Below are 115,343 nucleotides of genomic sequence, written 5' to 3'. Positions count from 1 at the left end.
AACTACAGTGCGATGTTGTAAAATGGTCATCTGGGCAAATGCGAATGTGGAATGAAGGTTCAACGATCATTCTTTTTTCGGTCATTTTTCTGGTTATCGTTAGAGATGCAGTAAATTGGATATATGGAGTTGTGGGAATACTATCGCTTGCAATTATACTTATGATGGGTATTAAACTTTATAAAAGAATTCGGGATAAGAATCCTGATGCATAATATCGATTGAACTTTATCTCAAAAACATACCATACCAAATTAGGGAGAGCTCTTTTAATTAGAGAAGCAGCCCCGGCAGATGCTAAGCAATTATTAGCATTAAAACTAGAATATCTTAAAGACACTAGTACTATTCCTTTGTTTGATTACGAATACTCTAATACAATAAAAGAAGAAGAAGAGCTTATTCAAAACCTTCATCAACAATCCAATAGTTTATTATTGGTAGCCGAAAGCGACGGTACTATTATTGGAAACATAGACCTTACAGGCAGTTGGCGTAAAAAGATGCAACACACGGCCATGATAGGAATGGGGATTCATACTCAATGGCAAAATCAGGGTATTGGTACTCTTTTGATTCAAAATGTATTAGAATGGTCAAAACAAAATGAAATAGTAAAAGTACTATGGTTAGAAGTTTATGCTACCAATTTTGCTGGTGTTAGTTTATATAAAAAAATGGGATTCAAGGAATCTGGAAGCATTGAGGATTTTTTTCTTGAGGAAGAAAAATATATAGATAAAATCACAATGGTTATTAATCTTTAAGATTACTTTTTTCTAGGTATGGTAATAAAACAAAAAGACTGCCTGAAAAAATATTCAGGCAGTCTCTTAATTTATTGGTGTATTTGATTAATTACACAATCTATTATTTCTATTGCTATACATTCTTCTTATAGCCCTTTTGTCAAAATTAGAAACATCATTAGCATTAAATACCACATTTGGGTTTGATCCAGAAGTCATAATCGAATTAGGATCTACATTAGGTGTTCCTGGTATTTGTGTACCAAAAAACCCTTGTTCTGCATGAAGAAACCCAATATTATGCCCAATTTCATGAGCTAATATATTTCCCCACTCTCTAGCTGTTACCGGATCTCCATCAATACTGGGTTCATTAAGGTTTAATATAATCAAACCTCCTTCTACTCCATTAGAAGGAAATTCTCCAAGACCCCAGCCTCCTATTTCACCAGGATTCGACAAACGAACCAAAATATCAGGATTGTTATTTACAGGTATCAAACGTAAAGTTGTTCTATTAACCCTATTCCATAAGTCAATACCTCTTTGAAACCCTCTTCCTGCGGCATTATTACCTAAAGCATTCTGAATACGAATATTACCTGCCCTGTTGCAATCAACAATGGTATAAAAAGCTTGTTTTTGAAAGTTAGTTTCTTTCAATGTTTCTTCAGTGATAAAAATATCTCCGTCCACAATATATCCTCCTTTAGCGGATGCAACGGACGTCTTATCCGTGTCAAACCCCATACGCTGTAATTTTGATAAAATTTCGGGAGATATATCCTCTTGTGTAATTGTAGTGTTTTGTTGAATATCATTTTCAACGTCACTGGAACATTTTGTCATACCGATAGCAATAACTACCAGCATAGCTAATTTAATAGTTTTCATAATGAGTATATTTAAGTTGAACCATAAAGCTATCAAAACACTAATCATTAAACAAGCAAATTGTTATATATTTAACTTTTTGATGATATTTGTGTGTTTTTAAACATTTTGTTTTTAGTTGATAAAAAAAATAAAGACAACGGTCATAGATTATCAAATTTGGTTTTATGAGTTAAGATGCCGTTGTTAAGACTTTTCATTATCTTCGTGCAACTTTTAGTATAATTCTATGATCAAATCTATGACAGGCTTCGGGAAGTCTATCCTTCAGCTACCTACAAAAAAAATAACGATTGAGGTTAAATCACTTAATAGTAAAAACTTAGACCTTAATGCAAGAATTCCTTCACAATACCGTGAAAAGGAGCTTGAAATGCGAAATACTATTGCAAAAAAACTAGCAAGAGGTAAGGTTGATTTTGGATTATATGTTGAAGCAACTGGTGAAGAAACATCAAACAAGGTTAATGAAGCTATTGTAAAAGAATACATCAGACAATTATCAAATGTACACGAAGGTGATACTATAGAGTTATTAAAAATGGCCGTTCGTATGCCTGATGCTTTAAAAACAGAACGTGAACAAATCGATGAGCAGGAATTTAATGCGATAAAAGATGAACTAACCAAAGCGTTAACGGCGATAGAGGATTATAGAATCGACGAAGGAAAAGCATTAGAAAAAGATTTCAATATTCGTATTAAAAATATAAGGGAACTGCTTGATAGCGTTATACAAATGGATCCTGAACGCATGGAAGCAGTTAGAGAACGATTACATAAAGCTGTATCTGATTTAAAAGAAGAGGTCGATCAAAATCGTTTTGAACAGGAGTTGATTTATTATTTAGAGAAATTTGATATTACAGAAGAAAAAGTTCGATTGGCAAATCATTTAGAGTATTTTACTACTACATTAAATTCTTCGGATTCTAATGGAAAGAAACTTGGTTTTATCACTCAGGAAATAGGTCGTGAAATTAATACTATTGGTAGTAAATCTAATTATGCTCCTATGCAACAACTAGTAGTTCAGATGAAAGATGAGCTCGAAAAAATTAAAGAACAATTACTAAACGTGTTGTAAATGAACCAAGGTAAACTTATTGTACTTTCGGCACCTTCTGGAAGTGGAAAAACTACTTTAGTTAAATACTTACTTAATCAAGAAGAATTGAATCTTGGGTTTTCTATTTCTGCAGCTTCTCGACAACCTCGTGGAGGAGAAGTTCATGGAAAAGATTATTACTTTTTATCATTAAGAGAGTTTAAAGACAAGATTAAAGCCGAAGAATTTCTAGAATGGGAAGAGGTATATCGGGATAATTTTTATGGAACATTAAAAACTGAAGTGCAACGACTTTGGGATAATGGTAAACATGTGATTTTTGATATTGATGTTGTAGGTGGTTTGGATATTAAAAGCATATTTCCAGATCGTACGTTGGCAATTTTTGTAAAACCACCTAGTATTGAAGAACTCAAAATTCGTTTGAAGAAACGTAAAACCGAATCCGAAGATAAAATCAATATGAGAGTTGCCAAAGCCTCTACCGAAATGGCTACTGCTCCTCAGTTTGACGCTATCATAACGAATGATGATCTGGAAAAAGCTAAAAACGAAGTATACCAATTGGTTAAAAAGTTTCTTTTTAAAGAATTAAAATAAGATTTCCACATTCGTGGAAATGGAAAAATAAATTTTCCATGAAAAAAATCGGATTGTATTTTGGGACGTTTAATCCCATTCATATCGGTCATTTGGCAATCGCTAATCACATGGCTGAGTTCTCTGATCTTGATGAGTTGTGGATGGTCGTAACTCCTCATAATCCTCATAAGAAAAAAAGTTCGCTTCTGGATAATCATCATCGCTATGAGATGGTATATCGCGCTACACAATCGTATCCAAAATTAAAACCTAGTGATGTAGAGTTTAAACTACCACAACCCAATTACACTGTGCATACACTTGCACACTTGCAAGAAAAATACCCAAAAGATCAATTTCATCTTATTATGGGAGAAGATAATCTGAAAAGTTTTCATAAATGGAAAAATCATGAGGTTATTCTCGAAAACCATAACATCTATGTATATCCAAGAATTGCTGAAGGAATTGTAGCCTCTCAATTTACAGATCATCCCAAAATACATCGAATTGACGCTCCTATTATGGAGATTTCTTCTACATTTATTCGCAAGACAATTGCTGCTCATAAAAATGTAAGACCTTTGCTTCCCGAAGTTGTATGGGAATATATTGATGAGATGAATTTCTACAAGTGATACATTAACGCCTGTATTGTATAGTTCAGCTAAAAATCACTTTTGATAATATACTATTTTAACGTGAATAATGGATAATAAATTTTCGTCAATGGTATTGCCAAATCCCTGATTTGATGTATCGAAAACAAGAAAATGTATAACCAATACCATTTGCACTTTAAACCTACTGGAATAAAATGTTCTTTTTTCATCTAAGAAGCCGATTTTTTTGCTCTAAACGACCAAAAATACTACTCAAAAACACCATTTTTGAGTTACCGTCTGTTAAATTAATGTCTAAAAACACTAGTTCAGGCTCACAGGATTTAGTTACGATTATTGCTTCTTGTACGGATTCGCATTCCCCTATAATTTGTACACCTGCATTAATCGATTTCAACATGCTTTTTAAAGTTTGTCGTATAAGCCTTATCTTCAACGATTAGAGATTTTATCATAATTCTACTAATTTATAAGGAATAGTCAGGATGACTTCAGTTCCTTTTTCATTAGTTATTGAGCGGTCTTTAATTTCAATAGTGCCTTTCATATTATAATTTTTAGATAAGATACTCAATCGTTCTTTTGTTATAGTAGTAGACACTGAATTTTTGGAAGTGTGTTTATTAGTAAGTGTTGTATTGATGCCTATACCATTATCTATGATGATACATTGTAATTTTTTGCCAACCATACTAAGAGTAATATCTATTTTTTTAACTCCTTTATGTCCTATAAAGGCGTGCTCAATAGCGTTTTCTATGAAAGGCTGTATCAACATTGGTGGAATTTTGAACTGATGTATATCTATTGTTGTATCAACTTGAATAGTATATTGATAAGACTCGTGTTCTAAGTGGTATAACTCTAGGTAGTTTTCAATGGCTTTAAGTTCTTCGGAGAGTAATACGGTTTTATCTCTTGAGTTTTCTAAAATGATGCGTAGTAGTTTTGAAAATTTAGAGAGATACGTCACTGACTTTTTATCTTCTTTTCCTAAGATCATGCCTTGTAAAACGGAAAGCGAGTTAAAAATAAAATGTGGCGTCATTTGTGAACGCAACAGTTTTTGTTCAATCACAATATTCTGATTTTTGGCATTGGCATGGCGTAGTTTTAGAAAAAATATAATACTCCCTAACATCAAAACGCTTCCCAAAAATATAATAATGCTGATCAATACGTTACGCTGTGATTTTTCTAAATTTTGAGCTGTGGTCTCTACCGTTTTGGTAAGTTTTAATTCTCGGTCAGCAGCTTTTGAAAGTTCTTGCTCATATTTGTATTCGTATTCTAGTGCGGTTATTTTTTCAATATTTTCTTTGTTAAGGATGCTGTCGCTTAATCTTTTATATATTTCATGATAATCTAGAGATTTTTGGTAATTCTTAGTCTTTTTATAGATAGTATATAAAAAACGAGCTGCTTTTTGCTGAACTGGTAATAATAGTAAATCATCCGCAATTTTTTTGCTTTTCTGAATGTATGAAATTGCTGTTTTGTATTTTTTGTTATACATATAGGTTTCGGCAATTCCCATAAGGCTATTGGCTAAAATTCGTTGATTTCCGGTTTGTTGGCTTATCTGCATTGCTTCAGTGAAATATGAGCGCGCAAATAGAGGTCTTTTTAGCAATAAATGAACTTTTCCAATCTTGTTTTTGACAGTAGCGATTTGTTTTAAGTTATTGATTTCTTCACTTATATGTAGTGAAAAAGTGTAATGTTTTAAGGCATTTGCATAATCAGTTTTAGTTAAGTAAATATCTCCAATATTACTATTATTTGCAACGATATTGTTTTTATCACCAATTTGCACAGCATGTTTTAACGATTTTTCAAAAAATGTTAATGCTTTATCATACTTCTGCATGGCCAGGTTGACTTCACCCAAGCTATGAAGTGTATAGGTTAAACCTTCGTAATCAGATACTTTTTCTCTGAAACTTAAAGCCTCGTAAAAGCATATTAGCGCTAAAGGATAGTTGCCCTGTACTTGATGAATACCTCCTAAGTTTGTATTTACATAAGCTACACCTTCGTCATCACCAATTTGATTACTGAGCTCCAATGCTTGTTTATATCTAGAAATTGATTGATCATATTTGCCAAGTTCTTCGTACACAATGGCTATATTTATTTGGCAGGTAGCAATACCCCTTTTATTTCTTAACAATTGGTATATTTTTGAAGCTTGTTGGTAGGCGGTCATTGCTTCTTCAAATCTTGAAAGGTTATAATAATTGATTCCCATACCAATATAAACTCTTGCTGCTCCTTCTTGGTTATTAATGAGTTTATAGTTTGTCAATGATAGTTGTAGAAAATCTAAACTCTTTGTGAAATCTGATTTAATATTTTCTAGTCTTGCTAATAAACGGAATGCATTTGCTTTACCTTTTATATCGCCTAAATTAGTGCTTAAACTTTTTGCTTTTTCAAGGTACGTTCGTGTTGAATCTAAATCAGTTCTGAAATATGCAGAGGCAATATCAATTAATAAGTTAACACGAGTAGTATCTTTTCCGGTATGAAGTTGCAATTGAGTTTTTAAACTGTCTAAAGCATTGTCTTGAGCAAAACTATCATTGAAGTTAAATAAACAAAATAGAATAAGGAAAAATAGAAAAAGAAAATGCTTCATAAAAACTAAAGAGGTTTCATTATAAGGTTATGCTTAAAATAAACATATTAAATCTACCTATAAAAGCTTTATGAAGTTATTTTATAATAACGCTCTTAATTAATCCAGATTATTTTGTTAATTATGGTTGTAGATCAGCTGGAATATCAGCGTCCACGGTAATGGGTCAAATTGGTACTTTTATAAAAAACTTTCTTGTTAATGTGATGATTTGGTTGTACCCCTCCGCAGCTCCTAACGTGTAATTGATCGCTCCCGCTAGCGTCTCGCTAGTGGCGTCAAAGCTTAGAAGATAAGAATATATAAATGCTAAGAACCAGTTACAGCAATGTAGCTGGTTTTTTGATATTTTGTAGCACAAAATATCAAAAAAATAGAGGTTTAAGATATAAGTATCTCATAAAAAAAGACCTTTACTTCCCGAAGTTGTATGAGAATATATTGACGAGATGAATTTCTATAGGTAGGAGAATGGTAAAACAAAGACCTCATAGTTGTTACCTATGAAGTCTTTATTCTTTTTTATTTATCTAATTTATTTTCCTGGGAAATCAGCTCTACGTTTTTCTAAAAATGCTGTAGTTCCTTCTTTAAAATCTTCGGTACCAAAACAGTTACCAAATTGTTGGATCTCTGTTTTATATCCATTTACACCATCTTCATATCCAGAATTTATAGCTTTGATGGCTGCACTAATCGCCACAGATGAGTTTCTCATAATTTTTCCGGCTAACTTTTCTGCTAATGGTATTAATTCATCCTGGGCGGTTACATGATTTACCAACCCGTATTGTAATGCATGATTAGCATCGATCATTCCTGCAGTCATTATCATTTCCATAGCTCTGCCTTTACCAACTAACTGTGGTAAACGCTGTGTACCACCATAACCAGGTATTACTCCCAAAGAAACTTCTGGTAATCCCATTTTTGCATTATCACTGGCAATTCTAAAATGCGCTGCCATAGCCAATTCTAAACCACCACCCAGAGCAAATCCATTTACAGCAGCAATTACTGGTGTAGAAAGATTAGCAACAAAATCAAAAAGCAGCTCTTGTCCTTTTGTGGCTAGGTTCCCTCCTTCTGATACCGAAAAATCTGCAAATTCACTAATATCTGCACCTGCAACAAATGCTTTTTCACCACTTCCGGTAATGATAATAACTTTAGTATCTGTATCGAGATTGGCAACTCTAAAAGCCGCATGTAATTCTTGAATAGTCTCTTTATTAAGAGCATTTAATTTTGATGGACGATTGATCGTAATCTTGGTAATCCCATTATCCTGAGATGTTAGAATATTATTATACATTGTAATTTATGTTGTTTATTAATCTGTTGTTTTGATATTATTGAATTCCAAATTCGTCAATTCGAGTGCTTCGATAGACTCAGGATGACGAGGGTTTAGAATCAAAAAGCTATTCTCGATACAATTTTTCTTTATGTCATCTCGAGCGCAGTCGAGAGGTCACTAAGAAAAACCACTCGAATTGACGCTTTTTTATAGTATTAGTTAAATCTCTCTCAAAAAATATACTCTTTCATGACAATATATTAACCGAAGTAAAGTTTACTATTCTTTTGGAAATCTAACTTTAAAAACAGTACCTTTTCCTTCTTTTGATGTAAAGGTAATACTTCCGTTATAGGTTTCCACAATATTTTTCACCATTCCTAATCCAAGTCCCATACCACTGGTTTTGGTTGTGAATTTAGGTTCAAAAACTTTCTTAGTATTTTCCTCGGTTATCCCAATTCCATTATCAGCAACTGTAATAAGAACTTCTCCATTCTCAGAGAATACATCCACAATAATTTTGGGGATACGATCTTCGGGAATTGCCTGTATACCGTTTTTCACTAAATTGGTAACTACTCGTATCAGTTGTGTTCTATCAAATTTGGCAATGATTTTTTCTTTTTCTGAAGGAAAAATGATGTAGTCCTCATTAAAAATATCTAATGCCAGTCCTATAATCTTTACCACATCCAGAGTCTCGCTTTTTTGTGCAGGCATCTGTGCAAAATTTGAAAATGCCGAAGCAATAGAACTCATCGTATCGATTTGCTGGATCAAAGTATCGCTATATTCCTGAACTTTTTGATGAATTTTAGGGTCATTGGGATCAAACTTACGTTGAAAACTTTGTACAGTTAACCGCATTGGCGTTAATGGGTTTTTAATTTCGTGTGCTACCTGTTTTGCCATTTCTCTCCACGCCGCTTCTCGCTCGCTTTTGGCTAGCATTGCAGCACTTTGCTCAAGTTCATCGATCATACTATTATAGGCATTTACCAATGAATAGATTTCTTCACTGGCATCACCAATATCTATTCGTTTATTTCGCTTATCTAATCGAGTTTGGTCTATAGTTTCAGAAATTGTCTTTAAGGATCTGGTAATGTACTTCGATAAAAAATAGGCTAAAACAATGGCCACTAAAAGCATTAGCAAATACACCTGCCCCAGGCGTTGCAAAAACTCTAATAATTCTCTTGTGATTAAATCATCATCTTCAAGATATGGCAAATGTAATATCCCTAAAGGCTTGGATCGAACATCGGTAATATAGGTATATGATGTTAAAAACCGTTCTCCGTTTTTTTCAGATTTTACCAAATACTTCTTATTATAAAGAGAAGCCAGTGTATCTAAAATAAGAGGGTTAATTTGGATATCGGTAGTATCTTTTGCAAAGACCCCTTCTGATTTAACTAATAATTTTCCCGAAAGCCCATAAATATTAATAGGCATAGAATGTTCTTCAGAAATTTGATAAATACGATCTTTTTCTCTAAAAATTAACGCTATATTTTCCTCATTAACGGGATAGGTCGTAGTTTTTAATGCATTGTTGATTGCAATTTGAATTCGTTCTTCTTTTCGTTCTAATCGGCCTTGATGATATTCTTCTGCTTCTTCTTTATATTGATAGATCGTAACGGCAGCAATCAAAATTGAAGCTAGTAATACCAAGATGGTCATGGAAATAAAAATTCGTGTACGAAGAGAAAGTTTAAGTAGCCTCATAATATATTTTGACAAGTAAAGATAACAAATATCACACCAAAATAGTTGTAAAAAGAAATCTGTGAAAGCGTCGAATTTCCTAAATTTACCTAACGTTTAAGTTATGGATAATACTACACTGCTCTCTGTACAAAATCTTTGTGTCTCTTTTTTATCAGAAGAAAAAGAAAACCAAGTACTCTATGACGTCTCTTTTGACATTCATAAAAACGAAATACTAGGAGTTGTAGGTGAGTCGGGAAGCGGAAAATCTGTTGCTTCGTTAGCCATCCTGGGACTACTCCCTAATAAAATTTCTAAAGTGACTAAAGGAAATATTATCTATAATGGGATCTCTTTATTAAGTTGTAATGAAAAAGAATACAGAGCGATTCGTGGTAATGAGATAGCTATGATTTTTCAGGAACCTATGAGTTCTTTAAATCCTTCTATGAAATGCGGAAAACAAGTCGCAGAAATCTTATTTCAGCATACATCATTATCTAAAACAGAAATAAAAGCAGAAGTACTTTCTTTATTCGAAAAAGTAAAACTTCCTGAACCTGATCGAGCATATAAATCATATCCTCATCAATTAAGCGGAGGGCAAAAACAACGCATTATGATTGCTATGGCTATTGCTTGCAAGCCAAAACTTCTTATTGCAGATGAACCTACAACTGCACTTGATGTAACGGTACAAAAAGAGATTATAGGTTTGCTAAAAAGCCTACAGGAAGAATACAAAATGAGTATTTTATTTATTTCTCATGATCTCTCACTGGTCTCAGAAGTTGCAGATCATGTTTTGGTTATGTATCAAGGAAAGATGATAGAATATGGGACAATCGATACCATTTTTCATACTCCACAAAAGGAATACACCAAAGCATTAATTAATGCAAGACCCCCAATGAATGTTAGGTATCAAAAACTACCTACTATTGCAGATTTTCTGGGAGATACAGATCAAAAAAAGGAAATTATTACTAAAGAACAGCGAGAACAACATCATCAAAATTTGTATAGTCAACCCCCTCTACTCGAAGTTATAAATGTAGAAAAAAGTTATTTTTCTAAGGTTGGTTTATTTGGAAAAGCAGAATTTAAAGCTGTAGATGATGTAAGTTTTAAACTCTATGAAGGCGAAACCCTGGGGCTTGTAGGAGAATCTGGTTGTGGTAAATCCACTTTAGGAAATACCATTTTACAATTAGATAAGGCCAATAGTGGTCAGGTTATTTACAAAGGGCGTGATATTACACAATTATCTTCCTCTGAAATACGAAGTCTTCGAAAAGAAATTCAATTAATATTTCAGGACCCTTTTGCATCCCTCAATCCAAGATTAACTGTTGGGAAAGCAATTATGGAACCTATGCAAGCACATAATTTATACAACAATGACAAAGAAAGAAAGCAAAAGGTTATAGAACTACTACAACGTGTAAGTCTAACCGAAGAGCATTTTAACCGCTACCCACACGAGTTTAGTGGTGGGCAACGACAACGTATCGGTATTGCGCGTACAATAGCGTTACAACCAAAACTTATTATCTGTGATGAATCTGTTAGTGCATTAGATATTTCTGTACAAGCACAAGTGCTTAACTTATTAAATGAGTTAAAAAGTAATTTTGGGTTTACCTATATTTTTATATCACATGATCTGGCTGTTGTAAAATATATGTCTGATCAGCTATTGGTTATGAACAAAGGTAAAATAGAAGAGCAAGGCGATGCAGATTTGATTTATGAAAACCCAAAAAAAGACTATACCAAAAAACTAATAGATGCCATCCCGCAGGGAAAATAAGTTTCAAAAAGAAAGCTACTCTAGAAGTTACGTTAAACATCGACCCTAACTCTAATTAAAAAAATAGACCTCACAGGTCTTAGAGACCTGTGAGGTCTGAAAAGGATATAAAAAAAACCTGTTAAACTTATACAGGCTAACAGGTTTCATTCATCGCGACTTGGGGAGGTTGCGATTGATTAATTAACAACAAAAAATCACATCAACAAAAATACTTTTTTCGCCACATAAACACAGTTTGAAATCAATTCCATTGTAGGTTTGATCGATTTCTGTAGACGATTTATACGTTTTTTCATAATAGGGGAAACTTGTGTGGGTTAATAATTTTTTTAATCCTTTTAAAAAATAATGTGTATAGGGGGCATTATTTTTTATCGGGACACTAATATGCAAATTTTTTCATCAATTACGTTTAAATACACAAAAAAATCGATGAAATACACTAAATTTTAACATTTAAATGTAAAATGTTAGTTTATAAAGGTTAAAGCAAAGGTTTAAGGGTATAAGAATCCACTTGAAAGTGTAGTATTTTTCTTTCAAAAACAAGATAATCAGATCCTGTTATACCTAAACGACTCTTTTATTGATTTATTATTCGTAGAGACTTAATTATTATTCGTTACTATATTCCTAGAATTAGATTTAAATCAATCTAATATCATTTCGGGAATATCGCCTTCAATTATGAGGTTTCCTTCTGTAGCATTCTTAATTTCTTCTACAGATACTCCCGGTGCTCTTTCTAAAAGTTTAAATCCTTTATCAGTAACTTCTAAAAAGGCCAGATTTGTAACTATTTTTTTTACGCAGTTAACTCCGGTAAGTGGAAGTGAACATTTTTTTAGCAATTTAGACGCTCCAGCCTTATTGGTATGCATCATAGCTACAATAATATTCTCTGCACTAGCTACTAGATCCATTGCTCCTCCCATTCCTTTAACCATTTTGCCTGGGATTTTCCAGTTAGCTATATCTCCATTTTCAGAAACCTCCATTGCTCCCAAAATTGTTAAGTCAACGTGTTGTCCCCGAATCATACCAAAACTCATTGCAGAGTCAAAAAATGATGCCCCTGGCATTGTAGTAATCGTTTGTTTTCCCGCATTTATAATATCGGCATCTTCTTCTCCTTCAAAAGGAAATGGTCCCATTCCTAAAACACCATTTTCGCTTTGAAACTCTACTTCTATACCTTGAGGGATATAATTGGCCACCAATGTAGGTATACCTATTCCCAGGTTTACAAAATATCCGTCCTGTAGTTCTTTAGCAATACGCTTTGCAATTCCGTTTTTATCTAACATAATTATTTTCTTCTAATCTTATATGAATTAAAATGATTGGTTGACTTACTTTCCTGAACCCATATTAATAATGGTATAGAGACCACAGCCAAAGCTATAAGACCATAAAAACTTAAAAGAACAATAGCAACTATCCCACTTATTATAAATGCAAAGAGTACTTTTCTATTATCAACAACCGCATCTATTCTATTGATATGTTTTTTATCTTCTTTATTACAATACTTGCACGTAACCTGTACTTCATCACCAATTTTCATTTGTAATTCACCTCTGGTTGCTGTTACTGGTTTAAATTTATTTTGAATCTTACATTGAGAGCATGTAAACTCTAATTTCACATGTTTAAATTTTAGTAATTATTTGATTATACGTTAATTATAAAATTGAGAACGTGTATAACCACTTCGTTCTCTCATTAAGAATTTTAAACATCAACTTTTGTGAAGTAATTTTTAAATTTCTTAATGTTCGTTTCATCTGTTTATGTATTTATTATTTTTCAATGGTCAGATGGAATCGCCATATAATCATTTCGGTTGGGTATCAACCTAATTGTTATGGCTTATTTCATACTTGCTAATTTAAATTAGGCTGAGGTGTCATCCTTAAATAAGGTTTTACCTCTTTATACCCTTTTGGGAATAATTCGGCTATTTCTTCATTAGGTACAGAGGGTACAATAACGCAATCTTCTCCAGGATTCCAATTTGCAGGTGTGGCCACTTTATGATATGCCGTTAACTGAAGCGAATCAATAACGCGCAATAGCTCATCAAAATTTCTTCCTGTAGAAGCTGGATATGTTATTGTAAGTTTGATTTTTTTATCTGGTGCTATTACAAAAACAGAACGTACTGTTAGTTGACTATCTGCATTAGGATGAATCATATCATATAATTCTGATACCTTTCTATCCTCATCAGCTATGATAGGAAAATTAACTGTTGTGTCTTGTGTTTCATTAATATCTTTAATCCACCCATGATGAGATTCTAAGCCATCTACACTTAGTGCAGCAACTTTTACATTGCGTTTATTAAATTCATTTGTGTATTTTGATACTGTACCTAATTCTGTAGTACAAACAGGAGTATAATCTGCCGGATGTGAAAATAGAATTCCCCAATTTTCTCCTAACCAATTATGAAAATCTATTTCTCCTTCTGTAGTTTGTGCAATGAAGTTTGGTGCTTCATCTCCTAATCGTAATGCAGCCATAATTTGTGTGTATTTAAGGTTTTAAAAACAAATAATATTAATTTGAAGTGATATACTCTTTTTTCGATAGGTTATAAAAATGATTTTACATCTATCAAAAAAGATTAAACTTCTTCTTTTTTACGAACTGTACGTTGCTCGATTCTTTTTTCATAATCTTGTCCTTGAAAAATTCGCTGAACAAATATCCCCGGAATATGTATATGGTCTGGGTCTAAGGTTCCTGCGGGAACTAATTCTTCTACCTCGGCCACTGTTATTTTTGCAGCACCACACATACAAGGATTAAAGTTTCTTGCAGTTCCTTTAAAGATCAAATTTCCGGCTTCATCGCCTTTCCAGGCTTTCACAAATGCAAAATCGGCTTTAAACGCATGCTCTAACACATACATTTTGCCATTAAATTCTCGAGTCTCTTTTCCTTCGGCTACTTCGGTACCATAACCTGCCGGAGTATAGATTGCAGGAAAACCTCCCTGAGCAGCACGACATCTTTCTGCCAACGTTCCTTGTGGGATAAGCTCTACATCTAATTCGCCGCTAAGCATTTGACGCTCGAATTCATCATTTTCTCCTACATAAGAAGAGATCATTTTTTTGATTTGCTTTTTTTGAAGTAGAAGCCCTAATCCAAAATCATCAACTCCTGCATTATTGGATATACAGGTAAGACCTTTGATATTTGATTTTACAAGTTCTGTAATAGTATTTTCGGGAATACCACATAGGCCAAACCCTCCAAGCATAAAGGTCATATCATCTTTGATACCAACCAAAGCTTCGGTAACATTGGGTACCGTTTTACGAATCATAGTGTTCTAATTTTAGCAGACTAAAAGTACTAAAAAAAACAGTATCTCATCTTTTGAAATTAGATAGTTTTAAGAATCTTTTAAACCAGGTAAAGCTTATTTTAAAGACTGAACTCATCTATGTTCTCATCCTGGATATTATTTCTCTTAAAAGCCTTGCAATCTACTTCGATAGTTAAGTTTTCTGGCTTAGGAAAAGCTTCTTTAGAAATCTTTAATGTTTTATCTTCATAGCATTTTCTCATAAATAGTGCCCAGACCGGTAATGCCATTGTAGCTCCCTGACCAAAAGTAGTTGTTCTAAAATGCGTAGCTCTATCATCTCCTCCAACCCAAACTCCTGTACAAAGGTTAGGAACAATACCCATAAACCAACCATCACTTTGATTTTGTGTTGTTCCTGTTTTACCCGCTATAGGGTTTGTAAACTTGTATGGGTGGCCAGTGACTACATTTTTTATATCATATCTCGATGAAGGTCCTGTACGCAAACGTACTCCAGAACCAGATTGGGTAACACCTTCCATTAGATTAATGGTCACATAGGCAGCTTCTTTACTAATCACATCACTTGTTTCGGGAACAAACTGATATAAAACAGTTCCGTTTTTATCTTCTATACTAGTAATGGTTACCGGTTTGGTATATATTCCCTGATTCGCAAATGTACTATAGGCTCCTACCATTTCTGATAATTTCAAATCTACTGATCCTAATGCTATAGAAGCTACTTCAAGAATATCTGATTCTACTCCCATTTTCTTTGCAAGACGAACAATAGGTTCTGGCCCGATTCTATCCATTAAACGAGCAGAAATTGTATTCACAGATTTGGCTAATGCTTCTTTAAGACTCATATACCCTGTATAATCTGCATCACTATTTTTTGGTGTCCAGTCATTATCAATTACACCATGAGAACCTGCCGAAATTGTTATTTGAGATTTTGGCAATGTATCGCAAGGAGAAAGTTTAAGTTGGTCGATTGCAGTTGCATACACAAAAGGCTTAAATGTAGATCCTACCTGTCGTGCACCCTGATATACATGATCATACTGAAAATGCTTATAATTTACTCCTCCTACCCAAGCTTTAACATGCCCGGTTTGTGGTTCCATCGACATTAATCCCGAGCGTAAAAACTTTTTATAATATAAGATAGAATCCTTAGGAGTCATTATTGTGTCTATTTCTCCTTTCCAACTAAATATGCTCATCTCTGCCTTTTTATCAAAAGACTGTCTTATTTCTTTTTCGCTTTTACCCTGGCTAAGCATCTTTTTCCACCTGGCAGAAGATTTAATACTACGATTCAGTATTCTTTTTACTTCATCCTCTGTTAAATCTCTAAAAGGAGTGGTTTTATTATCTTTTTCTTGTTTATCAAATTCTTTTTGAAGATTTGCCATATGCTCCTGTACTGCTTCTTCGGCATATTTTTGCATACGAGAATCTATAGTTACATTAATTCGTAATCCATCTCTATAGATATCAAAATATTCGGGATCGCCATCAGCATTTTCTCCTTTAGGATTCTCTTTTACCCATTTTGACATCCAACTTCTTACGTATTCTCTAAAATAAGTTGCAGTCCCATCATTATGACCTTCTGGAGAGTAATCCAGTTTAAGTGGTAATTGTTTTAAACTATCTCGTTGTTTTTCTGTAATGTACTCATATTTCTCCATCTGATTAAGAACCACATCTCTTCTTGTTTTTACCATTTCTGGTCTACGAAGTGGATTATAAAGTGATGAATTTTTTAACATTCCTACCAATACAGCTGCTTCTTCTACATTAAGATCTTTAGGGCTTTTTCCGAAATAAATTCTCGATGCAGAACTTATACCAATAGCCTGATTAAGAAAATCATATTTATTAAGATACATCGTTACAATTTCTTTCTTGGTATATTGTCTCTCTAAACGAGTTGCAATTACCCATTCCTGTATTTTTTGCAAATATCGCTCGATCTTATTCTTTGACCCTCCGGTAAATAATTGCTTGGCTAGCTGTTGTGATATCGTACTTGCCCCTCCTTTGGTTCCTAAAAAAACAAATGCTCTTAATGTTCCTCTGGCATCTATCCCAGAGTGATCATAATATCTGGCATCTTCTGTTGCCACCAAGGCATCAACCAAATGTTGTGGTAGATCTTCATAACTTACAGGAGTACGATTTTCTTTAAAAAAGGTTCCTATTTGCACCCCATCTGAAGAGATAATCTGGGTTGCCAAGTCATTTTGCGGGTTTTCTAATTCTTCGAATTTAGGCATTTCTCCATAAACGCCCCAACTAGCCAGAAGAAAAAGTAAGGCTATTAAAAACAATCCTGATCCAAATAGTATCCAAAATGCTTTTATGTATTTTATGGTATTACTCGCAGGAGTTTTTGTTCTTTTTTTTGTTGATTTGGGTTTTGCCTTTGCCATATCTCAGCTATTTAATTCTATTTTTTAAAAGATCAGAAGAGGTTTTTCCCTTTTTGTTGATGTCCTCATTATCCGACCTTTCTCTAAAAGTATTTTAATGATATTTTTTGCCTATCCTGGATAGAAGATAGGTTCTATTTTTATAATTTATTAGGGATTTTGAACATTTTCTATCCTAAATCCTATATCTGTAATTCCTTCTAATGACGATATCCCATTTACTTCACCATTCTTTCTCATAGCATGCTCTATAGTTATCGTATAATTTCCTTTTTCTTTAAAACTTACATTTTCTTTATACCACAATTTATTTTCTTTAAGATCAGAAAAACCTGTTCCTAACCATTTTCCATCAGGTGCTGCAAGACGATACTCTAAGGTATCAGTAACTATCTTACCGTTCGGAAATTTCATTTCACTAATTAAAAACAAATTGCTGTATTTGTATTCATTATTATTACGAATATTTATAAACAAATTATAGGGTTGTGTTGTGTCGAGTTCTGGAAGTGTAAAACTCACTTTCTCATCCATTTCCCATGCATTAGCTACTGTATGATAAGTATCGAAAACCTGCTTATCATCGCAGGAGATCATACCAATTACAATACATACTATTAAAAAAAACCTAAGTTTTATCATTATTCCTATTACGAGACCTACGTTTTTTATTACCTCGATTATTTGATTTATTTGTTCTATCAGAATTCCCTTCTTTTGATTTATTTGAAACTGCTGTTTGCTTATCTGAAGATCTCCTGTTTTTATTTTTTCTTTTGTTACGATTCCTTCTTTTGCTACGTTTAGGCTGATCAAATCGCGTTAAGCTATCTTGTCCTACAACGTTCTCAAAATCTGTTTTAGTATCTTCTATTAATTCTGAAGCAAAATCTTCTAAGCTCGCTACTTTTTCATTGTTCTTGTTTGCCGCAATAATTTCATTAACATCTTCGGTAGATATTCTGTGCCAATTCATCCATTCGCCTTCATAAGCATACCACAACAATCCTTTAAAAATATCTATTTTTTGACATACAGCAGTTCCTTTATCTGTTCGAAGCTTTATGTCTGTTTTAGGAAAACTATTAAGTGCATCTATATATGCATCTAATTCATAATTAAGACAACATTTTAGTTTTCCGCATTGACCAGCAAGTTTTTGCGGGTTTAAAGATAATTGCTGGTACCTAGCTGCACTAGTATTTACTGATCTGAAATCGGTAAGCCAGGTAGAACAACATAGTTCCCTCCCACAGGAACCAATACCTCCTAATCGTGCAGCTTCTTGCCTAAAGCCTACTTGTCGCATTTCTATACGAGTATTAAACTCGTGCGCAAACTCCTTTATTAACTGCCTAAAGTCTACTCGCTCTTCTGCTGTGTAATAAAAAGTAGCTTTAGATCCATCACCTTGAAATTCGATATCAGAAATTTTCATTTGCAGCTCTAATCGAATTGCGATTTCCCGAGCACGAACCTTCATAGCTTCTTCTCTGTCACGAGCTTTTTGCCATATATCAATATCTTTTTGAGATGCTTTTCGGTAGACTTTTTTTATGTCTTCACTATCAAGTTCTACTTTCTTTTTTTTCATCTGGATACGAACTAACTCTCCAGTAAGAGTAACAATTCCTACATCATGACCAGGAGAAGACTCTGTTGCAACAATATCTCCAATGCTTAAAGAAAGATTTTCTGTATTTTTAAAGAAATTTTTTCTACCGTTCTTAAATCGTATTTCAACATAAGAAAAAGGTAATGATCCACCAGGAAGTGACATATTGGATAACCAATCAAAAACCGTTAATTTATTGCAACCATCTGTACCACAGGTACCATTATTCTTACAACCCTTAGGTTGCCCGTCTTTTGCGGAGGAACAACTGTTACACCCCATATTTTTTATCTATATTGAAATTTGTCTGCGATCATAATCGCAACAAATATGGTTCTTACTAAAGTTAGAAATATATAATTTCTAACGTATCAATCGTTAAAGATACTATGAAATGAGGATAAAAAAAACTATCTGCTATAGTATCTTCACCTTTTTAGGTGTTACTTTTTATATTTTAATGCTTCAGAACGACCTTTTTTAAAGATTTTATTACTATTTCCTTTACCTTTTCGCAATGCTTTTTGTTCTTCAAATGATAATCTATTAACTTCCATACACTCTGTCGAGCAACAGTTTTCTAGCTCTGCCGCACAATTTTCACATTGTATAAACAATAGGTGGCATGCTTCATTTTCACAATTCACATGGGTATCACATGGGGTACCACATTGATGACAATTAGCGATTATATCGTCAGAAATACGCTCTGCTCTTCTATGATCAAACACAAAGTTTTTACCCAGAAATTTATTTTCTAAACCTTGAGCTTCGACTTGCCTCGCATATTCTATAATCCCCCCTTCTAATTGAAATACATTTTTAAATCCTTTATGCTTATAATATGCACTGGCTTTCTCACAGCGTATACCCCCAGTACAATACATTACCAGTTTTTTATCTTCTTTATGATCTTTAAGATCTTCTTCGATGATATCCAAAGAATCTCTAAACGTATCTACATCGGGTGTAACGGCTCCTTTAAAATGACCTATTTCACTTTCATAATGATTACGCATATCGACCAGTACCGTATTAGGATCTTCGATAAGTTCATTAAACGCAGAAGCATCAACATGCACTCCTTTGTTGGTTACATCGAATGTATCGTCATCTAATCCATCTGCTACAATCTTTTTACGAACTTTGACTTTTAGTTTCAAAAAGGATTTTGTGTCTTGCTCTCTTGCAATATTAAGGCGTACATTTTCTAGAAAAGAAATACTGTCTAAGTGTTTTTTAAAAGCTTCAAAATTAGGTGCAGGAACAGATAACTGTCCATTTATACCTTCTTTAGCCACATAGATACGACCCAAGACATCAAGTTCATTCCAATGAATAAAAAGGTGATTTCTAAAAATTTGTGGATTCCCAATATGTGCATATGCATAGAAAGATAGCGTAAGTCGGTCTGTGCCGGCTTCATCGATAAGAGCTGCTCTTTCTTTTGCACTTAATTTGTTGTACAGTTGCATGCTATACTTACGTTTTAAGTTAAAAGAAACTATTTATTTTTTGGCAAAAATACAAATCATAAAGCAATATCCAAAGGCTGCTATTTGAGTTTTAGCATGGTAAAAAATTTCCTTTCCACCTCTAACCTTATTTTTTTTTGTTAAAAAAATCTCAGTCCCGAAAAATGGAATTCGCAACCTATATTTTTACCTGAAGTAATTCATCTTTTTCAAATAAATAAAACTCATATTAAATTTCTACAAATGTTCTATATTTATACATAATCTTAAAATCTCATAAAATGAAACACTTAACAGGTTTAATCGGATCAAAAACACTGAATAAAAAAGAACAACAAAGTATCAATGGTGGAAACGGTTTTTGCGATAGGTTTCCTTCAAATCCTTTGTGCGACCCCAGAGACACAGACAACTCTGATAATGCAAATCAATAAATTCTAATTTTTGAATATAAAAAATGCCTTGGAATAAATTTCAAGGCATTTTTTGGGCTAATTCGTTATTAAATAATTTAACGATTAAAAAATATAATAACGAAGCTAGCCACCTTCTACTATACAATTACTAATTTTAGTAATTGTGCAGCCATCAAGATTATGTCTTACGACCTTTTTAAGAAATTTCATCTTTCTCTTTCCTTCTGCTTTTGTTCATGTTTGCTTTTTATGTAGATGCTATAAAAACAAAAGGGTTGCGCTATACCCCTAAAAAAATATGTGATCAGTGTTTAGTTACAATTTAAAAAACTCTAAATCTTAAAATAAAGTGCAAGTGTTTGTTGTTAATAACGATTTTAGAATCCGCATCCCAACTACAAAAAGAAATAGTATTTTAGCAAAAAGTTTATTATCAATGTCAAATCCCGATATATTTGAACAACAAATGAGTACAGAGAAAGACGCAAAATTAAAAGCATTAAAACTTACCCTTGATAAATTAGATAAGGCCTACGGAAAAGGAACTGTAATGAAGATGAGTGACAGTTCTGTACAAGAAGTAGATGTAATTCCTACAGGCTCTCTCGGTTTAGATCTTGCATTAGGTGTAGGTGGATATCCTAAAGGAAGAGTCGTTGAAATTTACGGGCCAGAATCTTCTGGTAAAACAACACTTACTTTACATGCTATTGCACAGGCACAAAAAGCCGGAGGTATTGCAGCATTTATTGATGCAGAGCATGCTTTTGATCGTTTTTATGCAGAAAAATTAGGCGTAGATATAGATAATCTAATTATTTCTCAACCAGATCATGGGGAGCAGGCTTTAGAGATTGCTGATAACCTAATCAGGTCTGGGGCTATCGATATTATCGTTATTGATTCTGTGGCAGCACTTACTCCTAAAAGTGAAATCGAAGGTGAAATGGGGGATTCTAAAATGGGGCTTCATGCACGTTTAATGTCTCAGGCGCTTCGAAAATTAACCAGTTCAATTAGTAAAACCAATTGTACCGTAATTTTTATTAATCAGCTTCGTGAAAAAATCGGGGTAATGTTTGGAAATCCCGAAACGACCACTGGTGGTAACGCTTTAAAATTTTATGCTTCAGTACGTTTAGATATTCGTCGTTCTACACAGATCAAAGATAGTAATAGTGAAGTACAAGGAAACAAAACACGAGTTAAAGTAGTAAAAAACAAAGTGGCACCACCTTTTAGAACTGCAGAATTTGATATCATGTATGGAGAGGGTATTTCTAAAAATGGAGAAATCATTGATATTGGTGTAGACTATGAGATTATCAAGAAAAGTGGCTCCTGGTTTAGCTATCAAGACACTAAATTAGGGCAAGGACGAGATGCAGTGAAATCTTTACTTAATGATAATCCAGAACTTATGGAAGAACTTGAAGAAAAAATCAAAGAAGCCATAAAAATTGCAAAAGAATAAAACTTTCTTAATAAAAATACTAAAATCCCGAAGCTTCGGGATTTTTTTATACCTTAAAAGCAACCTTATCTGCATTAGAGCATCTACCTAATGGATGTATTATACGATCTCTCAAAACCCCAAGAAAATGAGAAGGATAAAAATAGTTTTAACATTTTTTATTGCAGTTATCTTAACCGGATGTTCTGATGACGACAATGGAACAAGTTTCTTTTATGAATTAGCTACTGTACAGGAAGCTTCACTTCCCGATCAGTTTAATCGAGAAGAAATATATACAATTACTGTGTCTTATTACAGACCAACAGATTGCCATTCTTTTGCTGGATTTGATTATGACAGACTAGGAAATGAACGAACAGTATCTGTAGTTAATTTAGTAGTTAACAGAGGTAATTGTAACGATTTAGAAACGACAGATCTAGTCGAAGTGTCTTTTGATTTTTTGGTAGGAAATGAAGATTCTTACATCTTTAGGTTCTGGCAAGGAAGAGACGAAAATGGAGATAATCAATTTTTAACCGTAGAAGTACCTGTATTATAAATTAAACCCGTTTTTATGCATTAGAAAATGGGCAAACTAAAAATAGTTGTTAGTGGGTTTAGACCAACTCATAAAAAGATGTAAGAAAAAAAATGCTCAGGCGCAAGAACAATTGTATAGATTATACAGCAGTAAATTGTTTTCGATTTGCTTAAAATATTCTAGCGATACCTCGAGTGCAGAAGATACCTTGCAAGATGCTTTTATAACCATTTTTGATAAAATTGGTCAATATAAAAACCAAGGCTCTTTTGAGGGGTGGATAAAACGAGTAACTATTAATACAGCGTTACAAAAATATCGGAAACAAAAAGTTTTTGATATCATTAATGAAGAACAGATTGAAGAAGTTGAAGTTGAAGTAGATGAAGAAGAGATTTCTCTGGATTATCTTTTAGAGATTATACAGCAACTACCCGATCGATATCGGTTAGTATTTAATCTTTATGTGTTAGATGGTTATTCTCATAAAGAAGTTGCAGAGATGTTAGAAATATCTGTAGGAACCTCTAAATCTAATCTGGCTAGAGCAAGAAATATTTTAAAAGAAAAATTACAAACCAACCAAGAGCTTTATGTTCGACCAATTGAAGAACGAAGATGAGTGATAAAAAAAATATAGATCGTTTATTTCAGGAAAAATTCAAAGATTTTGAAGTCATTCCCGATGAAATAGTATGGGAAAAAATAAAGGCACGTCAAAATAAAAACAAAAAAAGAGTTTTTCTAATACCATTTTGGTATAGAGTTGCTGGTGTTGCAGCATTAATTGCACTTATATTTGGTATAAGCTCTTTACCGTTTAACACTAATGATCTACAACAAAATGATACCATCACAGATTCTGATACTCAAAATATAATTGAACATACAGAAACAACACCTAACAAGCAGGTTAAATCTCCTACAGAAGATGTTATAGTCATTTCAGAAGAAAAAGAAACCAACCCAACTAATCAAAAACCAAAAAACACTAATCCTGATCAGGATAATGATGCTGGTCAACATAACTATTTTAAGCCTTCTACTACCAAAGAAAATGCAGTTGTTAAGGCCTTGGAGCAAGTGCCTTCAAAACCCAAAAATGGTGATAAATTTAACCCTTCCTCCCATTCTGTAACTAAGAACCCAATAGTGAATCATTCTGCAACAAATAATAGCAGTACCGCACAAATCGCTTCTAAGCAAAAAGAAGACCCTATTGTTGCGCAAGAGAATACAACAGAAAAAACCACTATAGCTGATCAGCAGAATAAAAAGTTTATTTCAGAAAAAGAACATCCTCTTTTTACAACGCCAAATGAGAAAAGTAACACAAACACTCAAGGTTTAGCAGAAAAGAATAGTGATAATAACGATAGAAACAACAAAACTCCCAAAGAAGGTGTTGAGAATGCAAATGACAATGGTAAGAAATCTATTTTTGATGCTATACATAAAGATGGTGAAGATGAAGAAATAACCGAAGAATCCACATCAACAAAAAAATGGAATGTTGCACCTAATGTTGCCCCGGTATATTATAGTTCTATCGGAAGCGGATCTTCAATCGATGCTCAATTTGCAGATAACAATAAAAGCGGGCAAGTAAATATGAGTTATGGTATACATGTTTCTTACGCTATTAATAAAAGATTTAGTGTTCGTTCTGGGGTAAACAAAGTAGATCTTAGTTATAATACCGAAGGTGTTGGTTTTTCTCCATCTGCTGTTGGTCAAAATCTAGAAAATGTAAGTTACAATTCTACTGCTGGAGCCATTTTGATTTCTGACATTGGAAACGTAAGAAACACCGATATCGGGCCAGAATTTTCTGATCTTAACAGAAATGCGATAGAACAAAAGCAAAATGTAGGATTACTTAATCAAAGTATTGCCTATTTAGAAGTTCCGGTTGAAATGAAATATGCTTTGGTTGATAAAAAAATTGGAGTAAATATGATTGGGGGTATCAGTACATTATTCTTACAGGATAACGAAATCTCTATAGAGGCTGGTGATTTTGAAACTCCTATAGGCGAAGCCAGCAATCTTAATGATGTAAGTTTTAGTGGTAATATAGGGTTGGGTGTCGATTATAAAATATCAGATCAATTTGAGATTAATCTTGAGCCTATTTTTAAATATCAGTTTAATGCATTTAATGACAATGCCAATAATTTTAAACCATACTATTTTGGAGTATACACTGGAGTAAGTATCAAATTTTAAGAAATATAAAGATTTTTTAGTTGGTTAGGTAGTTATTGCTTTAAAAAGCAATGATGAACAAAGCCGTTTCTGGGGAGAAGCGGCTTTCGGTTTTTCATATAGTTAGATCTGCTTCTAATTTTTTTAAAATAAGAGTATGTGTTTTTTCTTTCAGCTCTTTTTTATGCTCTTGTGTTAATCCTTCTGTAGGGACCTCTTTAAGAACACGAGCTCTCATAATTCCTGGGCTCCCGCTAAAAAAAGTGTATGAAAATCGCTTTTTATTATCTAAAAACACTAACGGTACAATAGGAATTTGGTGATCTATCGCTAATCTGAAGGCTCCATCTTTAAATTCATCCAAAATCACAGATTCATCATCGGGAACTCCTCCTTCAGGAAAAATACAAATACTTGTACCATCATGTAACCTTGCCTGCGCACGGTCAAATACTTCTTTCCTGCTTCGCTGGCTACTTCGATCTACCAATATACAAGTACGTTTATAGAAAAATCCAAAAATCGGGATTTTTGCCAATTCCTTTTTCCCTACAAATACAAAAGGATTTTTTATAGCATACAGCATTAACATAATGTCGGTCATCGAGGTATGATTAGCAACAAACATGTAACTTTTTTTACGATCTGGTTCTGCTTCTTTGGTAACTTTGGGTAAAAAACCGGATCCATACAACACGATTTTTGCCCATAACCTAGCAACTACAAAAAATTGTGAATACCATTCTTCTCTCGACGAAAGCACTAATAACACAGGAAACATAATAAGTATAGGTATACCCATAACGATATAAAACCAGATACGCCATAGTAGGATAAGTATGTTTCTTAGTATATGCATCTCCCCAAAAATACACAATTGGTTTGAGCTATGTGAACAAAAAAATTACCTTTGCCGAAAATAGTATAGTTATATACTTGAAGTATAAGCAGGCAGAACATTATTTATAATACTAAAATCTGTAAACTAAATACTTCATTAAATTTTAGAAATTAATAAGATACTTAACCAGGGTTTACAACTTAAAACCGTAATAAAAGATAATATATTACCATGTCCAGAATTCTAACAGGAATACAGAGTACAGGCACTCCGCATTTAGGAAACCTCTTAGGAGCTATCATACCGGCAATCCAAATGGCCAATGAGCCAGAAAACGATTCGTTTTTATTTATTGCCAATATGCACTCGCTTACACAAATAAAGGATGCCAAGACATTACGAGAAAACACCTACTCTACTGCTGCTGCCTGGTTGGCTTGTGGGCTGGATATAGAAAAAACTGTTTTTTATCGACAGAGTGATATCCCACAGGTAACAGAGTTATCGTGGTATCTAAGCTGCTTTTTCCCTTATCAGCGACTAACACTTGCACATTCGTTTAAGGATAAAGCAGATCGCCTTGAAGATGTAAACGCTGGATTATTTACATATCCTATGCTAATGGCGGCCGATATCCTACTCTATGATGCAGAGATTATTCCTGTAGGAAAAGATCAGCTACAACATCTTGAAATGACTCGAGATGTAGCTTCACGAATGCATAACCAAATGGGTGAAATGTTTGTAATACCTGAGGCCCAGGTGCAAAAAGAAACTATGTATGTGCCAGGAACAGACGGTGGGAAAATGAGTAAGTCAAAAGGAAATATCATTAATCTCTTTTTACCAGATAAAAAACTACGTAAGCAGATTATGTCTATCGAGACCGATAGTACTCCGCTAGAAGAACCAAAAGATCCAGATACCTGTAACTTGTTTGCGTTATATAAGCTTATCGCTACGGTAGAACAGCAAGAAGAAATGCGTAAGAATTATCAGGGAGGAAACTACGGATATGGACATGCAAAACAAGCTTTTTATGAATTACTGATTGAAAAATTTGCTTCTGAACGTGAACGCTATGCCTATTATATGGATAATCTTAATGAAATAGACGAAGCTCTGGCTATAGGAGCCCAAAAAGCTACTGCTATTGCCAATACTGTATTAGCAAGAGTTAGGGAGAAGGTTGGATATTAGTTTAACAAATAGCTAGTTACAAAGTCTAAAAGAAGCAAAGTTGCAAAGTTTTTGATAACTAATATTATTTATTGATGATTTGTTTTTATGCCAGCAGCACAAAAAAGCACTTTCGTAGACCTTCAAGGTTTTTAAAACCTTGAAGGTCTAGGCCAAAGACATGACAGTTATGAACTATTATAAGGTTATTTTCTTAAGAAACTGTAAAACAGTTAATAACTCTCTTTATAAACTATAAACCCAGCACCAATAATACCTAGCCTTGGTAACAAAGAAAAATCGCTATAATCTCTGTGGTAAATCATTATTGGTTTTACCATTTTTCTTTTTAAATTAGTCTTCTCAAATTTTTCTATCCAGAAAAATTTAAAAATTACCCCGCTTTTATAAATCATAAACTGATAAGCCTTATTGGGTTTATATTGTTGTTGGGTGTCATAATAGAGAACAAACTATGAGAGCAAAATTTGAGGAAAAAACTTATGAGAGTTACTTCAATAATGAACTAGATAAACGTTCTGAAATTTACTTTCCTTTAGGACAAGTCCAAGAAGGTTCACTTGGCTTTGATTCTTCATCTTTTTCTCGAAATAGAAGATTATGGAGAAAGTTAGGGCATCCATTTTGGTTTCGCCCACATTTTCATGGTTTAGAATTAAGGGATATTGCTTATGAGATGGAACAATATTTAGGAGTAGAACTTGATAATGTACCCGAAATGAAGGCTAACTTATTATTTCAATACAAAAGACCTGAATATATTACTGTTTCTACTGGTAAAGAATGGAGTTATTGGAATGAACCTTATTTCAGATATAACATATATAAAGAGCAGCAAAATCTGTTAATGCATATACATAACACTTTCAATTCAAAAGTGTATGTTATTTATGCCTCACCCTCAACGACTGATGTTAACGAGTTAGTAAAAGTTAGAAAGGATATTTTAAACTATTCCAATTTTAAGAATGCTGCTGACCTGCAAGGGCACAAAAGAAATACTTATACCCAAGCAGGAACACACTCTGTTGCTTGTAGCAAACCACAAAAGATTGAAAACATTAATATTTTAAGGTTTCTTGAAAATATAAAGGTAGATGACAATGATAAAACTGAGAATGTAAATAATAGAGAGTTTATTGTCCAGTTTAGCTCTAAAATGAGAGAAATTGTAAGTGAATATCCATACTTAAGTGAATCATTTAATGAACTGAATGAATATTATTCAAAGATTGAACAGTACAGATTATTTTATAGTTTTCTAATAATGAATAATTATAGACAATTGACAGGGAATCAATGGTTGATTAAAATATAACAAACACAACAATAAAAAACTATTAAACCAACAAACATAATTCATTAACCTTTTTAAAACTCTTAAAACCAATGTTTACTACACCCACTTTTTATAAATTTCGCAATAGCGAGTTTATACAGTATCTTACCGATGTAAAAAAAATTGTACTTCAGCGAGACCCACAGGCATTACAGGTTGTAACACAGATCGATGCCTTAAACCAGCAAATCTCTGTTATGGATGGGGTATATAAAAAACAACTGGGCAGTACCATCACCCAGGAGCTAGAAGCACTAGATAAACGTCGAGACCTTGCCATTATAGGGATAAGAACAGCTGTAGAAGCATATACTTATCATTATGACCAAACCAAACAAGATGCTGGCAAAGACCTATTGCAGAGTATAGATCAATATGGTGGTACTATTGCAAGGCAAAATTACCAGACAGAAACTACCAACCTGCGTAATCTTATACAAGATTGGTCTACTGTTTCTTCTCTAAAATCTGCGATTACTGCTTTGGGACTTGCCGATTGGGCAAAAGAACTGGGAGAAAGTAATGATTTGTTTAATACCAAATACCTGGAACGTAATACCGAATATGCCGTAGATAGTAAGGTAAATGTTACCGAGCTTAGAGACAAAGCCAAAGAAAGCTATACCATACTAATTAATCATATTACGGCTCATGCCACCCTAAACCCATCTAAGGATTATGATACTGTAGTACAAGAAATCAATACACTAACCGAGCAATATAATATCCTTGTAGAAAAAAGAGGAGCAATTAGCACCGATACCGATATAGAAGAAGAAATGATACAAGAGTAGAATGATTACTGCATGATGCAACAACTCTTACCAGGGTTAAAAAACTTTGTTGCAGGATACAGGAGCAAAATCCAGATTTAGAAAAGCATGCTGCACGATGCAGGTGCAAAATCTACAGTTAGAAAAGCTTCCTGCATCGTGCAGGAATACATTCTAATCATAAAAAACCTTCTTGCATGGTGCAGGAAGGTTTTTTAATACTATATTACTCTAAAAGGATTATTTTTCTTTTATAAAATCAAATAGTTCATTAAAAGAAACATTAAACACAGCCGCAAATTTAATAACAATAGATAACCTTGGTTCTTGAATTCCTTTTTCATATTTTCTAATATTCTCACGATCAATCCCAAGAGCAGCACCAACATCCATTTGAGACATATTACGTTGCTGTCTTAATTCTTTTATTTTGATACCAAAATTTTTAACAGATTGCGGCATTGGTTTTACTCTATTTCTACCCATACAGCAAAGTTGAGCAAAATGTATTGTTTACAAGGGATCGAATACAAGGGGTTGTTTTCTCGGCAAAAATTATTATATTTGTATAGAGATATCATAAGTAATGACCAAAGAAGAGTTATATCACTATATGTTGGCATATCAACAAGAGCATTTATTTACCAAAAATGATCAAAGTCATTTTATGTCCATACTAGAAACCCTTAAACCTGATAATAACTCAAAAGAAGAATAAACTTATAAGCTATACATTAAAAAAACATATATGATGACAGAGAAAATACTGTACGAACGTCTTATGCTATATAAAAGTAAACACGGTGTAACCCAAGAAGTATTACAACATTATCATTGGGCACTAGATACGCTTAAACAACATCCTTTGGCCAAAAGTTGCAGAGCACAAGAGAAGATGTAAACCATGTACTATCTTTCTCGAATGATTTTAAGAAGCGTTGGGAGTACTAACTTCAACAGTAAAGTTATAAAGCATTATATCTGGATAGTATCGTAAATGTAATGAACCCTAAAAATATATAACATTGAAATAAGGGAGAAGGGGGATTTACCCCCTACTTTTGAAGGGGTCACAACTAGTTTTAACTATTATTTTGAATAAATATTAGTTAAAATACATAGTCTATATAAAAAAAATTAATACATCCCATACGGGTTCCCGTAAGAATTGTAAGAATTTTCGCCGTAATTTAAGATCAGGGAAAAGTCTTAAGAACATGTTTACAAATCATGTATATCTAAAATTGGTAGTTTTTAGAAAATACGCTTTTTAAACAGTTTCTTAATTGTGGGATCAATTACCTATACCTAGAATAAAATATATACCTATAGGTTAGGTTTTTAACATTTTTTAGTGCTACAAACATGAGATAATACTATTCGTATACCCTATTGGTTTAGTATTTGAATTTAAAAAAGTCAGAGAGAGGATACTCTAATACATTGCAAAGCAGCCTGATTACTTCGACAGAAGGTCTGGTGTCTGCTTTTTCAATATCAATAATAGTTCGGTAACTTACTCCGGATTTTTCGGCTAATTCTACCAATGTCAATCCAGCGTCTAGCCGTAAACTTCGCAGTCGATTGCCTAATGCTTCTTTGAATTTATCATCTTTAGCCATCCTCAAAAATGACTAATTTCCTGTTAGCAAAAATACAGCAGGTACCTTTATTTTGTTAAACACTTGATTATCTGTTATAATTATGCAGTATATTGCATATTATAAAATAAAAAGATATCTCAAGTTATGACCAAAGAAGAGTTGTATCACTATATGTTGTCGTATCAAAAAGAACATCTATTTAGTGAAAAAGACCAAAGCAATTTTATTGCATTATTAAAAACTTTAAAACCCGATAGTAATCCAAAAGAAGAGTTATACCACTATATGTTGGCATATCAAAAAGAACATTTGTTTAGCGAAAAAGACCAAAGCAATTTTATTAAAATATTAAATGCCTTAAAACCTGATAACAATTTAAAAGAAGAAGAAAAGTGAAAATATAAATTAAAAATCAATAGTCATGACAGAGAAAAAATTATACGAGAGGTTAATGCGTTACAAAAAAAAATATGGTGTAACCCAGGAAATGTTACAACATTATAAGTGGGCTGTAGAGCTACTTAAGCAAAGGCAACTTACAGTTAATGGTAATAACCCAGAAGAAGGTATTTAAACAAAATCATAGTAGTAACAGAATATTACTTTGTGGCTATAAAAAGCTACTAGCGTACTTGTGTTATACGGCAACTATTTTTTATTAGTCCTGTTCGAAATTCTGAAAGTAAAATAATTAGTTACTAACCTGAGTTCGACATAATAAAATGATGTCAATTCGAGTAATCTCATACTTCGACATAGCTCAGTACAGACTGAAAGATTGTATCGAGAATAGTGATTATCTATCTAAAAAAACTATTCTCGATCGACAGTTGACATACAGTTGTCACTAGCCTGTTTTAATTTTGTTTCAAAGAAATCCACTATTTACAATGGCAGAATTATTGAAACATATTTATACACAGGAGTTTTTTGAAAAATTTACAGGGGCTTTTCAAAAAATTGTCCCTGATTTTGATACCTCATCTTTTTTTAAGCAAATTTTTGATGACGAATGGTCTAATAGAGAATTGAAACAGCGAATGCGTCATATTACCATCACATTACAACATCATTTATCACATGATTATACCCAAAATATTGATGTTCTATTACGGGTTATCAAACAGCTTCAAAAAGAAGGAATTAAAGAAAATAGTTTAGAGTATATGTTTCTGCCGGATTTTATAGAGTGTTACGGCATAGGTCATTATAACACTTCTATACTTGCCATCGAAAAAATTACCCAATTCACAAGCTGTGAATTTGCTATTCGCCCTTTTCTCATAAAAAACCCTAAAAAAGGAATGTTACAAATGAAGAAATGGTCAAAACATAAACACCCTATGGTAAGAAGGTTATCGTCTGAAGGTTGCAGACCTCGTTTACCCTGGGCTATGGCACTTCCTTTCTTAAAAACCGAACCAACACCTATCCTTCCTATTCTCGAAAATCTAAAAAATGATACTTCAGAAACTGTACGAAGAAGTGTTGCCAATAATCTAAATGATATTGCTAAAGACAACCCCGATATTGTAGTTGACCTTGCAAAAAAATGGTACAAAAAAACAAAAGAAACAGATTGGTTAGTAAAACATGGGTGTAGAACCCTTTTGAAACAAGGAAATACAGAAATCATGAAATTGCTTGGTTTTGGTAATATTCAACATATCAAAATTGACAAACTACAGATTCTTACACCAAAAGTTAGGATTGGTGATGTGTTAGCATTCACTTTTCGACTTAATAATACTAGTAATTCTGCGTCTAAACTACGTTTAGAATACGGGCTTTACTACCAGAAAGCCAATGGTAGCTTGTCTAAAAAAGTGTTTAAAATAAGTGAAAAAATATATCCCGAGAAATCGATAACCATTATTAACAGAAAACAGTCTTTTAAAATAATTACAACTAGAAAATTTCATCCTGGATTACATCAATTGTCTATTATTATTAATGGAAATGAGTTTGAAAAATACAATTTTGAACTTATCGCATAAATAAGGTTTTCTTTGGTATTTTTACATAGAGGTAACATTTTGCAATTCTTAAAATGAAACAATATGTGGGAAGAACGATTAGCATTTTATGACAAACTTATAGCTACCAATCCAAATTTTGACAGAAAAGGAAAAACAATGCCATATACATCTGTTAATGGCCACATGTTTTCGCAATTAAATAAAGCCGGTGAAATTGGTATTCGATTGTCTAAAGAACAAGGGGTACTATTCATGCAAAAACATCAAACTACAGTTTTTAAATCCTATGGTGCAGTAATGAAAGAATATGTACTAGTACCCGAAAAACTGATGGAAGATTTTGAGCTACTTTCCTCCTATCTTAACGATAGTTATACCTATGCCAAATCATTAAAGCCTAAGAATACTAAGCAATAAATGCGAATTCTGTGTATGATAGGTCGTTCTCTATTTTATTCTATTTTAAATTTCCATTTTTTTAAACCACCAATTAGGAATAGTAAACCAATAATTACTGCTGCTATAGATTGAATAGTTTCTGATATTGTAGTGGTCTGTTGGCTTATATTATACCATTGTTCTGCAATCCCACGAAAAAGATATATAGAAGCAATTGCGTAGATACCAAATTTTAAGAAAGGAAGTTTTTTAATTTTTTCGCTTGCCGAGAGTCCGTAAAATCCAAAAATTATAAAGACGAGTGCAACAAAAACTGTTAACAAGTATGGAAGAGAAAAATGAATTTGTGCTAGTGTTTTCATTTCTTTTAGCACACCAGTTTTTTCGAACATTTGTTCTGGCCAAATGAGTCCGATTAAATGGCCAATGCCAATTAATATATTTATGTATCCACCGATTTTAAGCATTAGTCTTTGATTTTTTAACTCCAATGACTCCCAATACCCCAATAGGAAGAAGTAAAACCCATTGAAGCGCTAGTATTGAGTTATATACACTAGAAAAGATAAAAGCGAATGAGAAAGCGACGTATAAATAGCTTATAAAAGAAACTAATGCTATGTCTGCTTTCTTTGTTGTGTTAATGCCTTGTTTAAAATAAAGTATTGAAGAAGCAAATAGCATGATAGTAACCATATGCCAAACCCCCAATAGTTCAGTCCTTATTTGTAAAGCAATGCTACTTTCCATCAAAGGATTAATCAAATCTATTTGACCACCAATTAGATGTAGGATTGCAGTAAAAATGTTAATTATTCCTGCGATTATCCAATACTTATTTCGCTTCATTATTTAGTTTATTTGATGTGTGTGTTTTATTTTATGGTCTGTGTAAAGCATATAAATCGAGTGCGGTAACATTAAAAAAGTCATACCCGAAAAAGGAATCATATACACCCCAATACCCACAATCATTAGATATATCCACATGAAATTTTTGGGAATTTGCCTATTTGTTTTCTCTACATGGTTTACCAGAACCCCAATAGGAATAAGTAAAAGTCCGAAATAGAAAAACCAAAATGCTGCGAAATTTTCATAATTCATTTGTCCATCGAGCAAAGGAAATTCAAAAAGTCCTTCACTTATTTTGAAAAAGGACTTGCCCATAAATCCTGCAAATTGTTTCCAAAACGCCCATGGTGAAACTGCTAATAGTGAGTGAATGACTCCAAAGAATATTAATATTTTCCCATGTATTGTTTTCATATTGTTATAAAGTGTTTTAATTCCTTTTTTACTTCTATAAGGTAATTTTTGGATTGTTTTTTGTTTTTTATCATTTCGTGATACCCAATTAAGTATTTATAAAAAATACTCGCTTTTATAGCAGCATCTTTCTTAGAATATCCAATTTCCTGGAATAACTGAGTTGTGAACTCTAATCTTCTAGTATCAATTTCATCTATGATAGCTTGCACTTCCTTATTCTTTATAGCATAGCGTTTTAAGAAAAAAATGAATTCTAAATAAGGATCATTCTTAAAAGTGATTTTTAAAAATTGTTCGATTTTTTCTTCAGAAGATTTTGCTTTTTCGGTCTGCTGTATAATTTGATCTGTTTCTGAAGAAATCCAAAAATTTATAAGTTCACCAATGAATTTTTTCTTAGATTTAAAATGCCAATAAAAGCTTGACTTGTTACATTCTAACTTTTTGGCCATCTTTTCTATGACAATACCAGAAATTCCCTGCTCAGAGAAGAGTTTGTATCCCAGTTTTATCCAATCATTCTTTTGTGCTACTACTTTTGGCATTATTAGACGGTTTCGTTTAGAAAAAACAAATATATAACAAAATCTTTATTAGACGCAATCGTTTAATAAAGATTTTAATTTTACACTTAAAACAATTAATTAAAGAGAATAAAGTAGATTAAATTGGTCTTAGGCTTTCTATAAGAGTAAAATTCTTGTAAGAATTCGAACTCCTTATATTTAAAATTATATAAAGTAGTGATACAAGCATATATGCCAGTATTCTAAAAAATAAATACGAGTTTTGTCTATAAAATCTGGTAATAAAACTTAAGAAAATTTAGATCATAAAAACTTAGTCAAAGTCTTTGGTGAAGAAATCTTTTGGAGATATTTCAAAATACTGACAAATCTTAAAAAGTGTTGAAAAAGAAATATCTCGCTTACCTTGTTCAATTCTTCCAAAGTGAATTCCGGTATCATTAAGCGCGTCTTCTTGGGTCACATCTTTTCTTGACCTCAATTCTTTTACACGTTTAGCTAATAAATTAAGTAGCTCTTTTTTGTCATATTCTTCCACAACGGAAAATTCAGCTTAATAAAACACAAATTCAATTACCGTTCGGTAATTTTTTATTACATTTGTTACATCAGATGATTATGTATGACCCAAGAAGAGTTATATCAATATATGTTAGCCTATCAAGAGGAGCATCAGTTTTGTAAAAAAGAACAAAGCAATTTTATTGCTATGCTAGAAGCACTTAAGCCTGACAACACTGATACAAAACCATCAGAGCTTTCAAGTTCGTAAGCCTATGCATTTCTATGGATGTATAAAAGATACTAATATCAATATAGTTTTTAACCAAAATCAATATATATGACAGAGAAAAAACTTTATGAACGCCTTATGCTTCACAAAAGTAAGCATGGCGTCACCCAGGAAACACAACAACATTATTTATGGGCATTAGAAACTTTACAAAAAACTAATGCAGCCCGAAAATCTCATCAGAAATTTTAGCCTACAAAGAGCCCGTATATTAAATACGGGTTCTTTTACTTTGATGAATAACTCGTTTCTTGATGCTTTTTTGAATAAATAAATTTTAGAGTAGTTTCATATCCCAAATCGGGGTCATCATACTCAATGGTAACTACTAAATCTCCATTTTTGACAGTCACATAAGATTCATTAAATAATAAGATTTCACTCTTATCATACATAAAGTAAAAATTACCATCTGATTCCTTTTTCCAACTCCCTTGGGTATCTTCAGTATCCTTTATACATTCTCCTCCTGTTCCAAAATTATCATAAAAATTTTTCTCAATAAATCTACCATTCTTTAACACTTCCAGAGTTGTCATTTTTTCACAAGAGGAAAGCGGAAATTCTTCTAATGGCGCATTTTCTTCTTCATTACTAAACTCTTGCTTCAATTGCCATATGCCAACTATCATAATATTCGAGGCATTAGAATCTTCTTTTCCGCAAGAATACATTCCAAAAAGTATCAAGACCAAAAACGTAGCATAAGCTGGTAAAAGTCTCTTCATATGTTGTATTTCCAATTACAGCTACAAAAATCAGAAAAATACTTCTTATTAACAAATAATTAACGTTAAAATGTGTATTTTATCGATTATAATAGCTTTTTATCGATACTCATTAGTCTCCTTAACTAACCATAACTTACAACTCTGGTATAAATTAAAATCGTTATTTATAAGAAGCCCATTAAAAAAGAATAATCACTAAAATTGGGCAGTATTAGTCTAAACTCTCTGGCAGAAGAGCTTAATAACAGTATAAACGTAGTTACTGTACCTAATAATAAGGTATTTAACGTGAATTCGATGTAAGGACTTAGTTTTAAAAAGCCGTCAAATTAAGTGATTTTTCATAGTGAAACGAAGAAAAATTGTATCGAAATTAGGTTTTTGCTTGAAAATTTACTTGTCTTCGATAGTTCTGCTGAGCCTGGTCGAAGTACAATTTTCTATTGAAAATCACTCTGACTGACGTAAATTTTCTTACATCGAACTCACGTTATTTAGATAATCTTATCACATTAAGACACTAGCTATTACTGTACAAAAAGAGAAGATTATCCTTCAGGAGGAACTAATTGCAAAAGGAAATCGCGCTGATTTACACTTCTAATACAGGAAGATAGTTATAATTTGTACTTATTTTACTAACACTCCCAATTGATCCATTACTGGTAAATTCTGAAAAGCGTTTTCGTTTATGGTATGCTTTCTAAACACGTACTTTTTATCATACATTTTACTTTCTGCAAAAAAAGTCACAACAAATTCATTATTCATCCCCAGTAATTCTTCCTGGAGCATTTCGATTTTGGCAGAAGATTTTGCTTCCATCGTTCCTATACCATGACGTAGCAATGAGGTTTTTCGATCTCCATCATATCCTTTGGTCACTACCAGAACCATTTCTATTGCAGTATCACGATCATTAATAATATAGGAGTTCCAATGTTGGGCAAGAAATTCTTCGTCCCATTCTTTGATCACTGCAATATAAACACCTTCTACAATGGGTATTTCAATATCTTTCTTCATGTTATACCCTATAGTGAAGATTTAAATTGTTCTAAGAAACGCACATCATTTTCACTAAGCATTCTAATATCGGATACTCCATATAATAAGAGTGCGATACGATCGATTCCCATCCCAAATGCAAAACCACTATACTCCTGAGGGTCTATATTACAATTTTTAAGCACATTTGGATCCACCATTCCACAACCCATAATTTCTAACCAACCTGTTCCTTTGGTCATTTTATAATCGGTCTCTGTTTCTAATCCCCAGTATACATCTACTTCTGCACTAGGCTCGGTAAACGGGAAATACGATGGACGTAATCTAATTCTTGATTTACCAAACATCTCTGTAGTAAAGTATTGAAGTGTCTGTTTTAAATCGGCAAACGAAACATCTTTGTCAATATACAACCCTTCTACCTGATGAAAAAAGCAATGTGATCGTGCAGAAATAGCTTCATTACGATATACTCTTCCTGGAGAAATTGTACGAATTGGTGGTTTATTATTTTCCATATATCGTACTTGAACCGATGAGGTATGAGTACGTAACAGAATATCAGGGTCTGTTTGAATAAAAAACGTATCCTGCATATCTCTTGCCGGATGATACTCTGGTAAATTAAGAGCTGTAAAGTTATGCCAATCATCTTCTATCTCTGGACCTTCGCTTACATTAAATCCTATACGAGAGAAAATATCGATGATTTGATTTTTTACCAAAGAAATAGGATGCCTGGATCCTAAAGCAATAGGCTCTGCGGGTCTTGTAAGGTCACCATAAAGTCCTTTTTCTTCATCTTTGGATTCTAATTCGTCTTTTAAAGATTTTACCTTTCCTTCTGCAGCTATTTTAAGAGCATTAATAGCTTGTCCAAATTCTTTTTTCTGGTCATTAGCTACATTTCTGAACTCTGCAAAGAATTCATTGATCAATCCTTTTTTACCCGAAAACTTAATTCGAAATGCCTCAACATCTTCTTTAGTTTTAGCTTTAAAACTATCAACTTCTTCTATATACTCTTTAATCTTATCAATCATCACTATTTTCTTAATAGAACGGCAAATTTACGCAATTTAGCTTAATAGAATAGTACATTTATATTCTTAATTCCATTTCGTACTGATCAATTATGTTTTCGATATGTATCGAATTCAAATAGTCTATTTTCTCGATAAGTCTAGTATCAATATTATTAATTTTTATGGTTTCGCAAATACTTTTAATTCCCAGAAACAGGTAGTGCCATCCTAATTCATTCTTATTTAAAAGATCAAATTGTGCTAAATATCCATTTACTGGGTTTATAACAAAATAAGATTCTGGAGTTTGACCTCTTAAAACTTGAAAATATCTGTAATTTCCTTCTTTGATGGAGTTTTTGTGATTGTCCCAGGAGTAGTATTCTTGATTGGGTAAGTTTATCGCATCAAATTGATTAAAATCAATTTCATTTAACTCAACAACCTTCTCATTTTCAATCTGTATTTTACCTTTAAAGCACTTATAATTTTTACATTTCTCAAAGCCAACATTTTCATAGGACCTAATAGCAATTGTATTCTCTTTTATTACTTCTAAAGAACATAGAGTAATACCATTTTGTTTTAAATCTTTAAGAGCATACTCATAGATAGATTGCACTATTCTTTTTCCTCGATATTCGGGAATCACACCTGTTCCTGTATTAAACGCGATTAGATCTCCGTTTCTTTTGTCAATTCCATTTATAATAAACCCTACAAGTTTTTCATCATCAAACATCCCATAGGATAGATCAAATCGAACTTTTGCGTTATCCCATCTTTCTTTGTAATACTCTAAATCTGTTGGCATTTCTACAAAGTAGTTTTTAAATGAAATTAGAAAGCAATCTATTATCGATTTAAATGCAACTTTTTCTAAAGTTCTAACCACCATACTATAAGTCTGTATGTATTATATTGTTATTAAATAAGCGCTCTAAATATAATGAACTTCATAATCATCATATGATAATGCTTTCATAAATATGAAGTAATTACAGCCCTAGTTGTGATTCTAAAATTGAATAAGGTAACAATCCGTTTTTTAGAATGTTTTTATGAAACTCTCTAAGGTTAAAATTTTGATTTTTTTCAAGTTGCGATTTCCATTGAAGTATTTTATTTGATCCATATTTATAAGTGATAACTTGTACCGGCCACCTTTTCATTCTGGCTATTTCACGAAAAGCAATATCATCTTGTCCTTTGATATATTTTTGCCAAAACTGTAAAGCTTTTTGATCACTCCAGCCATAATAATTAAGACCTACATCTAATGCTACTCGTACAGAACGAATAATATCCCATTCCCATTTTCCTAATTCATCATATATGTTTTGGTATGCTCCTATTTCATTTCCTATTTCTTCTACATAGGCGGCCCATCCTTCTCCGACTCCTCTATATCTAAACATTTTTTGAACATCAGAACGATGCAATAACGTTTCGGCCATTACTTGATAATGATGTCCTGGCATTCCTTCATGAATGTATAACCAACCTACTTGTCTCTTATTAAAAGATGAATTGAAGTAATTATAATAAAAAGTGCCATTTGTATAAAATCCAGGAACCTGAGATAAGTTTTTATTGGTTCCTCGTTTAATCTTTACTTCTGGAACACTATCTGTAAACGGAAATATTTCTGGTAATTTATCGGCTACGGTTTCTCTGATTTGTAAAAAACGCTTTTGAACCATTTCAACATTAGAATAAAAAAATATAGAATCCTTAATATGTCTGCTAAAATCCAAACTATCCATCCCTGATTTGATCTGTATTTCTTTGATTTTTGAAGTTACCTTTTCTATTTCTTTTACTCCCAAAGCGTATATCTGGTCTGGTGTTGCGTCTTTATCTACCCACTTTTTTAAGAAATACGCATACCAATCTTTTCCATTTGGTACGTCAAATATTTTAGTGGTTGGGATACTATCTCTAATTGCATTTAACCATTTTTTTTCGATAATGATTCTCTCCCGATTAAGCTCACATTCATAAAGCAGTACTTCATAATCTAATTTATCACGATCAGATAATTGATTTTTGTCTATTTTATGTAATGCCTTTTCTAAAGAGATAAATACTTTTTCCTGGTTCTGAACAGATTTCTTGTCTCTAATGTTCTTAAGGTTTTCTACAAAAGAAAGTTCTAATCCCGGAAGATCTAATTTTTTATAATCCTTTATAAATTCTTTGGTTATAGTTTCCCATTCTGTAGATTGGCTTTCTATTTTGTTTTGGCAACTAAACAGAACAAGCACGAATACCTGCATACTAATTCTAACATACCGATTTACCATATTAATTGGATTTTTCAAACCTGTTTTAATGCAATAATACTATGGAAATCTCACTATAATTTGTACAATCTTGCTATTTTATATATTGCGAAGGTGGTATTTTGTAATATTTTTTAAATCTTTTAGAAAACGAAGCTAAATCTGTATATCCTAATTGATAAGCTATCGAAGTTAAAGAGATCTTATCACTACGTAATAGTTCTCTGGCTTTTTCCATTCGTAACTGTTCCTGCATTTGCAACGGAGTCATTTTAAAACACATTTTAAAAACTCTGGCAAAATGGTACTTAGAGATGCCCGATACCCCAGCAAGAGTACTTAGTGAAATTTTATGCGCATAATATAAATGAATATATTCTCTTGCTTCAAAAAGTTTTGAAACAAGAAGTTTTTGTGTATCAACTCTTTTGGTTATATTTTGTAAAGAATTTGCAAGTACCATTAAGTCATTTTGGAAGCAAAGTAAATCGTCTTTAAATCTGGTAATAACTCCCATAGGCTTTTGAGCAAAATCACACTCCATAATAGTATTGGTAAAATCGTATAGAGATTTGCCCAATGAGGTAGATAAAACTCCCGAAAATGGTTGATTAAATAGTAGATCGTTCTTCAAAAAATCTGATATCTCTATATCTAATAATTCTGGATTAATATCCAGACAGAAACCTTTGGTATTTATATTTTTAGAATACACTTCATAATCAATATTTTCTCTAAGGATAATAAATTGATTTTTATAAACATTTAATCGATTTCTATTCGTTTTATAATGTTCTTTTCCTTCTATTACATACTTTAAAGCAATACCTGTTGTTTTACCATTGTAAATTGTTGGCATATTACTTTGAGAGAAATTTATTTTCCCAAAATCACGATGTTGATATTTTGTTTTATTCTCGATACTATACTTATACGATATATCTACTTACCAAAAAATAACTTACAATAGCTTCTTTCATCAGAACAGATTGTTCTCCTGCTTTAAGACTAGGTAGTTGTTCTTTAATCTTATAATGTGGCCAACCATCATCATCATAGTAATCAAACTCATAATAACCATATGGTTCTAAAAGTCGACATATAGCAATATGCATTAAATCTAATTTTTCTTCTTTTTTAAACCTTCGATGCAACTGACCCAATTCTTGTACTCCTATTAGATATATAATCCCATCGAGATCGAGATCTTCTCCATCTGCAAACTGATCCGACAGTTTTTTTACCAGGATTTCCCAGCGTTCTTTTAATTTTTCATCTCTTGCCATTGTCCTTACTCAATTATAGTTTTCAAATCAACTTTTAAATATTTAATAAGAGTTCACTTTTAACTAGGTATGTTAGGCTAATAATCAAATATTGCCTATCCTAATTTTACCAGCTAGATCTTATTAAAAAGTTAAGCGCTACAAAAGTAACGCTTAACCAAAAAAACTAACAATAAATAAAGGGGAATAATGTTATAATTCCCATAGAACGCCTATTCCTGCATATTGATTTCTATAATTTCTGAAAGAACGGGCGTCTATATCTGTATAATTTGTACTTCTCACCCTAGAATATAATGTTGCAGTTAATGAAAACCCGTTTCCTATTTGATGTGAAGCATTAAGATGAAAATTCGCATATTGATATTTAAGATTTTCTCCTATCGCCATTTCGGTATTTCTGGCTTCAATTTCTTTGTATTTTCTGGTAATAAAAGATAGAGAGGTTCGCACTTTGGTTGTTTTATTTTTATACCTCATATTAATTCCCGGACCAAACTGATTAAATCCAGAACGCCCGGTAGAATTATCAATCCTTGCGTAATACACAAAATTGGGCTTTATTTTAAATTTTTCGCTAAACGGTAATTCATAAAACAAACCTCCTTTTATGTAGTCCCAATCTCTTTCGCCATCGGTATCAATTTCGCTCGCATTAAAAGTATCATACTTTCTTTTTTTGAAATATGTATTCACTCCTAGTTTGTGTTCTAATCGATTTACTGTAAAGGATTGCACACTAGAGAATTGAACTCCAAACTCGTCAAATTGTAGATCTCTTACTCCAAAAGCGTCAAAATTTTTGAAGTTATAAAACCCTTCTAATGTCATCTCATTAGCATTAAAGGGTATGACTTTTATTCCTGCAGTAGCTCCATAGTTTGTGTATCCTAATGGATTAATCAATACATCCTGATCTCCACCCAAACCTTCTCTATTCATTCGCCTAAATCTAACTTCGGCCAAAAAAGTAGTTTTTTTAGTAAATCTGTGATCATATTTTGCTCTTGCTTCCAAGCTCCAATAACTGTCATCAAAATTTTCATAGAATATTCTTGAAAAAGGATTTAAAAACAACCTCACTCGATTTTTTTCCCATTTATATCGGTACTTATAATTAATTGAGACATCCTGATACATACTGCTTGATATCAAATCCTCTTTTGTAAGTACACTATCGTTCACTCTTACTTCTTTAGGGCTTTTAAAATAGTTATATTCATATCCTCCCTGCGTTTCGATATCAAAAGTGTTTTTACTCTGCGAAAAACCTATAGTGTATATAAATAAGATGAATGTAGTACGTATTATATTTCTTTTTTCCATTACAATTTTTCTTCTTTTGTTTAATGTGTTATTTAAATAGCTTGTTTTATTACTTCTTTTAACCCGGTTTTATTTACTAACTGAATCCCAAGGCCAGGTCGAACATTGATTTCCATAATTTGCGGCCCCTTATTTTTATCAATCACAATATCAATCCCCAGATAGTTTAGTGGAAATGCCTTAGCTGTTGCTACAGATATTTCCAAAATCTCTTTCCAGTATGGTATGGGGGTACCATTAACCAAAAATGTACTATCTGGGTGATGATTGCTATATTCTTTGCCATCATATACTTCTAATAATCTTCCTTCTTTCATATCGATACCTATACCTACTCCATTTTGATGAAGATTAGCTTTACCATCAGATCTATCTGTAGGCATTCTTAACATTCCCATTAATGGGATCTTATTAAGCGTTATAATTCTAAAGTCGGGTACTCCCTGCGGATATATCTCATGAAAAAATGGATGTGGTTCTATACATTCTTCGATAAGAACCCTGTCATGAGAGCCCAACGAGAAGAACCCCATAATAATAGATGCCATATGCTGAAATACTTCTCGATCGGTAATCATTTTACCGTTGCATATCCAATTACCTTTCTTATTCTTTTTAAGAATTTTAATTCCACCACCTCCACAACCATTTGCTGGTTTTATTGCTACAGAGGGATAGTGTTTACAGGATTCCCATGCTTCTTTAATATCACTATTATATTCGATTACTGCATAGGTTTCTGCACAAGGGATATGGTATTGGTGTAATATTTCTTTGGTAAGCACCTTATCATCGGCTAAGGGATAATGTTTCTTCGGATTATTGGGATAAATGAGTTTTATGTTTCTTTCATTCAAACCAATTACACCAGATGCAATAGTTGACTTCTTATTGAAAATTATTGAGAACATATGTATATTTTTTTAGTATTATCTTTTCTGTTTGCTATAGAAACAGGTGAGTATTTATATACCCTACCCAAAAAAGACAGTTTTTTATTTTTCTGCTTTCAAAAGAGGCTTGAACCTAAATAATTCTACCCATCGTATCCCAATATATCTCCCTAACAATGTGGACAATGCTATTATTAAAAGAGCCACCTCAGGAAATAAAACCAGTATAGATGGCAACCATGACCATGATAGTATGAGATACGAAATTGATGTAGCTATTAATGTTTGAAACAATTTATCTATAGCTTTTATGTATCCGTCTTCAAGAGTAGAACGTGAGAAGCGTTCGGCTGAAATGGTAAGAATAATAATAGGGAAGAATGTTAATTTGGTAAGCCATTCTATATTATTTTTAACTCCAAAATGTGTTGCTAAAAGGATCACAGATACCATTGTGGTAAGTGAAATCACTACTTTTGGAGTGTATAACAACCCTAGTTTATCAAAAGGATAAGATATTAATCCAATAAACATAATAAGTCCTACAAAAATTACAATTCCTGAGATAAAACCTGTATGCAATAAAGAAAAGGCTATCAATACAGGCAGAAATACTCCAAAAGTTTTTAATCCAACAATATTTCTTAAAAAAGCAACCAAAAATCCACCAATAGGCAGTAATAATAAAAGATGTAAGGCTCCTGTTGGTATTACATTTTTATCGATCAAATGCCAAAGAGAAAAACCCGGTAGATTATGAATTTCTTCAGAATTCATTTTTAAGAAAGAAATATGATGTACCTGTTCCATCTTATAGGTATAATCAAACTGAATGCCCGCAGTGTGAGTAATCAAAGACTTATCTCCTCGATAAAGCTCTAAGTAATTGGCTGGTAAAAACCCAAAATGATTATTTAATGCATCAAAAGGGACCCATGTTTCATTAATCAATACTTCTACCCAGGCATGCGATGTTCTTTTATCTGTATTTTCTACAATAATCCCACCTTTTATTCTTGCTGGATATCCTAAGTTTCTACTTAATGCTACAAATAATCTGCTTTTTCCATTGCAAGAGGCTCTATTCTGTTCGATTGTAGTTACTGCATCTGTAAGCGTAATGATTGGTGCCGAAGGAATAGCATATACATACTCAAAAATATTTTTGATTACTTCTCTGTCATTTTTAGTGTTTTGCCCGAGTCGAGTTGCTAATTCATTGATAATTTCATTATCAGATTGGATATTTTCTGTAGGCTTAAGATATTTTCGATACTTGCCTGATGCAACATTAAAGACTTTTGGAATTCTAAAACTTCTATCTTTTCCTTCGAAAACAAATTCATAATCTACAGCATGATACGTATTTCTCTCTGCGGTATTCCAAATTGCTCTTATATTCTCTCCAACTTCTTCTTTCTTGATAAAAGACAGTGTACTGTCATTTTTGATATTTTCTTTAGAAATTCTTTGTCTCGAATTACTACTAGGGATATATGTTTTTAATGAAGTGCTTTTATCTCCAGATTTAAAAAAGAACCTGTAGTTAACCTTATAAACTTTTTCGGGATTAAAATTGTCATAATTATTGAGAATTGGTTTTATTTTGAGTCCTATTGCGATTATGGCAATTATTGAAATTATAGTTAATGCGATTTTAAGATTTGTTTTCGAATTCATAATCAGCTATTTTTGGATTAATAACAGGTAGGAACAGTTTCACCCTACCTCGAATCGAAAAAAAATCTTTTTTTATGACCCAATCCTCAAAATCTGTTTGTGAACAACCTGTATTCACCAAGCTATTCGAGACACATGCTGAGGATATAAGAAATTTCATTTACTACAAGTGCGGCGATAAGGATCAAGCAGAAGATGTAATGCAAGAGGCATTTATAAAACTTTGGGATAACTGCAAAAAAGTAATCTATGAGAGAACAAAAGGCTTTTTGTGTACCGTTGCCAATAATTTATTCCTAAATCAAGTTGCTCATAAGAAGGTAAGATTAGAATATGCAAAAATACCTCGTAGCACTAAAAATATTGAGTCCCCAGATTATGTGATGGAAGAAAAAGAGTTTATGGATAAGCTTCAGAATGCAATTTCTGAACTTTCTGATGGCCAAAGAGAGGTTTTTCTACTCAATAGAATTGATAAAAAAACATATAATGAAATTGCCGAAATGCTAGATATTTCGGTAAAAGCTGTAGAAAAAAGAATGCATAATGCACTAAAGCAATTAAGAAAATTGGTTAAAAATATATAAAGAACGGTAGGGTATTTTACACCTTAGCTGTTATTCTCCTGATACAAGGTAGAAATTATGCTCGACGAAAAGGAAAATACATATCTGGCAAAATGGTTGAATAATGACCTTAGCCCCGAAGAACTGGAAGAGTTAAAAAAGCTTCCTGAATACGATGATTATAAAAAAATCGTAGAGGGACTAACGTATTTTAAAGCCCCCTCTTTTGACCTACAACCATCATTAGCCACAACTTTAGGAAAAATTTATCGGCCCAAAGCAAAGGTGATTAACCTAAAGCCAATCATATATACTCTTACAGCAGCAGCTTCTATAGTATTAATTATTGGACTTTTCTTTAATACGGTAAGTTATACAGCAGATCCCGGGCAACAATTGGCTGTTGTTTTACCCGATGGAAGCTCTGTCGATCTTAATGCCGCATCAACACTTACTCATCGACGCTTTTTCTGGTCACAAAATCGAAAAATCACCTTAGACGGAGAAGCATATTTTAAAGTAACTTCTGGTTCTAATTTTACAGTAGCCACCAAATTAGGGAAAATCGAAGTCTTAGGAACTCAATTTAATGTAAAAAGTAGAGCTACCGAATTTAGTGTAGCTTGCTATGAAGGAAAAGTTCGGGTATCAACACAAGATAACCAACAAAAAATATTACAAAAAGGAAATGGTGTTTCGTTAAAAGACAAAAAACTTATAGACGAAACCGTAACAGATCAGGAACCCTTGTGGAAAAAAGGAGAGAGTATTTTTAATAGTGTTCCATTAATACATGTATTGGATGAATTAGAGAGGCAATATGATATTACTTTTAGACGTGATAAAATTAACCAGAATCAGTTGTTTACAGGTGGGTTTAATTATAATGATCTAAATATTGCTTTAGAATCGGTACTGGTTCCTATGGGAATAGAATATGTAGTTAACGGAACTACTGTTTTGTTATCGGTACCTTAGTTTCAGAAATCAATCAATTCGCACATTAATTATTTAAGAATCTTAACGTTTTAGAATTCTCTAAAACCCAACTATACAATGAAAAAAACTCTGCTACTCTTATTTTTTTGCACATGTTCTCTACAAGCACAAATCACTAAAAACTACAACGAAACACCTTTACAACAGGTACTTAATGAGTTATCAGAATCGTATGATCTCATTTTTTCATTCAGTGATGAAACTGTAAAAAACAAGATCATTACATTGGCAATTAACAATACTCCACTAGACGAGATTTTGACTACTTTAAAAACATTAACTCATCTTAATTTTAAAAAAATATCAGACAGACAGGTGATTGTTAGTTCTCCCAACAATAAAGTTGAAGTTTGTGGATATCTCTTCGACGAAACTACCAACGAACCTCTCTCCTATGCCTCTATAAGTATTGAAAGTACAAAAACAGGTACAATTGCTAATGATGATGGTTTTTTTCAATTAGGAACTATCGACCAGAACGCATCGATCACCATACAATATGTTGGCTATAAAGACAAAGTGATGAAAGCTTCTTCTTTTAAAGCTTCAAGTTGTCCCAGAATTCCTCTTTTTATCGAAAGTACCTCTTTGGCAGAAGTACTTATTGTAGAATACATCACTACCGGAATTGACAAAAACATTGACGGCTCACTTGGAATTTCGAATGAAGAACTTGGTATTCTTCCTGGTCAAAGTGAACCTGATATTTTTCAAAGTATCCAACTTATCCCGGGAATAAACAGTCCTGACGAAACTGCGACAGGAATACAAATTCGAGGTGGATCTCCAGATCAGAACCTGGTTCTTTGGGATGATATAAAAATGTATAATACCGGTCATTTCTTCGGAATGTTTTCTGCTTTTAACCCTAATGTAGTTAATAGTGCCAAAATCTTTAAAGGAGGTGCAGATCCAAAATATGGCGATAGAGTATCGGGTGTTATTGATATTTCTAGTGATAAAAAAGTGCCAAAAAAATTTAATGGTGGTGCAGGAGTCAATGGCACTCATGCCGATATTTTTATGAAAGTTCCTGTGTCAAAACCTGTAGGTTTAATACTTTCTGGTAGACGATCTTATACCGATGTTTTTGAAACACCAACCTATAATGCGCTTTCTGAAAAAGTATTTCAGAATACAAAAATAGTCGAAAATCCTAATCAAACTCCCGTAACAGGTGAAGAAGATGATAACGATGAAGAAGAACGCGAAGAAGTAATTGCCGAAAATAATTTTTTCTTTTATGATGCCAGTGCCAAACTCATTATTGATGCTTCAGAAAATGATAAAATTTTGGCAAGTACCATCTATACCAACAATGATCTTGCATTCGAAATTAACGATGAAGAGGATCTAATTACAGATGATCTTGAAATTCAAAATAAAGGAGCTAGTCTTTCCTGGGAAGGAACCAAACTAGAGCATTTTCATCATAGTTTAAAAGCATATTATTCTAAGTATGATTCTGATTACCTGTATACCGAAAGACAAGAGTTACAAATAGAAAGACAATCGGTTAGAAAGAATACTGTAGAAGACGTTGGATTAGATTTTAATATCACCTATGACCTTAACACCAAAAATTCACTCATGTTGGGTTATCAGTTTTCTAATAGCAAGGTATTTTATGCGATCACAAGAGAAGCTGAATTTGAAACACCAATAAATGAGTCCGGCAGCGTAAAAAATAATGCAAATACCATATATGCAAACTATAAGTTTCTACCAAAAAACAAGAGTTTTATCAATCTTGGAATAAGAACTTCTCATTATTCGATAGTCGATCAATTGTATATTGAGCCCAGAGTAAATATTGAGTATCCTATTACTAATCTTATAAGAATAAAAGCAACAGGAGAACTTAGGTATCAACCAATAAGTCAATTAATCGAGTTTGAAGACACCCAACTTCGTCTGGAAAATAATTTATGGATACATGCCAATCAAGAAGTTCCTGTCTTAAAAAGTACTCAGTTCTCTACAGGGTTATTATTCTCTAAAAAAGGTTGGAATTTTGAGGTTGATGGTTATTATAAAAATATTAATGGTTTAACATCAGTTACCAATGGATTTAATACTATTAATAGTGATTTATCTACAGGAAAAAGTACAATTTATGGAATCGATCTATTACTAAAAAAGAAATTCGAAAACTTTCGAACCTGGGTAGGATATACTTTTAACGATATCAAATATACTTTTTCTGAAATACAGGAAGCTTCTTTTCCTGGGAATAACGATATCACTCATAACTTTAGAATTTCTAATACATACGAAATCAATGATTGGGAATTTTCTTTGGGTTGGTTATGGCGATCTGGAGCTCCTTTTACCGATGCTGATCTTGTAAACGATGAGATAGTATATGGAGCTGCCAATGCAAAGCGTTTACCAGAATATCACAGGTTAGATCTGTCTGCCATTTATCGATTTGATTTTAACAAAACTAGTAACTGGAGAGGGCAAATAGGAGCTTCAATACAAAATATATATAACAGACAAGTGCCTATCTCTATAAGTTATAGGGTAGATGATAATGCAACTACTGGAGAAATAGAATTGGATAGATTACAGCAAGAATCTTTAGGAATTACTCCCAATGTAGTTTTAAGAATCTATTTTTAAGTGTTTTTAATGACTTGCAGAACCTGATCCCGATGTAATAATCGCATCAATGTTATTTCCTGTTCTGATGTTATGATTCCCACCAAATAGTAAAACCCTATACCCATCTTATATGCCTTATCATTACCGTTTATTTTTTTGAAATGAGGTACATCATTTACACTTTTGGCCGTTTTTAATGATTCTAGAACATGTTTCACCTTATGCCGTAACGAAACATCTTTAATGCTTTTAAAATCTTTAGCAAATTGCAAAGCGGTTTTTAGTACCATATTATCTACTAGGAATTAAATAGTTCTTCTTCATTTACTATAGACTGTGCATTTGCCTGTTGCATTAAAAGCAATAACCCCAAGTCCTCTTTTTGATCCAAAGACAGTGAATCCATCTGTTCTTTTTGTTTTTGTTCTATATAATGGGTGATGGCTTTTTCCATAATTTTTTTCACACTAGATCCTTCTATCGCAGCTATAATCTTAAGTTTAGGAATTATTTCCTCATCAATATCTATTATTTTTCTCATTGTATATAGTATATATAATATGCTAAATATATAAAAAATCTAAAACTTCATCTTTTTATGAATGTCATTTATCAAAATAAATTCTGGTATAAGTGCACCTTACAAAACAAAATTGAATGTGTACTTATACACAGAAAGAATTATATTTGAGATTCAATAAGTATTTATTAATGAATTACATCGATATTATTTTAGGAATTCTTTTGTTATGGGGATTAATAAAAGGATTTAGTAAAGGGTTGTTTTCCTCGTTGGCTTCTCTTGTTGCTCTTATAGTAGGTATCTATATTGCTGTTCACTTCTCTCACATTGTGGGGGAATATCTTCAACAATATGTAAATTGGCAAGAAGGAGCTATGAAATTAGTAGCTTTTGCGATAACTTTTATTGTAGTGGTTATTCTTGTCTCTTTAGCTGGTAAAATTCTTACTAAGATAGCAGATTACGCTGCACTTGGTATTTTAAATAAACTTCTGGGAGGTGCTTTTGGAGTGTTAAAAATGGCATTTATAGCTAGTGTCATTATTATTTTTGTCGATGCCTTAAATAGAAATATTACGATCATCAAAGAAGAAACACTTAATTCTTCTGTACTATACACTCCTGTTCGGAAATTGGCACCAATGATATTGCCTGATATCCTGAAAAATGTTGACAAGAAAGAACAAGAGGTTTAATAAAACAAAAAGATCCAAAAAAGCTGGATCTTCTTGTTTATGTCTTAATGTTTTTAATCTTCATCAAATGAAATACTCGATACTGTATCTTCTACTATATTTCCTAAATAGGCGATACAGGAATCAAAATCTTCGAATATGTATGTAGAAGGAACCAAATCTGGAATGATATCAATTCGTTCCATCATATACCTTGGTTGATTTAGTAATCCTACAAAAAGAACTTTAATGTCCTTTTGCTGTAAATCCATAATCATTTCTTCCATTGCATATAGACCAGATTGATCCATATATTGCATACGATCTAAACGCATAATCACCACAGAAGAGGTGTCTGGAATCTGAGCGGCCAATTGCTGAAAATCACTCGTAGAACCAAAGAATAAAGGGCCTTTAAGATGTTTGATAAATACTTCTTCTTTTAATTTAACAGGAAACCCTTTTTCATCTTTCCATGCTTCTTCTTTAAGTGACTTTACATCAGAACGCTCTGCGGTAAGATCCCCGATTTTTTTCATAAACATAAGTGATGCGATCACTAATCCGATTCCAACAGCGTAAACCAGATTCCAGAAGGTAGACAATACCAACACAATTAACATCACCAAAACTTCAGAACTTAACTTAATAGGCCCTACCTTGATATCTCTTGGTAAGCTTGGTATTGCTTTTAAGCCCTTATAATCCATTACACCAATCCCCACAGTAATCAATATTCCTGCAAGTACTGCAGCTGGTATTTTTGAAGCTACCGGAGCAAGTCCCATCATAACAATAAACAATACCAATCCGGCAATCATTCCTGACAATTTAGTTTTACCACCAGAATTAATATTTACCACTGTTCTGATAGTAGCACCAGCACCAGGAATACCCCCAAACAATGCTGCGATACTGTTTCCTATTCCTTGCCCTACTAATTCTTTATTAGGTTTATGTTTGGTTTTAGTCATATTATCTGCCACTACACTGGTTAATAACGAATCTATCGCTCCTAATAGTGCCAAAGTAAGTGCCGTAAAAATATAAGGGGTAATGCTCGAAAGATTAAACCCTGTAAATATCTCCCATTTAGGAATAGGTAATCCGCTTGGGATTTCTTCTATAGGTCTATAGTCTAACCCAAAACCATAAGCAATACCAGACATCACTACCAATGAGACCAGAGTGCTTGGTATAGCCTTGGTAATACGCTTAAAACCATAGATAATAATAATAGTACCAATGGCCAATAATAACTCTAACCAGTTGATATTTCTCATAACTCTTGGAAGGACTTTAATAGCTCCTAAAGCTCCTGAAGCTTCTTTTGCTGCCAGGGTTTGGGATTCTTTAAGGATATCATCTTGAGTAATTTTTTCTGCTCTAGAAATAGTTTCCTTAAAATCTTCGAGTACCAAAATATCTTCTGCAGCTTCTTCTTTTAGAATGTTCTCAAGGATTACTTCTTCTGCTTGTGGTTTAAATTGAGTTACAAACTCTACATCTTCCTTAGGATAATATCCAAATGATGGTAATATCTGGGTAAGCAGAATGATGACCCCAATCGCTGTCATAAAACCTGATACTACTGGATATGGGATATATCGAATATATTTTCCTAAACCAATAGCTCCTAATCCAATTTGCATTAATCCACTTAATAAAAAAACTGTTAAGATTGCCGGAAGGGCTTTTTCAACACTACCATCATTGGCAGCAATAATTCCAGCAATTACCACCATACTTACAGCAGTCATAGGAGCTGTAGGGCCAGAGATTTGCGTGCTTGTGCCGCCAAAAAAAGCTGCAAAAAAACTAATAAAAATAGCGCCATATAATCCAGCTGTAGGTCCTAATCCCGATGACACACCAAAGGCCAAAGCCAGCGGTAATGCAACGATACCTGCAGTTAACCCTCCAAAGGCATCTCCCTTCAAATTACTGAAAAATCCTTTCATTTATCTATATATTCTGGTTTTTGTTAAAACTTTCTAAAAAATACTAAAAAAATACCGACACTTAGTAGCACCGGTACTTTTTTAATAAAATTTTAGGAGTCCTATCCTTCAAAAAACTTGACACTTCCATCACTAATATCGTACATACCACCAATAATCTTAATTTCATCATTGGCTTCCATCTCACGAAGTACTTCACTTTGGCTTCTTATATTATTGATGGTCATCTCTACATTTTTTACAGCTACTTCATTTACAAAATCAATATTTTTAGAAGTTCTTTCCTCAGCAGCAGATGGTTCTGCAACTGCAGCAACTGCAGGTTTAATCTTACTTAATAAAGCAGTAAGATTTCCTAGTTTGGCATCATCACATGCTCCCTTTACAGCTCCACATGCGGTATGTCCTAATACCACAACTAGCTTCGTTCCTGCAAGCTTACAGGCGAACTCCATACTCCCCAAAATATCTTCATTAACAAAATTACCAGCTACACGAGCGCTGAAAATATCCCCAATTCCCTGATCAAAAATCAATTCTGAAGAAACTCTTGAATCTATACAACTAAGGATCGTAGCAAAAGGATATTGTCCTCCTTTAGTATCACTTACCTGATCCAAAAGATTTCTATCTGCCATACGCTTATGCTGAAATCTCTGATTTCCTTCTTTAAGCATCTGTAGTGCAGTTTGCGGAGTAATTGCGGCCTGTGTTTCTTTAGTATGTGCTTTCATGTATTATATTTTTATTATTTATTATTGTGTGATGAAATTTACCATCTCATATTTTAGTCAATTTTAACCTGTTTATATAAACGGGTCATTTCTTTGTTTAAAAAACTATGCAGTTTTTGATCTAAGCTTAAAAAACTTAATGTAACTCTCTGGATTTTCGACAACACCTCTTTCTGAAATCAAATTAATATCAATATTTTTGTTTCTTGCTTTTTCAGAAAAATCTTCAAGAATCTCTACGATATCATAATCCAGAAAACGTGTTTTTCTAACATCCAAGGTAAGATAAGTATCTTCTGGCAAACTATCAAGCTCTTTTAAGATAGCTCCTTTATTGAAAAATGTTACCTCTTCGGCTAGTGTCATTTTTATTCTATGCCTCCCATTACTTTCATCTTCTATATGTAAGAAATGTGAATTTTGATAGCTCTTAAACAAAATTACCACAACTCCTACCATCAATCCTAATCCGATCCCCCATAGCAAATCGATAAAGACTATACCTAAAATAGTTACTACAAAAGGCACAAGTTGTTTCCAACCAGATTTCCACATAGCGACAAAAGTAGAAGGTTTAGCCAGTTTATATCCTACAATTAATAATACCGCTGCCAATACAGAAAGAGGAATAAGGTTAAGTAATTTTGGAATAGCGATTACCGAAATTAACAAAAAGAATCCGTGAACAATTGCAGAAAGTTTTGATTTACCTCCAGATTGAATATTCGCAGAACTACGAACAATTACTTGTGTAATAGGTAATCCACCTATAAGTCCCGAAATGATATTTCCTGTTCCTTGTGCCAATAACTCTCGATTTGTTGGAGTAACTCTTTTTTCTGGATCAATTTTATCTGTAGCTTCTACACAAAGTAACGTTTCTAAACTTGCTACCAGAGCAATAGTAAAAGCAACTAACCATACGTCTCCTCGCGTAATTACTTCGAAATTAGGAAAACTAAATTGCCCAAAGAAACTAGATATATCTGATGGGATTGGCACATTTACCAAACTTTTAGGGTTAATCTCGAAAGTTCCTGAGGAACCCAGTACTATAAAAAATATAATTCCTACAACAACGGCCACTAAGGGTCCTTGTATTAACTGAAATATTCTTGCTTTTTTAGTAAGTACATTACTCCAGAGAATTAGTATTCCCAAACCTATCAAAGCAATGAGAGTACTTCCTAAACTTAAATCTGTAAAAGAATTAAAAATCTGCTCAAAAGTACCTTCTCCTTTTCCTGGAATATATCCAAAGAAATATGGGATTTGTTTTAGGATAATGATAATTCCTATACCCGTGAGCATTCCTTTAATTACAGAAGAAGGAAAATAATATCCTATTATTCCTGCTTTTAATAATCCCAATACTATTTGAATAACTCCTCCAAGAACAACGGCAACTAGAAAATTTTCGAAACCTCCTAACGACCCGATCGAGGTCAATACAATAGCGGCCAGTCCTGCAGCTGGTCCACTTACTCCAATTTGAGAACCACTTAAGGCTCCTACCACAATACCCCCAATGATTCCTGCAATCAATCCAGAGAACAAGGGAGCACCACTGGCTAAGGCAATACCTAAACATAACGGTAATGCCACAAAAAATACGACAATACTAGCCGGTAAATCATTTTTTAATGTTTTAAAAAAACTCATAGCAATAATAATTCAATTTGTATTTAACATAAATGTTAGTGTAATAAAAAAATTACCAAAAGAATGTACAGATCCTTTACTCATGTAAAGCATCAGTATTCGAAATTGGTGTCGATATATACCTTATGAAATTTCTGGAGGAGGGGTTTTCTGTTCTAGATAAACCGAAGTATTATGTGCATAAAAATAAGAATACGAACTAATATATAACTCGGTCAACCTTGCTTGGTTTACGATATTTTCTTGATAGATCTTATCTTTTTCTTTATTATCTTCTTTTTCTGAGTTATCATTTTCTTTGGATTCTGATTTTTCTTCAGAGTCATCTAAACCCAAAACTATTGAAGTATTTTCTTCATTATACATTTCAAATAACTCTATACCATAATTGGCTATACTTATAATAAAGCCAAAAAGAATTAGAAATTTTGCTATTTGAAGTTTGATAATCACTATAGGGTAATTTTTAGTAAGCAAAAATAACAGTATTGCTTTCAAATGTTGTTAAATGTATTGCAAATTTTATCAACCCATTATAGCTCTCTTAAATCGGTTTTAGGAATCCAGCCAATTTTACCATCAGCAAGTTTAATTTTTTTCCAATCATTTACAGTTTCTGTCACCTGTACTTTGGTTCCTTCATGAAGTTCGAAAACTTCTTCGCTTCTAAGATTTGGTTCGCTTTTTATGGTTGTTTCCTGGGCAAAAATGATTGCAAACTGATTGTTCTTTAGATAATTATATTGCGAGAAAGCAAAGAATACTCCAAATAATCCAAAAATTAATATCGCCCATGACCCTACAAAGAATATTCTCTTTTTTGCAGAGCTATGTGCTGTATTATACAAAATAAACAAGGTAACAAATACAATAATACAGATCACCGAGAACCATGCCCAACTATCAAAATCCATCATATTAGTAAATTTCTTAAATGTTCTCGAAATAAAACCTTCTGGGATTACATCTATTGCATCTATGGTAGCTTTCTGGGCAAAAGCCAGGTTGTTTTTGATATCTTCATCATTAGGCGATAATGCTAACGCTTTTTCGTAATAAAAAATACTAGGGCCAATGTTACTTAATTTATAGTTTGCATTACCTAGATTATAGTATAATGAAGCTGATTCCTGACCTGCATCTAAAATCGATTTATATGCATCTATAGCTTCCTGATACTTTTCTTGATTATATAATGAGTTTCCTCTCTGAAATGCTTCCTGATTCTGAGAAAAACCTAATGCTATACTTAAAAAAATAAGTGCTTCAACTATTCTTTTCATACACTATAGTTGTTTATCTATTGAGGCAATTACTCTAGAGGCTTTATCATAATCTTGCTGCATTGCCGAAGTAGAAGATGGAGTGTATCTTGCAAACTCACAACTCTCTAACAATGCAATAAATTCTATAGATATCGCATCTTCAACATCGCGCTCTTTTAATAGTCTTTGGATACGTTCTTTACTCATATCACTGGTTTGGATATGTAGTTTTGCCTTTAAGTAATTATGTAATGCTCGTTCCATAGCAATGTAGAATTCCTTTTGGTTTCCTAGATTTTTTTTAGCTTCAGAAAGATATTTACGAGCAAGTTTATCTGCTTTGCGAACCCTGTTCCCACTTATATCACTTAATCGTTCTTTCCTTTTTTTACCAAAGAAAAGGAATAGAGGAATTGCTAATAACGGTGCAGTTAATGATAACCAATATGCAGTAGACTTAAAAAAGTGTTCTTTTTGAATAGCCTGAAGCCCAGCATTTAGTTTTAAGAATCTAAATTGATTTCCTGCTTGGGTGACCAGTTTTTTATTTGTTCCTCCTGATTCTGATGTCACTACAGTATCACCGCCATCAGGGCCATTTTTTACATTAATTACAATCTCATCCGATGTAATTCTCTTATAGGTTTCAGTTTTTAAATCAAAATAAGAAAACGAGATTGATGGTATAGGATATTTACCTTTATATTGTGGTACTAAAGTATAGGTATCAGATATGCTACCTCCCATACCTGTTAGGTTCGTTCGCACTCTTTCATTATGCTGCGGTTCGTATTGTTCTAAACCGTTTGGCACATTAAGCTTTGGTAAATCGAATAGCTTTAAATTGCCATTACCTGTAACCAAAACCTTAGCATCGAGGGATTCTGTAGCATCCAGCTCTGTTTTATTAGTAGTTACTTTAAAATCAAAATCTCCTACTGCCCCCGAAAAATCATCTGGTTTTCCTTGTATTGGTAAAGGTTTTGCTTCTATTACTCTATTACCTGCGGCTACAGTCTTATTAACTGTTGTATATAGTCTGCCACCAAAAATATCTCTTCTTTTTGTGGGAACATCTACAGAGACGGTTAAGGTAAGCGGTTCTATGTTTAATTTACCTGTCTTTTGTGGATATAGTACTGTCTTACGAAGCACTACATAACGATATGGTTCTCCTTTATATTCTCCATTTTCAATTTTGAGCTGTTTCATATCGATCGCCTGACTCCAAAAATCGCTATATTTTGGACTGTCTAACTCTCTCCAATTACTTACACTAATTCTCGGACTAACATAGAGCTTATAAACTACTGTTATTGCTTCGTTCAAATAGGGGTTTGATTTAGAAACCTCTGCTATAAGATGAAGGTTTTCACTGGCAACAAAATCTGTATTATTACCATCTTTGGGTTTATCTACCGCACCTGTAACTTCAATTCTAATGGGTAATGTTTTATATGTTTGCCCATCAATCTCTATAGTTGCTTGTTTTATAGTAAATTGTCCTCTACGGGTAGGTTCAAGAAAATAACTAAATGTTTTGGCGTATGATCGTTTTCCATTAATCCATGAATTACTAATAGATTGATTAGGTCCACCTACAACAGTAAACCCCGAAAAGGAAGGAGGAGTAAAATTATCTCCATCCTTATTCATTTCAAAATCTACTCGTAATCTTTCATTTACACCTAACTTTTTCTTGCTTACTTTAGCCTCAAACCTCACCTGCGCCAATGCTAACTGCATTGTGGCCAGAAAAAGTGTTAGAAAAATTAGTTTTAGTTTCATTTTTTATGCTATTTAGACCGTTAGATTTTTAAAACCTAACATGTCTTTTATCAAATTACCAGTCTTTATCTGTTTTAACTTTTGATCCCTGAGCTTTTTTGGCGTTAATCTTATCCTGAACTTTCTTTTCTTGATTATTCATAGCTTCGAGTAAACTTTTAACTTGCTCTGGTGATAATTTACCCTGAACCTGTTGCTGTTGCTGCTGTTGATCTTTAGGTTCGCCTTCCTGTTCTTTTTGATCTTTTCCTTTATCCTTTTCCTCATCTTTAGGCTCACCTTTGTCATCCTTTTCTTTATCTCCCTCATCTTTTTTATCCTCTCCTTTATCTCCTTCTTTATCCTTTTGATCTTCTCCTTTTTCTTTTTCCTTATCTCCATCATCTCCCTTTTTATCTTCTTTATCGTCTCCCTCTTTCTGATCTTTATTATCCTCTTTCTGATCTTTGTTTTGATCTTTATCCTTATTCTGATCGTTTTGCTGTTGCTGTTGCTCTAGCATTTTCTTAGCTAATGCCAGGTTATACCGTGTTTCATCATCTTTAGGATTATTTCTAAGCGCATTTTTATAAGCTTCAACAGCTTCTTTATATTTTTTTTGCTCCATATAGGTATTTCCCTGATTATGAAATGCCTTATGTTTTTCTGACTTAGCCGAAGCTACCTTAGCTGCTTCTGTATAACGATGTGTAGCTTCATCATATTTTTCAGAATTATAATATGCATTAGCCAGATTGTATTTTGCTGTAGGGTTTACAGGGTTTTTGGCTATTGCCTTTCTATATTCTCCTTCTGCCTTAGGGAAATTACCATCTTTAATCAGAACCTTATTACCTGTAGCTATAAACTGATTTGCTTCGTTAATAATTTGATCACGATTCTCTTCCTGAGAACAGATGATCCCTATCTGAAAACATAATATAACACATAAAATCTTTTTCATACCTCACTATTGTTCGTTAAACAGGTTTAATTTTTTTACCCAAGATGTTTTTCTTTCTAATAAGAAAATATCTAAAAATAATAATAACAATCCGGCAAACAGAAACCACTGAAATTGATCTTTAAAATCTGCGAACTGCTTGGCTTCAAATTCTTTTTTATCCATATTTTGCAGTACAGTAGTCACTTCTTCTACAACTTCACTTGTATTTCTACCATCAATGTATGTGCCATTTGCTTCATTGGCTATTTCCTGTAAAGTTGTCGGGTTTAATTTAGTAATTACAGTACCTCCCTGACTATTTTTCTTATACGTTTGTACAATACCATTTCGTTTTATAGGAATGGGTGCTCCTTTTTCTAATCCTACACCTATTGTAAAGATTTTAATTCCTTCTTTGGACGCTTCTTCGGCAATGGCTTTTACATTACCTTCATGATCTTCTCCATCACTTACAATAAACAAAACTCTATTGGTTTGCTCTTCATCATTATAGTATGTTTTTGCCAATTCTATAGCTTCATAAATTGCGGTTCCTTGAGAAGATAGCATTTCTGTATTCATAGATTGTAGAAACATCTTTCCCGAAGCGTAATCTGTAGTAATCGGCAATTGAGGAAAAGCACTACCTGCATATGCAATGATCCCAATACGATCGCTTGCCAGGTTATTGATAATCTGGGTAACCAATTGCTTTGATTTTTCTAATCTATTGGGCGCAATATCTTCGGCTAGCATACTTTTAGATACGTCTATCGCAAAAACGACATCTACTCCTTCTCGTTTTACGGTTTCTAGTTTTGTACCCACCTTAGGATTAACCAAAGCTATCACAAGACAGGCTATTGCTAAGCTAATTACAATGATCTTTAATACTGATTTAAAGATAGATCGATTAGGGCTCAATTTTTTAAGAAGTGCTGCATCTGCAAACTTCTTTTGAGCTGTCTTTTGCCATACTAATACTCCCAAAAATAGTAGAATTAGTACTGGAATACCCAATAACAACCAGAAATATATTTTCTCTTCTAATATGTACATTTTCTACCTTATTCATTAAATCTCATGTGTTTTCAAAACCTTCGAGATTTATATTTTTTTAAATAAAACTTCTAAATATTGTATATCTAAACAAAAATTCTACAAAAATTAATAATCCCGCCAGTAGCACTAGTGATCTAAATTTTTCTTCATAATTATAGAATTTAAACTCTTCGATATCTGTTCTTTCTAATTTATCAATTTCCTGATAAATCTGTTGTAATTTTTTGTTATTTGTTGCTCTAAAATATTTACCCCCGGTAACTTTAGCTATTTCTTTTAATAAATCTTCATCGATTTCTACCTGTACTCTACCATATTGAAAAGATCCGTTTGGTAATATAGCAACGGGAGCCAAAGCCATTCCGTTTGTACCAATACCAATTGTATAGGTTTTAATACCATATTCTACTGCTAGTTCTGAAGCAATCTTAGGATCGATAAAGCCAGCATTGTTAGAACCGTCTGTAAGTAAAATAATCACTTTACTCTTAGCTTTACTATCTTTAAGTCGATTTACAGATGTCGCTAGTCCCATTCCTATAGCGGTACCATTCTCTAAGACATTATCATATTTTACATCTTTTAAACTTCCCAGCACAATTGATTTATCACTTGTAATTGGGGTTTTGGTAAAGCTTTCTCCTGCATATACAACCAATCCAATACGGTCATTAGGTCTATCTTTAATAAATTCTGCAGCTACTTCTTTTAATGCTTCTAATCTGTTTGGCCTAAGGTCTTTTGCCAACATACTGGCAGATACATCTATAGACATTACAATATCGATACCTTTGGTAGTCTTGGTTTTGGTAGATACATCTACTGTTCTTGGTCTGGCTAATGCAGTAATAATTAAAGATAATGCTATTAGACGCATAATAAACAGTAATGGCTTTAGTTTGGTAAGCCAACTTCCTGAAACTTTAAATCCTTTAACACTAGATATTTTTAAGGCAGCTTGCTGCTTATTTCGTTTCCATATATACCATCCTATAGCTAATGGAAGTAGTAAAAACAACCAAAAAAACTGTGGATTTTCAAATGTAAAATTTTCAAACATCGTTATTTGGTATTTCTAAGTTCTACAGAATTAATAATACGCTCGGCAACATCTTTCGCATAACGATCTTCAACATCATATACCAAAGTGATTTGTTGAAATCCACCATTTTCTGCAAAATTCAACATTAAGTAGCTGTTTTTTTGTTTCTTTTTGGTTACAGGGTTCACTATTTCCAGATCACCAAATACCTTAACTCCTTTTGCTCCACCTAAAGTTTCATATTCTTCATCCTTTACAGAAATATTCTTCGCTCCCAAAGATTCAAATTTTCCTACAACACCTTCTACTACTTTATCTAATTCTATTTCGGTAGGCTGTTTATATTGTACTGTGGTTACGACTACATAGAAATTTCCTGCCAGACTTCCGTATACAAAAGTTTCATTTCCTTTAAGAATTTGCTTTTGTTCTTCTGTCATTTGATACGCATTACGAATCAATACCCTGGGAGTAGCAACAGTAACAGGAGGAGAACCATATGCACTTGTAATCCATTCGGTTTCTGCCAACTCTTTTGTAGGGTGCCCCAGTAGTGTATCTTTTACAACATCATACCCCTTTACTAAAATAAAGATGAGTAATGTAGTAACTATCACCCCTACGGCCGCAAGGCTTCCGAAAATAATTCTCTTCCTGCGTTTTTTTTCGGCTACAGTTTTTCTATACTCTTCATCTGCCAACAATTCTTCTTCGGTTGGTTCTGGTATTGCGCTTTTTGTCTTATGAATCACTTGCTCAATAACATTACGATCTGCTCTTGCTGTTATGATATCGGGTTTAGATTTGGCGAATTTGGCCATATCTGCAGTTTTTAGCACATTCTTAAGCTCTTCAATAGTGGTTTTATCCAAATTAAGATTTCCTGATCTAATCTCTTCATCAAGTCTCATAATCAACTCATCGGTTGTACTCTCCATCGCATGATCATACACTTCTTCATCAATATATTTACGAGCGGTATCACTTAGTTGCGAATAGTATTCTTTATGTGAATCTTTTTCTAATAAATGAGATTCGTCAATTTTCTGAAGTGCCAGTATTGCTCTCTCGTAGGGTGGTAGCTCATTCTCTTTATTGGCTTTTCGTTTTTTTCTTCTAAATACAAAAAAAGCAATCAATCCTAATATAAGTAATGAACTCCCAATCCATAAGAGCCATTTCTTCCAATCAAAAGCAAATTTGGCATCTACATCAACCAGAGGTTTGATCTCGTACATCTTTTGTTTGGTGGTATCGACCAAAACATCTTTAACCTCAACTTTAAGAGAATCGGTAAAAAAAACCTTATCACCAATCACTACTTTTTGCCTTGGTATGGTATAATGACCAGAATCAAATTGAGTTAACGCATATTCTTTGGTAAGATTAAAACGTTTTCCGTTTCTAGAGGTATCTATTTTTTGAGATTCAATTACTTCTAAAGGAGTAAATGTTTGACCTTCAGGAAAAACAACTATCTGGGTAGAATCTGCTTCGACTTGCATTTTATATCGAATCTCATCTCCTATTTCTATTGTAGTAGAGTCGATTGTTGCAGAAACCTGCGCAAAAGCTCCAAATCCACTAAAAACAAAGAATATCGCCCAGGTAAAAAGCCTAAAAGCTCCTGGTTGTATACTTCTTTTTTCAAATCGTAATTCGTAATTCGTCATTCTTAAATCTTCCTTATCCTCTTCTTTTAAAATAGCCTAACAATTTCTTCACATAGCTCTCATCAATTCTACTACTTAAAGAGCCGGCTCCACTGCGAGTAAAACTATCTTTAAAATACTCTACTCTTTCATGATAATATTTACTGTAATTGGTTCGTGTTTTTTTAGAGCCAGTATTTACCAATAAAAGTTCTCCTGTCTCTTCATCTTCCATTTGTACCATTCCCAGGTTAGGGATTTCTTCTTCTCTTCGATCATACACTCTAATCCCGGTAACATCGTGTTTTCCTCCTGCAATTTTTAATGTATGTTGATAATCATCTGCAATAAAATCAGACAGTATAAAGACGATCGCTTTCTTTTTCATCACATTGGATAAAAACTTCAGTGCTTCTGTAATATTAGTTTTCTTACTTTTGGGCTCGAATTCTAATAGTTCTCTTATAATCCTTAGCACATGAGATCTTCCTTTTTTAGGCGGAATAAATAATTCTATTTCATCGGTAAATAAAATCAATCCGATCTTGTCATTATTCTGAGTTGCAGAAAATGCTAAAGTTGCAGCAATTTCGGTAATGATTCCTTTTTTAAATTGTTCCTGAGTACCAAAAAGTTGTGATCCCGAGACATCTACCATCAACATCATAGTAAGTTCTCGCTCTTCTTCAAACACTTTTATGTAAGGTTCATTATAGCGAGCAGTTACATTCCAGTCTATATTACGTACATCATCACCAAATTGATATTGTCGTACTTCACTAAAAGTCATACCCCGTCCTTTAAAAGTAGAGTGATACTCTCCCCCAAAGATGTGGTCACTTAAGCGACGTGTCTTAATTTCAATTTTTCGAACTTTTTTTAGTAACTCCTTAGTATCCATTATTATGATTTACGATTGATGAATCTGCGATTAACGATCTCAGATTCTCATATTAAAATCCAAAATCGTAATTCTAAAATCCAAACCTCTATGGTACTTCAATTTCGTTTACAATCTTATTAATGATATCCTCTGAAGTTACGTTTTCTGCTTCGGCCTCGTAGGTAATTCCAATACGATGGCGAAGTACATCAAGAATTACTGCACGAACATCTTCAGGAATCACATATCCTCTTCGTTTAATAAAGGCATAACATTTTGCTGCAGTAGCCAAATTGATACTTCCACGAGGTGATGCTCCAAAATTGATTAAAGGTTTAAGTTCTTCTAAACCATATTTTTCTGGGTAACGCGTGGCAAAAATGATATCCAGGATGTATTTTTCGATCTTTTCATCCATATATACTTCTCTAACCGCTTTCTGAGCATTAATAATCTGCTCAACCGAAACCACAGGATTTACCTGCTCAAAAGATCCTTTGAGGTTAGCGCGAACAATGAGTTGTTCTTCGTCTAATTTTGGATAATCAATTACTGTTTTTAGCATAAAACGGTCAACTTGAGCTTCTGGTAAAGGATATGTTCCTTCCTGCTCAACTGGGTTTTGTGTTGCCATTACTAAAAACGGTTTGTCTAATGTAAAAGTCTCATCACCAATGGTTACCTGCTTCTCTTGCATAGCTTCTAGTAAAGCACTTTGCACTTTTGCCGGAGCACGGTTAATCTCATCTGCTAAGACAAAATTGGCAAAAATTGGTCCTTTCTTAATCGAAAAATCATTCTCTTTCATATTAAAAATAAGAGTTCCCACTACATCTGCTGGTAATAAATCTGGTGTAAACTGAATACGACTAAAACTACCTTGAACAGCTTTAGACAATGTATTAATAGCTAATGTTTTTGCCAAACCAGGAACCCCTTCCAGCAAAATATGACCTTGACCCAATAACCCAATGAGTAATCGTTCGACCATATGTTTTTGACCTACAATTACCTTGTTTATTTCTAGAGTTAGCAGATCTACAAATGCAGATTCTTTCTCTATTTTCTGATTGATTGAAGCAATATCAATAGCATTATTCTCTTCCATCTATTTTATTTTTTAAGGCGTGAATTTAACATTCATAATCCAACATTGCAAATTGTCGAATTAATTTTCATGCTCTTGTTAATTCTTGGTTAAATGTGCACTATAAAACCTGTTTTGGGCATAAATTTTACAGTATATTTAAACCACTTTTACAAAAAATTGGACATAAAGATTTTCATCGTTTTTACGATGATCTTATCAAAAGACGTATCTAATGTAAAGGTGTTGCATTTTTTTAAAATATTAAATTTACTTATGAAAACAGCATTAATCACAGGGGCCACTAGTGGGATTGGAAAATCTACCGCAATAGAATTAGCAAAACATAATATAAACCTTATTCTTTGTGGGAGAAGACAAGACCGATTAGACACCCTACAAGATGAATTAAGTAAAAAAGTGCAAGTACACACACTTTGTTTTGATGTTAGAGATAAAGACAAGGTTTTTTCTATGATTAAAAACCTTCCATCAGAGTTTAGTACAATTGATATTCTTATTAATAATGCAGGAAATGCACATGGCCTTGACCCTATTCAGACCGGAGATCTTGATGACTGGGATGCTATGATAGATATTAATGTTAAAGGACTATTGTATGTTTCTAAAGCAGTTATACCAAAAATGATTGCTGTGCAATCTGGCCATATTATTAATATTGGCTCGATTGCAGGAAAAGAAGTCTACCCAAACGGAAACATCTATTGTGCAAGTAAACATGCTGTAGATGCTATTAACAAGGGAATGCGTATGGATCTTAATTCATACGGTATTAGAGTAGGCGCTATTCATCCGGGGTTAGTAGAAACCGAGTTTAGTAACGTTAGATTTAAAGGTGATGATCAAAAAGCAGATACTGTGTATAAAGGTTTTGATCCCCTTACTCCAGAAGATATTGCAGATATTATAGCTTTTGTGGTTACCCGACCCTATCATGTTAACATTGCAGATCTTATTGTATTCCCTACTGCACAGGCTGGCAGTACAATAGTTAATAAAAGTTTATAATTTCTTTATTCTCATCGCATTGTTGCCCCAATAAAAATGGCTAAGTTTATATTGGGAAAAGTTTCAATTGCTATTTGTAAACGGAATGATCAACAAACGCCTCCTTATTAAAAACCTACTGGCACATAATGACGAAAATAGTTTTTATGACAAGAAACGTAAACTTAATATTGGTGAGAAAGAAGGAAAAGCTAAATTCTTAAAACATATTTGTGCACTAGCAAATTCTAATCCCAAAAATAATTCATATATCGTAATAGGAGTTGAAGATGAAGATAATCAAATCATAGGAGTTGATTTTTTTGATGATAGTAAAATCCAAAACCTTGTAAATGCATATTTAGATAACCCTCCTATTGTGTCATATGAAAATATTCCTTTTCCGCATTTGTCATCGGATAAAGTAGTAGGATTGGTAACAATTCGACCTCAGGGAGGGCAACTCTGTTCTCTCCGTAAGAATATCTGGAAATATTATGGAGGCAGCGTCTTTTTTAGAGATGGTAGTATGAGTATGCCTAAAGTTTTTGATATTGAAATCAAAGATGTCAACTCAGAAATTGTAACTGCTATAGAAAGTCATGCCCAGAATAATATAGAACTCACTCTGGATGGCGTTTTTGATTTTATGAACTCTAGAACAGATTACAATCCCACATATAAGGTTTTTAAAGAATATTTTGTGGTCTGCTGGGCAGCCAAAGAAAAACGACAAAACGGAGAAGTATATTACTCTCGAGTAGATATCGAATTAATCAATGAGCATGTAAAGTTATTTTACTCAGAATTAGATGAAGTGAGTATATCGTTAACCGATGATCAATTTAAGATTATAGAATATGTACAATTAGGCTTACAGGACACTTTTAGTTATTATCCTCTAGAAGAAGTAGTAATTACCTTTAAGGACAATGCCAGTTATGATATCGAAAGTAAGCTTCTTTTTGAACCACCACAATTTGATCGTAAAACATTATATCATTTATATAATAGTAATAATGCATTAATCGAGAAGTTAAAAAACAAAATTCCGCTATCAAAAAACGAGGAAAAAGATATTGTAAATCTTCCTGCTACGTATTTGATTTGTTATTTTAATGATATTAGTGATGCAAAAGATAAATTAGAAGAGGCAAAACCATATTTAAAACTTTATGACGATACTATATATTCTCTCTGTAAAGAAAGCATTCGGGTTTTGAGAAAAGTTAGATATAGTTAAGAAAGCAAAAATGATCAACAATTAACCAGCTATGGGAAGAATTTTAGTAATTGGAGATATTCACGGTGCGTTAATCGCATTAGAACAAATACTTGAAAGAGCAAAGGTAACCAGAGACGATACGCTTATATTTCTGGGAGATTATGTAGATGGCTGGAGTCATAGTGCCCCATTGGTTTCATTCTTGATTAAACTCAAAGCCTCCCATAATTGTATTTTTATTAAAGGAAATCATGATGAACTTTGTTATACCTGGCTCACACAACACACTCACAATCCCGAGTGGGTACAACACGGTGGTCAAGCGACTATGGATTCGTATGCTAAACTATCACAAGAAGAAATTAATACCCATCTTAGTTTTTATGAAACCCTTAATAATTATCATATAGATACTCACAATCGTTTGTTTCTTCATGCCGGGTTCACCAATCTTCATGGACCGCATCGGGAATATTTTAATGAATTATTTTATTGGGATAGAACTTTATGGGAAACTGCATTGGCTACAGATCCCAACTTAAAAAAGACAGATCCAAAATACCCTAAACGATTGTTACTTTTTGATGAGATATATATTGGGCACACTCCTGTTACACGAATCAACCAGACCACTCCAATACAAGCTATTTGCGTATGGAATATGGATACAGGAGCTGCATTTAAAGGGTCACTTACTATAATGGATATTAATACCAAAGAGTTCTGGCAAAGTGATCCTGTATACCAATTATACCCAAATGAAAATGGTAGAAATTAAAAATTTATCATAAAAAGGGGTAACAAAAATTTAAAGCTATTGATCTAAGGTTGTTAATGATAAAAAATCACATATCATGAAAGCAACAATAAAATTTTTAGCGTATTTGTTAATAGCTCTTTCCTTACTATTTATAATCATAAAGGAAAAGATCAACCAAGTAGAAAAGTCAATCTTAAATGTCGAGTCTAGCTAGGTAGATATTGAGTACAATTACAACTCTTCTTTTTGTTCTATTCTTCAAAATGAAATAACCTGTAGAACTAGTAGAATTTTTTAAATACGAGTTTAAGGCAATACAAATTCAGGAAACAACCCTTATAAATATATGGTTTTACCCTATTAAAACTAAGGTTTTAACCTCTTGATGGTTTTTTAAACACTCTTCATCTTTGTAGTATAAGGTTGTAATTGTAGAATCGATCACTAAAAACACTTCGCAAATAAACAATAGAGTATTCACACAATTAATAATTAATAACATGAAAAGTATGGAAACAATAATGAAATTTTCTAAGTATAGTATTTTGGTACTAATCTTATTTTTAAGTGCTTGCGCAGATGATGGAGTCGATGGTCAAATAGGGCCACAAGGACCTGCGGGAGCTGATGGGGCAAATGGACAGGATGGAAACGCTAATGTAGTTTCTGTTTTATTCGAAAACCAGACGATATCTAACGGGGATAATGTTTTTGACATTCCTCAATTGACACAGGAAATATTTGACACTGGTATTGTTTATGCCTATGTAACCGTAACAGGAAATAATTATTGGGAAGTATTACCGCTTAGTTTAGGTCAACAAATCATTTTGGAGATTGATAAAATTGAGGTAGGAAAAGCTACATTACGAGCTACTTTTAATCAATCTAATCTTAGACTTCGATTTGTACTGGTAGAAGGTAATGATGCCAGCGGTATTAATTTTGAAAACTACCTAGAAGTACAATCATTCTATAATCTAACAGATTAACTTCGGTATGCAACAGTTAAGTATACGTAGCAAAAAAAGTTTTTGATTATATAATAAACTACAAATAACCTTTACCCGGTAAATTGGGTAAAGGTTATTCTAATTATAGCATTTCAAAACTAATTTGTTTTTCAGAAAAAATATTTAGCACGCTTTATAATTATTATATTGTTCTAAACCATTTGATGTGAGGTATGGAATAAGTAATCTATTTACATACTCGACGTACTGGTTTTCAAGATTTTTGTCCAGAAATTTTTCTAAAGAAAGATTAAGAAAAAAGAATGTTCTTATAGCTCCACTCAACTCCATTAAATAATCCAAATCTTTCTTATTCAATTCTGCCCGAATTATTCCTTGATCTTGCAATTGCTCTAAAATGCTTTTGTAGAACATTTTTCTACTATTATTGTTTTCTTCAAAGTTTGTGAAAACAGTCCTAAAATTGCGTTTTATTTCAATATAATCGACATAAAAGAAAAGGTACTTCATAGAAATTTTAAATGTCTTTTTAGGAGCATCCAAAATTTCATAAAATAAATTACTATTTATAAAAGAGATCACAATCGCTTTTGTTTCGATCATCATGTCATTATACAAGGCAGTTATCAGACAATTTTTGGTTCTATAGTGATACGTAATATTGCCATAGCTTTTATTCAATTCTTTTGCCACCTCTCTTAAGGTTACATTCATAACTCCTTTTGTATTAAAAAGTTCAAGAGCTTTTTCTTTAATTATATCTTTAATATTCATTACTATAAATTTAATTAGTCCATTTGGACTAATTTTTGGCAAAATAGTATATTTTTGTTAAAAAACAATACAGTATGGCAAACACAAGTATTTATAAAAATAAAGAAACGAGAGATGTCATAATGAAATTATATGATGAAAAACTACAATCATGTAAAATTGAATATGAGGACATTTACGTAGATACAAAAGCAGGTAAAACACATATAATTACCACAGGAATGCCAGGAAACCCTCCGGTTATTATTTTACATGGCATAAATGCAGGTGCTCCATTAGCTATAGAACCCATAAAAAACCTAAGAGATGATTATCGAATTTATGCCATAGATACTATAGGTCAAACCACCAAAAGCACAGAAAACAGATTACCTATTACTGATAATTCTTATGGGGAATGGATTTCTGAAATCATGGATATTTTAACTATTGAAAAAGCTACTATAATCGGTATTTCCTATGGAGCATTTTTATTACAAAAAATAATGTCCTACCAGCCAGAGAAGGTACACAAAGGTATATTCGTCGTTCCCAGTGGTCTTGTCAACGGCTCTTTTGGTACATCAATGAAATATCTAACCTTTCCGTTATTAAGCTTTCTATTTACTAAAAAAGAAAAATACCTTCTAAAATTTATGAACGCGTTTTACACTACAATAGATGAGTATTCTATTACTTTTCAGAAGAACGTTTTATTAGGTACAAAAATGGATTATCGAAGACCTCCTCTTCTGCAAAAGAAAGATGTAAAGCGTCTAACCGCTCCTGTTTATGCAATATTTGCCGATAATGATATCTTTTTTCCTGGTGAGAAAGCTCTAAAGAGATGTAAAGAAATATTCTACAATTTTCAGGATTCTATTTTCTTAAAAAACACAAAACATATTCCTGATCAAAAAACATATGTTCAGATCGAAAAACAAATAAGCGTATGGCTGAAAGAGTCATAAATCAACATAAGAAAGCATTTTACTTTACCATTACAAATAACCTTAATCTATAAATAGAAAAAAATCTCTAACACAATTTATATGAAGTACTGGGGTCTTGCCTTCTATAAACGTTATATTAATAACACACTCTCAACGATAAATAGCAATGGGGCATATGCTAAAAAATTTACTATATATAATTTCTGTTCTTATTCTATCGAATGTATATTGTTATAGTCTCAATGCCCAAAATAATTTACATAAAAACACAACTCAGATTCCTTTCGAAGCATATAAAACTATCGATGATACGCTATCGATATATGATATTATAAAATCTGATTCCCTCTTTCGATCATCCAACTATTTTACCGATAAAACCAGGCCCAAAGATATTTATTGGATAAAAATCGACTTCAATAAAAAATTAAAAATAGATAGTCTCTGGTTTCTAAAATCCAACAATTATGCACATGCATCTATGTTTTGTTTCGAGAACAAAATACTGGTAGAAAAGAAATTTGGTTTATTTGATGGTTCAGAAAAAATTAATTCTATATCTCATATTAATAGAATACCTTTTAAACGTAACTCACTTATCAAAAACCAATTTATATATTTAAAAATAAGACGTTTAAGGTTTTCAGATCGTGTTATGAATTGGAAATTTCATTATACTTCACAACCTTTAAATCAATCATCACAAAGTAATTACCTTCAAAAAAACATTAAAAATCCGGTACGCAAATATATTTTTACAGGAGTGTGTTTGGTTATGTTCATTCTCACTTTTGCTTTTTTTATAACTTCGAGAAATTTTGAATTCTTATTTTACTCTTTATATATTTTATGGTTATTTATCTACCTAAATGGTCCATTACTTATAGCAAATAATATCATTTTTGATGACTATAATAGTACTACTCATTGGTTTTTTCAGATTGCACAAATATTAATTAATTTATGTTATGTTTATTTTGTTTCGTTTTATCTAGCCACAAAAAAAGACTATCCAGCGCTCAATCGTGTTATAAAATGTATCATTTATACACTTATCATCATTATAATTATAGACAGTTTCTTTTTGTATTTTAAATATTTTGAAGCCGCTATTTATATCATGAATATTCAGCGTCTAATAATGACGCTTTTTGGTATTGGTGGAATGTTTTATTTACTACTTACTGCCAAAAATCGTTTAGCTTATTTTATAGTCGCTGGATCATTCTTATTCATGATAGGCACCCTAGGTTTCTTTTTTACCAAGTCATGCGATTATATGATGGCGGGAGCAACTCTCGAAATCATAATTTTTGCACTAGGCCTGGCGTATAAAATACATCAGGAGCATAAAGAAAAACTTCTATTCGAAAAAGAATCATTCATCAACAATTGCAAAGCGCTAAGAGCTCAGATAAATCCACATTTTATTTTTAATTCCTTAGGGTCGATTCAACATTTAATTGTATTCGAAAAAAAAGAAGCTGCTTTAAAATATCTTGCTAAGTTTAGCCACTTAATGCGAAACCTGCTTGAGAATTCTATAGAAACAAATATTGTATTATCTGATGAAATTAATTTACTATATCAATATCTAGAATTAGAAGCTTTACGTTTTGATGCCAGTTTTGAATATGCCATTCATATAGATGATACGCTAAACTCTGATGCCGAAGAAGTACCTATGTTGATTATTCAACCATTTATCGAAAATGCAATCCTATATGGTTTATTAAATAAAAAAGGAGAGGATAAAAAACTAAACATTTGTTTCAGAAAAGAAAAAAATTATATTATTTGTGAAGTAGATGATAATGGTATAGGAAGAAGTGCTGCGAAAAACATAAATTCATCTTATAAAAAACCTACAAAATCGAGAGGTCTAGAATTGACCGAAAAAAGATTACAAAGATTTCACAAATCTGAACAAAAAAATATAGAAATTATAGACAAAATTAATAACCATGGCGAACCCATAGGAACTAGGGTAATTATCAAAATTCAAACCGAATAAAATTTTCTAATTATGAGCTTAACAGCAATAATTGTAGATGACGAAAAACACAGTAGAGAGGCCTTAACAAAATTAATAGAAGAATTTTGCCAGGAGACTACTGTTCTAACAACTGCAAATTCTGTAGTAGAAGCCATTGACAAAATTAAAAGTAATAAACCTGATGTTGTTTTTTTGGATATAGAATTACAATCAGGAATAGGTTTTGATATCTTAACCCAAATCGATACCATAAATTTTGAAGTAATTTTTACTACTGCTTATGAGCAATATGCCATACAGGCCATAAAATTTTCATCTTTAGATTATTTACTTAAGCCTTTGGGTATTGAAGAACTCAAAACTGCTGTAGAAAAAGCAAAGAAAAAGAAAGATCAGGAGATTTATAAAAAAAAGTTAGAAATCCTAATAGATAATCTACAACAACAGCCAAAGTTTAATAAAATATGTCTCTCTACAGCAGATAGTGTAGAGTTTATTAATATAGAAGATATTATATACTGCAAGGCTAATGGAGCTTATACTTCATTTATTCTTAAAAATAATATATCTCTTTTAGTAAGCAAACATCTTAAAGAATATGAAAACTTATTGATCGAACAACAATTTATGAGAACACATAATAGTTTTTTAATCAATTTAAAAGAAGTAAAAAAATTTGTGAAATCAGACGGAGGTTATATCATCATGAATAATGATGACATCATTAACATTTCAAAAAATAAAAAAGAAAAGTTTCTTATTGCCATGAGCCATATACAGTAATTGTATTACAAAGCATATTCTCATCAATTCTATTTTCAAAAATAAAAACCATACCGATTAATAGTATATCAATTAAAAAGCCATATCTATAAATTGAAACTAGATAACCATTAATTCTATCTGGTCTTTGTTTTACGGTGTCTTTAAGTTTGAACTTCATCTTAAAACTTACAACCATGAAAAACAAAATCAATTTTAATTTAGTAAGAATCCTTGTAATTTTCACTCTTTTCTTATGTTATTCTTGTAGTTCTGAAGAAGATACAATGCCAGAAACTACAGAAGCAGTAACAACTAAAACTTTGGCAACTATAAGTTTGCCTAGTAATACTATAATTACTTTTAAAACAGAGAGCGATGGTATCGTCTTTGAGGCCTCAGGAGATTCTGATAATTTTGGCGAATTAGATAAGTTAAATGATTTAAGCTTGTTAGATCGTTTTTTAACTTTAACCGACAAGAGTATTGCAGTACCTATAGATCTTATCAAATTAGAAGAAGATCAAAAAATCAAAGAAAAAGCATTACAGCGAGGTATAATAGAAAAACATAGTACAAATATTCCTATTTCTAAATCATTTTTAAACCATATTAAAGCCCTACCATTCCCTTCTCTGTGTAATGGGTGGGAAGAAAGATACGTTGAACAAACACTATCAAATAATGATCGTGTTACAATATCCTACAAAAATTATGATAAATATGATATTTCCGGTAGTGATCTTCATAGTACACTATCGAAATGCCGTAGAGTACAATTTGGTTTAACCAATTGCGATTATAACAAAGAATTAAGAATTTATCATCAGTACGCTCCTAATAATGGTCCTGCAAAAACTTATGCCATTATCGATATTCCTCCACGTAAACATAAATATTATTCAAAATCATTTTTCACAAAAGGAAAACGATTCATTAAAATCGTAAGTTTTAATGGGCATCGATATGGAGGGAAAGTACGTTTTTCAGGATACAAAGACAATGTATGGGGATTAGATAAAAACTAAATAATTATTTACCTATCTAGCATAAAAAGTGTCTCAACTTAAACTCTTAGCATGTATAATGTTTGTTAGTAATATTTAGTTAAGTAAGGAAAGGAGTACTCTCTAATCTCATATTTGGGATTAGGGGGTTCCTCTTATTTTAATAACTAACATCTTATAATTGTGATTGCTTATGATATCAACTAATATGTTAGATAATCAACTGAAAAGCGATAACCATCTATTGAAACACGCCTTTTATCAATTGCACCTCACAGCTTTTAATTAATGCTCTAAATTTACCCAAACGCTGATATATAGAGTTAAAGTTTACTATCTAAACTTTTGGTATAAATCAGTATAGTTATTTAGAAATCATAATATTTTACATCATGCTAAACCATATTTTAAACTTAGAAAACGTCAATAAAATTGACAAAAAACAGCAAAAAGGAATTGCTGGCGGAGGGTTATTCATTACTAGCTATTGCGGACAGTGTTGTCAGTACTGTAAAAGTCTTGGACATGACACAGGAGCTCTTCATAACGGAGAATGTTATTGCTCTAATTATAGACACTAAAAAAGTTTTTTCATGCCCTACTGCAGTTTTATCTGATGGAGCATGGAAAATCATAAAGGTAATTATTATATACCAATTAGTGACTCTTCTAACCACTCGTTGCGCACATAGGTTTATACTATACTTGAGTATAGCATTTTAAAAAACGCCTTGTCAAACATTGACAATTTAGAGTTTTATAAGTAATCCAGGAGTAGTTTGTGTAGTATATTTTTTAATATCACTATGCCTTTTTAAATGTTTTCCAATCTTCTAAATCCCCATCTGGGTTACTAAATATCCCCGCACTCTCTAACTCTTGATCGAATTAGAGAGTGTTTTTATAGTATGATCATACAGTTATGCAGTACAGATTTGCATTTACAACTTTTGTTACTTAAGTTGAGTTAAGTAAGGGTAGGAATTTTCCCTAATTGCGCATTCGCAATTAGGGATTTCCTTATTTCAAAAATATTAAAACACAACATAAAAAAGACCGCCTAGAAAGTATTCTAGGCGGTCTTTTTTCATTTTGATATTCTGTTAATATTGAATAACAGTTGTTCCTGGGCAACCATAAGTATGACAACCTGTTGTGTTTGCGCAATCATCTGGATCATAACTTTTTATATATGAGATAGAGATACTATCCCTTCCTCCTCTCACGATATCTAAATGATCAAATTTTACAATTTTAAATTTTTTAAGTTCCAATTTTTTTGTTTCCTGTTTTTTCATGTTCCTTACTTTATAAATGTTTGTGTAATTTTCCTCAAATCTAGAATAAGCATTTTAAAATAAATTCTATAGTGTAACCTCTTTTCAAGGATTTCAGGAATTTCGAGAAATTATTCTATACTTAAAGCAGTTAGTTTTCTCATAAAATATGAAGGTTTCATTCCTGTATTTCTTTTAAAAGCCGATGAAAAAGATTCAGCACTATTAAAACCCATTTCTTCTGCTATCCCTTGAATCGTATAATTTTTAAGAGAACTATTTTCTTTCAATTGATCAACACTATACTGTACTCTTAACTCATTTACATAATTGGTAAAACTCTTATGTTTATGATGATTAATTATTTTCGATAAATACTTGGTGTTTGTATTAATTTCTTTAGCCAAAGAAGAAATACTTATATTTTTTTTCAGAAATTCATGCCTCTCCTCAAAATGAGCTAGTTTTTCAAGAATATCACTAACTATATCATCAGCAATACCAATATCACCTAAAGGCTTTTTAGGTAATTCTTTAGTTCTCTTACCTTCATCAAGTAATTCTTTAAATTTTCGCTCATACTTCTTTCTTTTTATATATTGATAATACATAAAGGTAATAGCCATTAAAAACAGCACTATCAGAAATCCTATCCAAAAACTTAGCGTGTTGGTATTTTTTTCTAATTTCCTGATTAATATTTTCTTTTCTTTAAGGAGTAACGGAGTATCAAATTCTTTAAACAATTTTGTAGAGACAGATGTTCTATGGCTATTTACAATACTATCAAACCGCAATAACTTATTAATGTACTCTAATTGTTTCTCTCTTTCTGCTCTGAATTTGGATAAGCCGATTAAAAATTCATATCCTTTTCTAGTTTCAGAAAGGGTAATTCTTTCTTTTTGTACAATAGAATCCATACTTAAAAACTCTTTTTCAGCTTTTATTGTATCTTTTCTTTTAAGGTAAAGTTGGCCCAAATAGAAAGATCCCAGTACATAACTTTCCTTATCTTTTGAATTATACTTGTTTTGCAGAGCAATCCCTTTAACAATACTATCATATGCTTGATTATACTGTTTTTCAAAAAACAGATTGATTCCTTCATTCAAAACCAATTTACCATAAAACTTACGCTTTAGTTTTTCTGATTTCAGAGATCTTGATATCCCTATATAATTATAAAAAGATGCCGAATCGATTTGTTTATTATAGCGAAAAGATTCTGCCATGGGAATTAACGATTGTAAATAAGAAACCATATTCAACTCGTCCCTGTTCCTTTCATAAATAAAGTTTTCTTTAAAAAGCAACAAAGCTTCCTGATGCTTATCAATTTTTGTTTTAATACATGCAATATTATGATTGGTATATTGCATGTATTCTTTGTTATTAACCTTTTCTGCAAGTGATAGTGCTTGTATATAATTATCTAGTGCAAGTTGATAATCACCTTTCATAAAGTAATACCCTCCCTTAAAAGAATACGCTTTAACAGGATATTTATCATGATTCTGTCTCTTACTTATATATATAGCCTGATCTAATAATGCAATTTTTTTAGATTCTTCTGCCTCATAATATGACAAATGACTGTAAGCTTTAGCCATTTTTATAGTATCCTTTTCTGCAATTGCTTTATCCAAATATGTCGATAGATATAATTTAGATTTTACAGTATCACGACTAACATTTCTATAGGAAGCAAATAAACGATCATAACTAAGTTTGCGTAACGAATCTAAAGAAGCATCTGTTTGTTCTTGTCCTAATGCCATCTGCACGCCAAGAATTATCCAAATTAATAGTCTTAGTAAACTATATGGATCAAAAACATAGTATATTTTTTTTGGTATCAAGAGCACTTATTTACTTTATAAAATCTTATGGTAAATATAATCTTTTGATCAAAAAATTGACTTCAATAAAAACCCCTAATTGCCATCAGAAAAAACTTACATTTTATCTTTTAGTGACTGAAGATACGCCTATCAAATTCTAAAAAAAATACCTAAAAAAACAATATCGAAATTCGTGGAATTTCGACCTTGATTTCAGGAATTTCGATATAATCTACTTGTTTTCAATAAGATAGTGAATCTATATTTGCTCCAATCACAAATTAAAACAATAGACTAATTAACATTAAAAAATTAAAACAAATGAAAAACGTATTGAAATTAAAAGCCAACATAACTGCTGTTATGGTATTTACATTTATCACATTCTTTTCGTGTAATGTAGAAGAGGAAATCCAACCAGAAAATGAAGCTGGGTTAGATACAGAAGAAATCGCATTAATACCCAAAACTTTAGCTACAATACAGCTCACCAATGATGTAGAAGTAGTTTTCAAAACCGAAAAGGATGGAGTTGTATTTGAAGCCACAGGAAATGCTAATAATTTTAACGGATTAGGAGCATTAGAAAACGAGAGTATATTGAATCGTTTTTTGATATTAACCAAAGAAAACGTTCCTGTTCCTCAGGATTTGATAGACATAGAGGAAAATCAAGAATTAAAAAACAAAGCCTTAAAAAGAGGAGCTATTAAGCAGCATACGACCAAACTAGATGCTGAACTTGCATTATCGTACACCAAAGCACCAGCTAATTCTAACCATTGTTCAGGAACGCCAGGGTATTACAATACCGATGCTTTTGGTCAGTTTTATCGTACCTATAAAAATTATTTGGCCGGAGGTGCCGGAACAACAATTTATAGCTCATGGAAAAACAATGGTAACAAATGCAAGAATGTAAGATTATGGCTTTCAAATTGTAGTACCAGTAAAACTTTAAAGGCACGAACCTATTACAAAAATGTATTTGGTAATTATAAACATCTTAATACAATTAATATCTCTCCCAATACCTCCAGGTTTTGGTCTAAAACCTATCTGTCTCGTAGATATAGAAAAACATCTGTAGCAGCAACTGGTCAGGCTGGACATCGTTTTGGAGGGTACTTACTATTTTCAAATTATTAATCCGGGAATTTAAAAAAATAGAATTATGAAAAATAAAATCATATCAACGCACAGGATAACAGGCACTTCTATATTCATATTTATCACAGCCTTGTTTTTCCTTTATTCCTGTAATAAAGAAGAAGAATCCATACCAGCATCAGAATTAGAAAGTGTTAACGAAGAAATAATTCTGGTACCAAAAACATTAGCTACTATTAAATTATCTAACAATGTGGATTTAGTATTTAGAAGCGAACTTGATGGTGTAGTCATGGAAGCTAAAGGAAATACAGATAATTATAATGGCTTGGGAGGCCTAAAAGCATTAAGTTCATTAGAAATCTTTCTTGCATTAACCGACAATGATGTAGAAGTACCAGGTGATCTTCTACTCATAGAAGAAAACCAAAAAGTTAAAATCAGGGCTCAAGAAAGAAATATCATTGAAAAACATAATAAAATACTTGCCGCTAAAGATTCGCAAATACTTCAAAAATTTGAAGGAAGCTATTGTGTTGGATCTGCCAACTATAACACATACGACCAATCAGGAAAATATTATCGTATATATAATAACTATAATGCTGGTGCAGCAGGAACTACTTTTTACAGCTCGGGAAAACAAGGAGCAAGTAAATGCAAAAGATTAGAATTAGAAATAACGAATTGTAATGCTAACAGTTCTATAAAAGTGAGAACTTACTATAAAAATGTATTTGGTAATTACAAAATAAAGAAAACTATTAATGTCGCTCCACATACTTGTTCGACATATAGAAAAACGTTTCCATCAAAAAGATACCGACGTACTTCAATTTCTTCATCAGGAAATTTAAACAATCATCGATTTGGCGGATACTTATTATATACCAGATATTAGTATACATAAATCATGTTAAAATGGGTGAAGTTAATAAGCTTCAAAGGAAGTATTTTCTTTGAAGCTTATTTTTTATCCTCTGCTTTCTTTTTATTTCTCCAAAATTAATTTTTCATCGACCATTCAATTTTGTAGCTTTAGAACACAAATTTAAAATCAACTCATCAATGGGAATTTTTGACGAAATAAAGAAAAAACTTAGCCACGAATTTATAGATATCATAGAATGGTTGGACTATACCGATGATACAATTGTGCATCGGTTTGAACGCTATCAAAATGAAATTAAAAATGAAGCCAAGCTTATTGTAAGAGAAGGACAAACTGCGGTTTTCATTAATGAAGGACAATTGGCAGATGTATTCACTCCCGGAACATATACCTTAAACACACAAAACTTACCAATTTTAACAACATTAAAAGGTTGGAAATATGGATTTAATAGTCCTTTTAAAGCCGAAGTATATTTTGTAAATACACATTTATTTACCGATGAAAAATGGGGGACCAAAAACCCAATTACCTTAAACGATGATCGTTTTGGGCTTGTAGAAATTCGCGCCTTTGGAACCTATGCATTTAAGATTAATGATGCCGGTAAATTTATTATTGATATTGTAGGAACCGATGCTAATTTCACTAATTTCGAGATTAATGAGCATCTTAAAAGCTTAATCTCTACACGATTTACAGATACTATTGGTGAAGCTAATTTACCAATAGAGCTATATGCCGCTAATACTACAGAATTATCTGATACCTGTCTTGAGGTAATGCAACCCGAATTTAACGCTGTAGGTATTTCTCTGGAAAAATTCTTTATCGAGAATGTTTCTATGCCAGAGGAATTGAAAAAAGAAATATTTGAATACAGTAGAATTGATAAGCTTGATCTGGATAAATTAACCAAATTTAAAACTGCAAAAGCTATTGAAGCTGCCGCAGCCAATGAAGGAGGTACAGCAGGAGCCGGAATGGGAATGGGAATGGGATTTGTTCTAGCCCAACAAATGGGAGGCATGATGAATCCAATGGCAGGGCAACAACAAGTACAACCTCAGCAAACTACTCCAATGGCTCCACCACCAATGCCAGTGCAAGTACAGTATTTTTATGCTCAAAACGGACAACAGGCAGGCCCCGTATCCTTTGAGCAATTAAAAGCACTATTTGCCAATAGAACCATAAATAAAGATTCTTTGGTATGGAAACAAGGAATGGATAGCTGGGCTGCATTAAAAGATGTAGAAGAGCTAAAATCTTTTCTAGGCGGAAGCACCCCTCCTCCATTACCAGGGAATTAAAAAATAAAAACGCATCTCAAAATTAATTTTGAGATAGGACGTAACCTTCTCCCATAAGGGAGAAGGAACTATTCTATATAACATCCAGTATTATTAGTTCCTAAATGGAAGAAGAAAAAAAAGCAGTTTCAGAACGTAAAAAATCCTGTACTAATTGTGGTGCAGAATTAAAATATAAACCTGGAACGACTGAGATTACTTGCGAGTATTGTGGTCATCATGAAACGATTATATATGATCAAAATGGATTTCAAGAGTTAGAACTTAAACCCTATCTCGAAGAAATGGGTTCTCAATCGCATTCTGAAGAAATCATGATGCTACATTGCAAAAATTGTGGTGCAAATCAACATATCGAAGAAAACTACAAATCTTTGCATTGTGTGTATTGCACTATGCCTTTGATTATAGAAGATGCATATAAAGAGGATTGGATATTACCGGGAGCCGTACTTCCTTTTCAATTTGATCAGAAAAAATCACATCAGATATTTTCAAAATGGGTAAAAGGGTTGTGGTTTGCACCGAATAACTTAAAAAAAGCAGCATTAGATCCACAAAATACCAAAGGACTCTATTTACCTTACTGGACCTTTGATGCCCAACTGTATGCAAATTATACCGGGCAACGCGGAGATTATTATTATGTTAGTGTTCCGTATACAACCACGGTAAATGGTAAATCTGTTACCAGGACCCGGCAAGAACGTAGAACAAGGTGGTCTCCGGCAAGCGGAAATGTAAATGGTTTTGTTGATGATACTTTAATTAAAGCATCACACCAAAATAAAAATCCGGTACCAAGAAAAATATCAAATTGGAATTTAGAGGCTCTTGTGCCCTTTAATACTAGTTTTTTGGCAGGTTTTGTTACCGAAAAATATACAATCCCGTTAAAAGATGGCCATTTAGCATCTACCAAAGAAGCCGAACGCATTGCTACATCCTGGGCCAGACGTGATATAGGAGGAGACACCCAAAGAGTACACCATATAGATATGAGTTTAAGCGAAGAGACCTTTAAACATATTCTGCTTCCAGTATATATTAGTGCTTACCGATTTAGTGGTAAAAAGTATAATTTCTTTATCAATGGTCAAACAGGTGCTATTTCTGGGAATAGGCCCTATTCTTTCTGGAAGATATTCTTCTTTGTATTGTTTATACTTGTTGTTGTTGCCTCGATATATTGGATAACTGAGTTCCTTAGTTAAAACATTCTTTTTAATTTTTAATCTTAAAAGTAATGATCTCATATACCGATTTAGAAGAATCAAAACATGGCCTTTCTCTCAATTGAAAGGAAATTTTCTGGTCTTTAACCAATTTTTGTTTAAGTACATTGACATCTTCATTATGAAATTTCATAAATACCAAAGTAATTTCTTGTTGCTCTGAAAGAGATTTAATAATACCTGATCCAGATCTTATTACTTTATCTAATTTCACTTCTATTGCATTTTTATAAGCTTTATCGCAGATCTTTTTATCTTTATAGAATTTGATAAACAACCCTACCAAATCTATCCTGTTAGCTTCTATTAGGTTATCCGTTTCGAATTCCCCATGCGTTATTTCATTATCCCTTGGATCTCCTAGACCAGGCATTTTAATTTTTGGTTTTGCTGCTCTTGGATTCTCAATCTTAGGTTTCTCATTTTTATCACTCTCTTTTTCTTGAGCAATACTATTTGACTTACAAGAAAACAAACCAATGAATACTAATATGTATAGTACTTTATCCATTGTATAAAGATAAAAAAAGGAGTTGAAATTTCAACTCCTTTTAAATTTATAACTTTTAAAAATTATTTTCTAATAAGCTTTATCGTTTTACTTTGACCATCTGACGTAGTCACTTTTGCAAAATACAACCCTGATCTTGCATTTGAAGCATCCCAAGTCGTATTATCACCAATATTGCTGTTTGAATACAACATATTACCTACAGCATCATAAATTTCTATAGATCTAGATGTGTTTACACCAGATTTTGAAGCTGTATCTCTAAAATTAAATGAGAATAATCCATTTGATGGATTAGGCGATGCTGTATTGTCTTTTGAATCTACTATAGCTAAAGGATCAACTGAGGCTGCAGGTTCTCCTACCCCGTCATCTACTAATCCATAAATTTCAAATACTTGGTCAATAGGATCCCTACCAAAAGCCTCTGTTACTGATGTCCAGTCTATAGCTCCGGTTCCAAATAGATTTAAGTCATCCCTAAAATGTGTCACATTACCAATTGTTCCATTTTGAGAAGACCAGAACCATTGTGTAGCACCAGGATTAAACGCTAAATTTACATATACCGACATCCAATAATTACCTCCTTCTAGGACTACCTGTTCTGGAAGCACTAAATTTAAGTTCGTATCTGTAGGGTTAGAAATAGGAACAATTTGTCCGCTGTTATATACTTCTGCTCCAGGAACTCCTGCATTGTCTTCATACAATACAACCGTTGCATTTACTAATTGTGGTGAATTATTTACACCTCCAAAAGCTACAATTCTTTCGATAGTCCAAGTATTTCCTTCAGGAACTACAAAATCATCAGCAGATTGTGCAAGACCACCAAAATCTATAAAGAATTGCGATGGAACAGACCCTCCACCTCCTACAACCTGTTCATAAACAGGAATTTCAGAGACAGTTATAGTAAATCCTTCCGCAACTTGTTCTTCACCAGAAGTGGCAACAAGCACTATGGTAGCTTCATCACCTATCTCCAATTCTTCAGCAAACTCTATACTTATGGTATCACCTTCTAGAGTAGCGGTAACTACATCTGGATTAGTATTTTGTAATTCTATACTAATAGAGCCTCCGTTAGAATTAACGAACAAATCTTTTACATTAACCTCTAAGTTTTCAATATTATTAATATCAGCTGTAATATCATCTAATAAATATGCTACACTCAGAGAAGATTCAGGTAATTCATTAAACACTGGGAATCTTGCACTAAACAAGCCATTACCATGAACAGCGGCAGCAATAAATCCATCCTTACGGGTACCTACTTCAACAACAACATTATTACCAACAACAAAGTTTTCTCTTCTCCATACTGTATTACTTCCATTTAATCTATTTGTAGAATACAGTCCTGTACTTGTACCTACAAATACTCTTTGTAATCGAGCACCAAAGAATCCTTGGCTACTTCCTAAAAATGCAGTACTTCTTACAGAAGGACCATTTCCTGATCCATCAGCATTTTCTTCAAGATTACCACTAATATTTGTCCAAGTGTCTCCCCCATCTTCTGTAAGAAATAAACTAGGGATCTGATAATTAGAAAATGTAACAATAACTCTATCAGAATTTGATGGATCTACATTAATATCTGTAATAAAACCAGTTGGTAGTCCTTTTCCTGTAGACACGTCAACTGCTTCTTGGCCATCAACATTAGCATTATCCATTCTAAAAACTACACCATTACTAGTACCATAATATAATCTATTGGCGACAGGGAATTTTGATACATCCAAAGCAGAAATAGAGAAATCTCTTGCTTGTGGATCCGGGTTTCCAGGAATTTCACTGTTTTCAAGATTAATCCAGTTAACTGTTGCATTCGCATTACTAAATAAAGGAATTTCATCTAGATTATTATTTCTCCAGATTCTTCTACCAGCAGGCAGATACATAATATTATCATTGTTAGGATCTAACACGAATGGAGTAATAAATGCAAATCCTGATGCTCCAGGAGCAATTTTTGTAAACGAAACTTGTTCCCCGGCTTCGTCATAATTAAATCTATAAATATTACCCAATTGAGAAGACACATATCGTGTTCTTCCTCCATCTGCTATTGCACTATATGAACCATCTCCACCAAAAAGATCTACCCAAGGTTCAGTACCATCTGTAGAGTTTGTATACCAAGTACTATTATCCTGAAATCCAGCTAGTAAATCATCACTATTCCCTTTTGGATCAAAAGATACGTGATATGGCTGTGTTGTTAAATATCCATTACTTAATGAAGTCCAATCTACAGGTTCACCTCCATCTAGACTAGTCGTAATATCTTCGGTTACCGATACTCCTCCATCATGTCCTGATAATACTTTGTTTGGATTTGAAGGATAAAATACCAACGCATGTTGATCAGGATGATGATCAGTATATAAGCTATAACTATTTCCGTTAGCAGAGCTATATCCAGCTATCCAGCTATCTGAACCAACAGGAGTAGTAAAACCATCTGTTGACCTGTATAAATTAGTTCCTCCAATGATAACCAAATTAGGATCTGCTGGACTTACTTTTACCAACATATCATATCCTCCTTGGATATTGTAAGTTCCTCCTCTTGATCCAAAATTCACTGGAAGGTTAGCTGACAAATCCGTCCATTGCTCTTCAGCCGCTGCATCATATTTGAATAAAAATGTTTGCGGAGCATTAACTCGGTTAGCCATAAAGAAGTAAACCACATTTCCGTTAGACGGATCAGAGCCCATCACTGTTCTAAGAAACTGTGGAGGCATAAAATCTGGATTTATTTTAGTCCATGTATCTCCATCAGAAGAAGTGAAGAAACCATTGTTTACAACACTGTTATCGTCCATAGTTGCATATATCTGGCCCGTCGCCGTGATAATAACTTCTGCAAGCGTACTTGTTCCTCCTTCTAATACCTGTTCAAAATTACGTCCTCCATCCTGTGATCTCTGTATACCAGTATAGGTCGCAATGTAAATATCTCCAGTAGTAGGGTGAATTGCTATAGAATTAATAAGATCTAGATTGGAATTAGTTGTAGGATCACCGTCATCTGTATTTCTTAACTTTCTCCAGGTACGTCCACCATTGATAGATTTATAAACACCGCTACCTCTAAAAGTAGCTCCTCTATCACTGGCAGAATTTCCAAAAGTCTCTCCTGATGTATAATACCATGTATTATGCTTACCTGGTCTTGGATCCTGTATGATTGCTGTAACACTAGGGTTTTGAGTACGTCTAGTAGTTTTTCTCCATGATTGACCCCCGTTTTCAGATCTCCATACTCCACCAGAAACACCTCCTGCTAGAATTACGTTTTCATTGGTACGATCAATCGCTAAAGCTCTGGTTCTACCACCTACATTAAAAGGACCTCTGTTTTTCCAATATGAAAAACGACCTCTTTTAGAAGACTTTGCATTTACTGCTAAGGATTTTTTTGATTCCTGGCTTACCGGAATTTTATCAGAAAATTTAACTTCTGCTTCAAGTATTCCATCTGGAACTTTTCCAGTTTTAGGATCTACAAGCAATTGCATTTCATATTCAAACCTTCTTTGAATGTTTTCTCCGACCTTCCGCTCTGCTTTAGCTGAACGAGAAGTCCCTGTTTTGGCTTCATAAAGTTTTTTAGAATTGCGATAAACTTGTTTTCCTTTGCTTTGATCTGCTTGTGTTTTAAGCTGTTGTGCATTTACCGAAGTAATGGTTCCCACAAGAGAAACCGCCCAAACGGAACGTTTGAGATAAAATAAAAGTGTTTTCATTTTAAGCTGATTTGTGAGTGATTTTTTCAAAACTAGCTTAAATTTTTGAATTTTTTTCTTAAATCTTATGGAAATTTATGATTTTTTTACTTTTTCTCTAATAAAACCTCTAAATTCTCGGTAATTACATGACATATATCTTCTTTTACTGTAATTGGATCACTCGTAATTGTTGTGTAACCTGTTTTGGTCACCGTAATCACATAAGTGCCAGTACGTTCATGGGCTCCAACAAAAATAGTAGTCCCCGATATATTCTGTAGTGTTTCTTTATACTCATTATCTGTCGCTACTACGGTAATACCTTCTACCAAAAATGTGGCGTCCATAGTATCTTTAATCGTTACTTCTAAGCCTGGCCTGGCCTCTAATGTACACAAAACCGGATCTTCGGTCTTGTCATCATCATTACAAGCTATGCAGAGTATTAATAAAAGTAAAACAACTTTTTTCATGTAATTTTAAACTTATAAGTTATTACTTGTATATAAGATGCTTTTAAAAAGCTATGGTTGCGTTTTTTTAACACTCTCTATACAGTATGTATTATATATATAAACCGCAAAAGTTACAGATTAGTACAACATTTAATAAAAAAAGCATCCCGACATGGGATGCTTTTTTTATTATTTATTACAAAATTACCTGATTATAAATCGAATTTAATTCCTTGAGCCAATGGCAATTCTGTCGTATAATTTATGGTATTGGTTTGACGTCGCATATAAACTTTCCATGCATCTGACCCCGACTCGCGACCTCCACCAGTTTCTTTTTCACCACCAAAAGCACCACCAATCTCAGCCCCAGAAGTTCCTATATTTACATTAGCAATCCCACAATCTGATCCTGCATGTGAAAGAAAACGTTCTGCCTCACGTAAATTATTTGTCATAATTGCAGAAGATAACCCTTGTGCTACTCCGTTTTGAGTTTCGATAGCATTTTCTATATCACCACTATACTTTAATAGGTATAATACAGGCGCAAATGTTTCGTGCTGTACAATTTCAAACGAATTATCTGCTTCTGCAATAGCAGGTTTTACATAACATCCACTTTCATAACCTTCTCCAGAAAGCACAGCTCCTTCTACCACAATATTCCCTCCTTCTTCTACTACTTTTTGTAGTGCATTTTGATATCCTTTTACTGCATCTGTATCTATTAATGGTCCCACATGATTATTTTCATCCAGAGGATTACCAATTCTCAGTTGTCCATATGCTGCTACTATTGCATTTTTTACTTTATCATAAATCGATTCATGTATAATCAATCGACGTGTAGAGGTACAACGTTGACCTGCTGTTCCTACGGCCCCAAATACGGCTCCAATCACTGTCATTTTGATATCTGCATCGGGGGTAACAATAATTGCATTATTTCCTCCTAGTTCTAAAAGTGATTTTCCTAAACGTTGTCCTACAGTTGCTCCCACGATTTTACCCATTCTGGTAGAACCTGTAGCAGAAATTAAAGGAATTCTTTTATCTGTTGTCATCATCTCTCCTACCTTATAATCTCCATTAATCAAACAAGAAATTCCTTCTGGCAGGTTATTATCTTTTAAAACTTTAGCAATAATATTTTGACATGCTATTCCACAAAGTGGAGTTTTTTCACTAGGTTTCCACACACATACATCTCCACAAATCCATGCCAAAGCAGTATTCCAGGCCCATACTGCCACCGGGAAATTAAATGCAGAAATTATTCCCACAATCCCAAGCGGATGATACTGCTCATACATTCTATGGCCAGGGCGTTCAGAATGCATTGTTAACCCATGTAATTGTCTGGATAATCCAACGGCAAAATCACAGATATCAATCATTTCTTGTACTTCACCTAAACCTTCCTGGTACGATTTTCCCATTTCATAAGAAACCAATTTCCCAAGAGGTTCTTTTAATTCTCGTAAAGCTTCTCCAAACTGTCTTACAATTTCTCCTCGTTGTGGAGCCGGCATTATTCTCCAGGTTTTAAATGCTTCGGTTGCAGTTTGTATTACTTTTTCATAATCTTCTGCTGTTGTGGTTTCTACTTTACCTATCAATTCTCCATCTACAGGTGAGTATGATGAAATCATTTCTTTTGAAGAGAACCAGTTTGAGCCTGTCGAAGTTCCTTTATTATCCTCAGAAACACCCAATTGCTGTAGAGCTTCCTGAATTCCGAAATCTAATATTGCTGTTGCCATGTATAAGTTACTTTTTTGAAAAGGTAAAGATACTGTGTTTTGGAGATAAATTAAATTTTGGCACAATCTAACGTCAATTTTGAATGATTTTTCGAAAAATCAATTTCAAAAAAATCAATTTTACTATAAACTGAAGTTTAACAAACGAAATTGACTCACCACTTTCAGCATACAAACCTTTTTTAGGTTATATTTTAAGCTTTATAAAAGTACAGAAATCTTTAAAATTCTTTATATAAAAAAGATAGATTTAAATACTGTTATATCTAACTTTTATAAACTATTATCGTATTCAGGAATTTTATACCAAAAAAGAAATCGCTCGAACAAGATTTCTCTTGTAGAGCGATTCCCAACTAAATAACCAACCAAAAAGTTAATATTGTTTAAGTGCTACCTTACTTTTATTTTGAAAGCTTCATAAAATCAGCTTTTTTTAATCTTTTCTTTTCATTCTGAGTTGGTTTTCCTTTCTCAGAACTCTTAAATTGTATATGTCCTCTACCTACAAAATGGTACACTGTTTCTGAGCTTGGATGAAACAATTCTATTTTATTATCATTTATAACGGACAACTCGAAGAATTCATTGCCCAGATAATCGTAATCAAGTGTTAAAGTTTTCCTATCAAAAATGTTAACGATATCATTAACCGCATAATGACCGGTATAATCATAAAAGATATCATTAATAGGAATTCCATTTTCATCCTGAGAGCTTTTAAAATTTTCTCCAGATCCGAAATATGAGAATTTCAAATAGTTTTCGTTATCAAACTCGTTTAATACTCCAAACTCACTGGTAAAGACTTTTTCCCAGGTTTCATACTCCTGCAGGAAATAATGTATATTATCATAAAATACCTGATCATAATCAAAATTATTACGTTGGTATCCAACCAGGAAATAGCTGGTATTGGTTACACTATCATACACTTCTATCTGATTATCTGATAATTGAGTAACTACTAATTTATAGGTACCATCAATATCATGACTAATATCCAGATCCATTCTAAAAGTATCATAGAAACCAACATCTAACCCATAACCGTTTCCATTGCTTCCCATACCAACCAGATTATTATTGGCATAAAATGTTCCGTTTCGGAAAGAAACTGTAAACGCTTTTTGTAAAAACGGAATCTCACCATTACCTTTTGTGCGTTCGATATCTACATACCAGATTTCATAGGTATTCAATAATTGATGTAAAGTAATTGTTGGTTCTTCTACATAAACATCTTCTTCGATAACAACTTCTGCTACACAAGAAGTTAATAGTATTGAACCTAAAAAAATAACCGAAAGTAATTTTAGCGTTTTCATAAGCTGTGTGTTTTCAATTTCATTAATTGAGAACCAAAACGCGTGCCAAAATTATAATAAACTGATTATCAGGTTTTTATTTTGAATTGTATTTTTCCTATTTTTGAGCCCACAATATTTTTTATGGAAAAAAATCCAAAATTTGCAGTACTGGGAGGTGGTAGTTGGGCAACTGCCATTGTAAAAATGCTTACCGAAAACTTAAATGAAGTAGGATGGTATATGCGAAGTACTTATGCATTAGAGCATCTTAAAAGACAACAACATAATCCTAATTATTTAAGCTCGGTCGAATTTAAGGTTGAACAGCTTAAACTTACTAATGATATAAATGAAGCTGTAGCCTACGCAGATTACTTAATTTTTGTGATCCCATCAGCCTTTTTACATAGCGAGCTTAGTAAACTTACCGTATCTTTAAAAGACAAGATCATCTTTTCGGCAATAAAAGGTATTGTTCCAGAAACAGGACTTATTGTAGGAGAGCATTTTCATGACGAGTATGATATTCCTTTTAATAATATTGGGGTAATTACCGGGCCATGTCATGCAGAAGAGGTTGCGCTAGAACGATTATCCTATCTTACTATTGCTTCTAATGATGAAGAAAAAGCCAAAATAATGGCAAAACATTTAAGTAGCGATTATATTAAATGTAAAACCAGCGATGACATTATTGGTACCGAATATGCTGCGGTACTTAAGAATATCTATTCTGTAGCAGCAGGGATTGCACATGGTCTTGGATACGGAGATAATTTTCAGAGTGTTCTTATGAGTAATGCCATTCGTGAAATGAAACGTTTTATTAAAAAAGTACATAAAATGAAACGTAACATTAACGATTCTGCCTATTTAGGAGATTTATTGGTTACCGGGTATTCTATTTTTTCTCGTAATCGAATGTTTGGTAATATGATTGGTAAAGGATACACCGTAAAAAGTGCCCAGATGGAAATGAGTATGATTGCCGAAGGATATTATGCTGCAAAGACTGCATATGAACTCGATGCTACCAAAGCTGCACGAACACCTATCATTGATGCAGTACATGCCATATTATATGAAAATAAAAATCCCAAAAAAGTATTTAAGAAACTAACCGATAAGCTAGACTAATTATTCTTATCTTCATGCCTCTGATTATTTTATTTATCTTATGAAGAAGCTTATCGAAACGTTTTATACCGGATTAAGCAATCTCGATGCCGAAACTATGGTATCATGTTATCACGATGATGTAGTTTTTGAAGATCCTGGTTTTGGACAACTAAAAGGCGATCGCGCAAAAGGCATGTGGCGTATGCTATGCAAAAATGCAAGAAATTTTAGAGTAGAATTTTCACAGGTTGAAGCCAACGATCAAAATGGATCAGCGCATTGGGAAGCCTGGTATTCTTTTAGTAAAACAGGACGATCAGTTCATAATAAGATCGATGCTCAATTCGAATTTAAGGATGGTAAAATCATAAAACATACCGATCATTTTAATCTACACCGATGGGCTTCTCAGGCTATCGGATGGAAAGGTGCTTTGCTTGGCGGGACTGGTTTTTTTAAGAAAAAACTAATCGGGCAAACCAATAAAATGCTCGATAAATTTATGGCTTCCTGATTTTGATACTCTACCCTATGAACACACTACAAATCACACAACCCATTGTATCGGTAAACTGGCTTTCTAAGCATTTAGATCATCCTGATTTGGTTATTTTGGATGCTACAATCAAAAAAGTAACCGCACCAGATGAGTCAACAAATTCGAACCTAAAGATCAAAGGAGCCCGGTTTTTTGATATCAAAAATGTTTTTTCTGATATAACCACAGATATTCCTAATATGCTTCCTACTGCAGAAGCTTTTTCAGAAGCATGTAAATCATTAGGTATTAGTTCTCATCATACTATAGTCGTATATGATACCTTAGGGATCTACTCTAGTCCAAGAGTACGATGGATGTTTATTGCTATGGGACATCAAAACGTTGCCGTATTAGATGGTGGTTTCCCGGCCTGGCAAAAAGCCGAACAGCCTTGCGAAATTGATGATGCCAAACCACAAGAATACAACCGTGGCGATTTTAAAGCCAGTTATATCCCTAAGTTGGTTACCAATGCTAAAACAGTACTTATAGAAATGAATGCCGAAAATACTCTAATACTCGATGCGCGTTCCCCGGGTAGATTTACTGCCTCAGAACCCGAACCCAGAAAGAGTCTTAAAGGAGGGCATATTCCAAATTCGATGAATTTGCATTATACAAAAGTACTCGATGATGGTAAAATGAGACCTACTGCCGAATTACAAGAAATTCTTCAACATTTTAATATTGAAGATAAAAAACTGATCTTTACCTGTGGATCAGGCATTACGGCATGTATTATTATGCTTGCTGCAGAGTTAGCAGGGTATCATGATGTATCTGTATATGATGGATCATGGAGCGAATGGGGACAATTAGACGATGTTCCTATCCAGTGTTAAACACAAATCAAAATATCTACTTAATTATATTATATGAACCGTTTTTTTCGATTGATTTTTTGCATTGCCTTAGTATCGGCCACCAGCTATGCGCAAAAAGCACCAAAATTTAGCTTACAAGATTTCTACACCTACTCTTCTGAACTAGAATATACGGTAGATTCTATTTTTAATACATTAAACGATCGACAAAAAGTAGCTCAAATGATCATTACCTCTGGCGGAGAAATAGGTAAGCCCGCTACTACAGTTCGTAAATTAGCCATGCAAAATGCAATTGGAGGCGTAGTTTATCTAAAAGGACATAAACAAAAACATACCGAAGATATCAACGCACTTAATGCTATTACCACAAAAAATAAGACTGTCCCGCTTTTGTTTAGTATGGATGCCGAGCCTAGTTTATTCTCTAGCAGAATTAAAGGAGCCCGTAAAGTAGGTAAAACTATTGATATCAAAACCGAAGCACAATCTGATTCTGTAGTCAATATTATCAACCAGGAACTTAGAGATATTGGTGTGCATCATAACTATGCTCCTGTATTAGATGTAAGCCCTAATAACGAGGCTATAAAATCCAGAAGTTATGGGGATAATAAAGAAGATGTTGTTCGTCTTGCCAATCAATTTATAAAATGTTCTCAGGAAAGTGGGATCATAGCTACTGCCAAACATTTTCCCGGCCATGGTCTGGTAAAAGGCGATACCCATAAACAAAGTGTATATATAGATGGACCTTTACAAGAAGTAGATAATTATAAAAAAATTATCGAAGATGGTGTACTCTCTATCATGGTTGCCCATATCACCATCAAAAATAATAAGGAGTATGATACTGGTGGATTACCCTCTAGCTGTTCCCCAAAAATTATTACCGGCTTATTAAAAGAAAAAATGGGCTTTAGAGGTGTTATCATATCTGATGCACTTAATATAATGAAAGCAGTTACCATATTAGACAACGCTCCCCTACTCGCTTCTAAGGCAGGTTGTGATCTAATCCTGATGCCGCAAAACGAAATAAAAACGATAAATGCTATCCTGGCAGAAATGAAAACTGATACAGCCTACAAAAAACAGGTAATGCAATCGGTAAAGAAAATCTTACGATTAAAAGTATGTGCCGGGGTCATTAGATAGTTGATAGTTAATGACTGATAGTTTATAGTGAATAGAAATATTCTCTATCATATATCCTAATGGGATCCTGAAAAGCAAAAATTCTTAACTATAATTATGAAATTGTAGTAACCCAATTATAGAAATAAACCTTTTGTTTTATTAGCTATGTCAATTAAGGAACTATTAAATACCACCGATCATCGACCCTGGAAAATCCCGGATAAAAACTGGAAATTCTACCAGGAATGGAACAACGCAATATTTCTTCATTGGCAGGTCGAGGTATCAGAACTACAAAAATTTGTTCCAAGAGAGTTAGAAATCGATCTTTTTGAAGGCAAACCCTGGGTTTCTCTGGTAGCTTTTACTATGGAAAAAATTAGACCTAAAAATCTGCCGGCATTTCCTCCGATCTCCAATTTTGATGAAATTAATATCAGAACATATGTTAAGTCTAATACAAAAACAGGAGTCTATTTTCTAAGTATAGAAGGAGGAACAAGCTTATCCTGCAAAATAGCAAAGGCAATTTCTCAATTGCCATATCGGTATTCAAAAATAAAACGAAGCAAACACCAATATCAGTCAACAAACGCAAAGTTTAATGACGAACTAGACATACGGTTTTCTGTTAAAGAAGAAATTACAGATAAAAGTACTCTAGACACATGGCTTACAGAACGGTATGCTTTGTTTCAGGATACAGAGAGATCAATTAATGAATTTGAGATTCATCATATCGAATGGCCAATACAAAACATCGAGCTTACTCATCTCAACGTAAACTACACGAGATTTGATTCACTCATCCAGGGTAAGCCCGACAAAATTCAATATTCAAAAGGGGTACATGTAATTGCCTGGGGGAAGAACAAAAAAGAAAGAATCTTACCGTTATAAATATTAGTTTTTACGTATCATTATCATGAGTAATACATTAAGAAAAACAGATAAAAACATAGTATGCTATTACAATAGAAAACAACATAATTTGGCCTAGATATATTTCAATAAAAAACAAGAAACATATGGTATATTGTTAGCAATCAAGTTTTTTATGATAGAAAAGATCAACCCAAAGAGTACTGCAACAGCATAAGTAGTAGTATAAAAAGTAGATTATTTTTCTTAATTATATAGTTTTCTAAATTAAAATCTTTGTACGCATTATGCGTACCATTTCTTATATAAATTTATTTGATGGCTCTGATAGCTCAGATTTGCAATCTGATGGCGAGGATTTGCTACCTTAAATCAACACTATCGGGTTTTACACAAAAAAATTCCTAAATTTAGAGTATCTAAGCAAGCAAGGTAAAAAAGAACAATCTTGTAAGCGTAACAATGATCAATATTAACCAACGGAAAGATTATGCAAACACTCACACAAAAAGCCTTATGGTTACTCACGCCGTAAGTATACAATTCTCAATTTCGCGATAACGAATTCTAATCGGTATCAAAGCTATTTTACGATTCTTAAGTCTCATTAGCTGTATAATCCAAAACCTCAGATTCCTTATTAAAAACAAGAGGAAAAACATAATGATGCTAATATAAGTAAGGGCGCACAGCGCATATTACAAAAGAGGAATTGAATTTCTTTAAGCTAACCTAAGGAACAAAATAGGCTTCGCAATAACAAAAATACTTCACTACTGCTTAGGGTTATTAATCATTTAGGAGAAAAATGTGACCCGAACACTCCATAACAAAGTAGGGCAAAAACTAAAACTCAATACTATGAAAAAACTATGTATTTTAAGTCTGTTGTTCGCTATCCTCCTGGGATGTTCTGAAGAAGATCCTCTGGTAGAAAACGAAAGTTTATCACAAAACGATGCTGTACTCAAAACCTTAAAGAGTTGGGGGATTTCTGATGATCTAATCGAAGACAAAGGAACCTATTACCTGGTAGATGGAGATATGGTTTTTTATAAAAACAAAAAATACCATGCTCCCAAAAAGTCCAGTGCCAAACAAAGAGAGCATCCCAATGCCGTAACGATTAATAGTATTAATGTGTTTATAAATCCCGGTATGAATGCAGATTGGAGAAACGCTTCTATAAACGCAATTGGCCGTTGGAATGCTGCTAGCTCTGGTTTATTACTCAATATAACAACAACCGTTGCCAATGCCCACATCCAGATTATGTATGACTCACAAGATCCCAGTGTTAATTTGGCTTCTAATGTTTTTGGAAGAGGAACATTTCCTACCGCCAACGGTTTACCTGGAGTAAGAATATGGGTAAATCCAGATTTTAATGCGTGTAGCGGGGCCATTACACAGAATATGAGAATTTCTAATGTACAACATGAAATAGGTCATAATCTAGGCATGATGCATACCAATCAAACTTCTGCAAGTCTAATCCCAGGCACACCAAATACAGATGCACAATCTGTAATGAACGGTGGTCAGGCCTGCTCGATCGACAATTTTAGTGCCGGGGATTTTTTGGCAATAAGACACTTATTCCCTCCGCTCACCATAGCCGGATCATCGCTAATATGCAACACTTCTACGGTGACTTATACTGCGAGTATTTCGACCATCCCAATAAACTGGACAACCTCTTCTAATCTTCAAATCATATCCTCTACAAATACCAGTATTACGGTAAGGCCTGCAAATAGTGCATATAATGGCTCAGAATTTATCGAAGCCACTTTACCGTCGCATACGGTACGTAGAAATATTTGGATAGGAGAAGCGGTCGTAGATTTAAGTATGATCGAATTCGAAAATGGTATAGGTGAGAGCGGTTATTTTTGTTCTAGTCATACAGGGAATACCTATAGTATTGCTCCTAGATTATCGGGTACAACACATCAAATAAGGCTACGTAGATATCCTAATCTATCTATTGTATACAGCCCATCGACCAATTACTCAGGGGATTCTGGAACCTTACAGTATACTCCAACTCCTGGTTGGTATCTTTTTGAGGTAAGAAGAACCAACTCTTGTGGTACCACAGCATGGTCTGGCACCGAAGTCGAATTTGTAGACTGCTCTAATGGCGGTGGTGGTGGTGAGGAATTCTAATTTCTCAATATTCTTTAACTCAGATACAGAAACCACAACTATCGTGATATAAATTTCTGCAATAAAAATTCCCTGGGGGCAAGACCTTGTCTCTGGGGGATTAACCTAATCAATGGTTATGGTGTTACAGAAAGATTCTCAACAGCATAAATAGTACTATAAAAACAGATCGCATTATGTATCCCATTTCTAATGCAATTACCCTTGTTCTACATGTAGTTTAATGCGCAATGCGATATAAAAATCAAAAGTAACAGCCCTGGTAGTGGTATGATCATCCAGGTTAACTTTTGCTGCATATAGATCTACGGTATCATGATACCACTCCCACAAAGCATCGGTTCGGGTTTTAAAACCCATTAGTGACAATATCGCCATGCCCAGTTCTACACTAAAAAAAGAAGTATCAAACCCTACCGAGGCCAATTGATTGATAAACCGGGTCATTACTAATTCGTTTTTGATAAGATATAGGATCAAATCCTGCTGTGTAGATAGCTTAAATTGCGGAAAAATCTGAGTGTCTAGATCTATTTTCATCTGCTTATAGTTATGGTTTCCTTTGATTTAGATAAAATTAGCGTAGTCTCCGGCCTTTGCTAAAACACACATTAGATAAATCAAATGCATGCCAAGTGCTACCTTCTCAAAAAGAAGCGGATATAAGTGTACTCGACTTGTAAAGAGGTAAACCCAAATTATACATTAGAAAATCTACTACAGCTCTAATCATAATCCCGGTAAAAATGTATGATCTATCATACATTACTTTCTCTTTATAATTAACAGATTTATGGGATTGCCAGGTAGGATGTGCAATGTAGTCCCGAAAAAAAATACCTTACATCTGTAAAAAAGGTATCGTATTTAATTTATTGTGCATTTAAGATTTTAAAATCAAAAAAGCACAATGGGTTATTATTTTTTTAATGTTCTGCGATATTCTGCTTTTTCTTCTGCAACTTTAAGCAGTTCTTTAGAACAACCTATCTCATACATATGCTTTGCCAGTTGATCACTTGCATATTCGTCTTGCAATGCTTCTATATTTAGACTAAAAACCTCTGCCAGTTTAGAAAGTTTCTTTTTATCAAAATCGCGTATGCCATTTTCTATTCTACTTAGATTTGCAAAATCTATATCCAGCAAACCTGCCAATTGGGTTAGTGTATACCCATGAGTTGTTCTAAGCATTTTGATATATTCTCCAAACGTTTCTTTCATTCATTTTGTCAATCTTTGACAAATTTACTCTTTTTTTTAATCCCATCATAACAATAGATTTTATTTTTTTGGGATACTGGTGTTAAGAAACCGATCGTATATGCTGTAGCTGTATACAATCTAATAATTTGTATACGGTTTTAAGATGTCCAATCGTTCTTTGGTCTGCGTTATGTATTTCTACTTTACTTAATATCCCCAGGATCCCATCTTTATATACTTCTAGATCTTTTTCTTCTGTAAGTGGGATTTTAATATAGGTCTGGCACTTTTTTTGGTTGTTATTTATCATTGTTTGTATATATTTATGTAGATTATATACACAATATTACCTAAAATCGGTATTAAATCAAAATATTATACTTAAAATTATTATTTATGTACTCTTTTTTTATATTTATATACTGAAAATAATGACAATTGAACATGACAAAACTTGGAAAATATCTAGATAACAGATCGATAAACAAGGCTAGTGTCTCTAGGAAAACTGGCATTAACAAAAATCGATTAAGCGAGCTTTCTAACAATTTCTCTACAAAAATTAAAGCAGACGAATTGTATCTCATTGCTTTAGCTATAGAAGTAGATGCCTGCGAACTACTAGAATATCTTTGTGGGGATTTACAATTAAAAAAAGAAAGTAAATAATTGTACCGTAGTATGATTATAGATAGAATAAAGGATAGATATCCTTTATTTCGTTGTTGTACTTAATACGAAAAAAAAATCAGGCAACCATTTTATCAGAATTTACGTCTATTAATTGAAGAACTTTAAAATCAATCAATAATGAACAAAAAACAATTCTGGAATCAACTTACAATATTTATAATTGTGCTTTTACTGATTTTATTAACAAGAGAATATCTTTTACAACAACTAATAGAAAACGAAATTGAGTCATATCAAACTCATACTTTCCTAAAAATTGGTGCAAACTTGATTCTGATCGTAGTTTCGTATTTCTTTATTAAAAACAATGGACTCTTCAAAGTTGCTGGAATTAAAGGCACAAATCTACAAAAGTGGCACTTATTATTATTCCCACTTATTTATTTAGTATTGCTCAACGCAATGATAATGGACGATATTGATACCAACATTCTATTTCCTAATATCGCTTTATTTTTAATCTACTCAATATCAATTGGGTTTGCTGAAGAATTGAGTATTAGAGGATTTTTGCAATCACATTTGATAAACTACTTAGGAAATACAAAAAAGAATTTTATTTTATCCATTTTTGTGTCTGCTTTATTTTTTGGGCTTATCCATTTATTGAATTTCGACAAAGGAATTTATGGAGAATTATCCCAAGTTTGCTATGCTACTTTTATTGGGGTAATGTTTGGTGTTTTATTGGTGATTACAAAAAGAATTTATCCATTAATAATTGTGCACGCAATAATTGATTTTGTCGGTGACTTAGACTCAGCAGGATTTCCAATTAAAGAAAAAATAAGCGACCCGACATCAATCGAAAATGCTATTATTATTACATTACTTGCTTTACCTTGCTTATTGTATGGAATATTTCTAATGAAAAAGTATGCATTGATTGAACCAATAGAAAAGCATTAAGCCCCTGCTCCCACTAGCGTCTCGCTAGTAGCATTACTATTTAGATAATCCAAAAAGATACTCATCACTATCTATTTTAAAATAGTATGTTAAAAAATAAGGAACACCTTAGCGAGGTTTTTTATCCTCAATAATAATAGGTACATTTAGCAAGTAAACACAATCCCATACTTCAGCTCTAATGAGTTGAAGTATGGGATTGTTTGTTAAAAACAATTAGTGATTGTGGATTACCACAATTATCTTATGAATGAATCACTGATATTGTACCTTATGATATGAGTTTGATATAAGATACATGGAATATAAAGGATATATACTTTATTCTATTGTTGTGCCTCAGCTGAATTAAAAAATCTACAATTTAAGATATAAGATTTCAAAATTTAATAAAATGAAAATAATTTTAACCACGCTTTTTCTGGCTACAGCAGTAATAACAAGTTTTGCTCAAGATAATACAGACACAACGACACACATGACATTTAAAGGTGTGCCTATTGATGGAACTCTAAATGAATATGTTTTAAAAATGAAGAAAAGTGGATTTACCCACATTGGAACAAAAGAAGGTGTTGCAATGCTCAAAGGCGACTTTGCCGCATACAAAGGCTGCGTTGTAGGAGTTGCAACTCTAAAACAGAAAAATTTAGTAAGTAAAATAACGGTGATATTTCCTGAAAGCGATACTTGGTCGTCTCTTTCATCTAATTATTATAATTTAAAAGAATTGCTAACTGAAAAATATGGAGAACCTTCAGAGAATGTTGAGAAATTTGACGTTCATTCAGAACCAGAAGATGACAATTCTAAAATGCACGAAGTTGGAATGAACAGGTGTAAATATTACACAACTTATGAAACGGAAAATGGAAGTATTCAGCTTTCTATTGAAAATGATGGGTTTTTGACAAGTTTTGTAAGACTATCATATTTTGACAAAATAAACAGTAAAATAATAAGAGAAAAAGCTAAAAGTGACTTATAAAAACAAAAGTCGAATGCACAACATTATATATGAAATCAGAGTAAAGTTTAATACTAGATCAAACGTAAACATACCAAACACTCTACATCTGGATCAGTTCCAAGTTTAGGGTATTTGTTTAAATTAATTTGCTTCGAAACCTGTTCTGGAGTAGGTCATAAAATCAAAAAATTATAATTATGAGTACCAATGCATATTCTGATAGTCCACATTGTGGTTCTAAATTAACTAAAGAAGAATTGGAATTTGAAAAAATCAAACAAGAAATTAAAACTATTAAAACAAATCGAAGATTAGGAAATTTTAAATGGATAAGTGCAGTTATCGGAACAATCATTCTCTTTTTCATAATTCAAAGACCTGAATCAATATTAAACAGAAAGAGCTCACAAGAAACAATAAACAAAGAGAGAGCATCAATGGTATTAAAACTCATAGAAAATGGAAGTAATTCTAAAGATCTACTTATAGGTTTAAAAGTTATAAAAAAATCTTATCCTGAATCAGATAATAAATGGATTAGTGATTTAATTGATTTTTTTGAAACAAGAGCTCATATAGAAGATCGTATATTAAAAAGTAAGTTAGAAGCAAGAATACTAAATCTACAAGAAGATTCAATACTGCTTGCGAATAGAAAAAGGAAAGCAACAACTTGGGATGAATTAAAGGATATTAAGGAAAGTACTATTAATAATAATAAACATATGATTTCAACAAAAATCCAACTAGACAGTTTATTTGGTCTTGGGCTAAAATTCAATTAAACCATGGAAAAGAGAAATGTATTATCCTGAAATAGGTTTACCTCCACTCCCACTAGCGTCTTGCTAGTGGCAGTACTGCCCAAATAATCCAAATAGATACCCATCACTACTATTTTAAAAAATAGTATGGTTATACATAGTATGTTAAAAAAATAAGGAACACCTTCGCGAGGTTTTTTATCCTCAATAATAATAGTTACATTTAGCAAGTAAACACAATCCCATACTTCAACTCTAATGAGTTGAAGTATGGGATTGTTTGTTAAAAACAAATAGTGATTGTGTATTACCACAATGTATGTAAAAGTATATTACGGATATTGTAGCCTATATAAGAGTTACATACAAAATAAAATTTAGAAATAACCCTACATGGAAAATAAAATATGAATAAAGAAAATAAATGGTATTTAGATGATTCCGAAGATGAAGAAATTGATATTTCATTCAAGGAGTATGATCTTACTTCTGCTCCGAACGATTTCAATATAAAAACAATATATGATTTCATAGAATCAGGTGTTCTTAAAATACCTGGGTTTCAAAGAAATTTCGTTTGGGATATTAAAAGAGCCTCTAAATTAATAGAATCATTAATAATTGGATTGCCAGTTCCACAAGTCTTTTTATTTGAAGAAGGAAGAAACGAGTTTTTATTGATAGATGGTCAACAAAGATTAATGACAATATATTATTTTGTTAAACAAAAATTTCCAAGAAAAGAAAAAAGAACTGAGCTTAGAAGGATATTTGCAGAAAAAGGCTCAATACCTGATGACATTCTTCATAACAAAGAATATTTCACAAGTTTCGATTTAAAACTATCTGAAAAGCTTCCGGATGCTCCAAATAAATTAAAAAACCTAAATTATTCAACTCTTGGGGATCATAAAACAGCATTTGATCTAAGAACTATAAGAAATGTTATAATAAAACAAAATCTCCCTCCAGAAGACAATTCAGCTGTTTATGAAATATTCCATAGGTTAAACTCCGGTGGAGTTGTTCTTAAGCCTCAAGAAATAAGATCGAGTATTTATCATTCTCCATTTTACGAAATGTTATTTAGAGTAAACTTAAATGATAATTGGAGAAAATTAATAAATAGACCTAATCCTGATTTACACTTAAAAGATATTGAAATAATACTTAGAGGTTTCGCTCTCCTACTTGATAGTAAGAATTACAAGCCTTCCATGACTAAGTTTTTAAATAATTTTTCTTTTAAAGCTAAATCTTTTACAAAAGAATCTATTGACTATTTTGAAGATCTTTTTATTTCATTCATTGATGAGGCCATAAATTTTGGAGAAGGAGCATTCGTTTCTTCTAAGACTAATAGAATAAATGTTTCAGCTTATGAGGCTGTATTTAAAGCACTAGCTGAAAAAGCTTTTAAATCAAAAAATACAAATGTTAAAAAAGCTATTAGAGAAAATTTACTGGCTCTTTATGAAGATTCAGAATTTTCTGAAGCAACTGAGAAAGATACTGCTGGAACTAAAAATGTTCAAAAAAGAATTGAAAGAGCCAAGCAAATCTTATAATAATATGTCTGATATAATAGATAGAATATATACAAACAATTCTGACCTAATTAAGTATTTAGATGACGCTAAAGAGCCTTCTTATAGGATTGAAGCTGAACTTAATTTTAAGAAAGGGCTACTATTAAGTATTGCAAGTCTCTTTGAAAATAAAATCACCATTTTATTAACTAATTTCATCACTAAAAAGACAAATTCTAATGATTTAGTCATATCTTTTTTTAACAATAAAGCAATTAAACGTCAATACCACACATTGTTTAGTTGGGATTCTGCTAATGCAAACTCCTTTTTTGGTTTGTTTGGGAATAATTTCAAAAACAAAATGAAAGAAAGAGTACGAACAGAAGAAAAATTAGATAGAGCTATAAAATCCTTTTTGGAGTTAGGAAATTTACGGAATCAATTAGTACATAAAAATTTTGCCGAATTCTCAATTGATAAAACTGCCAAAGAAATTTATGATAAATTTTATGAAGCTAAATATTTTATTTCTGAGCTAAGAAGCGAATTGGAAAACGGATGATAACAATTTGATAGTGTATATGTACTCTTCGGGACGTTAATGCTCATTGCCAAAATATTACCAGTAATTTGAAAACAAAATGATATACGGAATACTAATTGCATTAATAATAATCGTACCGATTGCAATTGCATATTATTACGATTATAAAAGTGACCCTAAAGAGTTTGATTTCTCAATAAAAACTATAGGAAAAGGAATATTAAAAGGGCTTATATATCTTGTTCTTTTAGCAGGCGCTAATGCAATTTATAAATCTGTAGTGCCTATTAATAAGAACCACGGAATTGAATTTAATTCAGAACGAGAAAAACTTGGGCTTCCAAAACTCGAAAAAAATTGGACAATTAGTGATTGGGAATCGGAACAATTCGTAACCTATTGGTGGAAACCTGAACCAAGAAATGGGCATTTTAAGAAAATATTAGAATATGGAATTCTGGGTCTGAAAACAGAAACTGATTATTATCACAACGAAAAGCAAAAAGGAACATTTGCTTGGTCTAAATACGATTTCGGAAATAATACGTTCGAATATTTTTTAAAAAAACCTAATGACCAGACAATTTCTGTAACTAAAAATGGGAATTTTAAACTTGAAAAGCCGACCGAAATTCTAAATATCAATAAATCGGAATTTGAAAAATATATCTCAGAATAAAAGTACTAATGGTAGCAATAGCTATAATTAATACGGGTTTTGGTGCTTAACTCAACGATTTTAGCCTCAACTCAGGACAAACTAAAGGCTGGGATCCATTTTGACATAGTATTATTAATAAAGAGGATTCCATTCTTCAACAAAATAACAAATCAAAGCTCCCCCGCATAGATATTAATCACCCCCGCACCACTTTTATCGACCATCGGCATATCAAATACTTTCCCCGCATAAGTATACCTCATCCCTGCATTACTTTTATCGACCATCGGCATACCGGTAGCTTCCCCCGCAGGAATAAAACAAACCCCCGCAATAGGGTGAGCCTCTCCCGCTGAGCGGAGACCTCTACCCTATGCGAGGGCCAGTAATAGCAACCGATTACCTGCGTTTATATTGGCTAATATATCCCTTATAACGCTCGGGATCTTTTCTAAATGCATATTTACCCGTTTCGCGAAGCTCATCTATAGCTTCCTTAAGATGGGTATATGCCCGATCCCGTATTTCTTTGGCTTTAGAGTTATCTAAGGTCGCCCCATTGGCTTTGGCCAGCAATTCTGCCAGGGCATCCGATTTTTGTGCTGCCACATCAAAGTTGCTAAGATCATACTTCGCTTTTTCTAGCTCTGCTATATTGGCTTTACCCAATACACTAATATCCATCAAATCCTGGATCATATCGGCATCGCCTTCTCCATCGGGAATAGCACGTACACGGGCCAGCAAATCCAATCGTTTACGAAACGCAAACCGCAAATCGGCAAGCAGGTCGTTTCTAAATTCGTAGGCTTTGGGAGATTCTTCCCGCCAGGCTTTGGCTGCTTCTTCCTGGCTATACCGCTCTTTCATCCATACCGCCTGGGCATATCTGCATGCCCCGGTTCGGGTAGGTAAATCTTCTCCATACATCTGCCAATCTAATCCTTTGGCAAGTAAGGTTTCTTTATCCTCTTCTGCCCATACAAATAAGTTTTCGGCCTCTTGCATAAATACATCTACAGGAATAGTTGGTGATTTTACCGCTTCTTGTGGTAATGCTTCTAGCACTGCCAGCTTGGTGTCATAATTTTCTTTAGACATCGTATAACATGTTTTAAAAACCTATTGCGTGTTTTACAAAAATTACAATAGATCGTAGTTAATAAATACTTGATATACAATGATACAGCACGCCAGTTTCATTTTTCGGAACTCGAAAAAAATAGTAGTGATTAATTTAATGAGACCTCACAGGTTTTGAAAACCTGTAAGGTCTATATTTTTATCTATATATGTGAGAAATTGTAAAAAATTAAAACGTCTTAGGGAACCTGTTATATTTAATAATAGTTACATTTAGCAAGTAAACACAACCATACATAGAATATAAAGGACATATATTGTTAACACTTATTGCTAACCTATGCTTACCAATATTTTTGCTTTCTTTCTTAAAATTTCTCCACGACTGAAGCGAGCGGTCTGGAAAAAGCTATATGAGTATTTGTCAAAGAAGTATCCAACAGCAGAATGGACATATATGAACTACGGATATGAATCTTGTAATGAACCTATTGCAATCCCTATAAATGAGGAGGAAGAACGCGACCGGTATATGATTCAGCTATACCACTATGTGGCAACAGCTGTAGACCTTGTGGATAAAGACGTAGTAGAAGTTGGTAGCGGACGCGGAGGAGGTTCATCGTACATTAAACGATATCTTAAACCAAAGACGATGATTGGAATTGATTACTCTAAAAACGCAATCAAATTTAGTAATACACATCATTCAGTAGAAGGGTTAACCTTTATTCATGGTGATGCAGAAAACCTACCATTGGCGAATGAAAGTGCAGATGTAATTGTGAATGTAGAATCATCACATTGCTACGGGTCTATGAAAAAGTTTGTGAAGCAAGTCAACAGAGTGCTTCGTCCTGGCGGGTATTTTTTGTTTGCCGACCTACGTCCCTCAGAAAAGATCGAAGAACTTGATAAGACTTTCAATGATGCGGGATTTGAAGTGCTCAAAAAGGAATTGATTTCGAAGGAAGTGGTCAATGCTATGAATGCTTTTCACGAATATAAGTTAGCATTCTTTCAAAATATGGTAAAGGGCTGGTTAAAAAAGCCACTGAATGATTTTGCAGGAGTTAAGGGTTCGAACATCCATAAGGAATTGAGTAATGGTAAGATCGTTTATTATCATTATGTATTGAGAAAATGATAAACCTCTTGTCTCGCTGGTGGCATTACTGTTTAGATAATCCAAATAGAAATGAGTTAATAAATACCTGATACACAACGATACAGCACGCCAGTTTCATTTTTCGAAACTCGAAAAAAATAGTAGTGATTAATTTAATGAGACCTCACAGGTTTTAAAAACCTGTGAGGTCTAGAATGAGGTTTATATTTCTATTTTTGAATGTGAGAATGGTACAAAATTCAAGTAACAATTATCATTATAAAGACATCTATACTAAATAGGGAGTCAAAACAAAATAAATCATAGAAATGAAAAAAACGATTTTTACTTTAGTCCTGGCAACGATTTGCCTTACTAGTAATGCACAAGATGTTACTTCTTTTTTAAATATCAAAAGAACTGCTTCTGCAAGTAATACCGCCCTTTTAGGGTATACAGATCCTAATTGGACCGGAACACTGTTTTGGAACAAAATTGGAGATGTTAGAATTAGAAGCATAGATTCAGAATTTCACTTTGATCGTAATGGTAATTTTGGAATTGGAACCGCTAGTCCTGACAGAAAATTAAGTATAGTAAGTGCCCAAAGTTCTTACCTAAACCTAAAAACCAACAATGGGCACGAACTCTTAATAGGAGCAGATACTAACGGAGGGATTATTTCGACTATGTCTAATCACGATTTAAGCATTAGAGCTGGTAGTAATTCTACAAAAATGACTGTTAAAGCAAACGGAAATATAGGAATTGGAACCATCAATCCAGATATGAAACTTACCGTAAAAGGAAATATTCATGCCAATGAAGTAAAAATTGACCTTAATGTTCCTGCTCCTGATTACGTATTTAAAAGTGATTATAATTTAAGAAGTATAGAAGAAGTAGAAGCCTTTATTAAAAAAAACAGTCATTTGCCAGAAATCCCATCTGCAAAAGAGTTTGAACAAAATGGGGTAATGCAGGCCGAAATGGATATGAATCTACTTAAAAAAATTGAGGAATTAACTCTTTATACTATTCAACAACAAAAGGAGATAGAGGAACTAAAATTGCAAAACAAAAAACTCGTTGAATTACAAGAGAGACTTGAAAAACTAGAGTCTGAAAAATAAAAAGCTTATTACATGATATAACATACCATAGCTGCCCTTCGGGATTATATGGTATGTTATATGTATCGTTATTATAATTAAAAAACAGAACGCTTTTAAAATAGTATCTCATTTTACCAAATAATTAATATGCTAACCAATGATCTAATCTGGTAGAATCGGTTAACAATCGTGTTATCGGTCGTTTTATTATTAAGCAAAAGATAAGTGAGTGTATTTTTAGGTATCTACAAATAGATGTATTTAACCTAAAAAACAATGAGAAAATTTAAGCAGATAGCACTTATAGTTCTTGCCATTTTAATTTGGACTGCCTTTATCGGGTATGGATTTATGGATGGGTTTTTATTACGCCCCATTACTTCTAAGCATACCTCTGAGGCATTTATCCAGGCAACCAAAGAAAAAATAGAAGATGAGTTCGTTGGGAATTATGCCATGGCACTAATAGAAAACGGAGATGTTTCAAAAACCTTCTTTTACACTATTGATCAACCTGTAGACAAAAACACGGTTTTCCCCGTGGCTTCGATTAGCAAATGGATTACTTCTTTTGGCGTTTTAAAATTAGTAGAGCAAGGAAAACTGGATCTAGACAAACCGGTTGACGATTACCTTACAAGATGGCATCTCCCCCAAAGTGAATTCGATAATAAAAAAGTAACTGTTAGAAGATTATTATCACATTCATCTGGTTTAATTGATGACCTGGGTTATGCTGGTTTTGCAGAAAATGAAACTGTACAAACCATCGAAGAATCCTTGACCAAAGCCGCAGATACCGAATACTCAGAAGGGATAGCCATAGTGGGTTACGAGCCTGGCAGTAAATACATGTACTCGGGGGCTGGCTATACCATACTACAATTACTGATCGAAGAAATTAGCGGTCAATCCTTTAAGGACTATATGAAGAAAGAGGTTTTTGACCCGTTAAACATGAAGCATTCTACTTTTGAATATCAAGATACATCTAATCTGCAATTGGCAAAAGTTTATAGAGTAGATGGTACAACCAGGAAAATGAATAAATTTACTGCTCTTGCGGCAGCAGGATTGTATACCACTACGGCAGATATGTCAAAATTTCTAAAAGCCAATGTAACAGAGAATGCTGTTCTTTCTAAAGAAACCATGCGAACCATGAGTACAGCCCAAACGTTTATTAGTACCATTGGAGTCTATGGATTAGGTCCTCATTTATACAGTCAAAACGATACAAAATCAACTATTATTGGCCACGATGGAAGCGGTAATAATGCGATCAATACTGCAGCACGAATTGACCTAAAATCTAAATCCGGAATAATCATTTTGGAAACCGGAAACTGGAATATAGCATCCTCGATTGCAGACGAATGGATTTTTTGGAAAGCCGGAATCGCCGACTATGTTGTAATGCAGCGTAATACATCATACGTATTAACTGTATTGATAGTTGGGTACATAGTTATCATTTTATTATCACTAATGGTGATCAGAAAAAACAATAAGAATAGAAAAACAGCTATAGACAATAACGTATCCTATGTATAATCCTTTCCCCGGTCTTAGGTTAAAAACACAATAGGCAGTATTTTAATAAACTCATACTAATGATTTTTAGGATAATGAGGTATTGACAACCTTCGACTCTAATATCAAAACCGAAGGATTTTTTATCCTCAACAATAATAATTACATTTATCCAACAAACACAACCTCATTCTTCAATTCTTAAAAATTGAAGTATGGGGTTGTTTGGTAAAAAACGAATGATAATTGTGGCTTACAACAATTATCTTATGAATGCATCATTGATATTGTACCCTATAATAAAAGAGGATGTAAGGTTAACCATACATGAAAAATAAAGGAATCTGTCCTTATTATTCTATTGTTAGCAGAAATCTTGTCCGGATAAAAAAGAAAATTAGAATGTCAAGTATTAAACCAACAGTGAGGTTAGAACGATTACAGGTTGTAGATGCTCTTCGTGGATTTGCGCTCTTCGGTATTTTGTTCGCAAATCTATATAGCTTTATTGGATACAACACTTACAACCCCAACGAGATTTTGGCCTTACCAGTTTTAGATAAAGTCATGTTGTTTTTTATAGATTGGTTTGTAGAAGGCAAGTTCTACAGCATTTTCTCCATTCTTTTTGGAGTTGGCTTTGCCCTTCAGGCTGACCGGTTCAGTTCTGCAAATGAAAATTTCACTACTTTTTGGTTCAGACGAATGATCGTTCTATGCTGTTTCGGTTTAATTCATATGTATTTCATTTGGAATGGTGATATCTTAACACTTTATGCTATTCTTGGCCTTTTATTACCCATGTTTCTTAATTGTTCTAACAAAACCTTGCTAACATGGATTTTGATCTTATTAACTTTACCTCTGCTCTTCTATGCCATTGTTTATATGACCTCTGATGCTTCTTTCTGGGGATCAATGCGTCAAATTTCGGAAAACTTAAAAATACGATGGGGATTTGCAGATTTAAGTCTTCTACAAATGCGAACTTCAGATCAGCCAACAGAGGTCTGTGCTATTAATGTTTTGAAAGCTATTCCACGACCCATGAGTTATTTAATGACAGGACGTTATTTCCATGTTTTAGGATTATTCTTAATTGGCCTTTTGCTTGCACGTTATTGGATACCCAAAATTAAAAACAAGGACATCACAGTTCCGAAAATTGCAATTTGGTATGGTATTATTGGATTGATCTTTTCGTTTGCCTATGCTATAACCAAATTAGTCATGGGATCTGGTTACGAATTGAGTACTTTAGGAATTGTACAGGTGGTTGTTTACAATATAGGCTCTACAAGTTTAGCTCTTGGAATAGCAATGATATTCGTCTATTTGTGGGCTTCTGGTAGAGCAAAGAGTGTTTTTAAAAATCTAGCCATATTAGGACGTATGGCATTGACAAACTATATTTTTCAGAACATCATTGCAGTTCTATTATTTTTCGGTTATGGATTTGCTCTTATGCGTAAAGTACCTTTTGCATACTTACCTCTATTCGCTTTTGGTATTTTATTAATACAATGGTTATATAGTAGTGTATGGCTCAGTCGTTTTAAACAAGGGCCTTTAGAATCTATCTGGCGTAAACTGACGTATCACTCATCGAAACCGAATTGAAATAAATTCGACTTAAAGGAAAATAAGTTATTTTAAGACTCCCATATATCTAAACAAATTAAGAACTCTTCTTGATTTTTCTATTTAAAACCTTCTAAATCTACTTATATTTAATCAGTAAAACCAAAATAATCAGGTTTTTAGAAAAACTGATGTTTTGTATAAGCTTAAAATATAATATCATGAAAAAATCACTTTTAACTATTTTAATTGTCTTTTTCAGTAATCTGGCATTTTCACAAAAACACCTCACTGCAGAAGAATCGGATCCCAATACAATGGGGTGGATGCAAGGTTTTCCACCCTCAAAAGAGCGATTAGCACTAGCCGAAGATGGTAGTTTTTTTACCTTTCCGGAATTGCGCTACAGCGTTTGCCATATGCGACAGTTTTTACCTACTACAGAAGTAGCTTCTGCACAGGAAAACAGGTATGAGTTTCGGTTAGCATTAGATACATATATTGATTCTTTAACCTTCAAACCATTAAACAGCAACCAAAAAATAACTTGGGTGCAATCGCTACCGGAAAATTATACTGATGGTGTGATCATCCTTCATAAAGGAAACATAGTTTACGAAAAATATTTTGGGGCCCTCAAACCCAAAGGCGTACATGCAGCTATGTCGGTAAGTAAAACCTTTACAGGTACCTTAGGAGCTATGCTAGTTGCCGAAGGTGTTTTAGACGAAAACAAAACTGCAGCAGCTTATATTCCAGAGCTTGGAAGTTCGGCATTTGGCGATGCAACTATTAGGCAAATTTTAGACATGACAACGAGTTTAAAATATAGTGAAGACTATTCTGATCCTAATGCCGAAGTATGGATATTTTCTGCTGCAGGAAACCCCTTACCAAAAGCCAAAGAATACAATGGACCAAAAAACTATATTGAGTACTTGCAAACAGTAAAAAAAGACGACACCCAACATGGTGAGGTCTTTGCTTATAAAACCATAAATACAGATGCTATGGGTTGGATTGTTTCGCGTGCCACAGGCAAAAGCATCCCGCAATTATTGTCTGAGCGTATTTGGAAACCACTTGGTACACACATAGATGGCTACTATCAAGTAGACGCTTCGGGAATTGCTTTTGCAGGTGGTGGATTTAGTGCTAATATGAGAGATATGGCTATGTTTGGTGAAATGATTCGCAACAAAGGTTTTTTTAACAACCAACAAATTCTTCCTATTTCATTAATTGAAGATATTATGAAAGGTGGAAATCAAGATGCTTTTCAAAAGTCGGCATATACATCCTTAAAAAATTGGAGCTATCGAAATATGTGGTGGATCACGCATAACAAAAATGGTGCTTTTGCCGCTCGAGGTGTTCACGGACAAATCATCTACATAGACCCAATGGCAGAAATGGTAATCGTTAGATTTGCGTCGCACCCCGAAGCAAAAAACTCAAAAATAGACCCAACCTCGCTACCGGCATATCAAGCAGTAGCAGATTATTTGATGCAAAAATGAGCATTCGTTGTTTAAAATATCGTTTATATGTGCTATTATCTGTACTCGGTTTTCTAGGATCAAGTAATTACTTGCTTGCTCAAGAAAAGAATCTGCTGTTTTATAATTCTGAGGAAGTTCAAATTCAAGGTTATGCGCAAGCTGGTCTTAATTTTGTTGCTGAAACCAATTTGTTTTGGAATTTAGCAGATGTTCCAGAATTAGATTACGATTCTGATACCGAATGGATAGAATCCTATCTAAAACCTGGTGTTGGCTTCAAGTATTCCTTAAATACCAATACCAATCTGTATGCTAAAATATCTTTGGTAGGCTCTAGCACTTTGGGTACAGATGCCTTTAACGAAGGTAATACAGGTCGTATAACTTTAGAAGAAACACATATTGGTTTCAAAACAAACTTATCAGATAGTATAATTTTCCATACAGTTATAGGTGCTCAAGAGTTAAAACTTGGCACTGGTATGCTAATTGCTAATGGTGGATCAAGTGGCTTTGAACGAGGGGCATTAAAATTCGGACCAAGAAAGGCTTGGCAACGGTCTGTATTAATAGAAGTTGATTACAAAAAACTTAATGGGAAAGTCTTCTATTTATCACCCAACGAGTTACCATCTAACGACACCAATAATAAATTAGTCGGAGCAGATATTAGTATTAACGCATCAAACAAATATATAGGAGTATCGTACGTAAATGTTTTAGCTTCTGATGCACCCTATCCGAAAGTTGCTCAAAATGGACAGGGAGCACCTATTATTACTAGTGGTGATCGAGAAGACCTAAACGCACTTAATCTCTACACACGAAACCATCCCTTTAAAGGTAAGCTCAAAAACTTTTTTATGGCATTAGATATTGCATACCAATGGAATTCTAGAATAAACTTGACATCTTGGGGAGGACGCATTCAAACTGGATATGACCTATCAAAAATTAAGTGGAAACCAACTTTAATGTATACGTATCAAGTGTTTTCTGGAGATGATCCAAATACCGAAGCGCAAGAACGTTTTGACCCATTGTATTTTGAAGGTTCCCCTAGTGCATGGTCAACAGGTTCTAAATCATCAATGGTGTTTATAAATTCTAATGTGCAATCACATGGATTAAGCATAAGACTTCAACCTAAACCTAAAGATATTATAACGTTTAGATATTCTCATATTAGAGCCCAACAATTGCAAAGCCCAATTCAGTTTGGACAAGCGGCTCGTGTTGAATTTTCAGATGGCATTCCAACCGTAGTTGCCGGAGTCACTAATAAGCATTTAGCTGATGATTTTTTTATTGAATATAATAAAGTTATAACCCAAAATATATATGTAAACGCTGGCTTTAGTCTTTCTATAGCAGGAAAAGGTATAGAGAATATTGTAGGAGATACCTCACTCTGGACTGGAGCATTTTTGAATGTAGTGTTTAATTATTAAGAAAAAACATATATTCTTTATTTTGTTGGTGTGTGTAATTAAAAAATTGATAATTGAAATATATATTGCGTATAATATTGCTAATTTCTATATTAAGCTGCTCTTCTGAGTCCTGCAAAATTGATTTTGAGAGAAATTCTGATTTATATGGACAGGCTCTAAATGAAATCTATAATTTGAATTTAAAAATGGACAGTGACGAACCACATCATAAACCGGTTTTATTATTCACTAAATTAAATAACAAAATAGATACTAATGTTTTTGACGAGATTGAATTTATAGAGTGTCACGAAGATGGAACTGTAATTTTTCAAGCTCCAGATTGTGATAATGAATCTGATTTTCGAAATGTAATTTATTTTTTAGCATACTCTCCTAAAGGAAAATCACACCTTGAAAAGAAAAGAAATATTGGATCCTTAAAAAAAATAAAAGAAGATTGGTTTCTTGGGGAACATATCGAAACGCTGGCAAATTAAAAGACTACACACAGCAACATATATGTGATCATAGCAATTAAGTGATGAATCGAATGGTTATTGTATTTTTGGTAAAGCACAATGCTTACAATAAAGAAAAGTTAGCAATCTCTGTGCAGAAAAAAAGAAAAACAAAGTAACATTTTGCCTTGCTGCGACACCTATAACAAACGTTGTAGCTAATTGAAAAAATAAAAATGATACAAGATTCGATTTTAATAGAAAACAGACATAAAAGATTTATAAAAACAGTTTGTAGCTCTGAAATGGTCTGGGGACTTAAAAATCATGAAGGATTTGCAAGTTCAAGATCTGTTCATTATGAAAATGATGATGGAAAGCCTATCAGAATTATTTGTTTTTGGGCCGAAAAGGCTTTAGCAAAATCTTGTATCAAAGACGGGTGGGCAAAATATAAGGTTGCACAAATCTCATTATCGGACTTTATGGAAAATTGGTGTATTGGAATGGGAAATGACGGACTTCTCGTCGGAACGGAATTTGACCAGAATTTGTTTGGTTTTGAAGCAGATCCTTATGAATTAGTATTAGACTTATCTACTGAATTAAAATTCATTGGAAAAGATTTAAATTTTCAAAAATTCCAAGGAATAAATGATCTAGAAGATCAAATAAAAGAGGCTCTCGAATAAAAAAACAACTAACAACATGTATAGTATATCTCATCCTAAAAAAGTTTACATATTTATACTTAATCCTAAAATAGTATCATTATACAACGGCATGTTAAAAAATAACCATACATATAAAATAAAGAATATATATCCTTTATTTTGTTGTTATACCTGATTCGGGCAAAAACTTGATGATTATATAATATTACATAACAAATCATATATCCATAATTAAACAATAGAAGTATAATGTATCCCATTCAAAATGATTGTAATATCTATATTAGTGGTCATAAGAGAACCTCCCTATCTGAAGAAACATCTTTAATCCAACACTTTGCAAAAAATAATGGTATTTCGTTAGATTATTATAGCAATAGTGATTTTATAAATAAATTTCAGAATGATATAGCCAACCTAATAGGATTTAAAGAAGCGTTGTTTTTCCCCACTGGAACAATGGCCCAGCAAATACTCCTTAAAGTAAATGCAGACAAAACAAAAAATAGAAATTTTGGGATTCATGAAAAATCACATATTTATGCCTTTGAAGATAACGCATATAAACACTTACATAGATTAAAAGAAATTCTTGTTGGACAACCAAACAAACCATACTTGGTTGAAGACGTTAAAAATATTTCAGAAAAAATTTCTACTTTGGTTATAGATATTCCGTATAGAGAATTAGGCGGTATTCCAATACCTTGGGATGAATTA

118 protein-coding genes (2 of these 118 running past the window's edge) are annotated in these 115,343 nt (G+C 33.0%); 60 read left to right on the top strand and 58 right to left on the bottom strand.

The features are described from left to right. Together ATO12_RS19055 and ATO12_RS19050 are read left to right on the top strand one after the other, a co-directional pair. A protein-coding gene (locus ATO12_RS19055; RefSeq protein WP_034245033.1) for a CopD family protein crosses the window boundary here: on the top strand, positions 1–215 show its 3' portion. The gene continues 337 nt to the left of window position 1, outside the view; only the last 215 of its 552 coding nucleotides appear in the window; its start codon lies beyond the left edge, outside the window; it ends in the stop codon at positions 213–215. Between the two features lie 6 nt (positions 216–221). Further along, positions 222–767, top strand: a complete 546-nt coding sequence (locus ATO12_RS19050; RefSeq protein WP_051575953.1) for a GNAT family N-acetyltransferase — start codon at positions 222–224, stop codon at positions 765–767. An 87-nt stretch (positions 768–854) separates the two neighbouring features. Here the strand turns inward: ATO12_RS19050 and ATO12_RS19045 are convergent, their stop codons facing one another. Further along, positions 855–1,643: a zinc metalloprotease gene (locus tag ATO12_RS19045; RefSeq protein ID WP_034245030.1), complete on the bottom strand. Its 789-nt coding sequence runs from the start codon at positions 1,641–1,643 to the stop codon at positions 855–857. Positions 1,644–1,872: 229 nt separating this feature from the next. On the opposite strand from ATO12_RS19045, the gene ATO12_RS19040 reads away from it, so the two are divergent. The 3 genes from ATO12_RS19040 to nadD are packed head-to-tail and all read left to right on the top strand — an operon-like array spanning position 1,873 to position 3,932. Further along, entirely contained in the window at positions 1,873–2,730 is an 858-nt protein-coding gene (locus ATO12_RS19040; protein WP_034245029.1) for a YicC/YloC family endoribonuclease, read from the top strand. Continuing rightward, entirely contained in the window at positions 2,731–3,312 is a 582-nt protein-coding gene (gmk, locus tag ATO12_RS19035; RefSeq protein WP_034245026.1) for a guanylate kinase, read from the top strand. Positions 3,313–3,350: 38 nt separating this feature from the next. Then, complete coding sequence (gene nadD, locus ATO12_RS19030; protein WP_034245025.1) at positions 3,351–3,932, top strand: nicotinate (nicotinamide) nucleotide adenylyltransferase; 582 nt, start codon at positions 3,351–3,353, stop codon at positions 3,930–3,932. 190 nt (positions 3,933–4,122) lie between these two features. On the opposite strand, the gene ATO12_RS19025 is transcribed toward nadD, so the two are convergent. From ATO12_RS19025 to ATO12_RS19010, 4 genes are all read right to left on the bottom strand, one after another. Continuing rightward, positions 4,123–4,353 carry a response regulator gene (locus tag ATO12_RS19025; RefSeq protein ID WP_165583416.1) on the bottom strand — a complete coding sequence of 77 codons (231 nt, stop codon included), beginning with the start codon at positions 4,351–4,353 and terminating at the stop codon, positions 4,123–4,125. A 15-nt stretch (positions 4,354–4,368) separates the two neighbouring features. Continuing rightward, positions 4,369–6,558 (bottom strand): tetratricopeptide repeat protein, encoded by a 2,190-nt coding sequence (locus ATO12_RS19020; protein ID WP_034245020.1) that lies wholly within the window; start codon positions 6,556–6,558, stop codon positions 4,369–4,371. Positions 6,559–7,093: 535 nt separating this feature from the next. Beyond that, positions 7,094–7,873: an enoyl-CoA hydratase/isomerase family protein gene (locus ATO12_RS19015; RefSeq protein ID WP_034245018.1), complete on the bottom strand. Its 780-nt coding sequence runs from the start codon at positions 7,871–7,873 to the stop codon at positions 7,094–7,096. Positions 7,874–8,137: 264 nt separating this feature from the next. Further along, positions 8,138–9,595, bottom strand: coding sequence for a sensor histidine kinase (locus ATO12_RS19010; protein WP_034245016.1), 1,458 nt, complete (start codon positions 9,593–9,595; stop codon positions 8,138–8,140). 103 nt (positions 9,596–9,698) lie between these two features. Here ATO12_RS19010 and ATO12_RS19005 point away from each other — a divergent pair, with 103 nt between their 5' ends. Continuing rightward, a complete protein-coding gene (locus ATO12_RS19005; protein WP_034245014.1) occupies positions 9,699–11,390 on the top strand; it encodes an ABC transporter ATP-binding protein in 1,692 nt (563 codons plus the stop codon). A gap of 653 nt (positions 11,391–12,043) precedes the next feature. On the opposite strand, the gene ATO12_RS19000 is transcribed toward ATO12_RS19005, so the two are convergent. From ATO12_RS19000 to trhO, 8 genes are all read right to left on the bottom strand, one after another. Next, the gene (locus tag ATO12_RS19000; protein ID WP_034245012.1) at positions 12,044–12,700 is read right to left on the bottom strand and encodes a CoA transferase subunit B; all 657 of its coding nucleotides are present in this window, start codon (positions 12,698–12,700) and stop codon (positions 12,044–12,046) included. 2 nt (positions 12,701–12,702) lie between these two features. Beyond that, a complete protein-coding gene (locus ATO12_RS18995) occupies positions 12,703–13,041 on the bottom strand; it encodes a hypothetical protein (RefSeq protein WP_034245009.1) in 339 nt (112 codons plus the stop codon). Positions 13,042–13,279: 238 nt separating this feature from the next. Then, positions 13,280–13,921, bottom strand: coding sequence for a peroxiredoxin (locus ATO12_RS18990; RefSeq protein ID WP_034245006.1), 642 nt, complete (start codon positions 13,919–13,921; stop codon positions 13,280–13,282). A 104-nt stretch (positions 13,922–14,025) separates the two neighbouring features. Next, a complete protein-coding gene (locus ATO12_RS18985) occupies positions 14,026–14,733 on the bottom strand; it encodes a CoA transferase subunit A (protein ID WP_034245004.1) in 708 nt (235 codons plus the stop codon). 101 nt (positions 14,734–14,834) lie between these two features. Next, positions 14,835–17,165, bottom strand: coding sequence for a penicillin-binding protein 1A (locus ATO12_RS18980; RefSeq protein ID WP_034245002.1), 2,331 nt, complete (start codon positions 17,163–17,165; stop codon positions 14,835–14,837). 150 nt (positions 17,166–17,315) lie between these two features. Then, a complete protein-coding gene (locus tag ATO12_RS18975) occupies positions 17,316–17,807 on the bottom strand; it encodes a gliding motility lipoprotein GldH (RefSeq protein ID WP_034245000.1) in 492 nt (163 codons plus the stop codon). Then, positions 17,794–19,062 (bottom strand): PSP1 domain-containing protein, encoded by a 1,269-nt coding sequence (locus ATO12_RS18970; RefSeq protein WP_034244998.1) that lies wholly within the window; start codon positions 19,060–19,062, stop codon positions 17,794–17,796. Before ATO12_RS18970 ends, ATO12_RS18975 begins: the two co-directional genes overlap by 14 nt. 161 nt (positions 19,063–19,223) lie before the next feature. Continuing rightward, a complete protein-coding gene (gene trhO / locus ATO12_RS18965) occupies positions 19,224–20,255 on the bottom strand; it encodes an oxygen-dependent tRNA uridine(34) hydroxylase TrhO (RefSeq protein ID WP_034244996.1) in 1,032 nt (343 codons plus the stop codon). A gap of 281 nt (positions 20,256–20,536) precedes the next feature. On the opposite strand from trhO, the gene ATO12_RS26185 reads away from it, so the two are divergent. The 5 genes from ATO12_RS26185 (at position 20,537) to ATO12_RS25090 (ending at position 24,900) form a co-directional block, all read left to right on the top strand. Then, positions 20,537–20,689 (top strand): hypothetical protein, encoded by a 153-nt coding sequence (locus ATO12_RS26185; protein ID WP_165583415.1) that lies wholly within the window; start codon positions 20,537–20,539, stop codon positions 20,687–20,689. 448 nt (positions 20,690–21,137) lie between these two features. Beyond that, positions 21,138–22,145: a recombinase RecA gene (recA, locus tag ATO12_RS18960; RefSeq protein WP_034245252.1), complete on the top strand. Its 1,008-nt coding sequence runs from the start codon at positions 21,138–21,140 to the stop codon at positions 22,143–22,145. A 127-nt stretch (positions 22,146–22,272) separates the two neighbouring features. After that, the gene (locus tag ATO12_RS18955) at positions 22,273–22,689 is read left to right on the top strand and encodes a hypothetical protein (protein ID WP_131248863.1); all 417 of its coding nucleotides are present in this window, start codon (positions 22,273–22,275) and stop codon (positions 22,687–22,689) included. A 52-nt stretch (positions 22,690–22,741) separates the two neighbouring features. Further along, positions 22,742–23,293: an RNA polymerase sigma factor gene (locus ATO12_RS18950; protein ID WP_034245245.1), complete on the top strand. Its 552-nt coding sequence runs from the start codon at positions 22,742–22,744 to the stop codon at positions 23,291–23,293. Further along, complete coding sequence (locus ATO12_RS25090; protein WP_051575951.1) at positions 23,290–24,900, top strand: outer membrane beta-barrel protein; 1,611 nt, start codon at positions 23,290–23,292, stop codon at positions 24,898–24,900. Before ATO12_RS18950 ends, ATO12_RS25090 begins: the two co-directional genes overlap by 4 nt. 94 nt (positions 24,901–24,994) lie before the next feature. On the opposite strand, the gene ATO12_RS18940 is transcribed toward ATO12_RS25090, so the two are convergent. After that, complete coding sequence (locus ATO12_RS18940) at positions 24,995–25,738, bottom strand: lysophospholipid acyltransferase family protein (RefSeq protein WP_034244995.1); 744 nt, start codon at positions 25,736–25,738, stop codon at positions 24,995–24,997. A 213-nt stretch (positions 25,739–25,951) separates the two neighbouring features. Between ATO12_RS18940 and trpS the strand changes: the two genes are divergently transcribed. The 3 genes from trpS (at position 25,952) to ATO12_RS18920 (ending at position 29,053) form a co-directional block, all read left to right on the top strand. Beyond that, positions 25,952–26,920 carry a tryptophan--tRNA ligase gene (gene trpS, locus ATO12_RS18935; RefSeq protein WP_034244992.1) on the top strand — a complete coding sequence of 323 codons (969 nt, stop codon included), beginning with the start codon at positions 25,952–25,954 and terminating at the stop codon, positions 26,918–26,920. Positions 26,921–27,374: 454 nt separating this feature from the next. Further along, entirely contained in the window at positions 27,375–28,238 is an 864-nt protein-coding gene (locus ATO12_RS18925; RefSeq protein ID WP_034244986.1) for a hypothetical protein, read from the top strand. Between the two features lie 71 nt (positions 28,239–28,309). Further along, positions 28,310–29,053 carry a DUF6261 family protein gene (locus ATO12_RS18920; protein WP_034244984.1) on the top strand — a complete coding sequence of 248 codons (744 nt, stop codon included), beginning with the start codon at positions 28,310–28,312 and terminating at the stop codon, positions 29,051–29,053. A 219-nt stretch (positions 29,054–29,272) separates the two neighbouring features. Here ATO12_RS18920 and ATO12_RS18915 read toward each other — a convergent pair whose 3' ends face one another. Beyond that, the gene (locus tag ATO12_RS18915; protein ID WP_051575950.1) at positions 29,273–29,518 is read right to left on the bottom strand and encodes a helix-turn-helix domain-containing protein; all 246 of its coding nucleotides are present in this window, start codon (positions 29,516–29,518) and stop codon (positions 29,273–29,275) included. Between the two features lie 100 nt (positions 29,519–29,618). On the opposite strand from ATO12_RS18915, the gene ATO12_RS26600 reads away from it, so the two are divergent. Next, positions 29,619–29,750, top strand: a complete 132-nt coding sequence (locus ATO12_RS26600; RefSeq protein WP_262482602.1) for a hypothetical protein — start codon at positions 29,619–29,621, stop codon at positions 29,748–29,750. 33 nt (positions 29,751–29,783) lie between these two features. Next, entirely contained in the window at positions 29,784–29,933 is a 150-nt protein-coding gene (locus ATO12_RS26180; RefSeq protein ID WP_165583414.1) for a hypothetical protein, read from the top strand. Positions 29,934–30,429: 496 nt separating this feature from the next. Here ATO12_RS26180 and ATO12_RS18910 read toward each other — a convergent pair whose 3' ends face one another. Further along, a complete protein-coding gene (locus tag ATO12_RS18910) occupies positions 30,430–30,654 on the bottom strand; it encodes a helix-turn-helix transcriptional regulator (protein WP_051575949.1) in 225 nt (74 codons plus the stop codon). 126 nt (positions 30,655–30,780) lie between these two features. Between ATO12_RS18910 and ATO12_RS18905 the strand changes: the two genes are divergently transcribed. The 4 genes from ATO12_RS18905 (at position 30,781) to ATO12_RS18895 (ending at position 33,032) form a co-directional block, all read left to right on the top strand. Then, positions 30,781–31,032 (top strand): hypothetical protein, encoded by a 252-nt coding sequence (locus tag ATO12_RS18905; protein WP_034244982.1) that lies wholly within the window; start codon positions 30,781–30,783, stop codon positions 31,030–31,032. Positions 31,033–31,057: 25 nt separating this feature from the next. Next, positions 31,058–31,210 (top strand): hypothetical protein, encoded by a 153-nt coding sequence (locus tag ATO12_RS26175; RefSeq protein WP_165583413.1) that lies wholly within the window; start codon positions 31,058–31,060, stop codon positions 31,208–31,210. 316 nt (positions 31,211–31,526) lie between these two features. Then, positions 31,527–32,633 carry a DNA alkylation repair protein gene (locus tag ATO12_RS18900; RefSeq protein ID WP_034244974.1) on the top strand — a complete coding sequence of 369 codons (1,107 nt, stop codon included), beginning with the start codon at positions 31,527–31,529 and terminating at the stop codon, positions 32,631–32,633. Positions 32,634–32,696: 63 nt separating this feature from the next. Beyond that, on the top strand, positions 32,697–33,032 hold the full coding sequence (locus ATO12_RS18895; protein WP_034244971.1) for a hypothetical protein: 336 nt from the start codon (positions 32,697–32,699) through the stop codon (positions 33,030–33,032). A 35-nt stretch (positions 33,033–33,067) separates the two neighbouring features. Here the strand turns inward: ATO12_RS18895 and ATO12_RS18890 are convergent, their stop codons facing one another. The 5 genes from ATO12_RS18890 to ATO12_RS18870 form a co-directional block, all read right to left on the bottom strand. Beyond that, positions 33,068–33,481, bottom strand: a complete 414-nt coding sequence (locus ATO12_RS18890) for a hypothetical protein (RefSeq protein WP_034244968.1) — start codon at positions 33,479–33,481, stop codon at positions 33,068–33,070. Then, entirely contained in the window at positions 33,474–33,863 is a 390-nt protein-coding gene (locus ATO12_RS18885) for a hypothetical protein (RefSeq protein ID WP_034244967.1), read from the bottom strand. The genes ATO12_RS18890 and ATO12_RS18885 overlap by 8 nt, the downstream gene beginning before the upstream one ends. A gap of 3 nt (positions 33,864–33,866) precedes the next feature. Next, a complete protein-coding gene (locus ATO12_RS18880) occupies positions 33,867–34,283 on the bottom strand; it encodes a DUF6463 family protein (protein ID WP_034244966.1) in 417 nt (138 codons plus the stop codon). Then, positions 34,280–34,831, bottom strand: a complete 552-nt coding sequence (locus tag ATO12_RS18875; protein ID WP_034244963.1) for a TetR/AcrR family transcriptional regulator — start codon at positions 34,829–34,831, stop codon at positions 34,280–34,282. Before ATO12_RS18875 ends, ATO12_RS18880 begins: the two co-directional genes overlap by 4 nt. A 295-nt stretch (positions 34,832–35,126) precedes the next feature. Beyond that, complete coding sequence (locus ATO12_RS18870; RefSeq protein WP_034244961.1) at positions 35,127–35,351, bottom strand: helix-turn-helix domain-containing protein; 225 nt, start codon at positions 35,349–35,351, stop codon at positions 35,127–35,129. A gap of 84 nt (positions 35,352–35,435) precedes the next feature. On the opposite strand from ATO12_RS18870, the gene ATO12_RS26170 reads away from it, so the two are divergent. Both ATO12_RS26170 and ATO12_RS26165 read left to right on the top strand, forming a co-directional pair. After that, positions 35,436–35,585: a hypothetical protein gene (locus ATO12_RS26170; RefSeq protein WP_165583412.1), complete on the top strand. Its 150-nt coding sequence runs from the start codon at positions 35,436–35,438 to the stop codon at positions 35,583–35,585. A gap of 69 nt (positions 35,586–35,654) precedes the next feature. Further along, complete coding sequence (locus ATO12_RS26165; RefSeq protein WP_165583411.1) at positions 35,655–35,798, top strand: hypothetical protein; 144 nt, start codon at positions 35,655–35,657, stop codon at positions 35,796–35,798. A 35-nt stretch (positions 35,799–35,833) separates the two neighbouring features. Here ATO12_RS26165 and ATO12_RS18865 read toward each other — a convergent pair whose 3' ends face one another. The 10 genes from ATO12_RS18865 to ATO12_RS18820 all read right to left on the bottom strand — a co-directional run bounded on the left by ATO12_RS18865 (position 35,834) and on the right by ATO12_RS18820 (position 45,843). Beyond that, positions 35,834–36,334 carry a hypothetical protein gene (locus tag ATO12_RS18865; RefSeq protein WP_034244960.1) on the bottom strand — a complete coding sequence of 167 codons (501 nt, stop codon included), beginning with the start codon at positions 36,332–36,334 and terminating at the stop codon, positions 35,834–35,836. 633 nt (positions 36,335–36,967) lie between these two features. After that, on the bottom strand, positions 36,968–37,363 hold the full coding sequence (locus tag ATO12_RS18860) for a hypothetical protein (RefSeq protein ID WP_034244957.1): 396 nt from the start codon (positions 37,361–37,363) through the stop codon (positions 36,968–36,970). A gap of 8 nt (positions 37,364–37,371) precedes the next feature. Further along, entirely contained in the window at positions 37,372–38,391 is a 1,020-nt protein-coding gene (locus ATO12_RS18855) for a phenylalanine--tRNA ligase subunit alpha (RefSeq protein WP_034244955.1), read from the bottom strand. Positions 38,392–38,449: 58 nt separating this feature from the next. Beyond that, the gene (locus ATO12_RS18850; protein WP_240486153.1) at positions 38,450–39,187 is read right to left on the bottom strand and encodes a GNAT family N-acetyltransferase; all 738 of its coding nucleotides are present in this window, start codon (positions 39,185–39,187) and stop codon (positions 38,450–38,452) included. Between the two features lie 184 nt (positions 39,188–39,371). Then, positions 39,372–40,679, bottom strand: coding sequence for a DUF885 domain-containing protein (locus ATO12_RS18845; RefSeq protein ID WP_034244951.1), 1,308 nt, complete (start codon positions 40,677–40,679; stop codon positions 39,372–39,374). Between the two features lie 73 nt (positions 40,680–40,752). Further along, positions 40,753–41,517: a helix-turn-helix domain-containing protein gene (locus ATO12_RS18840; RefSeq protein ID WP_034244949.1), complete on the bottom strand. Its 765-nt coding sequence runs from the start codon at positions 41,515–41,517 to the stop codon at positions 40,753–40,755. A 70-nt stretch (positions 41,518–41,587) separates the two neighbouring features. Continuing rightward, a complete protein-coding gene (locus ATO12_RS18835) occupies positions 41,588–41,944 on the bottom strand; it encodes a hypothetical protein (RefSeq protein ID WP_034244947.1) in 357 nt (118 codons plus the stop codon). A 192-nt stretch (positions 41,945–42,136) separates the two neighbouring features. Continuing rightward, positions 42,137–43,270 (bottom strand): hypothetical protein, encoded by a 1,134-nt coding sequence (locus ATO12_RS18830; RefSeq protein ID WP_034244945.1) that lies wholly within the window; start codon positions 43,268–43,270, stop codon positions 42,137–42,139. Between the two features lie 32 nt (positions 43,271–43,302). Continuing rightward, positions 43,303–44,181 carry a sugar-transfer associated ATP-grasp domain-containing protein gene (locus ATO12_RS18825; RefSeq protein WP_051575948.1) on the bottom strand — a complete coding sequence of 293 codons (879 nt, stop codon included), beginning with the start codon at positions 44,179–44,181 and terminating at the stop codon, positions 43,303–43,305. An 84-nt stretch (positions 44,182–44,265) separates the two neighbouring features. Continuing rightward, positions 44,266–45,843 carry a 7TM domain-containing protein gene (locus ATO12_RS18820; protein ID WP_034244943.1) on the bottom strand — a complete coding sequence of 526 codons (1,578 nt, stop codon included), beginning with the start codon at positions 45,841–45,843 and terminating at the stop codon, positions 44,266–44,268. A 74-nt stretch (positions 45,844–45,917) separates the two neighbouring features. Here ATO12_RS18820 and ATO12_RS18815 point away from each other — a divergent pair, with 74 nt between their 5' ends. The 3 genes from ATO12_RS18815 to ATO12_RS18805 all read left to right on the top strand — a co-directional run bounded on the left by ATO12_RS18815 (position 45,918) and on the right by ATO12_RS18805 (position 50,033). Then, a complete protein-coding gene (locus tag ATO12_RS18815; RefSeq protein WP_034244941.1) occupies positions 45,918–46,430 on the top strand; it encodes an RNA polymerase sigma factor in 513 nt (170 codons plus the stop codon). Between the two features lie 57 nt (positions 46,431–46,487). Then, entirely contained in the window at positions 46,488–47,387 is a 900-nt protein-coding gene (locus ATO12_RS18810) for a FecR family protein (RefSeq protein WP_034244939.1), read from the top strand. A 78-nt stretch (positions 47,388–47,465) separates the two neighbouring features. Then, positions 47,466–50,033 (top strand): TonB-dependent receptor, encoded by a 2,568-nt coding sequence (locus tag ATO12_RS18805; RefSeq protein ID WP_034244937.1) that lies wholly within the window; start codon positions 47,466–47,468, stop codon positions 50,031–50,033. Here ATO12_RS18805 and ATO12_RS18800 read toward each other — a convergent pair. Together ATO12_RS18800 and ATO12_RS18795 are read right to left on the bottom strand one after the other, a co-directional pair. Next, complete coding sequence (locus ATO12_RS18800) at positions 50,030–50,305, bottom strand: hypothetical protein (RefSeq protein ID WP_034244935.1); 276 nt, start codon at positions 50,303–50,305, stop codon at positions 50,030–50,032. The two genes, ATO12_RS18805 and ATO12_RS18800, sit on opposite strands and share 4 nt — an antisense overlap. A gap of 8 nt (positions 50,306–50,313) precedes the next feature. Continuing rightward, positions 50,314–50,556 (bottom strand): hypothetical protein, encoded by a 243-nt coding sequence (locus tag ATO12_RS18795; protein ID WP_034244932.1) that lies wholly within the window; start codon positions 50,554–50,556, stop codon positions 50,314–50,316. A gap of 170 nt (positions 50,557–50,726) precedes the next feature. Between ATO12_RS18795 and ATO12_RS18790 the strand changes: the two genes are divergently transcribed. After that, complete coding sequence (locus tag ATO12_RS18790) at positions 50,727–51,233, top strand: CvpA family protein (protein ID WP_034244930.1); 507 nt, start codon at positions 50,727–50,729, stop codon at positions 51,231–51,233. Between the two features lie 53 nt (positions 51,234–51,286). Here the strand turns inward: ATO12_RS18790 and ATO12_RS18785 are convergent, their stop codons facing one another. The 12 genes from ATO12_RS18785 to ATO12_RS18730 form a co-directional block, all read right to left on the bottom strand. After that, the gene (locus tag ATO12_RS18785) at positions 51,287–53,173 is read right to left on the bottom strand and encodes a SulP family inorganic anion transporter (RefSeq protein ID WP_034244927.1); all 1,887 of its coding nucleotides are present in this window, start codon (positions 53,171–53,173) and stop codon (positions 51,287–51,289) included. Between the two features lie 101 nt (positions 53,174–53,274). Further along, a complete protein-coding gene (locus ATO12_RS18780) occupies positions 53,275–53,907 on the bottom strand; it encodes a carbonic anhydrase family protein (RefSeq protein WP_034244925.1) in 633 nt (210 codons plus the stop codon). Positions 53,908–54,012: 105 nt separating this feature from the next. Further along, the gene (locus ATO12_RS18775; RefSeq protein WP_034244924.1) at positions 54,013–55,569 is read right to left on the bottom strand and encodes a SulP family inorganic anion transporter; all 1,557 of its coding nucleotides are present in this window, start codon (positions 55,567–55,569) and stop codon (positions 54,013–54,015) included. 123 nt (positions 55,570–55,692) lie between these two features. Continuing rightward, complete coding sequence (locus ATO12_RS18770; protein ID WP_034244921.1) at positions 55,693–56,022, bottom strand: hypothetical protein; 330 nt, start codon at positions 56,020–56,022, stop codon at positions 55,693–55,695. An 80-nt stretch (positions 56,023–56,102) separates the two neighbouring features. Beyond that, positions 56,103–56,852 carry a tetratricopeptide repeat protein gene (locus tag ATO12_RS18765; protein WP_034244920.1) on the bottom strand — a complete coding sequence of 250 codons (750 nt, stop codon included), beginning with the start codon at positions 56,850–56,852 and terminating at the stop codon, positions 56,103–56,105. A 3-nt stretch (positions 56,853–56,855) separates the two neighbouring features. Continuing rightward, complete coding sequence (locus tag ATO12_RS18760) at positions 56,856–58,622, bottom strand: BatD family protein (RefSeq protein ID WP_034244918.1); 1,767 nt, start codon at positions 58,620–58,622, stop codon at positions 56,856–56,858. A gap of 55 nt (positions 58,623–58,677) precedes the next feature. After that, positions 58,678–59,565 (bottom strand): tetratricopeptide repeat protein, encoded by an 888-nt coding sequence (locus ATO12_RS18755; protein WP_034244916.1) that lies wholly within the window; start codon positions 59,563–59,565, stop codon positions 58,678–58,680. Positions 59,566–59,571: 6 nt separating this feature from the next. Next, positions 59,572–60,606 carry a vWA domain-containing protein gene (locus ATO12_RS18750; RefSeq protein ID WP_034244914.1) on the bottom strand — a complete coding sequence of 345 codons (1,035 nt, stop codon included), beginning with the start codon at positions 60,604–60,606 and terminating at the stop codon, positions 59,572–59,574. A gap of 58 nt (positions 60,607–60,664) precedes the next feature. Then, positions 60,665–61,669 carry a vWA domain-containing protein gene (locus ATO12_RS18745; RefSeq protein WP_034244902.1) on the bottom strand — a complete coding sequence of 335 codons (1,005 nt, stop codon included), beginning with the start codon at positions 61,667–61,669 and terminating at the stop codon, positions 60,665–60,667. A gap of 2 nt (positions 61,670–61,671) precedes the next feature. Beyond that, entirely contained in the window at positions 61,672–63,324 is a 1,653-nt protein-coding gene (locus tag ATO12_RS18740) for a BatD family protein (protein WP_051575947.1), read from the bottom strand. A 13-nt stretch (positions 63,325–63,337) separates the two neighbouring features. Beyond that, complete coding sequence (locus ATO12_RS18735; protein WP_034244901.1) at positions 63,338–64,204, bottom strand: DUF58 domain-containing protein; 867 nt, start codon at positions 64,202–64,204, stop codon at positions 63,338–63,340. An 88-nt stretch (positions 64,205–64,292) separates the two neighbouring features. Beyond that, positions 64,293–65,294 carry an AAA family ATPase gene (locus ATO12_RS18730; protein WP_034244900.1) on the bottom strand — a complete coding sequence of 334 codons (1,002 nt, stop codon included), beginning with the start codon at positions 65,292–65,294 and terminating at the stop codon, positions 64,293–64,295. 255 nt (positions 65,295–65,549) lie between these two features. Here ATO12_RS18730 and ATO12_RS18725 point away from each other — a divergent pair, with 255 nt between their 5' ends. From ATO12_RS18725 to ATO12_RS18710, 4 genes are all read left to right on the top strand, one after another. Then, entirely contained in the window at positions 65,550–66,302 is a 753-nt protein-coding gene (locus tag ATO12_RS18725; protein WP_034245227.1) for an SDR family NAD(P)-dependent oxidoreductase, read from the top strand. 85 nt (positions 66,303–66,387) lie between these two features. After that, positions 66,388–67,524 (top strand): ATP-binding protein, encoded by a 1,137-nt coding sequence (locus tag ATO12_RS18720; RefSeq protein WP_034244898.1) that lies wholly within the window; start codon positions 66,388–66,390, stop codon positions 67,522–67,524. Positions 67,525–67,555: 31 nt separating this feature from the next. Further along, positions 67,556–68,284, top strand: a complete 729-nt coding sequence (locus ATO12_RS18715; RefSeq protein ID WP_034244897.1) for a metallophosphoesterase — start codon at positions 67,556–67,558, stop codon at positions 68,282–68,284. Positions 68,285–68,775: 491 nt separating this feature from the next. After that, positions 68,776–69,258, top strand: coding sequence for a hypothetical protein (locus ATO12_RS18710; RefSeq protein ID WP_131248862.1), 483 nt, complete (start codon positions 68,776–68,778; stop codon positions 69,256–69,258). A gap of 144 nt (positions 69,259–69,402) precedes the next feature. Here the strand turns inward: ATO12_RS18710 and ATO12_RS18705 are convergent, their stop codons facing one another. Then, positions 69,403–70,014 (bottom strand): TetR/AcrR family transcriptional regulator, encoded by a 612-nt coding sequence (locus ATO12_RS18705; RefSeq protein WP_131248861.1) that lies wholly within the window; start codon positions 70,012–70,014, stop codon positions 69,403–69,405. A 74-nt stretch (positions 70,015–70,088) separates the two neighbouring features. Here ATO12_RS18705 and ATO12_RS18700 point away from each other — a divergent pair, with 74 nt between their 5' ends. From ATO12_RS18700 to ATO12_RS18690, 3 genes are all read left to right on the top strand, one after another. Further along, on the top strand, positions 70,089–70,964 hold the full coding sequence (locus ATO12_RS18700) for an alpha/beta fold hydrolase (protein ID WP_034244894.1): 876 nt from the start codon (positions 70,089–70,091) through the stop codon (positions 70,962–70,964). A 157-nt stretch (positions 70,965–71,121) separates the two neighbouring features. Continuing rightward, positions 71,122–72,960 (top strand): sensor histidine kinase, encoded by a 1,839-nt coding sequence (locus ATO12_RS25085; RefSeq protein WP_165583410.1) that lies wholly within the window; start codon positions 71,122–71,124, stop codon positions 72,958–72,960. Between the two features lie 12 nt (positions 72,961–72,972). Further along, positions 72,973–73,725, top strand: a complete 753-nt coding sequence (locus ATO12_RS18690; protein ID WP_034244893.1) for a LytR/AlgR family response regulator transcription factor — start codon at positions 72,973–72,975, stop codon at positions 73,723–73,725. Here the strand turns inward: ATO12_RS18690 and ATO12_RS26160 are convergent. Next, positions 73,700–73,885 (bottom strand): hypothetical protein, encoded by a 186-nt coding sequence (locus ATO12_RS26160; protein WP_165583409.1) that lies wholly within the window; start codon positions 73,883–73,885, stop codon positions 73,700–73,702. The genes ATO12_RS18690 and ATO12_RS26160 overlap by 26 nt on opposite strands. Before the next feature lie 16 nt (positions 73,886–73,901). On the opposite strand from ATO12_RS26160, the gene ATO12_RS18680 reads away from it, so the two are divergent. Next, entirely contained in the window at positions 73,902–74,732 is an 831-nt protein-coding gene (locus ATO12_RS18680) for a hypothetical protein (RefSeq protein ID WP_034244891.1), read from the top strand. A 1,082-nt stretch (positions 74,733–75,814) separates the two neighbouring features. On the opposite strand, the gene ATO12_RS18670 is transcribed toward ATO12_RS18680, so the two are convergent. Beyond that, complete coding sequence (locus ATO12_RS18670; RefSeq protein ID WP_034244888.1) at positions 75,815–76,009, bottom strand: hypothetical protein; 195 nt, start codon at positions 76,007–76,009, stop codon at positions 75,815–75,817. 110 nt (positions 76,010–76,119) lie between these two features. After that, positions 76,120–77,850: a helix-turn-helix domain-containing protein gene (locus tag ATO12_RS18665; RefSeq protein WP_131248860.1), complete on the bottom strand. Its 1,731-nt coding sequence runs from the start codon at positions 77,848–77,850 to the stop codon at positions 76,120–76,122. A 303-nt stretch (positions 77,851–78,153) separates the two neighbouring features. Between ATO12_RS18665 and ATO12_RS18655 the strand changes: the two genes are divergently transcribed. The 4 genes from ATO12_RS18655 (at position 78,154) to ATO12_RS18640 (ending at position 82,361) form a co-directional block, all read left to right on the top strand. Beyond that, positions 78,154–78,981 (top strand): hypothetical protein, encoded by an 828-nt coding sequence (locus ATO12_RS18655; RefSeq protein WP_034244885.1) that lies wholly within the window; start codon positions 78,154–78,156, stop codon positions 78,979–78,981. 25 nt (positions 78,982–79,006) lie between these two features. Continuing rightward, positions 79,007–79,843, top strand: a complete 837-nt coding sequence (locus tag ATO12_RS18650) for a hypothetical protein (protein ID WP_034244884.1) — start codon at positions 79,007–79,009, stop codon at positions 79,841–79,843. A gap of 167 nt (positions 79,844–80,010) precedes the next feature. Then, on the top strand, positions 80,011–81,147 hold the full coding sequence (locus ATO12_RS18645) for an SPFH domain-containing protein (RefSeq protein WP_034244883.1): 1,137 nt from the start codon (positions 80,011–80,013) through the stop codon (positions 81,145–81,147). 104 nt (positions 81,148–81,251) lie between these two features. After that, positions 81,252–82,361 (top strand): DNA helicase PriA, encoded by a 1,110-nt coding sequence (locus tag ATO12_RS18640; protein WP_034244881.1) that lies wholly within the window; start codon positions 81,252–81,254, stop codon positions 82,359–82,361. Positions 82,362–82,371: 10 nt separating this feature from the next. Here the strand turns inward: ATO12_RS18640 and ATO12_RS18635 are convergent, their stop codons facing one another. The 5 genes from ATO12_RS18635 to ATO12_RS18615 all read right to left on the bottom strand — a co-directional run bounded on the left by ATO12_RS18635 (position 82,372) and on the right by ATO12_RS18615 (position 90,194). Further along, positions 82,372–82,893, bottom strand: a complete 522-nt coding sequence (locus ATO12_RS18635; protein ID WP_034244879.1) for a hypothetical protein — start codon at positions 82,891–82,893, stop codon at positions 82,372–82,374. A 62-nt stretch (positions 82,894–82,955) separates the two neighbouring features. Next, positions 82,956–86,663 (bottom strand): T9SS type A sorting domain-containing protein, encoded by a 3,708-nt coding sequence (locus ATO12_RS25080; RefSeq protein WP_051575945.1) that lies wholly within the window; start codon positions 86,661–86,663, stop codon positions 82,956–82,958. 86 nt (positions 86,664–86,749) lie between these two features. Then, entirely contained in the window at positions 86,750–87,118 is a 369-nt protein-coding gene (locus tag ATO12_RS18625) for a hypothetical protein (protein ID WP_034244877.1), read from the bottom strand. A gap of 194 nt (positions 87,119–87,312) precedes the next feature. Next, entirely contained in the window at positions 87,313–88,866 is a 1,554-nt protein-coding gene (amaB, locus tag ATO12_RS18620; protein ID WP_034244872.1) for an L-piperidine-6-carboxylate dehydrogenase, read from the bottom strand. 404 nt (positions 88,867–89,270) lie between these two features. Beyond that, on the bottom strand, positions 89,271–90,194 hold the full coding sequence (locus ATO12_RS18615) for a hypothetical protein (protein WP_034244870.1): 924 nt from the start codon (positions 90,192–90,194) through the stop codon (positions 89,271–89,273). Positions 90,195–90,317: 123 nt separating this feature from the next. Between ATO12_RS18615 and ATO12_RS18610 the strand changes: the two genes are divergently transcribed. From ATO12_RS18610 to ATO12_RS25075, 6 genes are all read left to right on the top strand, one after another. Next, positions 90,318–91,313 carry an NAD(P)H-dependent glycerol-3-phosphate dehydrogenase gene (locus ATO12_RS18610; RefSeq protein ID WP_034244868.1) on the top strand — a complete coding sequence of 332 codons (996 nt, stop codon included), beginning with the start codon at positions 90,318–90,320 and terminating at the stop codon, positions 91,311–91,313. 40 nt (positions 91,314–91,353) lie between these two features. Then, positions 91,354–91,809, top strand: coding sequence for a nuclear transport factor 2 family protein (locus ATO12_RS18605; RefSeq protein WP_034244866.1), 456 nt, complete (start codon positions 91,354–91,356; stop codon positions 91,807–91,809). A 17-nt stretch (positions 91,810–91,826) separates the two neighbouring features. Further along, on the top strand, positions 91,827–92,678 hold the full coding sequence (locus ATO12_RS18600) for a sulfurtransferase (protein WP_034244864.1): 852 nt from the start codon (positions 91,827–91,829) through the stop codon (positions 92,676–92,678). Positions 92,679–92,711: 33 nt separating this feature from the next. Continuing rightward, on the top strand, positions 92,712–93,818 hold the full coding sequence (locus tag ATO12_RS18595) for a glycoside hydrolase family 3 N-terminal domain-containing protein (RefSeq protein WP_051575944.1): 1,107 nt from the start codon (positions 92,712–92,714) through the stop codon (positions 93,816–93,818). Positions 93,819–93,965: 147 nt separating this feature from the next. Then, positions 93,966–94,700: a YqjF family protein gene (locus ATO12_RS18590; RefSeq protein ID WP_034244862.1), complete on the top strand. Its 735-nt coding sequence runs from the start codon at positions 93,966–93,968 to the stop codon at positions 94,698–94,700. An 843-nt stretch (positions 94,701–95,543) separates the two neighbouring features. Beyond that, a complete protein-coding gene (locus tag ATO12_RS25075) occupies positions 95,544–96,854 on the top strand; it encodes a reprolysin-like metallopeptidase (protein ID WP_051575943.1) in 1,311 nt (436 codons plus the stop codon). 198 nt (positions 96,855–97,052) lie between these two features. On the opposite strand, the gene ATO12_RS18580 is transcribed toward ATO12_RS25075, so the two are convergent. From ATO12_RS18580 to ATO12_RS18570, 3 genes are all read right to left on the bottom strand, one after another. Then, positions 97,053–97,394, bottom strand: a complete 342-nt coding sequence (locus ATO12_RS18580) for a hypothetical protein (protein ID WP_034244860.1) — start codon at positions 97,392–97,394, stop codon at positions 97,053–97,055. Positions 97,395–97,772: 378 nt separating this feature from the next. Further along, positions 97,773–98,078: a helix-turn-helix domain-containing protein gene (locus tag ATO12_RS18575; protein ID WP_034244858.1), complete on the bottom strand. Its 306-nt coding sequence runs from the start codon at positions 98,076–98,078 to the stop codon at positions 97,773–97,775. 82 nt (positions 98,079–98,160) lie between these two features. Beyond that, the gene (locus ATO12_RS18570; RefSeq protein WP_034244856.1) at positions 98,161–98,370 is read right to left on the bottom strand and encodes a hypothetical protein; all 210 of its coding nucleotides are present in this window, start codon (positions 98,368–98,370) and stop codon (positions 98,161–98,163) included. A 134-nt stretch (positions 98,371–98,504) separates the two neighbouring features. Here ATO12_RS18570 and ATO12_RS18565 point away from each other — a divergent pair, with 134 nt between their 5' ends. The 7 genes from ATO12_RS18565 (at position 98,505) to ATO12_RS18530 (ending at position 104,151) form a co-directional block, all read left to right on the top strand. Then, positions 98,505–98,729 (top strand): helix-turn-helix domain-containing protein, encoded by a 225-nt coding sequence (locus ATO12_RS18565; RefSeq protein ID WP_034244854.1) that lies wholly within the window; start codon positions 98,505–98,507, stop codon positions 98,727–98,729. A 141-nt stretch (positions 98,730–98,870) separates the two neighbouring features. Beyond that, positions 98,871–99,662 carry a CPBP family intramembrane glutamic endopeptidase gene (locus ATO12_RS18560; RefSeq protein ID WP_034244853.1) on the top strand — a complete coding sequence of 264 codons (792 nt, stop codon included), beginning with the start codon at positions 98,871–98,873 and terminating at the stop codon, positions 99,660–99,662. Between the two features lie 394 nt (positions 99,663–100,056). Beyond that, entirely contained in the window at positions 100,057–100,650 is a 594-nt protein-coding gene (locus tag ATO12_RS18555) for a hypothetical protein (RefSeq protein WP_034244851.1), read from the top strand. 179 nt (positions 100,651–100,829) lie between these two features. Beyond that, a complete protein-coding gene (locus ATO12_RS18550) occupies positions 100,830–101,417 on the top strand; it encodes a hypothetical protein (protein WP_034244849.1) in 588 nt (195 codons plus the stop codon). Between the two features lie 386 nt (positions 101,418–101,803). Beyond that, positions 101,804–102,964: a GmrSD restriction endonuclease domain-containing protein gene (locus ATO12_RS18540; RefSeq protein WP_034244847.1), complete on the top strand. Its 1,161-nt coding sequence runs from the start codon at positions 101,804–101,806 to the stop codon at positions 102,962–102,964. 4 nt (positions 102,965–102,968) lie between these two features. After that, entirely contained in the window at positions 102,969–103,490 is a 522-nt protein-coding gene (locus ATO12_RS18535; protein WP_034245214.1) for a HEPN domain-containing protein, read from the top strand. Positions 103,491–103,569: 79 nt separating this feature from the next. Then, positions 103,570–104,151, top strand: a complete 582-nt coding sequence (locus ATO12_RS18530; RefSeq protein ID WP_034244845.1) for a hypothetical protein — start codon at positions 103,570–103,572, stop codon at positions 104,149–104,151. Positions 104,152–104,532: 381 nt separating this feature from the next. On the opposite strand, the gene ATO12_RS18525 is transcribed toward ATO12_RS18530, so the two are convergent. Next, positions 104,533–105,234 (bottom strand): hypothetical protein, encoded by a 702-nt coding sequence (locus tag ATO12_RS18525; protein ID WP_034245211.1) that lies wholly within the window; start codon positions 105,232–105,234, stop codon positions 104,533–104,535. A 403-nt stretch (positions 105,235–105,637) separates the two neighbouring features. Here ATO12_RS18525 and ATO12_RS18520 point away from each other — a divergent pair, with 403 nt between their 5' ends. The 9 genes from ATO12_RS18520 to ATO12_RS18480 form a co-directional block, all read left to right on the top strand. After that, a complete protein-coding gene (locus ATO12_RS18520) occupies positions 105,638–106,363 on the top strand; it encodes a class I SAM-dependent methyltransferase (protein ID WP_165583408.1) in 726 nt (241 codons plus the stop codon). A gap of 290 nt (positions 106,364–106,653) precedes the next feature. Further along, entirely contained in the window at positions 106,654–107,457 is an 804-nt protein-coding gene (locus ATO12_RS25070; RefSeq protein WP_051575941.1) for a tail fiber protein, read from the top strand. 258 nt (positions 107,458–107,715) lie between these two features. After that, complete coding sequence (locus ATO12_RS18510) at positions 107,716–108,993, top strand: serine hydrolase domain-containing protein (RefSeq protein ID WP_034244840.1); 1,278 nt, start codon at positions 107,716–107,718, stop codon at positions 108,991–108,993. 381 nt (positions 108,994–109,374) lie between these two features. Next, the gene (locus ATO12_RS18505) at positions 109,375–110,592 is read left to right on the top strand and encodes a DUF418 domain-containing protein (RefSeq protein WP_034244837.1); all 1,218 of its coding nucleotides are present in this window, start codon (positions 109,375–109,377) and stop codon (positions 110,590–110,592) included. 182 nt (positions 110,593–110,774) lie between these two features. Next, entirely contained in the window at positions 110,775–112,073 is a 1,299-nt protein-coding gene (locus ATO12_RS18500) for a serine hydrolase domain-containing protein (RefSeq protein WP_034244835.1), read from the top strand. Then, the gene (locus ATO12_RS18495) at positions 112,070–113,506 is read left to right on the top strand and encodes an alginate export family protein (protein ID WP_034244833.1); all 1,437 of its coding nucleotides are present in this window, start codon (positions 112,070–112,072) and stop codon (positions 113,504–113,506) included. The genes ATO12_RS18500 and ATO12_RS18495 overlap by 4 nt, the downstream gene beginning before the upstream one ends. Positions 113,507–113,559: 53 nt before the next feature. After that, positions 113,560–113,988: a hypothetical protein gene (locus ATO12_RS18490; RefSeq protein ID WP_034244831.1), complete on the top strand. Its 429-nt coding sequence runs from the start codon at positions 113,560–113,562 to the stop codon at positions 113,986–113,988. A gap of 197 nt (positions 113,989–114,185) precedes the next feature. Beyond that, positions 114,186–114,641, top strand: a complete 456-nt coding sequence (locus ATO12_RS18485; protein WP_034244829.1) for a DUF2750 domain-containing protein — start codon at positions 114,186–114,188, stop codon at positions 114,639–114,641. Between the two features lie 231 nt (positions 114,642–114,872). Continuing rightward, a protein-coding gene (locus ATO12_RS18480) for a threonine aldolase family protein (protein WP_051575940.1) crosses the window boundary here: on the top strand, positions 114,873–115,343 show its 5' portion. 624 nt of this gene lie beyond the right edge of the window; the window shows 471 of its 1,095 coding nt (coding positions 1–471); its start codon is at positions 114,873–114,875; its stop codon lies off the right edge, out of view.

The organism is Aquimarina atlantica (genome assembly GCF_000626715.1).
Classification (GTDB): domain Bacteria; phylum Bacteroidota; class Bacteroidia; order Flavobacteriales; family Flavobacteriaceae; genus Aquimarina; species Aquimarina atlantica.
The sequence above is the reverse complement of the archived record's forward strand: the minus strand, read 5'-3'. Positions and strand labels throughout refer to the sequence as shown.

Bases quoted from the DNA above. Each gene is read 5' to 3' on its own strand.
- ATO12_RS18580 (WP_034244860.1), bottom strand. From the start codon at position 97,394: ATGAAAATAGATCTAGACACTCAGATTTTTCCGCAATTTAAGCTATCT.
- ATO12_RS18840 (WP_034244949.1), bottom strand. From the start codon at position 41,517: ATGCCAACAATTTACAATGGTAAAACAACAGGTATTGCTTTAAAGTAT.
- ATO12_RS18735 (WP_034244901.1), bottom strand. From the start codon at position 64,204: ATGGATACTAAGGAGTTACTAAAAAAAGTTCGAAAAATTGAAATTAAG.
- ATO12_RS18555 (WP_034244851.1), top strand. From the start codon at position 100,057: ATGAAAATAATTTTAACCACGCTTTTTCTGGCTACAGCAGTAATAACA.
- ATO12_RS18525 (WP_034245211.1), bottom strand. From the start codon at position 105,234: ATGTCTAAAGAAAATTATGACACCAAGCTGGCAGTGCTAGAAGCATTA.
- ATO12_RS18910 (WP_051575949.1), bottom strand. From the start codon at position 30,654: ATGGCTAAAGATGATAAATTCAAAGAAGCATTAGGCAATCGACTGCGA.
- ATO12_RS25090 (WP_051575951.1), top strand. From the start codon at position 23,290: ATGAGTGATAAAAAAAATATAGATCGTTTATTTCAGGAAAAATTCAAA.
- ATO12_RS19040 (WP_034245029.1), top strand. From the start codon at position 1,873: ATGATCAAATCTATGACAGGCTTCGGGAAGTCTATCCTTCAGCTACCT.
- ATO12_RS18670 (WP_034244888.1), bottom strand. From the start codon at position 76,009: ATGAAAAAACAGGAAACAAAAAAATTGGAACTTAAAAAATTTAAAATT.
- ATO12_RS18875 (WP_034244963.1), bottom strand. From the start codon at position 34,831: ATGCCAAAAGTAGTAGCACAAAAGAATGATTGGATAAAACTGGGATAC.
- ATO12_RS18765 (WP_034244920.1), bottom strand. From the start codon at position 56,852: ATGAAAAGAATAGTTGAAGCACTTATTTTTTTAAGTATAGCATTAGGT.
- ATO12_RS19010 (WP_034245016.1), bottom strand. From the start codon at position 9,595: ATGAGGCTACTTAAACTTTCTCTTCGTACACGAATTTTTATTTCCATG.
- ATO12_RS19020 (WP_034245020.1), bottom strand. From the start codon at position 6,558: ATGAAGCATTTTCTTTTTCTATTTTTCCTTATTCTATTTTGTTTATTT.
- ATO12_RS18570 (WP_034244856.1), bottom strand. From the start codon at position 98,370: ATGATAAATAACAACCAAAAAAAGTGCCAGACCTATATTAAAATCCCA.
- ATO12_RS18495 (WP_034244833.1), top strand. From the start codon at position 112,070: ATGAGCATTCGTTGTTTAAAATATCGTTTATATGTGCTATTATCTGTA.
- ATO12_RS18780 (WP_034244925.1), bottom strand. From the start codon at position 53,907: ATGAAAGCACATACTAAAGAAACACAGGCCGCAATTACTCCGCAAACT.
- ATO12_RS19000 (WP_034245012.1), bottom strand. From the start codon at position 12,700: ATGTTAGATAAAAACGGAATTGCAAAGCGTATTGCTAAAGAACTACAG.
- ATO12_RS18980 (WP_034245002.1), bottom strand. From the start codon at position 17,165: ATGGCAAAGGCAAAACCCAAATCAACAAAAAAAAGAACAAAAACTCCT.
- ATO12_RS18640 (WP_034244881.1), top strand. From the start codon at position 81,252: ATGGAAGAAGAAAAAAAAGCAGTTTCAGAACGTAAAAAATCCTGTACT.
- ATO12_RS18560 (WP_034244853.1), top strand. From the start codon at position 98,871: ATGAACAAAAAACAATTCTGGAATCAACTTACAATATTTATAATTGTG.
- ATO12_RS18795 (WP_034244932.1), bottom strand. From the start codon at position 50,556: ATGAGAAAAATAATAGATATTGATGAGGAAATAATTCCTAAACTTAAG.
- ATO12_RS18535 (WP_034245214.1), top strand. From the start codon at position 102,969: ATGTCTGATATAATAGATAGAATATATACAAACAATTCTGACCTAATT.
- trpS (WP_034244992.1), top strand. From the start codon at position 25,952: ATGTCCAGAATTCTAACAGGAATACAGAGTACAGGCACTCCGCATTTA.
- ATO12_RS18595 (WP_051575944.1), top strand. From the start codon at position 92,712: ATGAACCGTTTTTTTCGATTGATTTTTTGCATTGCCTTAGTATCGGCC.
- ATO12_RS18650 (WP_034244884.1), top strand. From the start codon at position 79,007: ATGAAAAATAAAATCATATCAACGCACAGGATAACAGGCACTTCTATA.
- ATO12_RS18615 (WP_034244870.1), bottom strand. From the start codon at position 90,194: ATGAAAACGCTAAAATTACTTTCGGTTATTTTTTTAGGTTCAATACTA.
- ATO12_RS18810 (WP_034244939.1), top strand. From the start codon at position 46,488: ATGCTCGACGAAAAGGAAAATACATATCTGGCAAAATGGTTGAATAAT.
- ATO12_RS19015 (WP_034245018.1), bottom strand. From the start codon at position 7,873: ATGTATAATAATATTCTAACATCTCAGGATAATGGGATTACCAAGATT.
- ATO12_RS18805 (WP_034244937.1), top strand. From the start codon at position 47,466: ATGAAAAAAACTCTGCTACTCTTATTTTTTTGCACATGTTCTCTACAA.
- ATO12_RS18900 (WP_034244974.1), top strand. From the start codon at position 31,527: ATGGCAGAATTATTGAAACATATTTATACACAGGAGTTTTTTGAAAAA.
- ATO12_RS18830 (WP_034244945.1), bottom strand. From the start codon at position 43,270: ATGGAAAAAAGAAATATAATACGTACTACATTCATCTTATTTATATAC.
- ATO12_RS18915 (WP_051575950.1), bottom strand. From the start codon at position 29,518: ATGGGTAGAAATAGAGTAAAACCAATGCCGCAATCTGTTAAAAATTTT.
- trhO (WP_034244996.1), bottom strand. From the start codon at position 20,255: ATGCAACTGTACAACAAATTAAGTGCAAAAGAAAGAGCAGCTCTTATC.
- ATO12_RS18785 (WP_034244927.1), bottom strand. From the start codon at position 53,173: ATGAAAGGATTTTTCAGTAATTTGAAGGGAGATGCCTTTGGAGGGTTA.
- ATO12_RS18725 (WP_034245227.1), top strand. From the start codon at position 65,550: ATGAAAACAGCATTAATCACAGGGGCCACTAGTGGGATTGGAAAATCT.
- ATO12_RS18510 (WP_034244840.1), top strand. From the start codon at position 107,716: ATGAGAAAATTTAAGCAGATAGCACTTATAGTTCTTGCCATTTTAATT.
- ATO12_RS18550 (WP_034244849.1), top strand. From the start codon at position 100,830: ATGAGTACCAATGCATATTCTGATAGTCCACATTGTGGTTCTAAATTA.
- ATO12_RS18990 (WP_034245006.1), bottom strand. From the start codon at position 13,921: ATGGCTGCATTACGATTAGGAGATGAAGCACCAAACTTCATTGCACAA.
- ATO12_RS18895 (WP_034244971.1), top strand. From the start codon at position 32,697: ATGTGGGAAGAACGATTAGCATTTTATGACAAACTTATAGCTACCAAT.
- ATO12_RS18505 (WP_034244837.1), top strand. From the start codon at position 109,375: ATGTCAAGTATTAAACCAACAGTGAGGTTAGAACGATTACAGGTTGTA.
- ATO12_RS18955 (WP_131248863.1), top strand. From the start codon at position 22,273: ATGAGAAGGATAAAAATAGTTTTAACATTTTTTATTGCAGTTATCTTA.
- ATO12_RS18590 (WP_034244862.1), top strand. From the start codon at position 93,966: ATGTCAATTAAGGAACTATTAAATACCACCGATCATCGACCCTGGAAA.
- ATO12_RS25070 (WP_051575941.1), top strand. From the start codon at position 106,654: ATGAAAAAAACGATTTTTACTTTAGTCCTGGCAACGATTTGCCTTACT.
- ATO12_RS18825 (WP_051575948.1), bottom strand. From the start codon at position 44,181: ATGTTCTCAATAATTTTCAATAAGAAGTCAACTATTGCATCTGGTGTA.
- ATO12_RS18975 (WP_034245000.1), bottom strand. From the start codon at position 17,807: ATGATAAAACTTAGGTTTTTTTTAATAGTATGTATTGTAATTGGTATG.
- ATO12_RS26160 (WP_165583409.1), bottom strand. From the start codon at position 73,885: ATGAAGTTCAAACTTAAAGACACCGTAAAACAAAGACCAGATAGAATT.
- ATO12_RS18835 (WP_034244947.1), bottom strand. From the start codon at position 41,944: ATGGCAAGAGATGAAAAATTAAAAGAACGCTGGGAAATCCTGGTAAAA.
- ATO12_RS18920 (WP_034244984.1), top strand. From the start codon at position 28,310: ATGTTTACTACACCCACTTTTTATAAATTTCGCAATAGCGAGTTTATA.
- ATO12_RS18790 (WP_034244930.1), top strand. From the start codon at position 50,727: ATGAATTACATCGATATTATTTTAGGAATTCTTTTGTTATGGGGATTA.
- ATO12_RS18815 (WP_034244941.1), top strand. From the start codon at position 45,918: ATGACCCAATCCTCAAAATCTGTTTGTGAACAACCTGTATTCACCAAG.
- ATO12_RS18610 (WP_034244868.1), top strand. From the start codon at position 90,318: ATGGAAAAAAATCCAAAATTTGCAGTACTGGGAGGTGGTAGTTGGGCA.
- ATO12_RS25080 (WP_051575945.1), bottom strand. From the start codon at position 86,663: ATGAAAACACTTTTATTTTATCTCAAACGTTCCGTTTGGGCGGTTTCT.
- ATO12_RS18740 (WP_051575947.1), bottom strand. From the start codon at position 63,324: ATGACGAATTACGAATTACGATTTGAAAAAAGAAGTATACAACCAGGA.
- ATO12_RS26600 (WP_262482602.1), top strand. From the start codon at position 29,619: ATGACCAAAGAAGAGTTATATCACTATATGTTGGCATATCAACAAGAG.
- ATO12_RS18820 (WP_034244943.1), bottom strand. From the start codon at position 45,843: ATGAATTCGAAAACAAATCTTAAAATCGCATTAACTATAATTTCAATA.
- ATO12_RS18710 (WP_131248862.1), top strand. From the start codon at position 68,776: ATGGAAACAATAATGAAATTTTCTAAGTATAGTATTTTGGTACTAATC.
- ATO12_RS18565 (WP_034244854.1), top strand. From the start codon at position 98,505: ATGACAAAACTTGGAAAATATCTAGATAACAGATCGATAAACAAGGCT.
- ATO12_RS18720 (WP_034244898.1), top strand. From the start codon at position 66,388: ATGATCAACAAACGCCTCCTTATTAAAAACCTACTGGCACATAATGAC.
- ATO12_RS18655 (WP_034244885.1), top strand. From the start codon at position 78,154: ATGAAAAACGTATTGAAATTAAAAGCCAACATAACTGCTGTTATGGTA.
- ATO12_RS18575 (WP_034244858.1), bottom strand. From the start codon at position 98,078: ATGAAAGAAACGTTTGGAGAATATATCAAAATGCTTAGAACAACTCAT.
- ATO12_RS18890 (WP_034244968.1), bottom strand. From the start codon at position 33,481: ATGCTTAAAATCGGTGGATACATAAATATATTAATTGGCATTGGCCAT.
- ATO12_RS18485 (WP_034244829.1), top strand. From the start codon at position 114,186: ATGATACAAGATTCGATTTTAATAGAAAACAGACATAAAAGATTTATA.
- ATO12_RS18925 (WP_034244986.1), top strand. From the start codon at position 27,375: ATGAGAGCAAAATTTGAGGAAAAAACTTATGAGAGTTACTTCAATAAT.
- amaB (WP_034244872.1), bottom strand. From the start codon at position 88,866: ATGGCAACAGCAATATTAGATTTCGGAATTCAGGAAGCTCTACAGCAA.
- ATO12_RS26165 (WP_165583411.1), top strand. From the start codon at position 35,655: ATGACAGAGAAAAAACTTTATGAACGCCTTATGCTTCACAAAAGTAAG.
- ATO12_RS18860 (WP_034244957.1), bottom strand. From the start codon at position 37,363: ATGAAGAAAGATATTGAAATACCCATTGTAGAAGGTGTTTATATTGCA.
- ATO12_RS18885 (WP_034244967.1), bottom strand. From the start codon at position 33,863: ATGAAGCGAAATAAGTATTGGATAATCGCAGGAATAATTAACATTTTT.
- ATO12_RS18750 (WP_034244914.1), bottom strand. From the start codon at position 60,606: ATGTACATATTAGAAGAGAAAATATATTTCTGGTTGTTATTGGGTATT.
- ATO12_RS19045 (WP_034245030.1), bottom strand. From the start codon at position 1,643: ATGAAAACTATTAAATTAGCTATGCTGGTAGTTATTGCTATCGGTATG.
- ATO12_RS18715 (WP_034244897.1), top strand. From the start codon at position 67,556: ATGGGAAGAATTTTAGTAATTGGAGATATTCACGGTGCGTTAATCGCA.
- ATO12_RS18600 (WP_034244864.1), top strand. From the start codon at position 91,827: ATGAACACACTACAAATCACACAACCCATTGTATCGGTAAACTGGCTT.
- ATO12_RS18940 (WP_034244995.1), bottom strand. From the start codon at position 25,738: ATGCATATACTAAGAAACATACTTATCCTACTATGGCGTATCTGGTTT.
- nadD (WP_034245025.1), top strand. From the start codon at position 3,351: ATGAAAAAAATCGGATTGTATTTTGGGACGTTTAATCCCATTCATATC.
- ATO12_RS18745 (WP_034244902.1), bottom strand. From the start codon at position 61,669: ATGTTTGAAAATTTTACATTTGAAAATCCACAGTTTTTTTGGTTGTTT.
- ATO12_RS18605 (WP_034244866.1), top strand. From the start codon at position 91,354: ATGAAGAAGCTTATCGAAACGTTTTATACCGGATTAAGCAATCTCGAT.
- ATO12_RS18850 (WP_240486153.1), bottom strand. From the start codon at position 39,187: ATGCCAACAGATTTAGAGTATTACAAAGAAAGATGGGATAACGCAAAA.
- ATO12_RS25075 (WP_051575943.1), top strand. From the start codon at position 95,544: ATGAAAAAACTATGTATTTTAAGTCTGTTGTTCGCTATCCTCCTGGGA.
- ATO12_RS18625 (WP_034244877.1), bottom strand. From the start codon at position 87,118: ATGAAAAAAGTTGTTTTACTTTTATTAATACTCTGCATAGCTTGTAAT.
- ATO12_RS18800 (WP_034244935.1), bottom strand. From the start codon at position 50,305: ATGGTACTAAAAACCGCTTTGCAATTTGCTAAAGATTTTAAAAGCATT.
- ATO12_RS26170 (WP_165583412.1), top strand. From the start codon at position 35,436: ATGACCCAAGAAGAGTTATATCAATATATGTTAGCCTATCAAGAGGAG.
- ATO12_RS18755 (WP_034244916.1), bottom strand. From the start codon at position 59,565: ATGAAAAAGATTTTATGTGTTATATTATGTTTTCAGATAGGGATCATC.
- ATO12_RS26185 (WP_165583415.1), top strand. From the start codon at position 20,537: ATGAAACACTTAACAGGTTTAATCGGATCAAAAACACTGAATAAAAAA.
- ATO12_RS18540 (WP_034244847.1), top strand. From the start codon at position 101,804: ATGAATAAAGAAAATAAATGGTATTTAGATGATTCCGAAGATGAAGAA.
- ATO12_RS18690 (WP_034244893.1), top strand. From the start codon at position 72,973: ATGAGCTTAACAGCAATAATTGTAGATGACGAAAAACACAGTAGAGAG.
- ATO12_RS18500 (WP_034244835.1), top strand. From the start codon at position 110,775: ATGAAAAAATCACTTTTAACTATTTTAATTGTCTTTTTCAGTAATCTG.
- ATO12_RS18645 (WP_034244883.1), top strand. From the start codon at position 80,011: ATGGGAATTTTTGACGAAATAAAGAAAAAACTTAGCCACGAATTTATA.
- ATO12_RS18865 (WP_034244960.1), bottom strand. From the start codon at position 36,334: ATGAAGAGACTTTTACCAGCTTATGCTACGTTTTTGGTCTTGATACTT.
- ATO12_RS25085 (WP_165583410.1), top strand. From the start codon at position 71,122: ATGCTAAAAAATTTACTATATATAATTTCTGTTCTTATTCTATCGAAT.
- ATO12_RS18730 (WP_034244900.1), bottom strand. From the start codon at position 65,294: ATGGAAGAGAATAATGCTATTGATATTGCTTCAATCAATCAGAAAATA.
- ATO12_RS18700 (WP_034244894.1), top strand. From the start codon at position 70,089: ATGGCAAACACAAGTATTTATAAAAATAAAGAAACGAGAGATGTCATA.
- ATO12_RS18880 (WP_034244966.1), bottom strand. From the start codon at position 34,283: ATGAAAACAATACATGGGAAAATATTAATATTCTTTGGAGTCATTCAC.
- ATO12_RS19005 (WP_034245014.1), top strand. From the start codon at position 9,699: ATGGATAATACTACACTGCTCTCTGTACAAAATCTTTGTGTCTCTTTT.
- ATO12_RS18970 (WP_034244998.1), bottom strand. From the start codon at position 19,062: ATGGGGTGTAACAGTTGTTCCTCCGCAAAAGACGGGCAACCTAAGGGT.
- recA (WP_034245252.1), top strand. From the start codon at position 21,138: ATGAGTACAGAGAAAGACGCAAAATTAAAAGCATTAAAACTTACCCTT.
- ATO12_RS18705 (WP_131248861.1), bottom strand. From the start codon at position 70,014: ATGAATATTAAAGATATAATTAAAGAAAAAGCTCTTGAACTTTTTAAT.
- ATO12_RS18635 (WP_034244879.1), bottom strand. From the start codon at position 82,893: ATGGATAAAGTACTATACATATTAGTATTCATTGGTTTGTTTTCTTGT.
- ATO12_RS18775 (WP_034244924.1), bottom strand. From the start codon at position 55,569: ATGAGTTTTTTTAAAACATTAAAAAATGATTTACCGGCTAGTATTGTC.
- ATO12_RS18530 (WP_034244845.1), top strand. From the start codon at position 103,570: ATGATATACGGAATACTAATTGCATTAATAATAATCGTACCGATTGCA.
- ATO12_RS18985 (WP_034245004.1), bottom strand. From the start codon at position 14,733: ATGATTCGTAAAACGGTACCCAATGTTACCGAAGCTTTGGTTGGTATC.
- gmk (WP_034245026.1), top strand. From the start codon at position 2,731: ATGAACCAAGGTAAACTTATTGTACTTTCGGCACCTTCTGGAAGTGGA.
- ATO12_RS18855 (WP_034244955.1), bottom strand. From the start codon at position 38,391: ATGATTGATAAGATTAAAGAGTATATAGAAGAAGTTGATAGTTTTAAA.
- ATO12_RS18760 (WP_034244918.1), bottom strand. From the start codon at position 58,622: ATGAAACTAAAACTAATTTTTCTAACACTTTTTCTGGCCACAATGCAG.
- ATO12_RS18680 (WP_034244891.1), top strand. From the start codon at position 73,902: ATGAAAAACAAAATCAATTTTAATTTAGTAAGAATCCTTGTAATTTTC.
- ATO12_RS26180 (WP_165583414.1), top strand. From the start codon at position 29,784: ATGACAGAGAAAATACTGTACGAACGTCTTATGCTATATAAAAGTAAA.
- ATO12_RS26175 (WP_165583413.1), top strand. From the start codon at position 31,058: ATGACAGAGAAAAAATTATACGAGAGGTTAATGCGTTACAAAAAAAAA.
- ATO12_RS18905 (WP_034244982.1), top strand. From the start codon at position 30,781: ATGACCAAAGAAGAGTTGTATCACTATATGTTGTCGTATCAAAAAGAA.
- ATO12_RS18845 (WP_034244951.1), bottom strand. From the start codon at position 40,679: ATGGTAAATCGGTATGTTAGAATTAGTATGCAGGTATTCGTGCTTGTT.